Genomic DNA, 115,343 nt, shown 5'->3' with positions numbered 1-115,343 from the left:
GATTTAAACCCAAAAGATGCACCAATCTCCAATTATACTATCGGCATCGATTCTATTGAAAAGATGGTGCAGAAGCTGAAAGAACAGCCGTGGCCGATCTACAAAATTAAACTTGGCACCAAAGAGGACATTGAGATTGTGCGCGAACTGCGTAAGCATACCGATGCTGTGTTCAGGGTAGATGCCAACTGTGCCTGGGGCGTAGATGAGACTATAAACAACGCTGTGGAGCTGCAGAAGCTTGGTGTAGAGTTTATAGAGCAACCCATGAAAGCCGATAACCTGGAAGGCATGAAGGAAGTGTACAAGCACTCGGTGCTGCCTTTGATAGCCGATGAAAGCTGCATTGTAGAAGCTGATGTTGCCAAGTGCCATAACCTGTTTCATGGGGTAAACATAAAACTAACGAAGTGCGGTGGTGTAACGCCTGCAATTCGTATGATAAACAAAGCGCGTGAACTGGGTCTGAAAGTGATGATCGGTTGCATGACTGAGTCATCTGTGGGGATCTCGGCAATTGGCCACCTGGCACCAATGCTTGATTATGTAGATATGGATGGCGCCTTGCTGCTGAAAGAGGACATTGCAACAGGTGTTGTAGTTAAAGAAACAGGCTTAATTTACCCACAAGAGAACGGGACCGGTGCACAGCTGCTTCCTCAGTTAATAGAGGCTTAAAAAGTATAAGCAATGGCTGTTGTAGAGGCACTAACCGGAAGAACCGTTGTGGCAGACGGAAAAGAACTGCTATACTTTAGCGGTACCTCTTACCTGGGCATGTGCAAAAACAGCCAACTGGAGGCAATTATACAAGAGGGTGCAAAACGCTACGGCACTACCTATTCCAGCTCCAGAAACTCTAACCTGAAACTGGCTGTGTACGACGAGGCTGAAGAACTATTGGCTGCTTTGGCAGGAGCCGAAGCGGCCCTTACTTTCTCGTCGGGTTACCTGGCTGGGCAGGCGCTTATCCGTACCATTTCCAAAGGCCAGGCGTTTATTTATGCCCCCGACGCACACCCCGCCATCTGGCAATCTGCTGCGGATGCCAACCATGTTGATTTTGACCTTTGGGTTGAAAGCTTAGCAGAAAGTATAAATGCCTGCAGCGGTGAAGTAGTTTTATTGATGAACTCCGTTGATCCGCTTAAAGCCAGGAAGTATGATTTCAGTTGGGTTGCTCAATTGCCCGTTAACCGCAGCATCACGCTTATTGTAGATGACTCGCATGGTTTTGGTTTAATTAATGAGGGAGCCGGTATTTACCCAACTTTAAAGCAACTGGTAAAGCCGAATGTAGCGCTGATTGTGGTAGGATCTATGGGGAAAGCCCTGGGCATAGCCGGAGGTGTGGTAATGGGACCAGCACGTATAATTGCGCTGCTGCGTAAATCGCCATACTTTATAGGTGGCTCGCCGGCACCGCCTGCTTATTTATATGCTTTTATACACGCCCAAAATATTTTTGCTACTTCCAGGCAGCAATTAAAGCGCAATGTGCAGCAGTTTCAGCAGCTGGTAAGGCATACCGGGCTTTTCAATTATTTCGATGATTATCCTGTTTTCTACACAAAGGAGCACAATTTATACTTTGCTTTAGAAGAAGATGCCATAATTTCCTGCTTCCCTTATCCTGATCCTGAGAGTGCGCCTGTTACGCGTGTGGTAATTAACAGCCTTCATACTTCTGGGGATATCTCTTTTCTGGCGGAGAAGATTGAGAAGTTTAGAGTAGGAGAGAAGATGATAAAGCGAGTATAAGTAAAAAAAGAGAAGTCCCCGGTTGCTTACCAACCGGGGACTTCTCTTTTTTTACTTATACCTTTTTTCTATTCGTAAATTGAACTGGCTCGCAGATCCAGCAAATTTGGACCAGGAGTAGGGCGTTTTGTTCTCAGGTAGCGGTTGTTCTCAAACTCATCGTAGTTGGCAGCACCAGGGTTCATGCTACTTACACGTACACGGCCAGCTGAGTGTATAAACTCCTTGTCGCCGCCAATCCACATGCCCACATGTACTACACGCTCAGATTTACCGTCTTTTGCAGGCACTCCAAAGAACAGCAGGTCGCCAGGTTTAAGGTTGTCCCAGTTCTTATCAGTATCCACCAATTCACCTACTTCAATCTGCTGTGAGGCATCGCGCGGCAAAACAATACCATTCATAAAGTACACCGTTTTTGTAAAGCCGCTGCAGTCTACACCTTTAAACGAAGTACCACCCCAAAGGTATGGCAGGCCCATTAGTTGCTTGCTTGTTTGTACCAGGTTATTTTCTGTTGGCTGGCGGCTTGCAATCCAATCTTTGTAAAGTATAGCCTCCGAAGATGGAATAAAACCTGTGCGTCCGTCAGGGAAGTTTACCTCAAAAAAGTCTTTGGATTTATTCTTGAGCACCATCACATCGCCATAAACCAAGTCAGATACTGTAGCACCCTGTTTGTCTGTGCTGGCAAGTGCGAAGCCGTATGGTTTAGTGTAAATAAGTTTTTCGCCTTGCTGCCATGCATCCATTTCGGCTTTGGTCATTAGCTTTACACCGGCACCGTCAACCCATGCCAGGTAGTGGTCAGGGGTTTGCACTAGGTACCAGCCGCTCTGCTTTTTCCATACTTTAAGCGGTGTGCCCATAGTAGCCTGCGTTGCCAGCTCTGCTGGGTGCTTTGGCTGCGAACGTATGTTTGCTACTGATAGCGTTACAACGGCATAGTGTTTACCCTCCAGCTCTGCCTCTGGCAGCACCTGAATGCTATCAGTATAAGGTAAGTTGGCAGCTTTTAATTTGTTTAATAAAGCCGCTTTTGCTTCTGGTACAATGGTCTCGCCAGCCAGTACACCGTTTTCTTTTGCAGTAACATCAAAAAGTACGGTGCGCTTATCCGGAGCAAATTGCTTTCTAACCTCCTCTACGTGTGTAGCAAGCGGAGAGGTAGCAAGCGGAGAGGTAGCAGCACTAGAAGTAGTAGAAGCTGTTTCCATCGTGGTTTTGCTAGAAGTGCAGGCTAATAAAGATCCAAGTAATAGTATAGGAGCAATGCGTTTCATAGTGAATCAAGGTTTAGGTTAATTACCCGAAGTATTTATGTATAACTAAAATAAGTAAAATTTAATTCTATCAAGGAGCAACCATTTGCATCATCAGGCCAGCTAAGTAAGCACCATAAGTACCCACAGCATATCCTAAAATGGACAATAACACCCCAACCGGTGCCAGCGCCGGATGGAAGGCAGCGGCCACAATAGGTGCCGAAGCAGCTCCGCCCACATTTGCCTGGCTACCAACAGCCAAAAAGAAAAACGGAGCCTTTACAAGTTTACCAACCAGCAGCAGCAGCAGCATGTGCACTATTATCCAGATGATGCCTACCAGGAACAAACCTGGCTGGCTTACAATGGCTGTAATGTCCATTTGCATACCGATAGTGGCCACCAGTATGTACAGAAAAAGACTGCCAATGCGGGTAGCTCCAACACCTTCCAGGTTGCGGGCTTTTGTGAAAGAAAGTATTACACCAAGCGTAGTGGCAATTACTACAATCCAGAAGAAGCCGGAGGTAAGGCTAAACTTATCCAGGTAAGGTGCATTCGTTTCTATCCAGGGCGCAATAATGTCGGCGAAAAAATGTGCAACACCGGTAATGCCTAATCCAACACCCACAATCATGGCTGTGTCAGGAAGGTTAGGTATCTTCATAATGCTGAGCCTGTGCTTTTCAATTTTATCTTTCAGATCATTTACAGCGCTGCTGTCAGCTTTAAAGAATCTGTCGATGCGCTCGCTGAAGCCTGCGCCGTAAAGCAGCACCGCCATCCATACGTTAGCCACAATTACGTCTACAGCTATTACGGCAGAGAACAGGTTCGGGTCAGGTTTAAATACCTCATACATAGCCAACTGGTTTGCACCGCCACCAATCCAGCTACCGGCAATGGTCGAAAGTCCGCGCCACACAGCCATTGATCCTTCGCCATCCACAATATCCGGGGCAAAAGAAGAAACGATAAGTATAGCTATTGGCCCACCAAACATAATACTGACTGTACCTGCTATAAACATCAGACCGGCCTTATGTCGAAGTTTCCAAATCTCTTTTAAATCGAGGCTCAGGGTAAACAACACCAAACTGGCTGGCAGCAAGTAACGCGAGGCCATGTGATAAAGGCCTGACTGTTCTCCTGAAATAATGCCAAAGGAGTTTAGCAAACTTGGTATCAGGTAACAAAGCAGCACCGAGGGCACCACAGAGTAAAACTTCTTGAAAAGAGGGTGATCGCTAGATGATGATTTAAAGACGAATGCCAGTATGATAACCAAAATTCCGAGAACAACGGCATCGTTGGTGATAAGTGGTGCTGGCGAAGAGACTTGCTCCATGCAGGTGTTGTAGCGTTAGATAAAAGTTTTCTTTATGCGGCAATCTGCAGAAATCATTTTCATACAAACTAAAAGCCGCAACACTAAACTACATCAATTTTATGAGTTTTACCAAGTAGTGTGCACAGTTGTTCTACAAGTTATACTTATGAGCCGGTGTTGTTTGTATTTATTTAACATCTAAAGTATAAATACGCTGCTTCGTCATCTTTAAGCCAGGTTTATACTTGCTGCTTAGGTTGCCCGATGAGGTTGGTTTACACTAGCTTGGTTTAGCATACCCCAACAAGATTATCATACTTTAGTTGATCCGATCCTGTCATTTCGAATGCAATGAGATATCTGGAATATTGCGGAACTGTAAAGTTTTCCGATTTTTCATTGCATTAAAATGACAGACTCAGTTTAATTTGCCTTTGCACTAAAGCCACGCAAAGTATACTTATACTTTGCGTGGTTTTGCCCTATCGTATTGCGGTGGCCAGGTGTGGTCGTGGCCGAGTTCTAAGGCTGCATGCATCGGGAAGTACGGGTCGCGGAGCAGTTCTCTTGCCAACAGCACCAGGTCTGCCTGGCCAGAGGTGATGATTGACTCAGCTTCCTGAGCGGTAGTGATCATGCCCACGGCACCCGTCATCATGCCAGTTTCTTTTTTTATACTTTCAGCAAACTCCACCTGGTATAATGGCCCCACCGGAATGTTAGCAGCTGGTACGTTACCGCCTGTAGAGCAGTCGATCAGATCTACACCATGTTGTTGCAGCACTTTCGCTAAGGCTACAGAGTCTTCCCCGGTCCAGCCGCCTTCGGTCCAGTCGGTGGCGGATATGCGTACGATAAGCGGGTATTCAGCTGGCCATACTTCTTTTATACTTGCGGTAACCTCCAGCAGCAGGCGGATGCGGTTCTCGAACGAACCGCCGTACGCATCGGTGCGCTTGTTGCTGAGCGGAGAGTAGAACTCGTGTAACAGGTAGCCGTGTGCCGCATGTATCTCCACTACTTTAAAACCTGCTTCCAGGGATCTGGCTGCTGCAGCTTTAAAGTCGGAGATCACTTTTTGTATGCCTTCCTTATCCAGCTCAAGCGGTGCAGGTTCTCCCTCTGTAAAAGGTAAAGCGCTTGGCGCAACAGTCTGCCAACCTCCATCTTCTGCTTTCACTACCTTGCCACCTTTCCATGGGCTGCTATGGCTGGCTTTTCTGCCTGCGTGGGCCAACTGCACACCGGGCACCGCACCCTGAGACTCTATAAAGGCATTGATGCGCTGCCACATCGGAATATGCTCATCTTTCCATAAACCAATATCATCGGGTGTAATTCTTCCCTCAGGTGATACGGCTGTTGCTTCTGCTATTACTAGAGCAGCACCGCCTACTGCACGGCTACCAAGGTGCACCTGGTGCCAATCGTTAGCAAAGCCATCCTCGCTGGAGTACTGGCACATTGGCGAAACAGCGATTCTGTTTTTAAGCGTGATAGCTTTTATAGTGAGGGGAGAAAATAGATTCGGCATTTATACTTTGTGTTTTAGTGTTAAGTGTTTAAAACTATAATCATCAAAGAAGGTTTTAGGATTAGCCTTTGTCATTTCGAACGCTAGTGAGAAATCTGACATATTTCGGGGTCATGAAATGCTCCAGATTTCTCACTAGCGCTCGAAATGACAAACATAAAAAAGCCGCTCAAACTATTGTCTGAGCGGCTTTTCAAAGTATAAATTCTATCCGGTTATACTTACCAGATTCTGATTCTGTCTTCCGGAGCTTTGTACAGCTTATCTCCCGGCTTCACATCAAACGCCTTGTACCAGGCATCCATGTTCACCAATGGTCCAACGGTTCTGAACTGTCCAGGTGAGTGCGAGTCTGTTACGATTTGCTGGGCAGCTGCCTCTGGCAAAATATTACCTCTCCATACTTGTGCCCACGAGAGGAAGAAACGCTGATCTGGCGTAAAGCCATCGATCTTCTCGTTAGACTGGCCTTGCTTTGTCATTTTAAAGGCTTCGTAAGCGCCGGCCAAACCACCAAGGTCACCGATGTTCTCACCTAAGGTAAGCTGACCGTTTACATGAACTGTGTCCAGTACAGTATAAGCATCGTACTGCTCTTTCAGCAACTTCGCTTTTGCTTTAAATTTAGCAAGATCTTCTTCTTTCCACCAGTTGCGCAGGGTACCATCTTTGTCGTACTGGCTGCCAGAGTCGTCGAAGCCGTGAGAGATCTCGTGGCCGATAACCGCACCAATACCACCGTAGTTTACCGCGTCATCTGCATTCGGGTCGAAGAACGGGAACTGCAGGATACCTGCCGGGAACACGATCTCGTTCATCACAGGGCTGTAGTATGCGTTTACAGTCGGAGGTGTCATGCCCCAACGCTCACGGTCTACTGGCTTGCCTAGCTGGTTCACCATTTTATTGTAGCCCCACTCGCCAGAGTTGCGCACGTTAGCAAAGAAAGACTTACGAGAAATATCTAAGCCGTCATATGTTTCCCATTTGTCAGGATACCCAACTTTCGGACGGAAAGCATGCAGTTTAGCAACCGCTTTCTCTTTCGTCTCAGCACTCATCCAGTCCAGGCCGTTGATGCGGATCTCGTAAGCCTTGATCAGGTTAGCGATCATCTCGTTCATGCGTGCCTTTGCCTCTGGCTTAAAGTGCTTCTGCACATACAGTTGGCCCAGCAATTCACCGATAGTACCATCAGTTAACTGCGACATACGCTGCCAACGCGGCGTCTGTACTTTCTGCCCAGATAAAGCCTGTGAGTAAGCAAAGTTAGCGTTCACGAAATCAGAGCTTAAGTATGGCGCTGCAGATTTAAGCACGTTCCATTGCAGGTAAGTAGCCCAGTCTTTAGCTGGTACACTTTTCAGCATGCCGTCCAGCTCAACAAAGAATTTCGGGTTGTTTACCAGAATGGTGTCCTGGCCGTTTACCTTCATCTTCGCCATCAGCGCTTTCCAGTCCATGTTCGGAGTGGTTTTGCTGAAATCTGCTACTGAGAATTTGTTGTACGTTTTATAAGGATCGCGCATCTCTACACGAGCCATTTGTGCAGCTGCAAGCTTCTTCTCCAGGTTAAAGATGGTTTCAGCGTTTGCCTGAGCCTTCGCCTGCGATTCTCCTGTTAAGGAGAACAGGGTACTGATGTAAGTTTTGTAAGCGTCCTGAATTTTTTTGCTGCGGGCATCATCTTTCAGGTAGTAATCACGATCGGGTAGGGTAGTACCGCCCTGGCTAAGCTGGGGCACCATGTTGTTAGGGTTCTTACGATCCTGGCCCACATAGAAACCAAACATCGGAGAACCTGCGCCTGATGTTCTCAGGTAAGTTACCTCGTTCAGTAAACCATTAACGTCTTTAACCTTGCCGGTACGCTTCAGGTCTTTTTTGATAGGCTTGTAACCCAGCTTCTCTATAGCAGCGCTGTCCATGGCGGCGGCATAAAAATCACCTACGCGCTTGTTTACAGAACCAACTGCTGCATTTTTGTCAGCGGCAGCCTCGTTCAGAATGTCCTTTACAGCCTTGATGTTAAAATCGCGCAGCAGGTTAAAGCTGCCCCAACGGGTTTCTTTTGCCGGAACTGGGTTGCTTTTAATCCAGGCACCGCCAGCGTAAGTATAAAAGTCGTCGCCTGGTTTTACCGAAAGGTCCATGTTGGCTTTATCGATAAAGGCGGTTTTGGTGCCATTGTTTGGGCTATACTGCGCAGAGGCCTCTGCGGCAGTAAACATGGCTGCTCCAAAAAGTAAAATCCGAAGGTGGTTTTTCCAGTTCTTCTTACTTTTCATAGATATCAGATTTGTCATTTAGTTTAAAGTAGTCAGTTTAGGTTATTACAGATTAATGTTATGCTTTTGACTGAAACAGTTTTGCCATCAAAAGCGCAGCTAAATGTACTAGTTTATGCTGAAACAGCAGTAAAATTTTACACGAACTACAAGCTTTGTTGCTCCTGCTTTAGATGGTTTATAAGTAGAAAGGTTTAATCTGCTGCATTATACCAGGCAACTATCGATCCAGGCTGAGGCTTCCTGTCGGTGATTGCAGCTGCATTTGATTCTGCCACTCAATGGCTGTGCAGCTGTGCTTATACATTCTGCTGTTTATACTTTTTATCTTATTTTTGCTTTTACTGTATACATACTAAATACCTGATACTAAACCATCTGTTCGTTTTGAAGAAACATACTTTATCTCTTTTACTGACTGTTGTAGCGTTGTTTTTTGCTTTAAAGGCTGATGCACAGCAAAGCCGGACCAGCTTAAAAAGCAGCAACGCGAAAAAAAATAATACCTCCTATGATCAGTCCAGAGATCCTGCTTTCCTGGCTTGGCAGCAGTCCAGGTGGGTAGACTCTGTGATGAGAACTCTGACGCCGGAGGAACGCATCGCGCAGCTGATCATGATCCCGGTATACTCTAACCGCGACCAGGCGCATATCGACTCTATCAGTAACCTGATCAAAACTCATAAAGTAGGCGGGCTTATCTTTTTCCAGGGTGGGCCGGTGAGGCAGGCAAAAATGACGAACCGCTACCAGCAGGAAAGCAAAGTGCCGCTGATGGTAACCATAGATGCCGAGTGGGGGCTAGCCATGCGCCTGGACAGCACCATTCGTTTTCCGTACCAGATGTCGTTGGGCGGGATAGAAAATGAGCAGCTGATCTATGAAATGGGGGCTGAGATTGCCCGCCAATGCAAACGCCTGGGCATACACGTAAACTTTGCGCCGGTAGTGGACGTGAACAACAATGCCAACAACCCGGTGATCGGTTTCCGGGCTTTTGGCGAAGACAAGTATAACGTTACCCGAAAAGCCATGGCCTATATGAAGGGCATGCAGGACCAGCGCGTACTGGCAAACGCCAAACACTTTCCCGGCCACGGCGACACCAATGTAGACTCCCATGCAGATTTACCAATCCTTAACTTCTCCCGCATCAGGCTGGATTCTGTAGAGCTGTACCCTTTTCGTGAGTTGATGGAAAATGGTTTAGGAAGTTTGATGGTGGCGCACATGAACATTCCGGTGCTGGACAATACGCCTAACCTGGCCTCTACCTTGTCGGAGCGCATCGTCATGGACCTGCTGAAAAAGGAGTTGAAGTATAAAGGGCTGGTGTTTACTGATGCTTTGAACATGCAGGGCGTTGCAAAATTTTATCCTCCGGGTATAGTAGACGTTAAGGCTTTGCTTGCCGGCAACGATGTGCTGCTGAACACGATGGATGTGAAAACTACCATTGAAGAGATCAAAAAAGCTATTCAGAATAAGGAAATCACGCAGGCAGAAATCGATACACGAGTACGCAAACTACTGGCTGCCAAGCAATGGGTAGGACTGGACAAGTATAAACCTATCGAAACTAAAAACCTGATAGCTGACCTGAACAACCCCTACGCTCAAAACCTTAGCCGCCAGTTAACCGAAGCCTCGCTAACGCTGCTGCGCAACAAGGAAAACATACTTCCGCTTAATTACATGGATACCTTACGTATTGCTGCTCTGGCCATCGGTACAGACAAAGAAACCGATTTCCAGAGAGGGTTGGCACGCTATACAAAAGTGGATACGTTCTTCCTAAAGCCTACTGCAACCCTGGCAGAGCTACAGCAGCTGAAGGAGCAACTGGCAAAGTATAACTTGGTGGTTGCGGGGGTGCACAGATTGCAGTTAAAAGCCGGCGGCAGCAACTTCGGTATCACCGCCGAAATAAACTTCTTCCTGAAAGACCTGATCCGTACAAAGCCAACCATAGTAAGCGTATTTGGCAATGTGTATAGTCTGGCAAAAGTAGAGAGTCTAGATAAAGCTGATGCCGTTATTGCCGCTTACCAGGAGTCTCCGCAAACGCAGGATGTGGCGGCGCAGCTGATTTTTGGAGGGATAAGCGCTAAAGGAAAGTTGCCTGTTGCCGTTTCCAATGACTTTAAGCTTGAAGACGGTTTAATAACACATGGCGGCATTAGATTAGCTTACAGTATGCCGGAGGCAGTTGGCCTGAAATCAGAGCATTTTGCTGGGATTGATTCTTTGGTAGCACAGGCCATTCAGGAGGAAGCTACGCCAGGTGCGCAGGTGCTGGTGGCAAAAGACGGAAAGGTGATCTACCATAAGTCTTTCGGTTATCATACTTACGAGAACGAAACACCTGTAAGAAATACCGACCTCTATGACCTGGCATCTGTTACAAAGATCTCAACCTCGATGGCTGCTTTTATGAAACTAAAAGGAGAGGGCAGGTTTGATGTAGACAATACATTGGGTGCATACTTGCCGATGGTACAGGGTACAGACTTGGCGAGTTTGAAGTACAGGGACATTCTCACGCACCAAGCCCGTCTGTATGCCTGGATACCATTCTGGAAGGAGACGGTTAAGAAGAACGGCAAGTTTAAATGGCGGACTTTTAATGAAGACTCTACGGCGCGTTTCCCGATCAGAGTAGCCGATAACCTGTACATGCACCGCAAGTACCACAAAAAGATCTACGAAAGTATAGTGGAGTACCCGCTGAACGAGAAGCCGGGATATGTATACAGCGACTTGTCGTTTATACTTGCACCAAAGGTTATCGAGAACATTACCGGAGAGGATTTCCAGACATACCTGCAGGATAACTTCTACCAATCGCTTGGCGCTACCACGTTAACCTTTAATCCTTACACAAAATATCCAAGGTCGCGCATTGTACCAACCGAGTTTGATCCGCACTTCAGGAAAAGCCTGCTGCATGGCACCGTAAACGACGAAGGTGCTGCTATGCTGGGTGGCGTAAGCGGCCACGCCGGTTTGTTCGGAACTGCTAACGATCTAGCGAAACTGATGCAAATGTACCTGAACGATGGCGTGTATGGCTACAAACGTTATATTGCGGACGGTGTGGTGGAGGAGTTCAGCAAGTGCCAGTTTTGTGACCAGGGCAATTACCGCGCCCTCGGCTTCGACAGGCTAGCTAAACCCGGCGCAGAGAACAGCAACGCAGCGCCATCGGCCCCAGTTGAAAGCTTTGGCCACTCCGGCTTTACCGGCACCTACACCTGGGTAGATCCGGTAAACCAGCTGGTTTATGTGTTTTTGTCGAACCGCGTAAACCCCAGCCGCGATAACCCGAAATTAAGCAAGCTGAACACGCGCACAAAGGTGCTGCAGGTGGTATACGATGCGATGGAGAAGAGCAAGAATGAGTAAAGTATAAGACTTGAAATAGAACCAGGTTTTGCTTTATCGTTCATGCCGCAAGTTTAGCGCAGCGCAACTTGTGACTGCGAATGAGGCCAGTTTGTAAAGGCGGAAGTAAAGTTTTGTAATTCGCCAGTTACAAACTGGCTATCTTAGGCAACCACCAGTTACCGCTGCACTCAAACTGGCGGTATGATGATGTAGTTTATAAATTAATTGGATTTCAGGGTCTTAGAAAGATAATGCAAAGATGTGTTATACTTTCTTCAACTCTTCAGGAATCAAAGCCCGCTTTAACCTGTTCAAAAACAGGGTTTATACTTTATGCTTATACTATAGCCCGGCGCAAAGTATAAGTTTTATGAAGCTCTTTCTTATAAAGTATAAATTAGACTTCTATAACAGTTTTTTAAGCTTGATGATGCGCCTGAAATCCGCTTTCTTTGTACTACATGCACTTACATATTACATCACTTAACTCGGGCAGCAACGGTAACTGTTATTACATTGGTAATGAGCAGGAAGCTATACTTGTGGATGCTGGCATCTCGTGCCGCGAAACAGAAAGGCGTATGGCAAAACTGGGCCTCTCAATGAGCAAGGTAAAGGCCATCTTTGTGTCGCACGAGCACTCCGACCATATTAAAGGGATACCTGTACTGGCTAAAAAGTACCAGTTGCCGGTATATATTACACCTCATACCTTGCGCAGATCCAGGTTTGAAGAGATCAATTTTCCGGTAGAGGAGTTTTACGCGCAGCAGCCTGTAACAATAGGTAACCTGGAGATAATTGGATTCCCGAAGCTGCACGATGCCATAGATCCTTATAGTTTTATTATCTCTTACCAAGGCACGAAAGTGGGGGTGTTTACAGATATCGGAGCCCCCTGCGAACAGCTGATCCATTACTTCAGCCAATGCCATGCGGCTATACTGGAAGCCAATTACGACGAGGAAATGCTGGCAAACGGCTATTACCCTTACCATCTTAAAAGAAGAATTAGCGGCGGAAAAGGGCACTTATCCAACCGGCAGGCGCTCAACCTTTTTACAGCCTATAAACCCGAATACATGAGTCACCTGTTGCTGGGGCATCTTTCCAAAAACAACAACTGCCCAAAGCTGGTAGATGAGTTATTTACAAAGCATGCAGCCGGCACTAAAGTAGTAGTGGCTTCTCGCTACGAAGAAACGCCTGTGTTCCGGATATCCAGTAGTGATGATATAAGTATAGAACCGGCTATGCCGTATGTGCACGTGTTAACTGAAAAAGCAGGTTCTAGACCTAAAAAAGGTAAGGCTGTTATTCCTGATAATCAATTACAGTTGTTTTAATTCAACTATACTTATAAAAAAGAGGCGCTGCATTTGGGATTGCAGCGCCTCTTTTATTTATACTTTACCAGTTTTTGGAGTTGAGTTTTTATCCAGTTTCTTCAGGCTGTTTTTACCTAAAAGTGCAATGGCGGCGGCACTTGCTGTTGCAATGGCAACGCCGGTAATTACCGGGTTTATCTTAGCCCTTGTATAGGCGCTTCTCATTACATGGCCATCGTAGTTGCCGTAAATTTCGCCGTCTTTACCTGGGTGGTGCAAAGAGCCTTCATGATGCTGTGCCGGCTGGTCTTTCTTCTGTTGCTTGCTCATCATGTTTTCGCCTACCCAGTCCATTAATTTGGGAGCGTATTTATTTGTGCTGCTCATCATTTTACCGCCTCCTCCAACAAATAAATCTCGTTGTGGGTGTGTGGCCGCGTAAAGTATGGCATCGGCTACTTCTTCAGGTTGGTAAACCGGAGGCGGCAAGGTAGGCTCTTCGTCCATGTAATTGCGGGCATGTTGCGTGTAAGGCGTATTAATGCCGGCAGGTTTGATCAGCGTAACTGATATAGGCGCTTTATCTTCTTCCAGCTCAATGCGCAGGGCATCTGTAAAGCCTTTTACGGCGTGTTTGCTGGCGCTGTACATACCTTGTATAGGTATGGCCACATCTGATAAAACGCTACCTATATTGATAATGGCACCGCCGTTGCGTGTTCTTAGATGTTGTGCCGCTGTAAGCGAGCCATACACCAGGCCCCAGAAGTTTGTATCAAAAAGGCGGCGGCTGTCTTCATCGCTTACCTCTTCCAGGCGGCCATAAATAGAAACTCCAGCATCGTTTACCCAGGTGTCGAAACCCCCGAAGCGCCCAATGGCGGCATCCGAGATTTTATAGATATCTTCCTGCCGGCCTACATCTGCCACAACATAAATGGCCTGGCCGCCTTCCTGCTTTATCTGCTGCTCAATTTTAGCCAGCGCCTCACCGTTACGGGATGCTAAAACTACTTTAGCGCCTTTTTTTGCGGCGGCAAGTGCTGTTGCTAATCCAATGCCGCTTGATGCGCCTGTAATCACGATCACCTGATCGCTTATTGGTTTAAGTGAAATAGACATAGGTATTAAGTTTGTTTTAGGTTTAACTGATGTTCTACGGCGCTGCTACAAAACAGCGCCATAAAGTATGAATTCATACGCAGTCAATACCTAAAACAACTAAAATACCCTAAGTAAAAGCAGAGGTTAGCTTATTTAAGAGAGCATTTTATACTTGCTAAGCCACTTTTAGTGCTTGCACAGGTTTAGCTTTGCCGCCTGTAACCAATTGGTGCAGGCAATCAATCCAAGGCGCGCTTGTGTTCAGGCTCTCCACTAGTTGCCAATGCGTGCCGCCATGCTCTTCAAAAAGCTCTTTGTACTCCCGGCCAACTTCCACGGTGGTTTCCAGGCAATCGGCAACAAAAGATGGTGCAAAAGCCAATACTTTCTTTACTCCCTTTGCCGTAAGCTGCTTTATCACATCGTCTGTGTATGGTTTTATCCAGGGGGCACTGCCAAGCCTCGACTGGAAAGCGACGGTGTACTTTTCTGATGGGATACCCAGTTTCTCGGCTATCAATCGGGTGGTTTCGTAGCTTTGGGCGAGGTAACAATACTTATTTCCGGCATGGTAGTCGGTGGTGCAGTTGCCCTCCTGGCAATTAACCAGGTTATCTTCTTTATGCAGTTGGCGCTCAGGCAAACCGTGGTAGCTGAACACGTAATGCTCATAGTCTTCTTCAGCCATGTACTTTTGGCCTACAGCGGCAAAGGCATCAACAAATGCGGGATGATCTGTGAAGTTGCTCACAAAACGGAGTTCCGGCAACACCTGCCAGTTTTTTACAAGCTCCATCACTTTTTGATAAGCAGAGCCTGTGGTGGCTGAGGCATATTGCGGGTACAGCGGAAGTATAATTAACCGGGAGATATTAGCTTCTTTGAAAGTGGCAAGCGCCTCTTGCAGCGATGGGTTCTGGTAGCGCATGCCAAGCCTTACCAGGTAATTATCACCTAGCGATTGCTGTAGCAGCTCCACCACCTGGTGGCCGTATACTTTAAGTGGAGAGCCTTCGGGTGTCCAAAGCTCCTGGTATACTTTTGCAGACTTAGGGGCACGGGTAGGCGCGATGATCAGGTTGACAAGTGGCCAGCGCTGCACCAATGGAACATCTATCACACGCTCGTCCATCAGGAACTCACGCAGGTACTTGCGCACATCTGCTACTGCAAAAGAGTCTGGAGTTCCCTGGTTTACCAGCAATACACCTGTTATATCTGTGTTAATCATTTTTATAAGCTTGAAACTGTGCAAAATTACGTAGCAGCGGCGATGCGGTGTATGAGATGCGTCAGCCTTGCAGCTGAGCAATGTCACTTATTCCTATGCTAAGTGTCATTTATAGCCTTGCTTATTCTCCTGAAATTTGCAGCAGTAATTAATCTCTTTTGATGATGAACATAAATGCACAGCAGGAATACCTGATACAAAAGTATAACGTACCGGCCCCACGCTACACCAGCTACCCTACTGTACCTTATTGGGACAAAGAGGTGCCGGATGCAAAGCGCTGGATGGATGTGGTAAAGTATACTTTTGCTGAGTCCAATGCCACCAAAGGCATCAGCTTATACATACATTTGCCGTTTTGCGAAGTACTATGCACCTACTGCGGCTGCAACACCAGGATAACTAAAAACCACAGCGTTGAGGAAGGCTACATTCAGGCTATACTTAGCGAGTGGAAACTATACTTAGACCAGTTTAGTGAGAAGCCGGTTATACGAGAGCTGCACCTGGGCGGAGGCACGCCTACGTTTTTTAAGCCGGATAACCTGCGCAAACTGCTGGAGGGAATTTACGAGGGCGCCATACTTCACCCAGAAAAAGAATTCAGTTTTGAAGGCCACCCGAACAATACAACTACCGCGCACCTGCAAACGCTGTACGACCTGGGCTTCAGGAGAGTAAGTTACGGCATTCAGGATTTTGACCTGAAAGTGCAACTTACCATTAACCGTATACAGCCCTACGAAAACGTAAAGCACGTAACCGAGGAGGCTCGCCGCATAGGGTATGATTCTGTGAACTTCGACCTCATTTACGGCCTTCCTTACCAGACACCCCAGAGCGTGAGCGAAACAATTGATAAAGTGGCGCAGTTGATGCCTGACCGCATTGCATTTTACTCGTATGCACACGTGCCGTGGGTAAAGCCGGGCCAGCGGAGCTACTCCGACAAAGACTTGCCAGACAATGCCGAGAAACGCGCGCTGTACGAACTTGGCTTGCAGAAATTTAAAGCCTTAGGGTATACCGACATCGGCATGGACCATTTTGCCTTGCCACAGGATGCCCTTTATAAGGCATATGAGCAGAAGGAGCTGCACCGTAATTTTATGGGTTATACTACCTTCCAGACTGATTTGCTTATTGGGTTGGGCACATCTTCGATCAGCGATGCCAAGTATGGCTACATGCAAAACCTGAAGAAAGTAGAGACCTACAAAGAAGCTGTACTGAAAGGTGAGCCAGCCATACTTAAAGGCCACTTGTTAACGGAAGAGGACCTGCTTATAAAAGAGGCCATACTTGACATTGCCTGCAAAGGAGAGCTGAGTTTAAGCAAGGAGCTGGTAGCCCTGTTACCAGAGGATGTGTTTGCTGAACTTAGCCAGATGCAGGATGAGGGTTTAGTTAAATTAACAGAAGGCAAGCTAACCGTAACGGAGGCCGGCAAAGCCTTTACCCGAAACATCTGCATGGTGTTCGACCTGAAATTAAAGCAAGCTGAACCAGCCGAACAGCAGGTTTTCAGCAAAGCTATATAAGTTAGACAAAGTGTTTTGGTAAAGATGCCCGGGTGCTGCAAAGTGCCTGGGCATTTTGCTTTATACTTTGAGGGGTAGAAATTAAATACAATTGATCTGAGAGTGTTGTGTGCCTCCACCTCCCTTAAATGGAAAAGCAGGCCACAAAGAAGCCTGCTTTTAAGACGGCCGAGCGGCCGAATCTATACCATATACTAAACTAAACTCTAAATCCGGAAGAGCATTTCGCTCTTATACTTTTGCCTTTTTAACTGTACTTTGGTTGCAGCTACGGTAGCTGTACTCATTAAAGCGAAGCGTCTTGGCAAAAGGCTGTAAATCAATTATTACAACGATACAAAGATACAGCTCTCCCGGTCCCTTTTCCATTGACATCAATCACTTCCAATACTGACACTCGTCATCATTTCGGCCAGGGTGGCTGCCTACTTTTGTAAAGTACCTTAAAAAGAAAATTGAGATGGAAGCCGCACTCCAAACCAATGTTCAGACATGCTACCATTGCGGGGATTCCTGCGAGGACGAGCTTATTGTAGCACACGACAAAGCCTTTTGCTGCGCCGGGTGCAAAACTGTTTATGAACTTTTAGAAGAGAACAATCTCTGCACCTACTATAACCTGGAAGAGGCCCCGGGCACTACAGGCAAAAAACCTTTAGCCGAAGCACGCTTTGCTTACCTGGACGATGCCGGGGTAGAAGCGCAGCTTATCAGCTTTAAGGATGATAACATCTGCAAGATCACCTTTTACACGCCACAGATGCATTGCAGCTCCTGTATCTGGCTTTTAGAAAACCTCTTCAAGCTGAATCCGGGTGTGTCAGAGTCTACGGTTAATTTCCTGCGCAAAGAGGTATCCCTGACTTACTTCCATCATAAAACCACCCTGCGTGAAGTGGTTACTTTGCTGGCCCGTATTGGCTATGAGCCTGAAATTACGCTGGCAAACACAGATGGCAAAAAAACATCTAAACCGAACCGTACCATTATTTATAAACTAGGTATTGCCGGCTTTTGCTTTGGTAACGTCATGTTGCTGGCTTTCCCGGATTACCTGGCTTTTACCGGCGATCTGCAACGTACGTTTGGTTCTTTTTTTGGCTACTTAAGCTTTGTACTGTCAATTCCGGTGTTTTTCTATAGTGCCCGTGGCTTTTTTACGTCCGCTCTGGAAGGTATAAAACAGCGCATGGTTAACATCGACCTGCCTATTGCCACAGGCCTGCTGGCTTTGTTTATCACAAGCATTTACCAGGTTGTAACGGCTACCGGCCCCGGTTACTTCGATTCGTTTACCGGTCTGGTATTCTTTATGCTGATCGGCAAATACTTTCAGCAAAAAACCTACGATACACTTTCTTTCGACAGAGATTATACTTCATACTTTCCGGTATCGGTAACGGTGCTGCAAGAAAGCGGCGAAGAAGAAGCCGTGGCTGTTCGAAACCTGAAAGTAGGCAATCGCATTCGCATTCGTAACCAGGAGCTTATACCGGCTGATGCCATGTTGCTGCGTGGTACTGCCACGATCGACTACAGTTTTGTGAGCGGTGAATCAGAGCCTGTAGAAAAAGTAGTGGGAGAGGTGATTTATGCCGGCGGACGCCAGGTAGGCGAAAGTATAGAACTGGAAGTGGTGAAGGAGGTGTCGCAGGGTTACTTAACGCAACTCTGGAACGACAGCGTTTTCTCTAAAAACGAGACCCAAAGCGTAAACACCTATGCCAATGTAGCCGGTAAATGGTTTATCATAGTTACACTTATAGTTGCCGCAGGCTCTCTTGTTTACTGGGTGCCACGAGACATGGAGATGGCCATGCGTGCCTTCACCTCAGTACTGATCATTGCCTGCCCTTGCGCTTTATCGCTGGCTACGCCTTTTGTGCATGGCCATACGTTGCGCGTGTTCGGTAAAAATAAGTTCTATCTGAAAAATACAGCCGTAGTAGAAACGCTTGCTAAAATAGATACCGTCGTTTTTGATAAAACAGGAACCTTAACGGAGCCAAGCGCTGCAGAACTAAGCTATAACGGCAAAGCGCTGACAGCAGAGCAGCAGAGAAGTATAAAATCTGTACTGAGCCACTCTACACACCCTTTAAGCCAGCGCATTTTCCAGAGCTTGCAAGGCGAAACATTTCCGGTTGACAATTTCCAGGAATTTGCCGGTAAGGGTTTGGTTGGCGAGGTTAACGGAAACATAATCCGTATCGGGTCTGCGGCCTATATTGGTATAAGTGCAGGCGATGCAAAGGACACGCTTAAGACAACAGTTTATGTGTCGTTCAACGGCATTGTGCTGGGGTATTATACTTTCTTCAATGTATACCGCCAGGGCTTAAAAGACATCCTGACAGATTTAAGCGATAAGAAAATTGCTGTACTCTCGGGCGACAATAACCATGAGCAGGCGCGCCTGGAAGAACTTTTGGGGAAAGAAGCAGCACTTAACTTTAATCAAAGCCCGGTTCAGAAACTGGAGTACATCCAGCAGCTTAAAAACCAGCACCACCAGGTAATGATGGTAGGCGATGGGTTGAACGATGCCGGTGCATTGCGCCAAAGTGATGCAGGTATTGCTTTAACGAACAGCATCACCAATTTTTCTCCGTCCTGCGACGCCATACTGGATGCAACAGCCTTCGACAGGCTGAGTAAATTCCTGAGTTTCTCTAAAACTACCATGAAGATTATCCTGGCCACATTTGCTGTGTCGCTGGTGTACAACGTGATTGGTTTGACACTAGCCGTGCAGGGGCTTTTCTCTCCGATTGTGTCGGCTATACTTATGCCAATCAGTTCGCTGAGCGTCATCATCTTCGCCACTTTATCCGTGAAGGTAGCCGCCAAAAGAGCTGGGCTTTAACCTTTTCATTCTTCAACTAGTTCTGATCTATACTTACCAGAAACCATGTATATCATCTTTTTAATGATTGCCATTAGCGTAACAGTAGCTGCCGCCTTTTTAGGAGCTTTCCTATGGGCAGTTCGCTCCGGCCAGTACGACGACGATTACACGCCGGCCGTACGCATGCTCTTCGATAATGAAACGGCAACAACGGGCAAAGGCAAGGATGCGAAGAAGTCGCAGGGAGCTTAGGTTTATACTTTAGGCTGTACCGGCTCCAACCAGCCATGCCCCTGAGGGCTACGCTCGCTAATTTCAAGTTCGTGTGTTCTCTAGTCCGAGGAGGAGAGTTCTGTTCTTGATGATTTTGAGTTATAAGTTTCATTGCAAAGGTTTGTCATCCCCCTGCGCCCCCTTCAAAGGGGGACTTTTGGCTTTTGAGTTAGTAAAAGTACAAGCTTCGTAGCTGCTTGTTTAGCTCGGACAGGTCGCGACCTGTCCCTATAAACCAAAATTCATACTTTGTTTCCATTGCAACAGCCGCTGGCGAAGAAGTATCCTTTCCAGTCCTTGGGCACAACAAAGCCAAAGATGAAAATGTAGGCTATCAAGACTGAGGAAGAGCAGCAGCTCGATAAAAAAGCAGAGACAAGTATAAAACAAAAGCAGCTAGAACACCGCTTTAATCTACGCTACAGCCCCTGCTGATATCAATCAACCACGATACTGACATTCATCATCTTTTAGGAGCCTATACTTCCCGAATTTTGAATCGTCGATAAAGGCTGAAAACTTCAATCGATCTCCTGAACAGGAAAAACATCACAACAAACACATACAACACTTAAACAAAATGGAGGACACCGCACATGTCAACTAATGTAGCCGAAGTCTTAGAGAATGCGCCCGACCGGGTTATACCGAAAGGTACCGACAGGGGCGTGACCGACACGTTCTTTTATGACAATAAGATCGTTCGGGATTTTGGTATAGCCACCGTGTTCTGGGGCATTGCCGGTATGCTGATAGGCGTAATTATCGCGTTCCAGCTGGCAAATCCTGATATGAACATGGGTACGCAGTATACTACTTTTGGTCGCGTAAGACCATTACACACTAATGCTGTGATTTTCGCCTTTGTGGGCAACGCCATCTTTATGGGTGTTTATTACTCGTTGCAGCGCCTTTGCAAAACACGTATGTACAGCGACAAACTCAGTAAGATCAACTTCTGGGGCTGGCAGCTGATCATTGTGGCAGCGGTAATTACGCTTCCGCTGGGCATGACCACTTCAAAAGAGTACGCTGAGCTGGAATGGCCGATTGATATTGCGATCACCCTAATTTGGGTAGTATTTGGCTGGAACATGTTTGGCACATTGGCCAAGCGCCGTGAAAAGCACATGTACGTTGCTATCTGGTTCTACATCGCTACATTTTTAACAGTAGCTGTGCTGCACATCGTAAACTCTTACGAAATGCCAGTTAACTTATTTAAAAGTTACTCTGGTTATGCAGGTGTGCAGGATGCGCTGGTGCAGTGGTGGTATGGCCACAACGCGGTTGCGTTCTTTTTAACTACGCCTTTCTTAGGTTTGATGTATTACTTCCTGCCTAAGGCTGCTAATCGTCCGGTTTACTCTTACAGATTATCTATTATCCACTTCTGGTCCCTGATCTTTATTTACATCTGGGCTGGTCCGCACCACTTGCTTTATACTTCATTGCCAGATTGGGCGCAGTCTTTAGGGGTAGTATTCTCTATCATGTTGCTTGCTCCGAGCTGGGGTGGCATGATCAACGGTTTGCTTACGCTGCGTGGTGCCTGGGACAAGGTACGCGTAGAGCCGGTGCTTAAGTTTATGGTGGTTGCCATCACAGCTTACGGTATGGCTACGTTCGAAGGCCCTATGCTTTCATTAAAGAACGTAAACGCCATCGCCCACTTTACTGACTGGATCGTAGCACACGTGCACGTGGGTGCCCTTGGCTGGAACGGCTTCCTGACATTTGCGATGCTGTACTGGTTGTTCCCACGCCTTTATAAGACAGAATTATTCTCGAAGAAGCTTGCCAATACACACTTCTGGTTAGGTACGCTGGGTATACTTTTCTATGCTATACCAATGTACTGGGCTGGTTTTACACAAGGTTTAATGTGGCAGCAGTTTACCGCAGAAGGTACACTACAGTACTCTAACTTCCTGGAAACTGTACTTCAGATCGTGCCGATGTATTACCTGCGCGGTATTGGTGGTGTGTTCTACTTATCGGGTGTGTTCCTGATGGTGTACAACCTGTACAAAACTGCCAAGTCTGGTACTTTGGTTGCCAACGAAAGAACTGAGGCTCCGGTAATTGTACCTACAGTAAGCAATAACGCTGGCCACTGGCACTCCTGGATTGAGAAGCGCCCGACGCAAATGGCCATTTTCGCTACAGTTGCAATTCTGATTGGTGGTCTGGTAGAGTTTATTCCTGCTTTCGTGATCAAGTCTAACGTGCCGACGATAGCCAGCGTGAAGCCTTATACTTCGCTGGAGCTGCAGGGCCGCGACCTGTACATAAAAGAGGGTTGCGTTAACTGCCACACACAAATGGTTCGTCCGTTCAGGTCAGAAACAGAGCGCTACGGCGAGTACTCTAAAGCAGGTGAGTTCGTGTACGACCACAACTTCCTGTGGGGCTCTAAGCGCACCGGTCCGGATCTTCACAGAGTGGGAGGTAAGTACCCGCACAGCTGGCACTACCACCACATGATGGACCCAACTTCTATGTCGCCGGGCTCTATTATGCCAGCTTACCCTTGGTTGTTTGAGCAGGAGGTGGACATGAGCACAACAGAAGATAAACTGAAAGTGCTGAAGAAACTGGGTGTGCCTTACGAGGATGAGTACATTGCCAACGCCAACGAAGAGCTGATGAAGCAGGCAAATGGCGTAGCGGCTGATCTTGCGAAAGAAGGTATCGAAGTGAAACCAGAAGCTGAGATTGTAGCCCTCATTGCTTACCTGCAGCGCCTGGGAACTGACATCAAAGTGAAAACAGAAGAAGTTGTGGAGTAATTAAATCGACTCAAGTAGCACGTATCACGACACACGATTCTCAATACTATAAGTCGTGATACCTGATTCGTGATACGTGTTACGAGTGTCATAAAATTCTAAAACCATGTATAAAAATGTTTTGCAAGCCATAGACGGCATCGAAATATACCCGCTAATCTCATTTACGATCTTCTTTGTGTTCTTCCTGGGGCTGATAATATATGTTGCCCTGATGGATAAAAAGTATGCACAGACGATGAGCAATTTTGCCCGCGAAGACGAAGATCAAGACACAATTTTTGAAGGAGCAAGAAGATGATCTCTTTAAAGAAAATGTTCAGAAAAGGCAGCCTGGCCCTGGTGGCGGGGCTGCTTCTGATGGGCTCGCCAGCAGCGCAGGCACAGGATGCCGTTGCCGGTAAGGCCATTTTTGACGGTAACTGCGCCGCCTGCCATAGTATGGATGCCGATGTAGTTGGCCCTGCTCTGAAAGATGCACACAAGCGCCGGGGGGATGAGTGGCTAACGAAGTTCATCAAAAACTCGCAGGAGCTGGTACAGTCTGGTGACAAGGATGCCGTTGCGCTGTACGAAAAGTATAACAAAATGGCGATGCCTGCTTTTGGCACATCACTTTCAGAGGAAGACATTGCCAATGTGATCGCATTCATCAAAGCTGAAAGCGATAAGCCGGCAGCAGTAGCAGAAACCCCTTCAACGCCAACCGCCGACCCAAATGTTGAGGTAGCAGTCGCTGAAACAGAGGTAGCCTTTATGGATCTGCCGCCGGTGTTGCTGTTCACATTTGCACTTGCCGCGGTTATCATCCTACTGACGATCATGGTGTTAGTAATGCTGTTCCGCTTATTTGTGCCAATGCTGGGAGACTCAATTTACGATGAAGATTTTCGACATTCGTTTGCCGGCCGTGTGCTGTTTTTACTGCGCGGTGATGCTACGCTAGTAACAGGCAAAGACCGAAACGAAATCCACTCCAGCCACGACTTTGACGGAATACAGGAGTACGACAACGACCTGCCGCCATGGTGGAAAGCGATGTTCTATGTGTCTGTTGTGTTTGCCGTAGGGTATATGCTGCACTACCACGTGTTTAAGACCGGCGCGCTGCAAGACGAGGAGTATGCCATGGAAATGGAGCAGGCTGCCATACTTGCCGCCAAAAATGTGGATGACCCGAATGCAGTAACAAACTACGAAGTGATGACAGATGCAACAGCATTGGAGTCTGGTAAGTCGATCTATAGTGCTAACTGCGCTGCCTGCCACGGACAGGAAGGACAGGGTACAGTAGGACCAAACCTGACAGACGAGTACTGGCTGCATGGCGGCGATGTGAACGATATCTTCAAAACTGTGAAGTACGGCGTGCCGGCCAAAGGCATGGTGCCTTGGCAAGGAAAGCTTACCAAAGACCAGATGTTAGAAGTATCCAGCTACATCCTGAGCTTAAAAGGTACTAACCCAGCCAATGCAAAAGAGCCGCAAGGCGAAAAAGAATAACTTTATACTTGAGCACAGAAAAGGTGCAGGCGCTTATACTTTAGCGTCTGCACCTTTTTTGATTTAAGCAAACCCCAATGCGCTGTTGCTGTTGATGACTATCACCTCTGTATATGACAATGGTCATCTTTTAGGATAAGCCAAATGTGGAATTTTGTAGCAGAGATTATGAGTGATCTCTATGTTCTGATTTCCCATTTTAAATAACGGGCAGGATTAATATCCGCACAAATTAAACTGCCATGGCAACTAAAGTAAAACCAACCGATGAATTTCGGGACCACATCTCAACAGTAGATGATCAGGGTAAACGCGTTTGGGTATACCCTAAAAAGCCGAAAGGCAAACTGTACAATTACCGCAAGTATGTCAGCTATTTGCTGTTGGCTATACTGTTTAGCGGCCCTTTCATCAAGATAAACGGCTTGCCGCTGCTCATGCTAAATGTGGTAGAGCGTAAGTTCGTGATCTTTGGCGTACTGTTCTGGCCGCAGGACTTTTTCATACTTGTGGTGGCCTTCCTCACGCTGGTCGTTTTCATTATACTTTTCACGGTCGTGTACGGGCGTATTTTCTGTGGCTGGATCTGTCCGCAGACGATTTTCCTGGAGATGGTTTTCCGGAGGATAGAGTATGCTATTGAGGGAGACTACACAAAGCAACGCGCCCTGGACAAGATGCCCTGGAATACCGAAAAGATTTTGAAGAAAGGTTCTAAGATTATCATTTTCCTGGCTGTTTCCTTTCTGATTTCGAACCTGTTCCTGGCTTATATAATCGGTGTAGACGAACTGCAGAAAATTATACTGGATGGCCCAATAGAACATAAAGCCGGTTTCGGTGCTTTGCTGGGCTTTACGGGCGTGTTTTTCTGGGTTTTTGCCTGGTTCAGAGAGCAGGTTTGTACCATTGTTTGCCCTTACGGCCGCCTACAGGGCGTAATGCAGGATAAGAAAACCCTTGTGGTAGCCTACGACTACGGACGCGGCGAACCACGCGGCAAGCTGCGCAAAAACCAGGAACGCACCGAAGGCGACTGCATCGACTGTAACCAATGTGTTAGCGTTTGCCCAACTGGTATTGACATCCGCAATGGGGCGCAGCAGCTGGAGTGTATCAACTGTACTGCCTGCATCGATGCCTGCAACGACATCATGCGCATGATCGAGAAACCGGAGGGCCTGATACGTTATGAGTCTGAAGAGGCCATTGAGACAGGCAGGAAGTGGAGCTTCTTTACACCGCGTGTGATGGGCTATACTGCCGTGCTGGCGATACTTTTAACCGCTCTTACAACACTACTGCTAACACGCGATGAGGCCGAGGCAACCATACTTCGCACGCCGGGCCAGCTGTACCAGAAAACAGAGCAGGGGTACATCAAAAACCTCTACAACATTTCTGTCATCAACAAAACAAACCACGACATGCCGCTTACCCTAAAGCTGATCGATAAAAAGGGCACTATTAAAGTAATCGGCAGCGAACTTATGCTTCCGGCACAAGGCATTGCAGAAGGTGTGTTTTTTACAGAGATCGCAAAAGAGGACCTGACTGCCATGAACTCTGAAATCGAGATAGGCGTGTACCACGGCGCAGAGCTTATCACTACCACCGATACCAAGTTTTTAGGCCCTGCAAATTAATCAGTAGCATCATCTCGAGCATTGGCAAGAGAATTGGATCATAAAGTATAAAGAAGACAACAAATGAAACCAACAGATAAAAATAAAAGCTTCACACTCTGGCCTTATGCCATTGTAGTTTGCATGGTGTTATTCATGGGCTACATCGCACAGTTTGTGTATAAAGCCATGAACAAGGATGTGGGGCTGGTAAGCAAAGACTATTATCAGCAAGAGATAAATTACCAGGACCAGATTGAGAAAGTAAAGCGCACACAGGCCTTAGGCGATGTAATGCTGGATTATAAAGCTGACGCAAATTCAATTTTACTACAGATGCCAGCCACTTACCAGGGCAAAAGCCTAACTGGCAACGTAGTTTTCTTTCGCCCTTCTGACGATAAAATGGACAAGCAAGTGCTTTTGCAATTAGGCCGTGACCAAAGCCAGTTGCTGGAGACAGACGATCTGGAAACCGGTGTATGGAAAGTACGCGTGAGTTTCAGCGATGGTGAAGCAGCCTATTATACAGAAAAGACCATTCAAATAAAATAGCCATGATCTGGGCAGGTTTTGTTTTTGGGTTAGTTGGTAGTTTCCATTGCGTCGGGATGTGCGGCCCTATCGCAATGTCACTACCCTTTGTCGGGAGTACCGGCTGGCGCTACTATGCCGGCCGGCTCCTGTACAATAGCGGCAGAATAGTAACCTACGCATTGCTGGGTGCATTGGCCGGAGCCTTCGGTGAGTCGCTGCAGATGGCTGGTTTGCAGCAAACGGTATCTATTGTTTCTGGCATACTTATACTGCTGCTGCTGGTGTTGCCGGCAACGTTAAAAGGGAAATCTGCACGCATGCTGGGTACAGATAAACTGATGGTGTGGGTAAGGCACAAGCTGGGGTACTATTTTCAGAAAAACTCCCTCGGCTCGCTGTTTATGGTGGGCCTGCTAAATGGCTTGCTGCCTTGCGGGTTTGTATACATTGCGCTGGCCGGTGCCATAAGTGCGCCGGGTATGGGGGGGGCTATGCTCTATATGGCTTTATTTGGCTTGGGCACATTCCCGTTGATGTTCCTGGTGTCGCTTTCCGGTAAACTGATCAGCCTGAAAATGCGCAGCTTGTTTAACAGAGCGGTACCTTATGTGGGCATGACCCTGGCTATACTTTTTATAGTGCGTGGTCTTGGGTTGGGTATACCTTACCTGAGCCCTAAGGTTGTGGAGACAGCCACACACAAAACAGAAATGAGCTGCTGCAAAAAACCTGCGGTAGCAAAGGCAGAATAAAGTATAAATCTGGCAAAACATACAATCTATACCTTCACCATAACATAACTATGTGCAAGAATAAAAACATTAAGCGCGTGCTGGTGCCTGTGCAGTTCGATAAGGCAAGCAAAAAATTGCTGCGCTACGCATGGCACTTAGCCAACACCTTAGGGGCAGAACTTTTACTGCTGCACACAAGCCAGACCAAAGACCTTACTTTTACACAGCAAAGCCGCAACATTCATCAACTAAGGTCTTTTGCTGAGAAGATACTGACAGGCGAGCAAAAATCAAATGCCCACCCGGTAGCTTATGAGTGTGTGGTGCGCCCTGGTTTTTTAAGCGAGAGCATTGCCAGCGTAGTGTTTGATTACGCCGTAGATATGGTACTGATGGAAACCTGTGTGCTGCACCAGGAAGAAGACCAGCAAGACCTGAACAATGCCGCCGCTGTAATGGAATTGGTTAGCTGTCCGGTAATGGTTATGCCTTGCACCGTTACTTACAAAACGCTGGAAAACCTGGTATTCGCCACCGACTTTACCGACCAGGAAGACCATGTACTGCAGCAGATCGTAAGCTTTGCAGCGCAAGTTGGTGCCAACCTAACGCTGGTACAGGTGTACGACAAGTCGGAACGTGAAAACCTGAGCGATTATAAAGCGGCGATGCAAAAAACGCAGAAGAAGCTAACAGGCAAAAACGTTACGCTAAGGTTACTCGAAGAAGATGATACGCTGGAAGGCATCAGCGACTTTGCCGAAAGATCGGAAGCCAACATGCTTATACTTGCCACACAAGACAATTACCTGTTGAAGCGCCTTTTTAGCAGCAATTACATTAAAACAATGGCCTATCACACCCGCTATCCTATTCTTACCTTCAGGCAACTGAAGAAAAAGCCATGCGCAGGCCAGTGCACCAACTCCAAAAATAAAAATGCAGAACAGCAAACCATACTTGGCGAGGCGTTAACAATAGCAGGCTAATTAAACAAGTATAGTATAAATCAAAAAGCCTCTTCTGGTGAAGGGGCTTTCCTATTTTATAAGAGATAATTTAGACGGTTTATACTGCTTGCAGCAACGCTGTGGGAGAGGTGAAGCCAAGCATTTTGAATTGATCCTGAAGGCTGGTTCTGAGAGAAGGTTTATCAGCGCCAGTAAATGCAGAGATGATAGGCAAAGCTTCGTGGTACGTGAGGGTAGTGCCGGAAATACCCTTTGCTGCCTCGTCCTGGAGAATAACAACATCAGCTTTTATAAGCTTGGCAACAGCAATGATTTCGGTGGCAGAAGTGCCTGGCTTAACCAGCCGGGTAATCGATACATTTGTTGCCTTGTGTAGTTTTCGGGCAAGTTTGTCCAGTTGCGTTTGCACCCATCTTTCGTTGTACTGCTCCTCTTCCAGTTGGCTCGTTATTGCTTCATCATCCTGGTACGCATGGAAAAGTATAAGCCTCGCCTTATTTAGGTGTGCTATTTCAGCAGCCAGTAACGCGAGGTACTGTGCGTTTTCAGAAAATTGTACGGATACGAATATATTTAACATGGTTTATCGCCTGAAATACTACCTTAAGCAAGCCACCAATAACCAAAGCATTGCACATGCAGCAGGTGAGGTAACGTAAAGGTGATGGTGCAGTAAAATTAATAAGCCAATGCCAGTTACTCTATGACCGTAAGCAACTCTGTAAATGACTGTTGTCATTAAAGAAACTTGTGGGCTTTTGTTTTGCAGAAACTGATTTCGGGTGCGGCAGGCGCGTATAAGCAGCTAAATGCGTGATTTTAGATAAACTGAAAGTATAAAACAAGGCGAAATTTTAGCTATTTTTTACTGAAGTGCCTATTTTTAACAAAACATCTACTACTTGGAAGACACTTTAAATTATAACGACGAAAGCCCGGATAACAGTACCAGGCTAAAAGCAATCATCGATACAGCGATAGACGGTATCATCACTATTGATAGCAAAGGCATCATTGAAACGGTGAACCCAGCCGCTGCACAAATTTTTGGGTACGCACCTGAAGAAATCATAGGGCAAAATGTGATGATTCTGATGCCAGAGCCTGATCACAGCCAGCACGACCGCTATATTGAGAACTACCACCGCACAGGGGTAGGGCAAATAATTGGCATTGGCCGTGAGGTGATGGGCAAGAAAAAAGACGGTACGCTGTTCCCGTTTCTGTTAAGTATAAGTGAGGTAAAGTTAAAGGACAAGCAGATATTTACGGGCATTGTGCACGATATATCCGGCCTTAAAAAAGCGGAGGCTGCCTTGCGCGAAAGCGAAAACAAAATAAACTCGATCATACAGGGTGCTGTGGATGGCATCATCACCATTGATACAGGTGGTATAATTGAGATGGTGAACCCTGCTGCGGCCAAGCAGTTTGGCTACGAAGCCGGAGAGCTTATAGGTAAAAGTATAAACCTGCTAATGCCGGAGCCAGACCAAAGCCTGCACGACAGCTATATGCACAACTACCATGTTACAGGCCAGAAGCGCATTATCGGCATCGGGCGCGAGGTAACAGGCATGCGAAAAGACGGTTCTATTTTTCCGTTTTACTTAAGTATAAGCGAAGTACAATTAGGTGATCGTAAAGTATATACTGGCTTTGTGCATGATATTACAAGGCAGAAGCTAACCGAAGAGCGTTTGCGCCGCTACGCCGCAGAACTGGAACGGAGTAACCGCGAGCTGCAGGATTTCGCTTATGTGTCGTCGCATGATTTGCAGGAGCCGCTGCGCAAAATACAAGCCTTCGGCGACAGGCTTTTGTCTAAAGAGTATGATAACCTGAGCGAGCAGGGCAAAGACTACGTAGACCGTATGCTTAATGCGGCATCGCGCATGCAAAACCTGATAAACGATTTGCTTGGTTTCTCTAGGGTTACGGCCAAATCCAAACCTTTCGTAAAAGTAAAACTCGATGATATCCTGACAGAGGTAATCTCTGACCTGGAAGTATCTATTGAGCAGACTGGGGCGCAGATCGTACGTTCGCCGCTACCTGAGATAGAGGCCGAGCCAACGCAGATGCGGCAGCTTTTCCAGAACATGCTGTCTAATGCCATCAAGTTCAGGAAAGAGAACGAAAGCCCGATTATCAACATTTACGCTAAAAGCCTGCAGCGTAAAGCCCACCTTACCGCCACACCCGGCGACGAGGTAACAGAAATATACATAGAGGATAACGGCATTGGCTTCGATGAGAAATACCTGGACCGGATCTTTAATATATTTCAGCGCCTGGAAGGGCAAAAGTATGAGGGCTCCGGCATCGGCCTTGCCGTGTGCCGTAAAATAGCCATCCGGCATGGCGGCGATATCACCGCTCAGAGCCAAGCCGGCGTAGGCACCCGATTTATCATTACACTTGCATTAAAACATCCGGAAGATTAAAAGCTATACTATGTCAGATAAGAAAACGATTGTGATACTTATTGCCGACGACGATGCAGAGGACCGCATGTTGGTTAGTGATGCCCTGGAAGAAAGCCGCCTTAAAAACAGCATTCAGTTTGTGGAGAACGGTGAGGAACTGATGGACTACCTGCACCACAGAGGCAAGTATGCCGACCCGCACACATACCCAACCCCCGGGCTTATACTTCTGGACCTGAATATGCCCAAGAAAGACGGTCGCGAAGCGCTGAAAGAAATCAAAGCTGATGACCGCCTGCGCCTGATACCAGTTGTGGTGCTTACCACCTCAAAGGCCGAGGAAGATATTTTGCGTACTTATGATCTGGGCGTAAGCTCATTTATTACCAAACCTGTAACCTTTAGCTCGTTGGTGGATGTGATGAAAACCCTGAGCAAGTACTGGTTTGAGATTGTTGAACTGCCAAAACTATAGTATACACAACGCATGCCTGACAGAACCCGCATCCTGCTTATAGACGATGACGAGGATGATTACATCATCACCAGGGATATAATTGACGACATCCCCGGGCGAAACTATGTGCTGGAGTGGACCGGCTCTTTTAACGATGCATTGGCTATAATTGCAGAACGCAGGCATGATATTTACCTGGTAGATTACCGCCTGGGTGCGCACGATGGCCTGGAACTGATAAAGGAAGCCATCAAGCAGAGCTATACCATGCCGTTTATACTTTTAACGGGCCAGAGCGACCGCGAAACTGACGAAAAGGCAATGCGTGCCGGTGCCATGGATTACCTCGTGAAAGGTACCATCAGCCCAAACGAACTGGAGCGGGCCATCCGCTATAGTATAGAGCATGCCAAAAGCCTGGCTGTAATACAGCGATTGAATTCGGAGCTGGAGCAACGCGTTAAAGAGCGCACGCAGGAGTTGGGCACAGCAATCAAAAAGCTGGAGCAAACAAACAGGAGCCTTTACGAAGCTGAACAGGAAGTGCGCAATGCGCTGCAAAAAGAGAAGGAGTTGCACGAGCTCAAATCCAGGTTCGTGACCATTGCCTCGCATGAGTTCCGGACGCCGCTTAGCACGGTGTTGTCATCAGCATCCCTGATCGGCAAGTATAAAACCACCGAAGACGACGACAAGCGCATGAAGCACGTGGACAGGATCAAATCAGCGGTAAGTAACCTGACCGGCATCTTAAACGATTTCCTGTCGATAAGCAGAATAGAGGAAGGCAAAATTTACAACGTACCCACCACCTTTGACCTGGAGGCATTTGCCGCTGAGGTAGCCGATGAAGCACAGGGTGTTTTAAAACTGGGGCAGAAGATAAATTACCGGCACCAGGGCAGCAACCAAACGGCCATACTTGATAAACAGTTGTTAAAGAACGTGTTGTTCAACCTGTTATCGAACGCAAGTAAATATTCGGGAGAGTATAAAGAGATTAACTTTACCACCGCTATAGAAGGCCACCTGATTAAAGTAATAGTAGAAGACCAGGGCATAGGCATACCAGATGCGGACAAAACGCATTTATTTACACCTTTTTTCAGGGCCCAGAACGTAACCAACATACAAGGTACTGGCCTTGGTTTAAACATAGTGAAACGCTACATTGATATAATGGGCGGTGCCCTGGATTACCAAAGCGAGCTGGATAAAGGCACTACATTTACTGTTACCATACCACAGGCACAAAGCAACGCTTAAGCAAAGTTTATAAAGTATAAGCCCACAGCAGGAACATGCAGGCTTTTAAAATAAAAATTCAGATTGATGAAAAAGATATTGCTGATTGAGGATAACAACGAAATACGCGAGAACATTGCCGAGATTTTAACGCTTGCTAATTACGAAATATTAGAGGCTGAGAACGGTAAAGTAGGCGTTGATCTTGCTAAAAGAGAGCTTCCGGACCTTATTATCTGCGATATCATGATGCCGCAGCTGGATGGCTATGGTGTGCTGCGTATGCTAGGCGGCAATACCACTACGGCAAGTATCCCGTTTATTTTTCTTACGGCAAAATCAGAAAAAGAAGACTTCCGGAAAGGTATGAACCTGGGTGCCGACGACTACCTGATAAAACCTTTCGACGACCTGGAGCTGCTGGATGCGGTGGAAATGCGTTTAAAGAAAAGCGATAACCTGAAGTCCGGTTTCCAGAAAAGCGCTGAAGGCCTGAACGATTTTCTGCAGGAGGCCAAAGGGCAGGAAAACCTGGAAAAGCTTACTTCTGATAAACAAAAGCTGCAGCACTTTAAAAAGAAGCAAACCCTGTTTCTGGAAGGCAACTACCCCAATGCTTTATACTTTTTGAGCAAAGGAAAAGTAAAAACGTACAAATCGAATGAGGAGGGGCGGGAGTATATTACCAACCTGTACAAAGCCGGCGATTTTATTGGCTACCTCGATCTGATTGAAGATAAAACCTACCGTGAGTCTGCGGTTGTGATGGAAGATTCTGAGATTTTTGTGATCTCAAAAGAGGACTTCTTTTTGCTGTTGCACAACAACCGCCTGGTGGCAAACCAGTTTATTAAAATACTATCTGATAACCTGGCAGAACGTGAAGACCGCTTGCTTAAACTTGCCTATAACTCCGTGAGAAAGAGAGTGGCCGAGGCGCTGCTTTTTGTGGAGAAGCAGTATACTGGTAATACACAGAATTCAGGGTCGGAGGTGTCTATATCCCGGGAAGATCTGGCAAGTATAGTGGGAGCCTCCAAGGAAACAGTTATCCGTACGTTGGCAGATTTTAAGGACGAAAACCTGATCAAAAGCCAGGGAAGCAAGATCACCATTATCAACAGCGATAAACTTAAGAAAATGCGTAACTAGGATCAGACCTAGGTAGAAGGGAAGATAAGCTGGAACTATGAAGCTTATACTTTAGTCAAAGCAATTGCAGATTCCCCATCTTAGACGCTATAAGCGGCCTACACCCCCAGGAGGGTTTGAGGGTGGTTGGGTCCGGTGCTGCAGAAATTGTGAGTCAAGAAATTTGCTTCATGCCTAATCCCGGACTGAGAAGTCAGGAGCAGTTACTGATGTCCTTTACCAGCTCATAACCCTACAACCTTTTACCTTTCTAACATACGTGCCTCTCCTGCTGAAGATCACCTTGCCATGTGACGAATGTCATCTTTTTAACTTCAGGTTTTGCCCAAATTTGCAACTGGTAAAACATATAAAAGATGCAAGGCAAGTTTAAAGTACTAACATTATCCTACAAAAATGCTCCAATAGCAATTCGTGAGGCTGTAGCCCTGAACGAGATTGGCTGCCGCAACCTGTTGGATAAAGTGAAGGAGTTTACAAACTGCTCTGAGGCAATGGTATTGTCTACCTGCAACCGCACAGAAGTTTACTATACTGCGGAGAAGGAGTATACAAATGAACTTGTAAAGCTGATTGCCCTGGAAAAAGGCTTTATTGCTATTAAAAGTGTGTTACCATACTTTAAAGAAATCAACAACCACCAAGATGCCATGACGCACCTTTTTCGGGTGGCATTAGGCCTGGAGTCGCAGGTGGTGGGCGATGTGCAGATAATGAACCAGGTAAAAAACGCTTACCAATGGGCTATTGAGGCAAACACCGTAGGCACTTATATTCACCGCTTGCTGCACACCGTTTTTAATGCGAACAAGCAAGCTGTAAACACAACTAACTTCCGTGACGGAGCCGCCTCTGTATCGTATGCTACCGTAGAGATGGTAGAAGAATTGACTGCACACCTGCAGGAAACACGCGTGCTGTTAATTGGTGTAGGAGACATTGGCCGCGATGTATGCCTTAATTTCCAGAAGTCGCATATAAACCATCTTACTATAATAAACAGAACGCATTATAAAGCAGTTGAGCTGGCACAACGTGTTGGCGCTACAACGGCTTACTGGGAAAATGTTTGGCAGGAGATAGCTAAAGCAGATGTGGTAATCTGTAGTATACCCGGCGATTGCTTCTTTATCTCGAAAGAAAAAGTAAGCGAGCTTTCAGCTGCAAATAGCCCTAAACTGTTTATCGACCTATCCATGCCAAGAAGTATAGATGTGGCTTTGGATACGCTGCCAGCTACTTCTGTCTATAACATTGATGCGATTCGTAACCGCACTACAGAGGCCCTGGCGCTTCGCCTGTCTTCAATTCCGGCTGTAGAGCAAATCATAGCGGATGCTGTGGCTGAGTTTCAGGCTTGGGCCAACGAGCACGCTTTTGCACCGATCATACAGCAGTTTAAGAGCCACCTGGAGCAGATCAGGCAGCAGGAAATAGCCCGTTACACCAAAAAGGTATCATCCGAAGAAGCTCAACTGGTGGAGGCGATCACCCAAAGTATGCTTAATAAAATTGTGAAGTTGCCAGCCATTGAGTTAAAAGCTGCCTGCCAGCGCGGCGACATCTCGGCGCTAAGCGAAAGCCTGACCGCACTCTTTAACCTGGAAAAGGAAACCTGCCCGGTTAAGTAAGCAATAAGCTTTTAGAGCAAAGCAAAGTGCGGCGTAATTTGTGTTGATCAGCGCTTTTTACGCATCATTTTTTATCCGCAGCAGTATTTTAACCTACATTGATGGGGCAGTTGAGCAAGTAGTTGTATTGTAACAGCCTAAGTTTGGCTTCTATTCCTTTCCGTGGTCATACTTGATTGCCTCTACCTCAACAACTTCTTCGCCACGGCCCATGGGTAGGTTTGCCTGGTCGCCCTGGCGCAGGCCCTGTACGGCTTTAGCGATCGGTGCAACAAAGGCAATCAGCCCTTTCTCAACAGCCGCTTCGTCTACGCCTACTATCGTGAAGGTGCGTTTTAAGCCTTTTTTACCACCACTAATAGTTTTTAGTGTTACGGTTGCGCCAAATCGCACTTCATCAGCAGGCTGGCCTTTAGGATCGATAACTTTGGCGCTGGAAATACGGTGGGCAAGGGCGCTTATCCTCGAATTCAGGATGGTAAGCTTCCGGCTTCTTTCTGATGCGTCTTCGTGGTTGGCTTCTGTTTGGGAACGCTCTGTTTCCAGTTCTGTTAGCTCTGTGCGCAGCTGCTCAAGCCCCTGCGGGGTTACATAATTGCTAACTCCGGCAGGCAAGGCTGCCCGGGGTGGTATAATCGGGGCTTGCCCTGCGTCGTCTTCTTTTACAAATGCTCTGCTCATACTTTCTGCTAACGCTGCTGCATCCGTAGGGGTTATACTTATGAGGGAAGTAAACCGCAGCTTTCGATTTTATACTTTCTACGTATCGTTTACAAGAGCAAGGCATCTATCCGGTGCGCCTGCACCACCTCATCACAAGTAGACCAGGAGAAGATCGTGAAGCGGCCATCCTGTGACGCGACCAACGCAATGGCATCCCGCTGGTCGTGCACAAACTGAGCAGCATATAAATGCCGGGTGCCCCCGTTTAATGATGGATGTGTTCTGGTAGCCTTGCCCCCGACAACTGGCTCTGTAAGCACAATTTCCTTTACCGGCTCTTGCCCTTCCAGGCGGCCAATTTTAGCGCCGAAAGCAAGCAATTCATACTGATCATTTATAATAGTAGCCCCATCAATGGCAGTAAGTCCGGCAATCAGGTCTACTTCGCGGTGCACAGCCTCCTGCGCATAGGTTTCAGGGGCTGTCTTGATCAAATCTGCCAGCGCCGAAAAAGCAGGTTGAACAGAATAGAGCATGGGCTGCAGTATGGAATACCGCCAGGCATCAGAGCCAGCAGGCACCACAAGTAAAAGGCCTCCGCGTTTGTGGGCACGCATCGACACAGCTAACTGCACCATGATGTTAAGGGAATCATCCCAAATGTCGGAACCTTTGAATTTAAGCAGGGAGGTAAGCACAGAAGGGCAGTCAGGTATTTGGGCCGCATGCTCATCTATCAACTTCACCTCGTCGCCTTTAAGTATGGCTACATTTGCGAATTTGCCTAAGCCTTTGGCCCTGCGGTGTTTTATTACAAGTAATCCGGGCTCCGAAACATCTACCACCATGCACAAACTGGGCACGGCGCTGGTGGTTCCCCACACGTACAAGCCATCAGCATCGTGCCACACACCCAAATGAATTCCCGGCCGCTCTACGCCGGGTGCTATTTTATTAAGTATAGGAGCACGTAAGGGCAGGTGCTCTTTAAAAAGGAGTGGGTGCGGCACCTGTTCCGGGGGCAGGTAGGCAAGCGATATTTTAGGCGGTATACCTTCTTCGCGCCTAAGGCTGGCCCAAAAAGCGGTATCAAGCAAAAAGGCTATGTGTTTGGCAGGAGGTAGAGGAGGCATTCCGTCCTTTGGCTGCTTTTCAAGGGCAAGCAGTCTGCTAAAGTGTAACTCTATACTTCCGGCAACTGCCTGCGCTGCCTGGTAAGTAGTGGTGTGTATGGCCTGCATAAAGGTTAGTTTGTAGCCTGAAACGGGAACTGGCTTTTAAACTATCTCTCTACGGAAACTGCAAAGTATGGTGCTGTAGGGTTTTGCTAAAGTAGCGTGCAAAGCAAAAGCAGCAGAGAAAAGATTATATAAGTGCCTTCTCTCCGCTGCCATACTTCTGATTGCTTACTTTACTATAATTTTCCGTTGAAGCACGCCTTGCCGGGTTTTAACCTGCAGTAAGTATAAGCCTCTTGGGTACTTGCTGAGATCTAACGTTTTGGAAAATTCCAGCGGCGGTTGTTCATGGGTTGTATCATGTAAGACGCGGCCGCTTACATCTGTCAGCCTCAGTTCCAGAGCGGCTCTGTTGGGCAATTGCATCTCGATGTGCACGGTAGCTGCAGTCGGGTTCGGGTAAATGGTTACCGGGAACTGGAGTTCCGCTTCAGGTATGCTGGTAACGGTGCAGGAAGCTTCCACCACAATTGGTTGGGTAATGCTTACCGTACAACCGCCTGCGTTTGTATAACGGTAGGTAATGGTATGGGTGCCCGCTCCGGCTACGGCGGGGTTAAACATGCCGTTGCTTACACCATTTCCGGAGTACGTGCCCCCCTCCGGAAACCCGCCTGTAAGCGCGAAAGCTGTGGCTGTCTGGCAGGTTTGCCCAAAAGCGGCGAGCGTAACAGTAGGCCTTTCCACCAGGGTAACTTTAGCGGTTATGCTGGCAGAGAAACAGCTTCCGGAGCTTACGGTTCTTCTAAACCAGGTAGATACCAGCTGCAAACCCGGTTGATAATCTTTGCCTGTGGCACCCGCTATATCTGTAAAGTCGGTTCCGTTGATGCTCCGCTGCCATTGGTAAGCAAAAGTGCCGTTACCGCCGGCAGGTGTTTCTCCACTTATTAGTTGCGGTGTTGCGCCTGCGCATACGGTTTGGTTTCCGGAAAGGGTATTATTTGCAATGGCTAGTACTACTTTCACTTCTACGGCAGGAGATGTCTGGCTGCAGTTGCCCGCTGTAACACGTAAGGCATAGTTTCCGGCAACGGTAGCTACAAATAAATCGGTGGTGGCGCCGCTTATTTCCTGACCGTTGTACAGCCATTGTAAACTGTATTCTCCGGGGCCTTTAACCGCTTTTAAGGTAACGTTACTGCCCTCGCAAATAGTCAGGTTACCAGCAGCAGCTATACTTGCCTGGGGCAATGGGTTTACTTTAACAGTAACCTGTGCGGTGGAGGTGCAGCCAGCTGCGTTGGTTGCAGTAACAGTATAAGTGGTTGTTTGTGCAGGCCTGGCAAGCGGGTTGGCAACTGTTGTACTTGATAGCCCCTCGGCCGGCGACCAGGAATAGGTAGTTGCCGCTGATGCTTCTAAACGCACCTCGCCACCCGCGCAAATGGTTTTATCCTGGCCTGCTGTTACCGTAAAGCCGCCGCAACCAGTATAACGTGCCGCAACCAGTTGTGCATCTGCTGTTTGGGTGCCGGCAAGGTAAAAGCTGCCAACCGACATAAAGTCCAGCGCCATGCCGTTTGACCGTGCCCCTGCGCCGCTGCTGGTTTCTTGCCAGGTTTGCTCACCGGAGCTGCTGTAAAGTATAATTGTTTCCCTGGCCGGCTCTATCACAATTGGGTCCATGTAAAAGGCGGGTGGCTTCTGTACATAGTCTCTTGAGCCTATTAAAGCTACACTTCCATTGGGGGCCAGCCCGACTCCTTCGGGTACTACGCGCCTGATATTGTTTGTTTCCGGTATGTAGCTGTTATAGGTATGATAGTACTGCCGCTGCCCCTGGTTATCATATGCCGTTAAAAAATAATCCCATACATCTCTGTACTTCAGCTCTCTGCAAAGCAACGTAAGCTGTTCTTCGGTACTGAGCACCGCCTGCATGTGCGTGGATTCGTCTGTTTCGCCGGCTGCTCTTGCCCATTCCAGTTCTCGGCCTCCCGAAATTTTGTAAACGATGACCTGGTACATATACAAGCCGCTGCGCTGCGACACAAGGTATACGTTACCTGAAGGGGCAACCAACACCTGGCGCATACTTTCATAATCCATGTTAAAAGGGATGGATGCCGTAGCGTATTGGCCGGTAAATAACTTGGCACCCGACTGTGCGCTATACTTTACAAGGCGCGCAACATAGTAGGGCTGCTTGGGGTAGCCCGGGCTTACGTAAAGCGTCCCGGCCACGTACAGATTTCCTGCCTGGTCAAGCGCCAATGCCCCTGGTGTGCCGCCCTCACCGTCAGAGCCTATAAAATTCTGCGACCAGGCTGTTTTACCGGTAGCGTCTAATTTTATGATTTGAGGCGCATCGCCGCCTGAGGCTTCTTTTACAGTTGCAATCACAAACACTTCTCCGTTGTCAGTTACGGCAAATCCATGGCTGCCGGGGTTTGCCCCAATGGGCACCATCCATACTTTATCGCCAGCGGCATTGTACTTGGCAATAAGGGCCCTGCCTTCATCTTGTGTTAACTGGCTCCAGGCGAGTAAGTAAATATTACCGTCCTTATCTGTTTTTGCTGCTGTGGGGGTGTCCCAGAGCGAGGCGCCATCGGTATAAACAGTACTCCACAGCTTCTGGCCATTAGCGTTGTGCTTATAAAGGGCGATGCGTGTGTTTTCGCGGTTTACACCGTTGTAGCTTACAGTAATCAGGTTGTTCTGAGTGTCTACTACCTGGCACGAAAAGTTATCAGCAGCAGCGGCACCGCTTTTTAAAGGAGAACTTACCCATTGCTGACTGAACTGCGCCAGGGAATTTGAATTTGAAAAGAGCAAAACGGTTAGAAGCAGTACAGCTTTTATAACCGGTAAGCTTATAGTGGGAATAGGTAAAGGGAAGCTTACGAGCTTATTAGCCTGTAAAGTTTGTGCCATAGCGTAGAATTAAAGTGCAGATCGGGGTAAAGCAGCATGTGTTATACTTCCGGCAAATCAGGTAAAGCACACGTTTCTACCCAACCACAAACTCATCGCCAACAACACCAGAAGTTACGGGAATACAATCACGTATACTTGCCAAGGTGTTATCATGTTGCATGCAGGCACTTTGACCTGTGATTATTTTTGGTAGCTACTTTTGGACTTAAGTACGAAAGAATCATAATGTTACGCTAAGCCGTTGTTGATCCGGGCTGCGCTTTGGGCTGCTTTGGTAAGTCGGCTGCATAATTTCGGGTCAGGTAATTCATCTCTTTGTTGATGGCTCCGAGGGCCAGGCTTGTTTCGGTAATCAGAAGTATGGTTGAATAAAACAACAGGCCGGAGCCCAGCAGGCTTAACCCAACTGGTACCCAAAATACAAGAATGCCCAGCGCCTCCAACAATCCGATAGAAACGCTGGTGGCCACAAAAACCGACAGCGCCACATACAGCAAGCTAAGAGCGCGTTGCAGTTTCCGGCTTCTTACGGCGGCTTTGTGCAGCAACTGGTACAGCAGTTCTTTTTTTTCGACACTTTTGGGCGTGTTTTCCTGCTGCATCAGCTGCTCAAATTGCTCCGACAGTTTACGGGCCCGCTCTACGCTGCGCGCCAACCGGTTGGAGGTAGTAAGTATAAGCTGGCCTGTGGCAAGTATAAGCACCACCGGCGTGATCATGGCAGAAAGTACAGTTAGGTTTACCTCTTGCATTACCTGGTTTTCGTTTTATAAGCTGAAGAAGCCACCTGGTGCTCTCAGCCTTACCTGCTTTACATGGTCACTTACGGCTTTTGCTACGGATAGGATAATCACGGCCATTTTAAGTTTAGACGAAGGGTGCAGTTATACTTACACAAGCTTTCATAATCCGGGCATTGGTGTTAAATTTGTCCTTATGCCACTTAAAACTGTAGCCAAGCGCTTTCTTAAATTCCCTTTAGTCTGGGTAATGCTCCTCTGGGCGATTACATCGCCGGGGCAGGAAGAGGCCATTTACAGTTACCTGGTAAAGGGTGCCGTTCACGACACCTGCGAAAACTGCCAGAGCGGAGGGCAGGAGCGCCACCATGCTTTAAGCCAGACACACGCTGCGGTTTCCTGGGATGCGCATGTTACCGGAAATAAAGTGCTGCACACAGCACCTGCTGTTTTCGCGCTTCCACGGTTGTCCATAGCGGCATTATCCGTTAATGCGGAGCCTTTGCCCCGCGCACCTGCCTTTGTAGCAGCCTTATGCCAGGCCATGCGTATCGCAGCTAGTGTTCTTCCCAATGCCCCTTAGGCTGGTTCTCTTTTAGGGGCAGCCATTGGTTTACAGGCTATACGTGGCAGGTATGGTATATTCGGGGCTCGTTTAGCTTTACATTTACCGCTTATACCTGGCCGTCATTTTCTGCAACAGCGCTGCTGCTATTCTTACTAAAAGCCTTGTCAGGTTCAGGGCGATGCATGGAGCTTCAAAAAAGAAGTTTTAAAGCCCTGCTACTGCCTTGGCGTTTCTTTAAAATTTTTAGGGTACTATACCTGTTGCGCTGGCCTGGTGCAGGCAGTTATACACGTTCTGCCTTGCCAGGTTAGGCTGCAGCGAGGGCAATAATCAAAACTTAATGGACGAAATTGCTGTAATCGTTTCTTTTTTAGCTATTATCGGATTTATAATTGGTATCTTTTTCCCTGAAACAAGCCTTTGCTGGTATACAGGAAAGAAAACCAGGCTGAAATCCTGCAAGCTTTACGGCGCTATACTTATACTTGCGTTTATAATATTTGCCTTACTGGAGGCAACCACAACCATATCATAAAGATCTACAATAACACGAATGGCACACTTACCCCATTTAGTTACCGACTTGGGCCTGCTGCTGGGGGCAGCAGGCATTACCACCCTCTTATTTAAGAAACTGAAGCAGCCGCTGGTGCTCGGTTACATTATTGCCGGCCTACTTATCGGGCCCCATTTTTCGCTTTTCCCTACGATCATCGATATCGGGAACATACAGATCTGGGCTGAAATCGGCGTTATTTTCCTTTTGTTCAGCCTGGGCCTTGAGTTCAGCTTTAAAAAACTGGCAAAAGTTGGAGGGGCTTCCTCTATCATGGCGCTGGTAGAAGTAGTGGTGATGCTCTTGCTTGGTTACTTTGCCGGGCGCTTGCTCGGCTGGTCTACCATGGATAGTATTTTCCTGGGAGGTATCCTTTCCATTTCATCCACCACCATCATCATCCGGGCATTCGATGAGTTGGGCGTAAAGTCGCAGCGCTTTGCCGGGCTGGTGTTTGGCGTGCTTATCGTAGAAGACCTGGTGGCCATTTTGCTCATGGTGCTCCTTTCTACAGTTGCTGTAAGCCAGCAGTTTGCCGGTGCCGAAATGATAGAATCCGTCCTGAAGCTTGGGTTTTTCCTGTTGCTCTGGTTCCTGGGCGGCATCTTTCTTATACCTACGTTTTTAAAGAAAGCCAGCAAACTGATGAACGACGAGATGTTGCTCATCGTATCGCTGGCGCTGTGCCTGGGCATGGTTGTATTGGCGGCACAGGCAGGTTTCTCGCCGGCTTTGGGGGCCTTTATCATGGGGTCTATACTTGCCGAAACAACAAAAGCAGAAAAAATCGAGCATCTGATCACATCGGTAAAAGACTTGTTCGGGGCCATTTTCTTCGTATCAGTAGGTATCCTCATCGACCCGGGTATGATCATAACCTATGCGGGGCCTATTGCTGTTATCACCATCATCACCATAGCAGGTAAGTTTTTAAGTATAAGCGCCGGCGGTTTGATGGCAGGGCAGGGCTTGCGTACTTCTATCCAGTCGGGTATGAGTGTATCGCAGATAGGTGAGTTTTCTTTTATCATTGCCACGCTGGGCCTCACCTTAAAAGTAACAAGCGATTTCCTGTACCCGATTGCGGTGGCGGTATCAGCCATTACCACCTTTACCACGCCTTACATGATCAAGATGGCAGACCCGCTGTACAAGGTTATCCAGAAAATGCTCCCGGAAAGCTGGAAAGCATCGCTTGACAACTACAGCAGCGGAGCACAGACCATTGGCGCCACCAGCGACTGGAAACTGCTGCTGCAGTCCTACATCCGCAACCTGGTGATATACTCTGTTATCATCGTGGCTATTGTGTTGCTGGCAGTCCGGTACCTTGACCCGTTGGTAAGAGAGCACCTGCTGGAGGGCACCAGGGGCGATGTGATCACCACGATCATCACCTTTTTCTTTATGGCTCCTTTTCTGTGGGCGCTGGCGGTGCACCACCCGCAAAAGGCAGCACAAGGCCGTATCTGGGCTTACAAGAAATACCGCGGCCTGATCATCGTGCTGGAGTTGGCGCGTGTAATTATCGCCATCCTTTTCATTGGCTTCCTGCTGCACCAGTTCCTTTCTGTTGAAGCGTCTATTGTGGTGGGGCTGTTTATGCTTGCCTTGTTTGCGATCTTCTACAAACGCATACAGCGCTTTTACATCCGCATCGAAGACCGCTTTATGGCCAACCTGAACGCGCGCGAAATAAGCGAGGCTGCCGCCAAACCGCACAGCAACCTGGTGCCCTGGGATGCGCACTTAACAAGCTTTGAGGTGCTGCCCGAGTCTGCTGCCGTCGGCAAAACGTTGATAGAGCTGCAGATACGTGAAAAATTTGGCCTGAATGTGGCCGTAATTGAGCGCGGCAACAGTACGATAATGCCGCCGAGCCGCACCGAACGGGTGTATCCTGGCGATAAGATTTATGTTTTCGGCACAGATGAGCAACTAGAGCATTTCAGGGTATACCTCGATAACGTGGACGCTGCATCGAAGGTGGAGAACGAGAAAGAAGAAGTGGACCTGCAAAAGCTGATCATCGCACAGGACTCGCCGTTGCTGCATAAAACGGTGCGCGAGTCGGGTATACGCGAGAAAACCAAAGGGCTTGTGGTAGGCATAGAGCGCGACGGCACCCGGGTGCTTAACCCCGATTCTGAAATGGTTTTTGTGGAAGGCGACATTGTATGGATTGTTGGGGCGCCGTGGCGCATCAGCGAACTGGGAGAGACAGCCTACGCATAGGCTTGCTTTTGAAGTCCTTATAAAGCAGCCGGCGCATTAAAGCCCTGGCTGCAAATACCTTTTTATACTTTCACGTATACCCTGTATAGTACCTACGTTACGTAAACATAAAACTATGCAGGATAAAGAAGAACTGACATCCATGGTCCAGGTTCTGGCCAACCTCCGGAAGGATGGATACACAGAAGAATTCAGGATAACTGATAAGGGTATGATGGGTACCACAGACGGAGCGGAAGCTTTTGGCCCGGAGCAGGTGCAGATTGTTAATTTTTACCGCTTTGAGGGCGAAAGTAACCCCGACGACATGGCGATACTGTATGTGGTGGAAACAAGCAACGGCCATAAAGGCACCATTTCGGATGCATACGGCACTTACTCGGATGAGACCATCGAGAGTTTCATGAAACAGGTAAAGGACTTAGGTAAAAACCTGGACCGGCACGTATAGGTATACTTCATAAAAAAGGCAGGCAGTAGAAGCGTTATACTTTTCTTGCCTGCTTTTTTATTTAAACCCATCTATAGGAAAAACTTAAACAGCTTAACTATGGCAAAACAAATGAGAGCCGCTTTGTACAATGCGTTCGGGGGCGAGATAAAAATTGAAACAGTTGATGTGCCTGAGTTAAAAGAAGGGGAGGTGCTGGTACGCATAATGGCCGCCGGTGTAAACCCTGTTGATGCTGCGGTACAGGCCGGCTACCTCAAAGATTTTCTGCCCACTAATTTCCCGGTAATTCCCGGTTGGGATGTGGCTGGCGTGGTAGAGGACAGGAGCTTTAGTGCGCGACGTTTTGATGTAGGCGACAAAGTATACGCCTATGCCCGCAGACCCACAGTACATAACGGTACCTTTGCGGAGTACATTGCGCTGCCCGAGTCTTACCTGGCTGCAAAGCCCGATAGTATATCCTTTGAAGAAGCAGCCGGCATTCCGCTGGTAGGGCTTACTGCCTACCAATCGTTGTTTGAGGTTGGGCGGCTGGAGCAGGTGCATACCGTGCTCATACTTGGTGGCTCAGGGGGAGTGGGCAGTATGGCCATCCAGTTGGCAAAGTATAAAGGAGCCTCTGTAATTGCTGTCGCAAGCGAAAAAAACCACGCATACATGCAGGAGCTTGGCGCAGACCATACAATAGACTATAAAAAAGGAGATGTAGGAGAGGCGGTAAAAGAACTTGCACCAGACGGCGTAGACCTCCTGTTTGACTGTGTGGCCGGAGAAACGCTGGAGCAAAGCCTGGCCTCGCTTAAACCATCCGGGAAGCTGGTATCGATCCTGCACCAGGGCGATGGCCTGGACCCTGACATTGACTTTAGCTACGTATTTGTAGAGCCCAACAGCAAACAGCTGGACCACCTCCGCGAGATAGCTGACACAAACCAGCTGAAAGTGCACGTGAGCAAAACCTACCCGCTTGACCAAACTGCCGAGGCAATGAAACAGATACAGAGCTTGCACACAAAAGGTAAGATCATTATAGTGCCTTAACGTATAAACTGTAGTATGTAGGTAGCTACCCGTTTAGCAGGTTTATACTTACCGCACTATCCTGTACAGCTCATAAAATAGCCATTTATACACGTATAAATGGCTATTTTATTTGGCCGTGTTATGCAGCTTATTTCCACCTTAAAAGGCAAATCTTTGCGCATATGGCATTGCCTGTTGCCCAACATCAGAAATTTGTTATATTTTTATACCAGGCAAAAAGACAGACCTTATGAGGCTATACTTACTTTTACTACTTACGCTTATGGTAGCACTACCTGCTGCTGCGCAAAACCGAAAACGAGCCAGGGAACTGGGTGTAAAGATCGGGGTGCTGCCAACCGGAAAACTGAATGCGATAACCGATGTAAAAGGAGTGAAGGTAGGGCAGACTACGCTGGTGCAGCAAAGCCACATTCGTACGGGTGTTACGGCCATACTGCCACACAATGGCAATGTTTTTCAGGAGAAGGTGCCGGCGGCAGTATATGTTGGCAATGGGTTTGGTAAACTGGCAGGCAGCACGCAAGTGCAGGAACTGGGCAACCTCGAAACACCTATCATACTTACAAATACCCTTGGAGTTGCCACCGCCGTGAACGCCGTGATAGGCTATACTTTGCAGCAGCCCGGAAACGAGAAGGTGCAGTCGGTAAACGCTTTGGTTGGCGAGACAAACGATGGAGGCCTTAACGACATACGGGGCAGGCATGTAACCGAGCAGCACGTGGTAGCGGCCATCACGCAGGCTACGGATGGTGCGGTGGCAGAGGGGAATGTAGGCGCAGGCACCGGCACCGTTTGCTTTGGCTTTAAGGGGGGCATTGGTACAGCCTCGCGGGTGCTGCCTCAGAGCCTGGGCGGCTACACGGTAGGAGTGCTGGTGCAGTCTAATTTTGGGGGCGTGCTGCAAGTAGACGGCGTGCCGGTTGGGGAGGAGCTGGAGCAGTTTTCTTTTAAGCAGCAGATAACCGAGAAAGCAGATGGGTCGTGTATGATCGTGGTGGCCACAGATGCACCCGTTGATGCCCGTAACCTGGAGCGCATGGCAAAACGTGCCATGATGGGCCTTGCCCGAACCGGCGGCATTGCCTCTAACGGCAGCGGCGATTATGTCATAGCTTTTTCGGCACATCCTGAGTTGCGCATCCCTTATACTTCGGGGGCTAAAACACAAACGGTAACGCTGCTGCGCAACGACGAAATATCGCCGCTTTTTATGGCGGTGATAGAGGCAACAGAAGAGGCCATTATCAACTCGCTTTTTAAAGCCGAAACCACAACAGGTAACGACAAGCGTGTAGTGGAGGCCCTGCCTGTAGAGAAGGTGCTGAAGCTAATGAAGAAACATAATGCCCTGAAGCAGTAAAGCGCGTTCAATTATCAGTTATATAAATGTATACCGCCAGTTTGAGCGCAGCGGTAACTGGTGGTTGTGCATGGCAGCCAGTTTGCAAAGGCGTAAGTATAATTCTGTAGAAAAGCCAATTTGCAAAGGCGTAAGTATAATTCTGGGCAAAGCCTTTGCAAAAGCGTAAGTGTAGTTCTATAAAAGCTTTTATAAAATGGCTGCCATACTAAGCCACATTTGCGCTGGTGCTAAACTTGCGGCATGTACAAGTTAAAGCTATAGCGTGTTCTCCCGGGTGCTGGCTTTCGTAAAGGATTGTAACCGGGAAGCATGCCGCTGGAATACAGCACAGCGCATGCGCTGGATCAGGTGCCAAACAGGTTCAGGTTGATGCCGTACTTTAAAACAGGTAGCCTTTATACTTATGCCATACATCCGAATTAAGAAACAGCCACTCTTGAAAAGCGATTTTAAAGCGTTTGCCCTTACGCTGCAACCACTCTACAAGCAGCAGGTGCAGCAAAGTAAGGCTCCAAATGCCGATGCGGCAGCGCAACGAGGTAATGACTACAGCAGCCCAGTGTGCTATGCGCACCTTAGTGGGTTTCGCGAGGGGTTCGAGAACCTGGAGTAAGGGCAACTCCCTTCTATGGTTGCTTTGTCCGCTCTCCTGTGGCTTTCCCGTATAGCTTCGATAAGGGCGTTGAGCTGATGCCGTGCACCACCACCGATGCAAAAATTATCAAACTGACAACATCCCATACCAGCGGCTCTTTTAACCGATGCTCGGCCATGGCGCCATAGTAGATAGCGGCTACGGCAACCGGCCCGAACCAGCCCAGGAACAAGGCATCTTTTGTGCTTTTCAGGCTTGGGAGTAGTGGCTTAAGGAGCAGTAGTGCCGGAGGGCGGCGCAGCAGAAGTATGGCTACTACCAGCAATACACCGCTCCAGCCAAGCGCTGCCCAGCCCGACCAGGGTATGGTTGTACCGAAAAGCGCGAAAATAGGGTAAGAAAAAAACCGGTTGACTGCCTCCTGTCCTTTTTCTTCCTCCCCGCGCTCGTCTTCGCTTACTACCTGAACAAAAGCGATGCCGGCAGCAAAAACAAGCAGCACCTCATCGCTTTTAATCAACTTGCCGCCCCCAACAGCCAGAAGCGAGAGCGCTACAGTATAAATCAGTCGCCAGTTCTCCTGTATCAGGTTGTGTTTTTCAGAGGCCTTCAGCAGTTTGGCCGTTACGTAACCAAGCAGCAGCCCGCATACGGTTGCCCCCAGCACCTCCCACAAAAGCGTTGTGGTCAGCCAATGGGTAAGTGCAGCTTCGGTGGGTCGCGTCAGCAGCAGTAGCGGCAGAAACACAAACAGGAAACTCAGGCCGTCGTTTGCCCCGGACTCAAACGAAATAGCATGCCGGATGCGGTCTGGCAGGTTTTTGTTGGCTACAGGGCCCGTAACAATAGGGCTTGCTGCGATAGGGTCGGTGGGGGCGACGATGGCACCAATCAGGGCCGCGAGCCAGAACGGGATGCCAAGTATAAAGTAGATCAGGAGAGTGCTTACACCCCACATCAGCACCATACCCAAAAACACCAGCGTTAGCATCTGCCGCCAGTTAGTACGAGGGTACGCTTTGGGGATGCGCAGCGCTACGCTGATCAGGCCAATGCCCAGTACCAGCCTGGCAGTTGTCTCCAGGATAGTTGTTTTCTCGCCAAGTTCTTTCGGATCTATTACATCGAATACTTCAGGGCCGAGCAAAATACCTATAAGCAGGGCCAGCAGCGTAGCCGGAACCGGGCTTTCCTCCAGCTTTTTGGAACCCAGGCCCAGCACCATCACAAGGCCTCCTAAAATAGTAACGATGATGTTTATCTCGCCTTTACCCATTTTGTGCAACGTAAGTTGGTGCAAAAAGTACAGGTGCAGCAACAGCAGCTGCAGGTATTGGTTGTGTACCCCTGCCGTACTGTTTAGGTTATAGAAGCGCTAAGAAGTGCCAGGTGCAGTATTGCGGGAAAGAGCCAGAGAGATCTGATTTACAGGGTATTTATTCTGTTGTACCTGCTCCAGCTACTGGCAGCGGCGGCTGGAGCAGGTGCAGTAAACCAGCCGCTTAAGCAGCCACCAGCTGTTTTTTAGTTTTGCTTTTCGTGAAAAGCGCGACGAGGGCGGTGGTAAGCAAACCCATGAGTGGCGCTCCGATCAGGCCCTGCACTATGTAGCTTTTCAGGTTAAAGTAGGCTTCGGCGGCCTCCTGTGTCATGTTGCCTTCAGTTACGGCGTACAGGATCATGTTTGGGAAATACTCCGGGGCAATTGCTTCAGAAACAATTACTTGCGTGAGCGGGCTGATAGCCGTAACGAGAAGGGTGATGATCAAGCCTGAAACAAAGCTCTGCTTGTAAGACATGGTGCCTTTGTAGAAGTTTTGGCGCTTGTCGCGCAACGCGAGCACATACACCGTAATGGCAGGTATGGCAATAAGGTTGGTAAAGATGGCGTGTTTGTCGATGTGGGTGCTGTGCATGCCGGCAAGCTTTTCGATTACCATCCAGGTTAAGGTCATCAGCACAAAAACGATGGCCCATTTAAGCTCAATTCTGTAGTTTTTCATCATATTAAAGAATAAGAGTTGGTTCTGTGTTTTAGAGGGCCTGCAAGTATAAGTATAAGTATAAGTATAAGTATAAGTATGCGCTTATACTCCAAACTGGTTCAGGTGGTGGTTCAGGTGCTTGTAGAACATGTTGTTCCATTCCTGGCTGGTAAGCGGGCCAAAAGAGTGCGAGTCTTTGCCCTCGAAATGCGCCTCGCCTAATTGCTGTGTTTTGTGCAGGTAGTTGATCAGGCGGGTCTTTTCTGCCTCAAAGCTTTTGTTATCGGGCACCATAAACTGCGATGCCGTATGGGCGTTTTGCTTGTAGGGCTTTTCGTTTACCACATATTTCTTTACCAGTAGCTTCAGCATAAACTTCAGGAAGGGGTTTGGCCTGGGGTGCTTGTCTTCGTACACCATTTCGTAGGTTACGTTGCAATGCGCCAGCATCTGGGATACGCTCATTTTACCCCAAAGCGGCTGTGAGTCGGGTTGTAATTTGTTCAGGCGGCTAACGAGTTCTGCTGTAACTGCTGCGTTAAAAATATTTTCCATTTTGAGTGTGGGTGCTTATACTTTAGTTTATTCTTTAACACTTTAATACTGCCAGTTTTAAAGGCGTAAGTATAGTTCTGTAAAAAGCCAGTTACAAACTGGCTCCATATTAAGCCACAAGTTGCGCTGGCGCTAAACTTGCGGCACGGGTAAGTTTGTTTATACCGCCAGTTTGAGCGCAGCGGTAACTGGTGGTTGGGTATGGCAGCCAGTTTGCAAAGGCGTAAGTATAATCCTGTCAAAAGCCTTGTCATAGTGTTTCAAATTCCCCCGTAGGGACAGGTCGCGGCCTGTCCGCGCGAAAGGCTGAACTACGAAGCAAGTATAAATAAGCTGCTTTGTTCCTTTCTACTCCTGCCCATACTTCGTTCCTGTCAAGCCTGGAGTAGCGGGTAGGGTGAAAGAGAAAAAACCATGCACGATCCGGACAGGTCGCGACCTGTCCCTACGAAGCACTTATTCTTTTATACTTTAGTTCTTGATTTTATACTACTTTACATACTGCTCTTGCTCGGTTTTGCGCAGCAGGCCCAACCCATGAAGCGTTTGCAGCAGGCTGTCGATCTGTTGCAGGCGCTGCGGTTGCTGGGTTTTGGCTACGGGCTTAAACTGACTTATGAGCTCCTGTGCGGTGGCCGGGCGCTCGTGCAGCTGCAGGGCGCGTTGCACGGCCTGCGCCTGCTCCGAGAGCGTTTTTGGCCAGGCCAGGGTTTCTTTGGCAGACAGGTCGCGACCTGTCCCTGCACGTTTTTTACTTTCTATACCTAAGTCGGTTTGCTGGGTGCCTTGCGGGTTCTGGTACGCGGGGCGGAGCCAGCGGATGTGGCCGCGTGCTTCTTCGGCGGCGCGCTCTTTGTTAAGCGCAACCAGGCGTTCCAGTATTTCTTCTTCGGGTAAGTTGGCGGGCCAGCCATAGGCGGCGGCTACGGCGGCATCTAATTCGGTGTGCAGTTGCAACAGTATACTTACCAGCCCTTGTTCGTGGGTTTTCTGCTCTTTGGCATTCAGCGGCTCTCCCGAACGAAGTTTCCCGAGCACGTTATACATGTCGGTTATAGTTAGCGTGGGATGCTGCGCCTGCCGCTGCTTGCGGTGCGCATCCAAGGCCTCGGCTATACTTCGGATCTGCTCCTGCTGCGCTTCGGTGGCGGCAGGGAAGGGGAAGGTTTGAAAACAAGTCGAGTTGTTATACATCGAGTCATTTCCCACACCCATGTTTCCACCTGTGGCAAATGACCATAGTACATGAATTCTACTTGATAATACACCCAAACTATAACCATCATTTAAGCCAAAAGCAAGCAGTCCATCGTCCGGTAAAATATCCTTACTTAGAAATTGAAATATCCTATGCTTTGCGACGTAGCCAGTAACTATATACTTCTCTAAACCTGAAATAGCTTGACGAACTGCTGGTTGATTTTCAGCAAAAATCCACCAGTTTTCTCTTCTTGATGCTCTGTTATTTTGAGCTCTATGTGGCTTTACGGTTTCAAGTAGATGTTGATAAACTTCAGGATATTCAACCATAAGCTGCTTTTCTGTAAATCCAAAGAAGTCAATAACATACTTACCACGCGGAATTGCTGTTAAATCTTTACCATTCCGATAAGGTCGAATATGGTTTTCTAATCCAGGTGTCCTATTTAATCCGAGTTTTTCAGCTTCTTCGAATGAAACCTGAAAGCCACTACCATGAGGTATCATACCTCTGCCACTTATTTTCAAGTTAGATTTTAAAGGTTTAGCAGTATTGACTGCCGCACCAATTCTGATATCTGAATGTATAGTCCCTATCTTTTCTTGAAGTTTAATCTGTATTCCTAATTCTCCATTATCTTTTTCAGCAATAACAAGATTTAACCTTCCAGCTTGCACACCTTTTTCTGCTGCTGTCATGGCAATTCTAACTTGCGCCCCATCGCCGCTATCTACCCAAGGGTGGTCAGGTATAGCATAAGTTATAGAGATAGGTTCTTTGGCTTCCATGAAAGTCTGCAACACTCTCCGGTTAAAAGACTGCGTTATACTATTGGTCGTGATGAAACCGAAGCGTTCTGTTTTGTCAGTTGCTAAAATCTCCCCAGCTTTATACCACCAGTACATCACGAAATCTGCACTATCGGGCACAGCGCCTTTGTAAGCTTTTCTCAACGCTTCGGTATAGCCATCTCCCAAAGCATCGCGCATGCGCTTGTTACCTACAAACGGCGGGTTGCCAACTATAAAATCGGCTTCGGGCCAGCTGGCTGGTTTGGGGTCGAGGTAATCGTAAACTATCGTTCGGGCGGTTTCATCGGGCACTTCCTGTCCGGTAACCGGGTGAGGTTTGGTGCTGTGGCCGTCCCAGCGGGTAACAGGCTGTCCGTTGCTGTCGAGGCGCGGCTGGCGGTCGGAGTAGCTCAGCACCGCGTCCTGCTGCTTTATGTTGCCGTACTCGCGCAAAATTGGGTTGCTCAGGCGGGTGGCCGAGCCATGCGCCCGGAAGTGCCATTGCAAATACCCGATCCAGAGCACCACGTCGGCAATGGCCGCAGCGCGAGGGTTTACTTCCAGGCCCAGCAACTGCGCCGGCGTTACGGTATAGCCGCCTGTCATATCCAGGCCAAGCTGCCCCGGGAAATGCTCCAGGTACTCCAGCACTTCGCCCTCCAGCCTTTTGAGGTGCTCCAGGGTTACGTACAAAAAGTTGCCGCTTCCGCAGGCAGGGTCCAGCACGCGCACCGAGCACAGCCGCCTATGGAACGTTTCAATTTCTTTGCGGGCTCCGGCTTCGTCGCCGCTGTCTTCCAATATAGCCGAGGCGGTGCGGGCAGCTTCCCACTCTTCGCGCAGCGGCTCAATTACGGTGGGCATTACCAGGCGCTCCACGTAGGCGCGGGGCGTGTAGTGGGCACCCAGCTTGTGGCGCTCGCGCGGCTGCAGGGCCCGCTCCAGCAAGGTACCAAAAATGGCAGGCTCCACATCGGCCCAGTCGGCTTCGGCGGCAAGTATAAGTAAGTCTAATTGCGCTTCGGTAATGGGCAGCGCTTCGGGGTCTTTAAACAAATAGCCGTTAAATTGCGGGATAACTGTTTTCAGGGCCGGGTCAAAACCGCCTTTGTCCATGTTTAGCCACAACGCTTTCAGGGCATCAGGGAAGTAATTTATACTTTGGCGGTAATCCTGCAGCAGTTTGGTAAACGAGTTTTCGGGCAGCAGCTGCACATCTTCGGCAAACATGGTAAACAAGCAGCGCATCAGGAAACCGGACACTTTTTCGGGTGTGTGCCCGGTCTGCTCCAGCGATGCCGCCAGTTTTGCCAGCCGCTCGGCCAGCTGCCGGGTTACGCGCGCGGCGCGTCGGCTTGGGTCCAGCTCCAGCGGGTCGGTAAAGAGCAAACGCAGGCGCTCGCGCACTTCCTGTTGGGCAAGTTCCTCTAAGGTAATTCTATAGTTCTGCGGGTCCGGAAAGGGCACATAGGTTTTTCCCTGGCGCGCAAAGTCGGCATATAAATCGATGCAGTAGCCCACATCCACCACCGCCAAAAACGGCGGCCAGCCTTCGGTGGTTGGCAAAGAGCGGGCGTAGCGCAGGGCCTGTTCCTTGGCCTTTTTCATTTCGCGGTCCCAGGTGCGGGTGTCGCGGGTGGCGGTGCCGGTTTTGGTCTTTGCCCGTTCACCACCCAGTAATTCTGCTTCGGTTACAGTGGCTTTGTCGGCACCCTGCTTGGCTTCCAGCACAAAGCAGTCTTTTTTGTAGAGGTCTATAAAGTTGGTGCTCGTCCTGCCTTCGCCATCGTCAAATACCACGGGCCGCTCAAAAGTATAAGTGGCTTCGTGCACCTTGTCGGTGGCTGGTTGCGGCTTTTCCACGCCCAGCAGCTCGCACAGTTCGGTTAAAAACAATTGGTAGTTAGCGCGTTCGGATGCACCGGAGGCTTTCCAGCGCGCGATAAAGTTTTGAATGGCTGTGGTAGAAGTATGCGGCATGGTTTGTTTCCTGTGGCTGCTCGGTTTTAAGTATGCAGTTTAGGAAAATTTGAGGAGAAAGTATAGGGCTATTGCTATTTTAAGCGTCGCTTCGTAGCGTGGTTTGCATGCCGGACAAGCGAAGCGCTGTCGGGTAACCTGCATTTTGCCACTTCCGGCAGGTAAATTTCAAAATATTTCAGGGCCATATCAGGGTGTATTAGTGCCCGCTTAGCAGGCAAAATTCGGCTCTGGCAAGCTGTAACAGCAGCTGCAGTCAATATTAAATTTCTATATATACCGCCTCTAAAATATAACAAAAACATTTAAATCTTAAACATTAATTAGGTAATGGCGTATTTAAATGTTCTAAAATAGGAATAATCTTATATAACGCTGTCATAATTAAATATATTCAAATAAACCTTTACACGTAGTATTATGAGAAAGTTTAAGATTGCGCTGGCATGCCTTGGGCTGGCCTTTATCGCCGCTTCCTGCGAAAACGAGATGCAGGACATGGATGTAATGACAAGCTCTGACAACCAGAATGCGCTGGTTGCCCCACAAGCCACCGCTTTAGACACCCTGATTACCCTTAAAGCCCCCGCCGACCTGGCGCTGGTTAGTGAGAACCTGCGCGACTACCTTACCGTGCGCGATGCGGTAGTTAAAAGCGAATGCGGCCCAACCGAGTTTGTAGCCGTTCAGAACAAGTACATTGCTATGTTGGGCCAGGAGCTTGTGCCGGTTTTTGGTGTAGATGATGCCAACTACCTGTTCGGCCTCTACATGGATATCAACTTCGTAGCAGCATACTTCGACCAGTCGGAGCCGCAGTACTTTGGAGAGGAAGGCGAGTACACCAATTTTATGACCAAGCGTAAGCGCGAACTGGAGAAGTTCTGGGATATGCCCGGCCAGATACGTGTAAATGGTCAGCACAACGCCACCCTTAACGACCGCGACAAAATAGCCAACACTTTATACAACTACTTTAATGGCATACCATCGCTTGCGTTTGCCTACCAGTACGCTGATATGCTGCTGATGTACAATGCTGCCCTGGCTACCTTGCCAGAGTCTCCGTTCTTCTCTGCAGATGGCTTTGCCACCAGCGCCGATGTGATCGTAATTGGCGATGGCCTGGTAAAGATGGTCTCAGAGGCTGGCGTTGAGGCAGATATTGTCTGGACGGGCATACTGGCGCACGAATGGGCGCACCAGATACAGTTTGATAACTTTACGGCCTGGTACCCGAATGGTGCCGCAGACAATGCACCGGAAGCTACGCGCTATACTGAGCTGGAAGCAGACTTTATGGCCGCCTACTACATGACGCACAAGCGTGGCGCTACCTATAACTGGAAACGTGTAGAGCAGTTCTTTACCCTTTTCTTCCAGATAGGGGACTGCGGTTTTACCAGCAGCGGGCACCATGGCACGCCGTTACAGCGTATGGCTGCGGCACGTTTAGGTTACGAGCTTGCAAACCAGGCGCAGAAGCAAGGGCATATACTTAGCCCCGAGCAAGTGCATGCAGCGTTTGTGGCAAGTATAAACACCGTTCTATAGATTTTCATACTTTTAAGCCAAACACAAAAGGGGCGCTACTGCTGGTAGCGCCCCTTTTTCTTTTTGCGGTTCTGCCAGAAAAGCCTTTCACTTATATGGTAGGCCCTTAATTTCAGTTTGTAGTATACATGCCCTTTTTGTAAGGGGTGGCTTACCTTGGTGCAGTCGTAAATGCGGTGGACCCAGCAACGCACCGCCAGTTTTAACCCAGGGCATACGCAACTGCGCTTTCAGGTTATCTATTTCCTTTAAGTAAGGGATTAGTTGTTTTTACCCGATTTTTCAGAAGCCTTGGCTGCTTTCTCTGACTGCTTATCGGCATCCGCACGGTTGCGTTGCGCTTTGGCCTCCATTTTAGAGGCGCGTTTTGCTTGCTTGGCGGCATCGGCAGCCTCTTTGTCTATGCGTCTGGCTTCTTTTGCGTTTGCCTTGGCAATTTTAGCATCGGCTTTGGTTTCTTTCCTGAGGTCTGATGCATCGGAGAGCCGTGTTTTATCTGCCTTCTCTTTCTCCTCCAGCAGTTGTTGTTCTGTTTTCGGTTTCTGTTCTGTGCTCTGCGCGAAGGAGAACGTTCCGATACATACTAAGAGACCGGTAAGCAGCGGGTATAAAATGAACTTGTTTTTCATATGCTCAAGGAAAAGGTATATTCTATTATCCTTACTTAAGTATACGTGCGCAGTTCAGTATTAACCGGAAACATCTAAATATAAGTAGTTTATTTTCAGTAAGTTATATTATGTGTTATACCAGGTGAGCGATAAGATTGTCCGTTGTGGTCAGGCCTGCAGCAATAATTTACCACTTTGGATCTGGTAAGTATAAATAAAGTGATTTAATACAATACGATGGATAAGTGCCATGTTACAAGACTGTACTAACCTAAGCAACACCTGATAGGCAGAACTGACCAGCTACTTTAGCTGCACCCGCTTTTATACTGCTGTGTATCCTGCTGTTTAATTTTCAAATCATCTACAAAAGCACGTCTGGAGTATAAGTATAACTTGTTACTACTTCTACTTCAGCTTAAACCCCACGTACACGCCACACTTTACAAGCTTTGCAAGTGTGTGTTGGATGCCGGATAGCAACTGGCATTACCCAAGATCCGTCCCATTCACCACAGGTACGCACCGAAAAGGAGCGGATCTTTGTGCTGCGTTTACTTTGGCAGTTGCACCCTGAAAGTGGTGCCTTTATCTAACTCAGTTTTTACTTCTATGGTACCACCGGCATTTTCAATAATCCGCTTCACGATATAGAGGCCAATGCCGGAGCCTTCCACATGGTCGTGCAGGCGCTTAAACATGGTAAATATTTTATCGATGTCGGTTTCCCTTAGGCCAAGGCCGTTATCAGTAACGGTTATGCCCAGGTGCGTAGGCGTGCTCTCGGTGGCAATGGCGATGTGGGGTGCTCTATCAGGAGAAGTATACTTCAGCGCATTGCTTATTAAATTATATACAATGCTGCGTAAGTTTTTTGCCGAGAAGTAGATGGTCGCATCGGCAGCCAGGTCAGTTTTAACTGTAGCCTCCGCAGCGGTGATATCAGGTTTAAAGTCCAGGCAAACTTCTTCTATAATGCTGTTAAGGTCTAATTTGGCTATTTCAACGCCGGCTTCCCGCTGTATTTTGGCCACCTTCGTAAGGTCTACCACTACCTTTTTAAACCTTTCAATGGAGTTGTTTATATAAGAAGTGAGCTGCTGCACTTCTTCAGACGCTAATACTTCTTCAGGCAGGTACTCCTTTAGTTCGTCTACCAGCCCTTCTATGTTGTGGATGGGCGCTTTCAGGTCGTGGGAGGCAGAGTAAACAAAGTTATCCAGGTCGGCGTTTGTTGCCAATAGTTCTTTGTTGATGGATTCTATTTCTTTTCGCGCTTTTACCTGCTCGGTAATTTCAATGGCTACTGCTATAACGCCGGTTACAAAGCCCTGCTCATCGCGCAGCGGGTGGTACACAAAGTTAAGGTATACGGTTTCCTGTTGCCCGTTGCGCTCCAGCACAAGAGGTTGTTCGTTTGCCACAAAGGGCACCCCCGTGTGCAGCACACCATCAAGCAAGGCCAGAAAGCCTTGCTCTTTGGCTTCCGGTACCACCTCTAAAATAGGTTTGCCTATGGTCTCTTCCTGGTTTACCCGCCAGATCTCGCATACACCCGGGTTGGCAATGTCCACGATATAGTTGGAGCCCCTTAACATGGTAATGCCTACAGGGGCCTGCTGGAAAATCTCGTTCAGGTATTCTTGCCGCTTCAGTATTTCCTGCCTGGCCTTTACGCTTGCTATGGATGTGGCAATGTGCCCCGTCAGGAGGCTATGGAATCCTTTATAATCTTCGTCGTACTCTTGCCTGGGGCTAATGCCGGAAACATAAAAACCAACGATACTGTCTTCGCTGGGCTTGAAAATAGGCCATATAACAGCATCGGGTACGCTATCGTCAGATACTACCTCCGCCGCCGCGCCGGATAAGCGCAGGTACATTGGCTGCCGTGTCTCGAGTATCTGGGCAAATGGCCATACCGCATCCGCTGAGGTAAAGTCTATAACTGCCGGTGCAAGTGTATCTGCCACGTTGCCCGAGGTGCCACCAAGTATGGCTGCGGAGCCCACGCTGTTGCAAAAGTATATCAGGTTAAAGGGCAGGTCGTAAGTGTTCTGGCTTAGAATGCTGCAGGCCGTTTCTGCCAGCTGCTCCATTGTTTTTACCTGCGCCAGTGCATCAGAAACATCTTTTAGCGTTTTAAGCCGGCGTTGGGTCAGTACAGAACTTGTTTCCTCGTTGCAGGCGCAAAAAACACCGTTTATCTCACCGGAATCGGCAAAGGCAGGGCTGTATGAAAAGGTCCAGTATGTTTCTTCCGCAAATCCCTTTCTTTCCAGGTACAGCAGCATGTCCTGGGCATAAAACGGTTCTCCCCGCTGCAGTATGTTTTCAACAATCCCACCAATGTCATCCCAGATTTCAGACCACATATCGCGGGCTGATGCACCTAATGCTTTCGGGTGCTTTTTGCCTAAAGCAGGCAGGTAGGCATCGTTATGGAACATGTACAGCTCCTTAGACCACCAGATAAACATCGGAAAGTTTGAGTTCAACATCAGCCTGATATTATTTTTAAGGCTTTCAGGCCAGTAAAGTGGGTCTCCGAGCGGATGGGACTCCCAATCATACGATTGCATTAAGGCGCCCATTTGACCTCCTCCACGAAATATGTTAAGGGTTTCGCTGTTTTGTATCAAAGTAGTTTAATTAATGGAGACGATTCTCTGATGTTGTCTGTAGTAACTTTTACCCGAAGTTACAACACATTCCCAAGAAATGCTAAACGCAGGTAGCTGTTGTAGGTTTTACTGTTTTATGGCGCAGGTTACCTGCTTCGGTGGTGTTAGGTGCCCTGCTGCCCACACTGGCAAGCTTGTAAACAAACGGCAACCTGCAGGTATAAGTATGGGGTAGAATGTAAGTATAAACTTCAGGCCGGCAACTGGCACAGGCAGGAGAGGGAATTACAAAGAAAACAACAGGAGCTTTTTATGTTTGGCCCCTGTTGTTCTTGCTGGTATAGCGTGACGCGGCAGCGTCAATTAATTATCGTTTTTCTCTTTTGTAGCATCTACGGTACGGGTTCGGGTGGTGGTGTCGTATTCTACCACGGTTTCGGTTACTTCATACTCGGTAGCTACAGAGTCTCGGTCTACTACCACTCCCTCATCAGCGGTTGTGCCTGCTGTATTTGTTCTCTCGCAGGCAAGCAAGCTCATCGAACCCACCATAACCATACCTGCCATTGCTAACTTTTTCATAGTTTTGTGTTTAGTTGTACATCGTTTAATACAATATGCAGTATTAATGCATTTTGGTTGTATCTCTTCTTTTTGTACGGCTTTAGACTTATAAAGGGTTTAAAAAGCTTTTAGCCCTGAAAGACACGTATTTAAAAAGTACCACAACAGGGAATAGCGCGGGGCAGCTTACCTTAGCTCATAGCCCGGGAAGTATGGCCTGGTTGGAAAGACAAAAAGAAGAAACCGTAAATTGTTTGTTTACATTAATTTAAGGTAAGGCAGCGCCTTTGCCCGGTTTTTTGCGTATATGGCTTTCAGATATTGCAAAAAAAAAGCTTCCTGGGTTGGTGCTTCATCGTGATAGTATGGCTATGCGGGAGTAGAATATGCTGTTACAAATTGCCTGCTTAAAGGAGTTTGGTTATACTTTTAGCGCTTGCTTTATGGTAACGCGCCTTCTGTAGATGGTGCTGCTATCAAAGGGAAAGATGTTGTAAAACCCGTTTTTTCTATAACTGGCCTGTCTTTAACAGAATTATTGTGCTGCAGTTAAGCAAAAAAAGTGTGGCTTGATACGAAGTTTCCAGTATCTTTAAAAATCCAAAAGCAGCGGATCCGGTTTACACCCATCTGGAATTGTATAAAGCAGAAGGCGCAGCTTCCGTCAAACTTTTACCACAGTATATGCTTATACCGGAGCCATAGCTGATTTAAAAGAAATATGAATAATAGCATAGCAGCCATAAACGTAACCATAGAAAAAAATTACGATTCAGAGTTTTGCGGCAGTATCCCGCTTCACCTGGTTAACCTGATACAGCCGCATGGAGTGGTGCTGGTACTCGATACTACTGACCTGCGCATTTTACAGGTTACCGAAAACGTAGACACTTTTCTAGGCACATCCCCTGAAAATCTACTAAATCAGCCACTTTCTGCCTTTGTTCCGGAGGCGGAGTACCTGGATATGCTGTCTAAGCTGCGCCATAAAAGTAGCCAAAACCGCATACCCTTTACGCTCAGTTTTGGTGTGCAGGGGCAGGAGGTGTCTTTTGCGGCGCTGATATTACCGCAGCCGGACTACATCCTGGTAGAACTGGAAGAAAACAATGCCAGACCCGACGACTCGTTCGTGCGCCTGTACCAGCACATTAAGTACATCACCTCGCTAATGAAGCAGGCAGGCAACACCCCCGAAATCGCACAGCGCACCGCCGAGGAGCTAAAGTTGTTCAGCGGTTTCGACAGGGTGCTGGTGTACCAGTTTGATCCGAAATGGAACGGCATTGTGGTGGGGCAGGCCAAAGAAGAAGACATGGACGATTATATGGGCCTGCGCTTTCCGGCATCGGACGTGCCCAAGCAGGCGCGTGACCTGTACTTTAAAAACCCGTATCGGCTTATACCTACGCGCAGCTACACGCCCGTGCGCCTTACACCAGTAGTTAACCCGGTTACACAGCGTTTTACTGATCTCACGGAAAGTAACCTGCGCAGCGTGGCCAATGTGCACCTGGAGTACCTGGCAAACCTGAACATCATGGCCTCCATGTCGCTCCCCATCATTATCGATAATAAGCTTTGGGGGTTGATCTCGTGCCATCATAAAACCGCTAAATACCCGAGCTACGAAATGCGCTCTGCCATGGAGCTGCTTTCCGGTATACTTTCGGCACAACTGGAGGCAAAGCAGCGCGAAGAAAACATGGCCCTTAAGGTGCACCTGCACAGCATGCACGTTAAGCTGATGGAGCAACTCTACACCACCAATTTTTTTGCCGACGAGCTGCTGGACGGAGAATCGAATATACAAAGCCTGCTATCGCTTTCAGGGGCTGCCGTGGTATACGAAGGCAACATCTGGAAAAGAGGCATCACCCCCTCAGACCAGGAAATAAAGGAACTGACCTCGTGGTTACGGCGCAATAAAAACACGGGCCTTTTTGCCACCGCCACTTTACCCGTTGATTACCCCCACAGCAAGGATTACAAAGAAGTAGCCAGCGGCATGATCGCCTTACCCATTAATGCGGAGCACGGTGATTTTATGCTTGGCTTCAGGCCGGAAGTAAACCAGACTGTAAACTGGGGCGGAAACCCCGATAATGCGATTCAAATGGAGGCCGACGGTAAAACATACCATCCGCGCAACTCTTTTGCTATTTACAAAGAAACAGTTAAAAACACCTCGCTGCCCTGGCAGCACGAAGAGATCGAGGCTGCAGAAACTCTCCGGATTGCCGTGCTGGAAAAGCTGATAAAAGAAAGATATTAGCAAATTGCAGAAAGTATAAACAAGCCGCAGCTTAGAGAGTTTATTTGTCAGGAATACAGATTGCTACATGTCATCACCTAACTCATTGCAAAGTAAAAGTACAATTAAGCCCGCCACCGATCATTACCTTGTGGGCATTGGCGCCTCCGCAGGTGGCCTGGAGGCGATACATGAGTTGTTCGATCATTTCCCGAATAACTCCAGTTTTTCCTTTGTCATTATTCAGCACCTTTCCCCAGACCATAAAAGCCTGATGGCGGAGCTTTTAACCAAGCATACAGAAATGCAGGTGCAGGAGGCAGAGGATAACATGTTTACGAGGCCTAACCGGGTGTATGTGTTGCCAAGTGGCAAACAACTGACAATAGAGCATGGCCGATTACGCCTGACAGACAAAACCCGTAGCCGCGAGCCAAATTTTGCCATCGACCTCTTTTTTGAATCGATGGCGAAAAGCCGGGGAAAGTATGCCATTGGCATTGTGCTCTCTGGCACCGGCACCGACGGAACCAAAGGAGTTAAAGCCATAAAGCAGGCAGGTGGCATGGTGGTAGTGCAGGACCCGGAAACTGCAAAATTTGACGGTATGCCCCGCAGCGCCATTGATGCAGGAGCATTTGATTTTGTGCTGCCGCCAGCGTACATGGCCAATGAGATAATTGAATACACCCGTAAATTACCGCTGGTGAAAAGCTTGATTGACAATAAAGAACAAGGAGAGGACGAGGCAGTTCTAAAAGAGATCCTCGACCTGGTATGCACCCACACCCAAACCGATTTTGCAAATTACAAAGAGGCTACCATCAGCAGGCGCATACACAAGCGCATGGACATGCTGCAGGTACCCGATATGGCAGCATACCTTACGTTCCTGCACGAAAATCCGATTGAGATTAAAAGGCTGTGCCAGGAATTCTTCATCAATGTAACTAACTTTTTTCGCGATCCGGAAGCCTTTGAGGTGCTGGAGAAAGAGGTTATACCAAACATTATTGCCGAAAATGGAACAGAGCAGCCTGTAAAAGTATGGGTGGCAGCCTGCAGCACCGGCGAAGAAGTTTACTCGCTTGCCATACTTTTCTGCGAGGCATTTAAAAAGGCAGGGCGCGAACCGCATATAAAATTGTTTGCTACCGACATAGACCAGCAGGCGATTACACAAGCCTCTAAAGGTAGCTACCCATTATCCATTTCCAAGCATGTGTCGGCAGAGCGCCTGCAGGAGTTTTTTTACCGCAAAGGCAACCGCTACCTTGTAACAGAATCGCTGCGCAAGCTGGTGGTTTTTGCGCAGCACGATCTGCAGAAAGACCCGCCTTACAGCCGCATGGACCTTGTTACCTGCCGTAACATGCTCATTTACCTGAACCAGGATTTGCAGAATAAGGTGCTTGGCTTATTTCCGTATGCTTTAAACCTGGGCGGATACTTGTTTCTGGGGTCCAGCGAGCACATCGGGGAGATGAAATCCTACTTTACCGAAATCAGCCGCAAATGGAAGGTGTTCCGGAAGATAAAAGATAACAAAGATGTTAGGCAGAATTACGGCGTTACAGATTACACGAACACCTTTAACTACTCCAGCCAGATAAGCAAGTATAAAACCTCTCCCGAAACCCGCTACAACGACTCCTTTATGGACGCTGTTTCGGAGGACTTTAAAATGGCAGGCCTTTATGTGGATGAGAATTACCAGTTGCTGCACGGCATCGGGGATATCAACCGCTTTCTTAAGTTCCCGGACAGGCGCCTGCACTTTAACCTGATAAAGATGGTGCCCGAGGAGCTTGCCGTTGCCCTGAGTGTCAGCATCCGGAAAGCCCTGAAGCAGGACCGCAAAGTGGTGGCCAGGCAGGTGACTGTAAAGATGGGTAAAAAGGAGCAGCTGGTGCATGTGTCTATTCGCCCGATCACCATCGACAAAGGGCAGCCCAAAGTTATTCTGGTGCTGCTGCAGGAAATGGGGGAGGTAATGCCATTGCCTAAAGTTTCAGAGCTTACGTTTGTATCAGACTCAGACTACTACCAGCAGCTTACCAACCTGGAGATGGAGCTGAAAGAGGCTCGTGAGGGTTTGCAGCTAACTGTGCAGGACCTGAGCACCGCAAATGAAGAACTGCAAAGCACCAACGAAGAGTTGATGTCCTCGAACGAGGAGTTGCAAAGCTCCAACGAAGAGATGCAGTCGCTTAACGAAGAGCTGCATACCGTTAACTCCGAACACCAGTTAAAGATAAAAGAACTGCAGGAGCTGAATGAGGACCTTGACAACTACATCCGAAGCTCTAATATCGGGCAACTGTTTGTAGACCATCACCTGGTTATCCGTAAGTTTACCCCGTCCGTTATAGGGCTCATCAATATAATCGGAAGTGATTTGGGGAGGCCGATACATCACCTGTCGCACAACCTCAAATACACACGTCTGCTGGAGGATATCCAGCTTGTAAACAATACCTCAGCGGACATAGAGCAGGAGGTGGAAACAACCGATGGGAAATACTACCTGATGCGCATTATCCCATACCTGAAGCAGGATGGGAATAAGGATGGCGTGGTGATAAGCTTTGTGGATGTAACCGCCCTGAAGAGGCTGAGCAACGTAGTGCAGGGAGTGCTGAACAGCTCGCTGAACTGTATTATGGCCTTTAGCGTGGTTAGAGGCGAAAAGCATGAAATTACGGATTTTATATGGACGCTGCTTAACAAAAAAACAGAAGATCTGGTGGGCCGCACCCAGGCCGACCTCATGAACTCCAGCGTATTATCGGCGATGCCTTTCCTGAAAAAGAGCGGCCTGTTCCGGAAGTTTGTAAACGTAGCGGAGGCCGGTAATGCCATACACATAGAGCAGCAGCTGGAAATAAAAGGCAAAACTGCCTGGTACGAGATTGCTGCCGTGAAAATGGGCGATGGCGTAACCGTAACTATGGCCGATATCACCGAAAAGAAGACCAGCGAAGACAAAGTGCTGATGGCTTATGAGGAACTGAAACTAGCAGAGGAAAACCTTATTAAGCTGAACAATGAGCTGGAAAACAGGGTGATGGAACGTACCAAAGAGCTTGCATCCAGCGAAGAACGCTTCCGGATGGTATCGATGGCCACAAACGATGTAATCTGGGATTGGGATGTAGTGAACAACGATGTATGGTGGAGCGATAGCTTGCAATCCATACTTGGTTTTAAGGCGCATGAAATAGGCAAAGGGGTAGACGCATGGTTTAACCTGATCCACCCGGATGATAAAGAGGAGGTAGTGCGCGATATAAATAAAGCGATCAACTCTGGCAAAGACCAATGGGCAGGGGAGTACAGGCTTGGCAAAAAGGACGGCACGTACGCTTATGTATCCAACAGGGCCTACATCATGCACAACGAATACCAGATGCCATACCGGGTTTTAGGTTCGTTTATAGACCTCACCGACCTGAAACTGACGCAGGAAAAGCTGCAGCAGACAAACGAGCACCTGCTGCGTGTGATCGAAGATCTGGATACCTTCGTTTATACTGCCTCGCACGACCTGAAGTCTCCGATCGGGAATATAGAGGGCCTCATGCTGCTGCTGGAAGAGCAGATAGCATCGGCAGGCCCTATACCTGGTGAGCCTATCCAGCCTGTTTTTGAGATGATGAAAGGCGCCATCAGCCGTTTTAAGAATGTAATCAAAGACCTGACGGATATTGCCAAGGTGCAGCGAGACATAGACGGCGAGCCTGAGCAGGTGAAAGTGGAAGAGGTTTTCAAGGATGTAAAAGAAAGTGTAAAAGAGCTGCTGCAAAGCGAGAATGCTGTCATCAAAACAGATTTTAATGAGGTGCCTTATATAAACTTCTCCAAAAAGAATCTTTACAGCGTGCTTTATAACCTTACAAGTAACTCTTTAAAGTATAAAGCCAAGGACAGAGTCCCGGAAGTGCATCTAAAAACAAAACGGATTGACGGCTATGTGCTTTTAAGCATAACAGACAATGGGCTGGGTATAAGCGAGGAAAATGTCACGAAGCTATTTACCTTGTTTAAGCGTTTCCATACCCATGTTGATGGTACAGGTATGGGCCTGTACATTGTAAAGCGCATGGTAGAAAACGCAAACGGTTTTGTTAAAGTGAAAAGTATAGAAGGAAAAGGAACAACCTTTGAGTTATACTTTAAAGACTGATGCAGCGCATACTTTAAAAGAGAGGCCCCGGAGAACCGGGGCCTTTTTTGTTGTGCTCCAAGCATCGACGGTCTCCCTGCTTATAGCTGAATCCACAGCTGTAACAGAACAACTCGCCTTTTTACTTTGGTTTGCGTAAATGCATAGGCTAATCTAAAAACAAGTATAAGCTAAGAGCAAACAAACTTATCAAAGTATAATTCTGGAGTATGAATATAACAAAATATCCTGGCAGCTCTTTTCCATTGGGTGCCACCTGGGATGGGGAGGGAGTTAACTTTGCCCTTTACGCTGAAAATGCTACTGGTGTAGAGCTGTGCCTTTTTGATAACCCTGACGACAGCAAAGAAGCGGAGCGGGTAAAAATGATGGAGCGCACACACCATGTATGGCACGTATACCTGCCCGGTTTAAAACCTGGACAGCTGTACGGCTATCGTGTTTCCGGGCCTTACGAACCTGAAAACGGGCACCGGTTTAACCCAAATAAATTACTGATTGACCCTTATGCCAAAGCCATAGCTGGCACCATTGAGTGGCACGACGCTCTTTTTGGCTACGAGTTAGGGCATGACGATGAAGATCACAGCTACAGCAAAACAGATAGTGCGCCCTACCTGCCCAAGTGCGTGGTGATAGACCCTAACTTTGACTGGGAAGGAGACAAGCCTCCTAAAATCCCATATCATAAAACCATTATTTACGAGTCGCATGTAAAGGGGCTAACGCAGCTGCACCCCGATATCCCGAAAGAGATACGCGGAACCTATGCCGGCATTGCCCACCCCGTAACCATACAATACCTGCAGGACCTGGGAATAACGGCGATAGAGTTAATGCCGGTGCACCATTTTGTAACAGACCGCTACCTGAAGGATAAAAACCTGACCAACTATTGGGGCTATAACACCATTGGTTTTTTTGCGCCCGATGTACGCTATTCTGGCACAGGAGTACGAGGGGAGCAGGTTAATGAGTTTAAGAACATGGTGAAGGCGCTGCACCAGGCTGGTATTGAGGTAATACTGGATGTTGTTTACAACCATACTGCAGAAGGTAACCACCTGGGGCCAACGCTTTCGTTCAGGGGCATAGACAACGCTTCTTATTACCGCCTGGTAGAAGAAGATAAACGCTACTACATGGACTATACCGGAACAGGCAACACCTTGAACGCCATGTTGCCAAGCGTGCTCCGGTTAATTATGGACAGTCTGCGTTATTGGATCCTGGAGATGCACGTAGACGGCTTCCGCTTTGACCTGGCTTCTACACTAGCCCGCGAACTGCACGAAGTAGATCGCCTCAGCTCATTTTTCGATATCATACACCAGGATCCTGTTATATCGCAGGTTAAGCTGATTGCTGAGCCCTGGGACATTGGAGAAGGTGGATACCAGGTAGGCAAGTTCCCGCCGGGATGGGCAGAGTGGAATGGCAAGTACCGCGACTGCATCCGGGATTACTGGCGCGGCGAGGGAAGTATGCTGGGCGAGTTTGCCGAACGCTTTACAGGCAGCTCCGATCTGTATAAAGACGACTACCGCAACCCGACAGCAAGTATAAATTTTGTGACCGCCCACGACGGGTTTACCCTGAACGACCTGGTTAGCTACAACGAAAAGCACAATATGGCCAACGGTGAGGACAACAACGATGGTGAAAGCCATAACCGTTCCTGGAACTGTGGGGTGGAAGGGCCGACAGAAGATGCACAGGTGCTGGAGTTACGGGCAAGGCAGAAACGAAATTTCCTGACAACGCTTTTCTTGTCGCAGGGTGTGCCTATGATGGTGGCCGGTGATGAGTTAGGGCGTACACAGAACGGTAATAACAACGCCTATTGCCAGGATAATGAAATATCCTGGATCAACTGGCCAGAAGCTGATGCAGACCTGCTTGCCTTTACACAGAAGCTGATCGCGTTCCGTAAAAGCCACCCCGTGTTCTGCCGCCGCCGCTGGTTTCAGGGGCAACCTATAAAAGGTGTCGGGTTAGAGGATATTGGCTGGTTTTTGCCAGAAGGTGCTGAAATGTCGGAAGAGAACTGGAGCCATGACTTTGCCAAGTCGCTGGCGGTGTTCCTGAATGGCCGTGGTCTGCACTCACCGGGGCCTAAAGGAGAACAGACCGTTGACGATAATTTTTACGTGATGTTTAACGCACACAATGAACCCCTTACTTTTAAGTTGCCAGCTAAAAAGTATGGCAGCAAATGGACGAAAGTACTTGACACCAGCGACAGCCGTATTGAGGAAGAAGGCAAAGTATATGAGCCGCATAAAACAATCACCTTACAAGGGCACGCTATCGTTGTAATGCACAGTACAATGAGTTAAAGAAAGGAAACTACAGGTATGGCAAAAGATGTTCAAGTGCACCTGTTTTTATCTGCAAACAGTCCGCAGCTGCCATGATTAAATACTTATACTTCGCGATAAGCCTGTATTTAGGTGTAATAAGGGTGTGAATTAACCTGAACAGGTAGTTAAGCATATTTTACTGGCGTAAAACAAAGAACAATAACTTTCCAAAAATCAATGCCTGATTGTGTTGCTGGATACCTTTAGAACTGAGAGTGGTCAATACCTTTTACGGGTGCTGAGGTTGGCCACTCTCAGTTTTATGACGCTATAATGCAGGCTACCCTGCACCTGTATTTATTCTTTTTTGATCTCATAGTTGTTATAGAAGCCAAGGACCTGCAGTAATTGATTGGAGGTCCTTAGCTTTTTACTTAAATGTCCCTCCGAAATCAAGAAGAAGCCGCCACATAAATCAGGTATATCTGAAAAAGCATCTTATACGCAGCAGGGCAAACCAGAAAACTCCTGAAACAACAGCTTGTTATGAGGTAGCTTCCGGCGCGTTATTTCCTATGTTTTCCAGCGCCCGATGAGCATAAAGCAAGCTTCTAAGCGTAGTATAGTCAAAGGATTTATAGGAGATGGAATTCACACCTGTGAAAAAGATTTGAAGTGTAGTATACAGTTCTGAGCTAAGAGGGATTGTGTGTGCGGCGCCATCCCCAACTGGTTTTATCTGAAGGCCCTTCGGCGCGATTTTAACTTCAAAGCTTGCCAAAGTTTCATCCAAAATCTTTTGCTCCTGCTCTTCAAGTGCCAATAGCACCTCATCTGTTGTAAAAGTTTGTTTCATCTGGGTAAAGTATGGCCAACGTTTAACCTCCTTTAGAGGGGGCTTTATACACTTAAAGTAAAAATTAAAGATATGAATCGGATCAGTAGCAACACCTAACTTAAATAAGTATAAATACCTGTATTTCGTGTATTGATAAAGATTAAACGCTCAAAATTTACAGGTTACTTTTTTGCACAGCTAACGCCATGCCTGCTAAACTGTACTTTACAAGTATAGCTAGTGGGGCAGCTGCCAGTATTGCACCGCAAGGGAGCGTAAAAAAATATAATTTAATACCTTTGGCAATTAACGTTAAGCAATCCACTCGCTAAAGGCAAGATCTACCAAACTGTAAGAAGCTTTTGCCCCAAACGCAGCTTGGTACAACTGCAGCTATGGCAATTGCGGGGCTGCAACAGAATGTTTGTACTAAACTGTGGCTTCTGGATAGCTGGCCTTTAACAGACAATGATTACTAAAGGCCCCAGGTTGCCTGGCGTTGGATTATGTGCCTGGATTGTGCACCTTTATACTTTAGCGATAAAATGCGAACAGCTGCCAAAGCTATTTTTTAAATTATTGATGAGCAAAAAACAAGCTATACTTGATGCCGCCTTAAAACTGTTTACTGAAAACGGGGCCAGGGCAACATCTACAAAGTCTATTGCTTTTGAAGCCGAAACCTCTGAAGCGCTGATATTCAAACACTATGGTTCTAAGGACCAGTTGCTGGAAGAAATAATTAAGAAAGGCTACCAGGTTGCCGCTAAAACAACTAACCCCTACCTCAGTAAACTTTCTCATCAGGAGTACATTTCCAAAATGATAGAGTTGCCTATCATCTTGACGCAGTCGAACCCGGACTTCTGGAGAATGCAGTATAAAATAATGCCGCTCAATCCAATATCATCGAGGTACCACGAAGTATTTATGAAGCCTTGCCTTGATAAACTCACGGAGTGTTTTTTAGAGCTGGGTTACGATAACCCGAGCTTAGAGGCAGAGCTGCTGTTGATTCACATTGATGGTGTATGGAAATATTTTGCAGCCAACCAATTAGACCTGGACAAAGAGCATGCTTTAATCGCTATCATGAAGCAGAAGTATAACTTATAGTATTTTCACTCGCTTTATAAATTGCCGGCTCACGCTGCCATATCTCCAAAGCACTTGCCGTTCATACTGCTACATCGTTAGGGTAAGAAAACTATCAGAATTGAAATATAATATATAGTTTATTTATAAAATATTTAGCTGTCTCGTTTGTATTAATAGTAGTCTATAGTGCTTTTATAGGTTCTATTGCAGCCTTTGTTAATAATTTATTTAAGAGGGCACCAGGGCTGTAGTATATTTGTTGTTTGAACAATAGTACATTTTGTTATTATATTGCGTAAGAGGTTTGTTGAATATACCTATAACCCAATATTTGTGGTTTTAAAAATTAGAAATGAATACAGAACCTGATGTTTTTTTGACAGTTGATGGTATAAGCTTACCAAATGATTACTACAGGCTGCTTGTTCAGAATATAACAGATTATGCAGTTTTCCTATTAGATGCTACCGGCCATGTGGCTACCTGGAACACAGGTGCTGAGCTCATAAAGCAGTATACAGCAGAAGATATCGTTGGGAAGCATTTTTCTGTGTTCTATACCCAGGAGGATAAAGACCGTGATTACCCTGCAACTGAACTGAAGGAAGCTGTAAAGCATGGCAGGTACGAAGACGAAGGGTGGCGCGTAAAGAAAGACGGCTCCGTATTCTGGGCTAATGTAATCATTACGCCGGTTTTTGGTGATAACCATGAGTTGCTTGGGTTTACAAAAGTTACAAAAAACCTATCGGAGCGGAAAAAAGCCGAAGACGATCTTTACAAAGCGTATGAAGGCTTAAAGGAAAGCGAAGAAAGGTTTAGGCTACTGATACAGGGCGTAACAGACTACGCCATTTTTATGCTTGACCCTGCCGGTAATGTAGCCAGCTGGAACGAAGGGGCTAAAAAGCTGAAAGGCTACGAGGCAAAGGAAATCATAGGTAAATTTTTTGCCAAGTTTTACAGCCGCGAAGCTATAAAGCAGGGTTATCCGGAGTATGAATTGGAGCAGGCAAAAGCAAATGGCAGCTTTGAGGACGAGGGCTGGCGATACCGTAAAGATGGATCTGCTTTCTGGGCTAACACCGTACTTACGGCTATATATAATCCAAAGAACGAGCTGGTAGGGTATTCTAAAATTACCCGGGACCTTACAGAGAAAAAGAAGTTGGAGCGGCAGCTTTTCCAGATGAACGAGGAGCTTAAAGAAAGTGAAGAGAAAAGCCGCCTGCTTATTGATAGTGTAAAAGACTACGCTATCCTGATGCTTAACCCTGATGGAATTATAATGAGTTGGAATACTGGTGCCGAGCGTATCAAGGGCTATACTCCAAACGAAATCATCGGAAAGCATTTTTCAATATTCTACAATCGCGAAGCGATAGAAAGTGGGTTCCCTCAGTTTGAGCTTAAACGGGCAATAGCTAACGGCCAATTTGAAGATGAAGGCTGGCGCATACGCAAGGACGGCACAGCCTTTTGGGCTAACGTGGTGATATCGCCTATCTATAACCTGGAAAAACGCTTGTTAGGCTTCGCAAAAATTACCCGCGACCTGACGGAGCGCCGCCGTAACGAGGAGCTGATGCGAAGAAACATGGAGCTGGTTCGTATAAATAACGAGCTGGATAACTTTGTGTACACCGCATCACATGATCTTAAATCGCCTATAACTAACCTTGAGGGGTTGCTTACTGCCTTAGAGGAGGATCTTGGAGAGGATTCTGCTAAACATAGAGAATTGTTGAAAATGATGGGAGGTGCAGTTACAGTTCTCAAAAATGTAATAGCAGACCTGGCAGATGTAACGAAGCTACAGCACAATGTGCAGCAGGCAGAAAAAGTAAGTATCGCAGCAATTATAGAGGAAGTAAAGGAAAGCCTGCGGGATATTATTGCTACAAGCAAAACCGAGATTAAAGCAGATGTATCTGGGTTTGAAACGCTGAACTACCCACGTAAGAACCTGCGAAGCATCCTGTATAACCTGATATCAAATGCCATAAAGTACTCCGACCCGCTAAGAGCACCAGAAGTAAGTATAAGAACAACAATAACTGATACAGGCGAGTATCTGGTAACAGTATCAGACAATGGTTTGGGTATTGCTGAACAGCATAAAAACAAAGTTTTTTCTATGTTCAAGCGTGTGCACGATCATGTTGAGGGATCAGGCGTTGGCCTGTACTTGGTTAAAAAGATCCTCGACAACTCAGGCGATAGAATTGAGTTAGAAAGTGAGCTCGGGAAAGGGTCAGATTTTAACGTATACTTTAAACAGTAGAATGCTAAAGGTATTATCAAAGCACTTAACTGTAATAATACTTGTAGGCTGGTTGCAATAATGTGTTTGTAGCAAGCGTGGGTGTTCTAATAGTGAGGGAGTAATCAGGCTGTAGTTTCATAGCTTGATTACTCCCTCACTATTTTTATTAGTAAATATTGTCATCGTTTCTCAGTACTTGCCAGATTGTAAGGAACACGATTTTGAGATCGAGTAGGATAGACCAATTTTCCAGGTACCACAGGTCAGCCTTAACGCGGTTCAGCATGGCAGCAGTTTCTTTTGTCTCACCTCTGTAGCCGTTAACCTGTGCCCACCCGGTGATGCCCGGAGTGAGGAAGTGGCGCACCATATAGTTGTTTATAAGCACCGAATAGTCTTCTGTGTGCTTGAGCATATGTGGGCGTGGCCCTACCACCGACATATCTCCCATCAATACGTTAAAGAATTGTGGAAGCTCATCAATGCTTGTTTTTCTGATGAACCTACCGACCTTGGTAACTCTGGCATCATTCTTTCTTGCCTGCACCTTGTCGCTTTCGCTGTTCACGGTCATGCTCCGGAATTTGAGGCAGTAGAAGGGTTTGTTGTTTTTTCCGGAGCGTAGCTGCTTGAAGAACACAGGCCCCCTGGACTCCAACTTAATGATGATGGCCATAACTGGCACAAGCCAGCTGAGAAGCAAAACAATAACCAAAGCAGAGAAGAGTATGTCAAAGCCTCTTTTTATGATTTCGTTCGCCATGTTTTCCAATGGCTCCTGTCTTGGCTTTAGCACAGGCGTATAACCAAACATCTCTACCATGAAATTGTGGTGAATAGTGCCTTTTATGTCGGGCACTAATCTGAAGCGGATCATATGTTTGTCTGCTTCCTGCATCAGCTGTTCTATTACATTATTTTCTGTGTAAGGCAAGGCACAATAAATCTCTTGTATCCTGTTTTCTTTTGCATGGCTGATACATTGTTCTATTTGGCCCAGATAGTTAACGTGGGCAGGGACCTTTGCATGCGTATTTTCGTATATTCCGGCCGCATAATAGTCTAGCTGGGGATTGGCCATAACATACTCATAAAAGTCTACTCCTGCTTTTGTGGCGCCTATAATAGCTATGCTGTTAGAGTGGAGCCAATGCTTTCGGTTATACTTGCGTAGCAATAAAAACGCGAAGCGCCAGCTAAGTATAAGTACAGGAAAAACCGTAAAGTAGTATATGAAAGGGGTTGGCGGAATGTAGAGATGCGGCAATGTAAACTTTACAATTATTGCCATAGCCATAAACACACATAGTGCCCCAATATTCGACGACATCATTGGTACAGCATCACGTTTTAGTATATAGCTGTACGTGCTGAATATAGTGGAACTGTAAAACCAGCAAAAGTTTAGGAGAACAACTGTTAACCTCAGATCATACACATCCACCGATCTTATATGGCTTTCAGTCAGGATAAAACAAGCATACAAACTTATATTAAGTATTGTATAGTCAACTACGACATTTATCCATTTAAATAAAGTTGAATATTTGTTTGCCATAGCAAGAATATATTTTAATATAAATACTTGTATTTTTAAGAGTTAAATATCAATCCTGATAAATCTCTAAGACTAGCTGTTTAAATTAAATAGATATATATTAAGAGCTGATAAAATAAATCTTTCTATAAAAAATATACTTAATCTAAGTGTATAAGGTTGTTGATATTATTATAATATTATTATTTATTATGAAAATTCCTTAATGAAATCTATGCTTAGATATAGCTATTATGTAATATTTTTAATATTAAATAATGTGTTGTAAAGCTGCAAAGACTAGTTGCAGGATATAATTTTACTAGTAGGCAGGTTGGAAGGAGAGTTTGTAAACCAGCATGGATAGGATAAGCAAATTAAAGCTGGCGTAAAAAGCGAAAGGATGCGAATAAAAGTATGATAGGCATGGGAGAGATGAGCAATGTATCGATTCTAAAAGCTACAATACGTAAAAAGGATAACTGGGTAACCCCTGCAGTAAAGTATAACAGGAAAGTTAACAGAAGAAGAAGGGAATAGAAGATTAAAGTAACCTTAGTTACATACTTTTTACGGAAGTATAAGCTTATGAAAGATGCACAGATACAAGCATGCAGAAGCCTGTAGCAAAGGTTGACAAGTGTAGGATTATGCAATTTCAGTATCGAATCAAGTGCATAACTAATTTCCTGTAGGTGTATAAAATTACTTAAAGTAAGCGTATAATCTGATAGTTGTTTTTTTATTGGAACTTCATAAGCCCCTACCAGTAGGAATGCAACTACCAGTATCGTATACATACTCCACCTGAATAGCTGTACCTGTAAATAATTAAATGGCTTCTGAGCTAGCATGCTGTTTTAATCCTGAATACTTTTTCACCCATAGCATCCATAAAGCAAATACCGCTGCATATACTATAATTGTAAAAGTGTATTTATGGTTAAATTCCACAGATTGATTAAAATGATAAGCGTTTAATGCCAATGCTGAAACACGCAATACATTCAGAATATGAATCACAATAATTCCAGCCGGAATGAAAAAGAACTTTTTAGCTAATGATCCTGGAAATGCTATTATGAAACCTGCGAAAAGCGCCATGATAATCATGCCATTACATGCATCATTTACAAAAACTGTATCAAAGCCGTCTATTCTTACAAATATGTTCTTTGCCTCAGCATGATATCCCAACAGTTGTAATGTAACAACACTAGCATCCACGATGCTAAGCGTTAACCAATCATCAAACCTGCTGAGCCAAAGATCATAAAGGAGAAACCACCCAATGCATAAACCCAAAGCATAAATTAAAAAGCGTATTACTTTACTATATTCTTTCATGCTTAATTAAGATGAGAGCCATAAGATGATTTACTCGTGTTACTGTAAGATTATGCGTCTATAGTTCCATTCTTGCTATTACGATAATCACGCATCTTCTTAAGACCATAAGCCGCGCCTGCTGCCAGGAGTATACTAGCTCCGCCATCAATTGGCACACCACTTGGTTTGTTATGACCTGGCGCATTACCGCTGTTACCCGGAGCACCACCACTTCTGCCAGGTGCATCATTGCTTCTGCCCTGAGCTACCGTATCTGTAGTAGCTGTAATTGCAACTACTCCAAGAAATAATACAGATTTTAAAATAAACATTTTCATACCAGATAAATTAAAGTTGTATAAACATATAAGTAGACATATAAATTTTATATCAAGTAGAGGGAATTTGGAAATGATGTAGAGCAAATGAGCGGCAGTTAATCAATTATAAGCTATAAATACAAATTATAATACTTAAGTAATTATATATGTAATAAATTTTACAAATAAGTAAAATTCAGTACGAAAAAGCAATATCTAAAGTTGAATATAATATTATTTTTTGTTGGAATAATTAAAAATATAAAATAAGTAGATAAAGTATTCGGCTAATACATCTTCTGTAATCTTCAATACGTGCTTGATAGCCATGCTTTTATACAAGAAGCTATAGCGAGGTAGTGAGCATTAAAAGTTCAAATCTTATAGATAACAACAGGTATAGCAAAAAAAAATATTTAATTTAATGAATATAAACTATAACTTTTGCGTATAGCTGATAAATTATAGCTGCTTAAAATTATTATATAAAATAATTATTGTGTTATAATTTATGGGTCTTATTGTTAAAGCGACATCTAATCCATAACATCAGAGTTTCAGAAATTTACTTAAGAAGCATGTTTTAAGACAACTACTCCTATGATTTACAGTAAGTTAACAGAGTTTATAAAGAAGTATTTTAAAAGCTTTACATACTTCTACCAAAGGCTCCGTTACAGGATTTTTATTGGAATGGCCTTAAGCATTAGTGTAGGAGTACTAGATGGTTTTGGACTGGCTATGTTTCTGCCGTTGCTGCAAATGGCAGATGATCCTACCTCTGTGAGTGCTGAAAGCTTAGGCAAGCTAGGCTTTTTAGTAGAAGGGATTGAAAATATTGGACTTAGCCTTGACCTGCTGACAGTACTTTTAATAATGTCAGTTTTTTTCATACTTAAAGGTGTCGCACAATATATCAATAGTGTCTACGGTGTCATACTGCGTCAATTCTTCATCAGAAATATTAGGGTTAAGTTGTCAAAAGCACTTTCGGGCATGGCTTATAAAGCATTTGTCTTGTCAGATGCAGGCAGAATTCAGAATACAATGTCAGGTGAGGTTACAAGAATCTCGCAGGCATACCAGAGTTATTTTGGGGCTTTTCAGCAGATTGTTACAGTTATTGTGTACATGGTATTTGCCATTTATGTCGATGCACAGTTTGCCTTACTGACCTGCCTTGGAGCGGGTATTACTAATTTGATTTACAATAAGATATACAGGGCCACTAAGTTATCTTCAAAAAAAGTAACTGCAGCAAGAAATCATTATCAGGGCCTGATCATGCAGTTTGTTTCAAATTTTAAATATCTGAAGGCTACTGGCTACATTAAAGAGTATAATAACAAACTCATAAAGAGTATACATAACATCGAAGAGCACAATTTAAGAATCGGCAAGCTTGGTTCGATTGTTACTGCTATGCGTGAGCCGCTATTGATCCTGGTTGTTAGTACAGTCATATTAGTTCAGATAAAAGTACTTGGCGGCTCCTTAGGTACTATCTTGGTGAGTCTTCTGTTTTTTTACCGCGCCTTATCTTCCTTGATTCAGATGCAAACTTTCTACAATCAGTTCTTAGCGGTTTCCGGTTCCATGAACAATATGGCCTCATTCGAACAAGAATTGGATCTGTCAAAGGAAAAGCAGGGTAAGCAAAAAATTACAAGTTTCAGTAAAAATATTGAACTGAAGGATGTAAAGTTTGACTACTCAGGGCACACTATTTTGAAGAATTTAAGCTTAAAGATAGTTAAAAACCAAACTATTGCATTTGTCGGGGAAAGTGGAAGCGGTAAAACTACTTTGATCAACATCTTAACCGGCTTAATGCCTGTTAGTAGTGGTGTGATGACAGTAGATGGTATAAACACAAAAGACTTAAGTCTAGAAAACTATCAAAGAAGAATAGGTTATATCACACAAGAGCCAGTAGTATTCAATGATACTATCTTCAATAATATATGCTTTTGGGCCGAACCAACGCCTGAGAACTTAGCCCGGTTTGAATGGGCTACCCGACAGGCTTCTATTTACGAGTTTATTAAAAGCTTACCGCACAAAGAAAACACGCTTCTTGGCAACAATGGTATAAACCTGAGTGGTGGCCAAAAGCAGCGCATATCCATAGCAAGGGAGTTATACAAAGATGTTGACATACTGGTGCTGGATGAAGCTACCTCTTCTCTTGATTCCGAAACAGAAGAGGCAATACAGAAGGGGTTGGAAGAGCTGCAGGGCAAATACACCATTTTCATTGTGGCACACCGCCTGTCTACTATAAAAAATGCAGATAGAATTCTGGTAATGAATAATGGTAAAATTATAGACGAGGGGTGCTTTAGTGAATTAGTCATGAGTTCAGCCAAATTTAATAAGATGGTTGAATTGCAAGAAGTATAGCAACTGTAGCAGTATGGCTCTCATGCAAGTCCCGACTTACCATATTCGTTATGCGTGCTTAAATCCAATATACTAAAACCTGGTAAATATTTTTAAAAGTGCTCCCTATATAAGAATGCTGCAAAGACTATGAAAAAACTAACGATGCTTCTTTCATTAACCTTGCTCACGCTTCTCAATGCAACGGCACAGCAGGGGTTTGTTTCTGTTGAAAGGTTAGATGCTGTGTCAATTTCTACTACTACAGGGGAGAAGCCGCAATCTAAAGTTTGGACATATGCAGGTGCACATTGGACCGTGCTCCCCAACTCCAGCGGTACGCATTTGTGGCGCCTTGACGGTAAAAGGTGGACAAGTGTAAGAAATATCTCATCAAAGAGTACATCTAAAGCCGACTGTAAAGTGGTGGGTAATACGGTACATATCTTGTTGCATCAGGGAGGTGTAGCGCAGTTGGTGTCTTTAGAATATAATGCCGCCGCAGGTACATACCAACCTTGGCAGCAACGCACTAACACCGTAGAAGTTCCACTTGATGATGACTCTGAGACTGCCACCATTGATATAGACGGCACAGGGCGGATGTGGGTGGCTTTTAATGGAGATGACGACGATAATGAAGAAGGCTACGATGGCAAAGAAACAGATAATATTTTTGTTCGCTGGAGCGACTATCCTTATGGTAGCTGGAGTCAACGGCATGCGTTGGCCACAGACGTAGATGGTGATGATATGTGTGCCGTTATTGCCATGCCTGGAATGGTAGGCGTATTTTGGTCTGATCAGAAAACGAAACGCTATGGCTTTAGAACGCATGCTGATGGAGCTGCTCCTACCATTTGGTCTGTCAATGAAGTGCCTGCTTCTCAATCTGCCTTAAATATAGGCCGAGGCATGGCAGATGATCATTTAAACTTGGCTATAAGTAGTAATGGCACCTTATATTGCGCCGTTAAATCGAGTTACGACAATACTAGTTATCCTGAAGTCTCTCTTTTGGTTCGCCGGCCAAATGGAAATTGGGATAATCTGTATGAGGTATCAAAGCAAGGCACACGGCCTATCGTGATTTTAGATAAAGCTGGTGCCAAAGTAAGAGTAATCTATACGCATCAGGACGGAGGGGGGAATATTTACTATAAAGAGTCATCCACATCTTCTATAGCTTTTGGCCAGCAATTAACGCTTATTAGCGGCACCTATGATAACGCGACGAGCGCAAAAGATAATTTTACTTCTGAGGTTGTCATCCTGGCATCAAGCAAAACACAAGCTGTAGGGGTACTAGCCAAAGATGGTACCACGCCAGCACCACCAATTATTGCAAGCACCCCTTTACCAATTTCGCCAGTTAATCAAGCAACAGGAATAGCAACTTCGCCTACACTAAATTGGGCAGTTTCAGAGGGAGCTGAAACATATGGAGTCCAAATCTCAATGACATCAAACTTTGCAACTATTTCTCAGCAGATTTCAAACATATATGGCACATCTGCCTATGTAACAGGCCTTGCTAATAGTACCACTTATTATTGGCGCGTACGTGCTACCAACGCGGCCGGCCATAGTAGCTGGTCCAGTACATGGGCCTTCACTACGGTACCTGCCGCACCTGTGCTGGCAAGCGTCCCTGTGCTACAGTCGCCGGCGGACCAGGCCACAGGTGTCTCTGCCTCGCCTGAGCTGGTGTGGCAGTCCTCCCAGGGGGCCGACACCTACCGAGTGCAGGTTTCCGCTACGAGCAGCTTTGCCGCTCCCGTGTATGAGCAGGCCGGCATAGCAGGCACGAGAACTACCGTTGCAGGGCTTACCGAGGGCACCGCCTACTACTGGCGTGTGCTGGCGGCTAACACCGCCGGCGAGAGCGCCTGGTCGCCTGCGCGCAGCTTTATTACACTCCAAGCTCCGCCTGTGGTTGCAAGTGCTCCTATGCTAACTTCGCCAGCTGATGAGGCAGCAGACATGCCGACAAATGTATCCCTCGGTTGGAACAGCTCTAAAGGTGCAGATGCTTATAAGGCGCAGATTTCAGATGTGTCTGACTTTTCATCCCTGTTTTTTAGTACCAGTAATATTACAGATACAACTGTTACGGTTGCTGGCCTGGCTACTGGCACCACTTACTACTGGCGTGTGCTGGCAGCCAACGCCGCCGGCGAGAGCGCCTGGTCGCCTGTGCGCCGCTTCACCACGGCGGACGGCGAGGGCCCTGCGCCGGCCGGCCCGCTGGTGGCCCACTGGAAGATGGACGAGGAGGGGGGCAGCTCCCTGCTCGACGCCTCGCCCTACGGCAACCACGCCGCCACCTCCGGCGGCCCGGCCCGGGTGGCGGGCGTGGCGGGGCGGGCGCTGGGCCTCAACGGCACGAGCCAGTACGCCACGGCGCCCGACCGCGCCTCCCTCGACCTGAGCGGGGCCATCACGGTGGCCGCCTGGATCAGGCCCGAGAAGAAGGACACCCAGTACGTGGTCAAGAAGGCCGAGCAGGGCTCCGTGGACGGCTACGAGCTCTCGCTGGCCAGCACGGGCAAGGTCTTCTTCCGCCTCAACCAGCGCAGCTCGGGGGACACCTACCGGCTCAACTCGGTGGCCTCTTACCCGACCGACGGGTCCACCTGGATGCACGTGGCCGTCACCTACGACGGGGCGGTGATGCGCCTCTACGTGGACGGGGTGGAGAACAGCGCCAAGTCCTTTGCCGGCGGGCCGGCCATCGCCCCCAACCAGCTGCCGCTCACCATCGGGGCGGGGGCCAACGGGTACCGGGGCCTGAAGGGGGCCGTCGACGAGGTGCGCCTCTACAGCACCGCCCTCTCGGCAAGCCAGGTCAGAGAGCTGGCAACCAATACACTTTCTGCATCTAGTACAGCAGCGGCACTTGCGGTGGCACAACCTGATGCAATGCCCGGGGATCTTATAGCCTACCCTAACCCATTCTCTGCCATAGCAAAGGTTAATTTCTCGCTTGCTGAGGATGACGCCTACACGGTAACATTGTATGATAGCAAAGGGGCTATCGCAGCTGAACTAAAGCGAGGCGAGGCGCTGGCAGGTGAACACGTAAAAGTTGAGTTAGATGGATCTTCGCTTTCAGACGGACTTTACATTTTAAGATTACATACAGCAAAAGGGAGCACAAAAACCATAAAGCTTATACTTAAAAGGTAGCAAGAGCAATGGTCGGATACAGATATAATTCACTTGTTTTACTTGCTTCTGTGCTGACTGCAGCTAGCTGAATTTTAAGTATTGGGGGTTCCCAGGGACGTTAATAAGAAATACATGAAATTGATGAAACAATTGGTTAAGAAGCAAATGCTCCAAAGCAGGGCATTGAATCCTGTTTACCATAAACTGGCCAGGAGTTACAGGTCTTTGAGAAGCTACATGAAGCCCTCTAAATCTCCAAGGGTGTTTGTAAGAAAGGGCATCTCCCGAATGGAGTTTTTTGAGCTACTGCATAAGCGGAATGTTGAGTACGTCCTATTACGCTGGTGGCATGATTTGCCTGAGATTCCGGAAGGTGAAGACATGGATATACTGATCAAAGATGAACATCGCGATCTTATAAATGACCTTGTTACTTTTCGGGACAATAGAACAGGTTTAAAATGTGATATTTATACTGTATCAGGTTGCAAGTACGGGAGCCATAAAAGCCTGCCATACTTTCAAGCAAAGCTGGCTCGGACACTACTACATACCAGAGTTATGTATCGGGGAGCTTATGTGCCTTCTCCTGTCCCATATTTTGCTTCACTTGCTTACCACGCTGTGTTCCATAAAGGATATGGTTCAGGATTACCTGGCTTTGACAAAACAGTATCCTTGGAAGTTGAACATGAGTACACTTCTATACTTACGGAGCAGGCCCGCGAGTTGAACCTGGATATAGATGTAACTGTACAAGGATTATTCGATTGGTTAACAGAGCAGGGTTTTGCACCGGCAGATGACACCTTATCAAAACTTGCAGAGATCAAGCCTGAATTAGCCTTTTTGCAAAAGAGCCTTTACTGCGATGCTAGAGGGGGAGAAGTAATGGTATACGTTATTCGGGAGCGTTTGCTGAAGGATGAGTTGCTGGAGGATTTCAAACACTTTTTAAAAGATTCGTTTCAATTTGATGTGATTGATGTTCGTTTGCTAAACCCATCGGAAATGGACGTTTGTACTGCGCTGATCCGTGGTGGGAAATGGGACAACGGCCCTTTCAAATATTCCGGAGGGGCGCCTGTTGCGCTTGTAATTGCGTATGATTACCATCCAGCACCACCTAGTAGTGCCGAGTTGAAAAAACAACCAAGAACTACAAACGGGCATAACCTGCACGCCAAGTATAAATTCAGAGACTTGCTCAATAACTTAGGCTTAAAGGAAGGGCATTATAACGGTGTGCATTCTGCTGATAATGAACATGACGCCTGGTATTACATTTCCCTTTTAGGCGAAGCATACACAAACAAAATTGCCGCTGAAGTAGAAATTAGGAGGGAGCGCTACGCCCGTATCTGGCCTGTCAAAAAATTAGTATCAGCTAACGCAATTTCGAAAGTAGAGCTGATTAGCTATGGAGATGATTTAGCTGTAAAAAAGACGTTCCGATTGGGTAATGAGAGGTACTTTGAAAAAGAACTTTATGCAGCTAAAGCCTTATCAAAAGAGTTTGCCTTTATTCCTCCATTACTTGAGGCAGGTGATGGTTACATAGTTGTTCCTTACTTAGAAAATGTGCTTGATAATTTAGCCGAGCCTGAGAAAAAAGCCCTAATCGCATCCAAAGAAAATGAGATACTAGCAGTAATTAATAACCTGTACAACAAAGGGCTTATACTTTCTGGCTTTACACCAGCCTGCGTTGTAATAACTCCTGGTAATAAGCTTTATTGTAGTGATTTTACAACCCTGCAGAAACATGATGAGCAGGGAAATTTGCTAGCCAATATTTCTGAATGCTATTCAGGTAAAACGAACAGCGGGACATTAAATTTAAAAACTGTATGGGAACCCTATTTAGACGATATAGAAAAGAAACTGGCAGGAAAAACGCAGGTTGTGTTGGAGGACTAGCTATCAAATAAAACTTCCTGAAAGTATAAAGTATTGCTACTGCAAAATAACAAATCTTATGGCAAAAGTTGTGGAAATATGTGGATCACCCGGTGTAGGTAAATCAACTATTTTTGAAGAGATCATTCGGAGAAAATCAAGAGAAGACAGTTGGACGACCGCTACTAATGTAAACCCTTATGATGAGCAAAGCTGGTTGGATTTTGCAAAGAAGATTGCAAGAGAAATCCGGAAAGGCAAAAAAACGCTCTCAAATTCGCGGATTGAGGAAAACAACTATGAGTTTGTGAGAAGAATTTACAAGGATATTAAAAACGGTAAGGACTATGTTGATCAAACAGCCTTAAAAGAAGCTGGCGATAGGTTTGTGGCACAGTTTCCGGAATACCTGGAGGCCTGTTGGGGGAATATTTATCTTAAGCAGCGGAAAAGCTCGAATGGCATGGATCTACGATTCGAGAAAGCTGAGTTTATTTACAGGATTATAAAAAAGATTCAGGTATTGAGAGAGAATGCATCTGGCAAGTACATTATCATTGATGAAGGACTGATAAACATGATTGACAGGGGTTTGTATAAAAGTACAAGCCCCCTGGAGGAGAAGGAGGAGATTTACAACCTTTTGGAGGTAATGCCATTGCCTGATGCCATTGTTTATCTGGAAACAGATTTGAGAGAAAATGCGAAACGGCTTCTTTCCAGAAGAGACATCCGGGATATGCACAGAGGATTAAGTATTGACGGGTTGGTAGCAATTACGAAGGCCTGCAGGGATAGAATTGTTACTTCCATAAACTTTTTAGAAGACAAAGGCATCCCCGTTTTATACCTCGATTCTTCACAACCAGTTAGGTTAAATGCCGATAAGATCATCACATTCACTAAAAGCCTGAACAGAAGCATGCCGACAGCTAAAACGGAGCATGCCGCTACAGTTTCAGCGTAATCCAAAGGGTTTTAAAATATTACTGATTTAGATGACAGCCTAACATAGTTATATGGGTTACCCTCCATATAACCAACAGTAACAGCACATTTTATACTTTCTAGATAAGAGTTATGGGGCAACCATTTGTTTCGATCATCATACCTACCTACAACGATTGGGGTCGTTTAAGTATATGTCTGGAGGCGTTAGAAAAGCAATCCTACCCAAGTGCTTTTTTGGAGATAATTGTGGTTAATAATAACCCATCTGATACGCAGCCTTGCAAGTACAAATTGCCACATAATTGTACGTTGATTGATGAGGCTAAGCCAGGCTCTTATGCTGCCAGAAATGCTGCTTTACAACTAGCTAAGGGAGAAGTAATCGGATTCACGGATTCTGACTGCGTACCGGACAAAGACTGGATAAGAAACGCTGTTACTTTCCTGGAGAAGCACAAAGAAGTACAAAGGGTAGGTGGGGCAGTAGAAATCTTCTTTAGTACTTCCAAACCTTCTAAAGTTGAGTTATACGATAAACTGTTTGCCTTCCCGCAGGAAGCCTATGTTAAGGCTGGTAATGCTGTTACGGCTAATATGTTTACTTATAAGTATGTTTTCGATGAAATAGGCATGTTCAATGCATCGCTTATGTCCGGGGGCGATTACCAATGGGGGATGCTGGCACATAAAAATGGTTATAAGATCGGGTATGCTCCCGATGCAATCGTGAAACACCCTGCAAGGCCTTCAATCAAAGAACTTGTTATCAAAGCCAAACGTGTAGGTAAAGGCCAGGCAAAATTTAAAACCAGCAAGCGCAAAAGCATTTACAAGCAGGCAATAAGTATAGCGAAGCTTATCAAGCCCCGTACCTGGGAAATTAAAAGCATTTTTCAGCAAGGCAAAAGTATGAGTATTAGCAACAAGTTGTTCCTGGTATTTCTCAGGCACTACATCATTTGGGTAGGAGGCTTTGCCAGGTTAAAATCCGAGTCAAGTAGCAGTTCATAAATCAAGGCAAGTATAAATTAATGGCCCAAAGTCAGTTAAAGGTATAAATTATGAAAATAGCGCTGTGTTCTAAAGGAAATTTTTCGCTGGAGAAGGGATTTACTAAAAACAGGATTGAATTGGCAGAGAGCCTGGAGAAACTGGGTTGGGAAACATTACTGGTTGATAAGCAAATTTTGGGAATACCTGCAAACCAGAAATATAATGCTGAAGTGTACAGCTTAGCGTTAAAGAATTTCTTAATTAAGAATAGTGCCGATTTTGATGTTGTGTTGTATGAGTACGACACCCTGCCATTTGATAGAAGCTTATTTTGCAAGAGTACCTTATTTGTGGCAAGACCAGCCATACTTGCTTTTCATTTTCCGCTGACCAAGTTTAAGTACGACATCAAAACCCAGTTTTCGCACTTGTTGCATAAAATCAAGGGTAAGTTTAAAAATAATGCAGATGCAGTTGATTATAAACAAATACAGTATTGCCTGGAGCAGGCGGATGTGATTCAGGTACAGAATAACAAAGACCGGGAATTGTTGATGATGCGTGGATTTGCGGGTGATAAAATAATACTTATTCCTAACGGTATAAGTGCTGAAAGGATAGCCCGATTTGAACACAACACACGTACCTACCAGGCCTCTTTTACAATTGCGTTTGTGGGCACATTTGATTTTAGAAAAGGAGCAATTGATTTCCCTGTATTCTTTAGCCGGGTGAAAGAGCGTTTTCCTGCTATCAGGCTGAAATTGTTAGGCACTCGTGGTATTTTTTACACGGAGGAGCAGGTGCTAAAGTTTTTTCCAAAAAAGCATCATGCAGCTATCGAGGTCATTCCTCAGTTCAAGTCCGATGACCTTCCGAAGTTGCTCGATGATTGCCAGGTTGGTGTATTTCCTTCTTACCTAGAAAGTTTCGGCTTTGGAGCACTTGAAATGATGTGTGCCGGGTTACCGGTGGTAGCTTACGATTGCCCAGGCCCCTCTGATTTCATACTTCCAGGACTACTTGCCCCTGTGGGTGACCCTGTTACGCTTGCAGATAAAGTTATTTCTTTACTTCAGGAAAAAGACCTTTTAATAGAAAAGGCAAACCAGGCCAGGCAAGCTGTGGTGGAAAACTATTGTTGGAGCGACATAGCGGAAAAGGCAGATCAGTATTATAGACATCACCTGGAAAAAAAAGATCATTTATCTGTTCCTGAGGAAAATAGCATTGGTGTATAACTAATCTGTAAGCGCCTGAATCATAGTTTGAAATGGAAAGTTGTTTAACCTCAAAAGTAGCATTATGTCTCCTTTAGTTTCTATCATTGTGCCGTTGTATAACTCAGAAAAGTATATTTCTGATACCATAAAAAGTTGTTTAGATCAGACCTATGCATCTTTAGAGATTATTGTTGTAAACGATGGCAGTAAAGACAAGTCAGAAGAAATAGTAAAAAGCTTTGATGATAAACGCATTAAGTATTTTAACATACCTAATAGTGGCCCTTGCTATGCCCGAAACTTTGGCATGGCCAAGGCGTCTGGCGAACTGTTTCAGTTTTTAGATGCTGATGACATACTGGATAAAGACAAGTTAAAGCAACAGGTTGACGCTTATTTAACTCACGGGGACAGCTACGTGTACAGTGGCACCATGGGTTTTATTGTTGATGACAAAAAAGGCCTTGAGCAGGAGTTTGATTTTTATTACAGAAACCTGGAGGTAGAAGAGTATTTCAGAGAGATGTTTAGCCACTTTGGCAAGTATTATACTACCGGTATGTGGCTGCTGCCCAGAAAATTAGTCGAGCGCACGCATGGTTGGGATGAAAAAGTGCTTATAAATAACGATGGAGAGTACTTTTCAAGAGTTATACTACACTCTGAAGGTATTAAGTTTTGCTCAGGCGCGGTTTTCTATTATAGAAGGGATGTGCCCATGAGCGTTAGCAAGCGTTTTACATCTAAAGGCGTTTATGAAAGTTGGTTATACTCCTATAAATGCTATGTAAAAACCTTTCAATCTACGTTAAAACAGGACGCGGCAAATAAGCTGAGCAGGCAGGCATTAAGCGTATATTACTGTAACTCATACCCTAATTACCCGGACCTGCTTCAGGATTGCAAAAAACAAATCCGCCAGTTAGGGTACAGTTCCCCAACAGCCTATGGAAGTAAAGCCTTTAAAATCGTATCTGCTCTGGTAGGAGTTGATAATGCTTTAAAAATCAGGATGCTAAAAGATAAAAGCAAAAAAAGCTTAGCTTAAGTCTTGTGTAATGCTGCCGTGGTTATAACACGAGTCTATGCTATATTAAGCTGTTACGATAGGTAAAATACACTTCTATAGTTGGTGATGCCCTTAAGCAAGCGCGTTTAATTCTTTAGCTTCTTTTAATTTTCCCCAATAAGAGTTTCTTTAAATTATACTATAACATAAGATATAAGCGGTAAAGTATGGCTTTGTTAAAAAGATATAACATACTATAAATCACGTTTATAAAACTATTTATTGATTAGTATTAATTTAATAAAGACGGTCTTTATAGTATCATCTCTATACATTGTTTCATGTATTATAAATAATCAAGTATTAAATTTTTATTTATTTATCGTAGCCTGAACGGATAAATTTACGTATAGTATTTTTGTGATAACTAATATGATTATTTATTAAGTTCCAGGATGCCTTCGTCGGCATCAAAATCCACTACCACCATGATGACAAGAGCCCTTCTATTTTTGTGCTTACTTTTAGCATCGTCTTGTGCTCACAGAAATTTAACTTATTTAAGTGATCTGGAAGATGAAGCCACCCATACAGAGAGCATCACCAATGAAGTAGATCCAAAGATTCAGTCAAACGACCTCTTAGAGATTACTATTACCAGCCTAAGCCCTGAGTCTAATATCTTGTTTAACAGAGGTATAATCAATACAGGAGGTGCAGCTGCAGCCGGTGGTAATAATGGTGGTACAACTGCCATGAGTGAAGGCTATTTGGTAGATAAAGATGGCTACATCACATTTCCGGTACTGGGCAGAATAAAGCTAGCCGGTTTAACCAAGCGGGAAGCTACAGAAGCTTTAACAGCAATGCTTAGTAGTTATGCCAGAGACCCGATCGTATACTTAAAATTCCAGAACTTTAAAGTTACTGTTATCGGTGAGGTTAAACGCCCAGCATCTTTCACAGTACCAAGCGAGAAGATAAACATATTCGAGGCACTTGGGCTTGCCGGCGACATGACGGAGTATGGCAAAAGAGAGAATGTGCTGCTTATGAGGGAGCAAAACGGCCAACGCATCACTACCCGTGTTAACCTGAACAGCAAAGACGTCCTTAACTCACCATACTTCTACCTGCAGCAGAACGACATTATCTACGTTGAGCCTGATGTGGTAAAAGCAGTACAGGTTAGCGGAGGAAGGCGCAACTTCCAATTTGGTGTAGCCATTATGTCGGCTGTGTTCTCAGTAACTACTTTCCTATTGACACGGATCCTTTAATTACAGATTGATATGAGCAGTAACAGAGAATTATTTCCGTTAAAGTCAGAGCAACCCGACGCTAAAGATATAGGTGAACTAGTGGGCAGGTATTTAAAGTACTGGTATTTGTTCCTGATTGGAGGTATGCTGGGGGTAGCCGGAGCATATTTTTATTGCTTATACTACACAGTACCCCAATACAGTATAAGCAGCACTATACTCCTGAAAGATGTTAGCAACGATTTTGAAGCAGGTGCCCTTGGAAGTTTAAGTGGCATAAATTCTTCTAAAAACATCAATAATGAGATAGAGGTTATGTACTCTTTATCTTTTATGCAGCGGGTTGTAAAAGAACTAGACTTATCCATAAAATATATGGTAGAGGGGCGTGTAAAGGATGTGGAGATTTACGGAAAAGAGGTTCCCATAAAAGTCATTGTAAGCAGATACGATTCTGCTGCTTTTGGTAAATCTGTTTCTATATACATAAAGTCGGGCTCTACTTTTGAACTCGAAGAAGCCGAAGCTGAAAGTTCTATCTTCAACTTTGGCAAGCATGAGGACCAGGCTAAACGTACCCAGCATAAATTCGGGCAGCAAATCAACAGGCCTTATGGAGCCTTCACAATTGTAGGGGCGCCAGGCTTATCGGCCTCAAAAATTCCTGTTGGCAAAAAAATAAAAGTTGTATTTCAGGATATAAGGAAGGTTGCCCAACAGTATAACCAAAAAATAAATATTTCCTCTTTAGGCAAAGGCTCAAGTATATTAAGGATCAGCTTGATTGATCCAGTACCTGAAAAAGGTAAAAAGCTGATTAATAAGTTTGTAGAGGTATACAATATTGAGGCCATAGAGGATAAGAATCTGCAGGCTGCAAGCACGATTGATTTCCTGGACGAGCGTTTAAAGTATGTAACTACGGAGCTATCTGATGTGGAGAAAGACGTGGAGCTGTTTAAACGCAAAAATGAATTAACCGATGTTAGTTCTCAGGCTTCGCAGTATGTAACCCAGGCAAACGGGTACGAAGAGAAGTTGTCAGACTGGGCTATACAGATTGATATTTTAGAATCGATAGAGGAGTATATCAAAAACAATAATAACCAGTACAGGATGGTTCCCAGTACCCTCACCATCAAAGACCCCACTCTGTCAGGTTTGATATCTAAATTTAATGAGCTACAGTTAGAGCGTGAGCGAATACTTAGAAACGCTTTCCCTAACAACCCATTGGTTCTGAACATAAACGAGCAGCTGGAGGACCTTCGGATTAACATAACCGAAAACCTGCGCAACATCAAAAACAGCCTGGTTATTACCAGCAATAACTTAAGAGCTAATTCAGGGCTATACCAAAGGAAAATAAACAAGGTGCCAACTATGGAGAGAGAGCTGCTGGAGATTAACCGTCAGCAAGCCATAAAGCAGAACCTTTACCTGTACCTGCTTCAAAAAAGAGAAGAGTCTGCCATGTCGTTGGCCGCAAACGTTACGAACTCAAGAATTGTTGATCCGGCAATATCCACAAGTTACCCAATCAGGCCCGACAAAAACACAATTTACCTGCTGTTTACCTTAATAGGGCTAGCCATACCGTTTGGTGGAATATTCTTGAAAGAACTGCTGAATACAAAAGTACAATCGCAGCAGGATGTTGAGCGCTTAACAAGCACACCAATTTTAGGTGAAATCATGCACAACGACGAAGCCGAAACTCTGGTTGTAACAACAGGTAACCGTTCCCCGGTAGTGGAAATGATCCGGCACATAAGGGCAAAGCTTCGGTTTGCGGCTGTGGACAGGGATAATAAGACGATACTGATCACATCAAGTATGGGAGGCGAGGGTAAAACGTTTTTCAGTATCAACCTAGGTGCCAGCTTAGTACTTACCGGTAAAAAAGTAATCTTGCTGGAGTTGGACATGCGTAAGCCTAAGCTCACAAAAGACCTGGGGATAACAGAGGATACTTTAGGCATATCCGATTACCTGATCTCAGATGATGTGCCGATTGCCGACATTATCAAGCCAGTAGAAAACATGCTTGGGCTATATGTTATTAGTGCCGGGCCTACTCCTCCGGACCCTGCTGAACTGATGATGTCCTCGAAGCTGACCCATTTGATCAGCGAACTGAAGGAAAGTTTTGATTATATCATCATTGATACTGCACCTGTAGGGCTGGTAGCTGATGCCTTTAGCTTGAGTCCGCTTATTGACTCCACAATTTATATCGTTCGCAGAAATTATACTTATAAAAAGCAGATCGGTATTATCGATGAGATCTACAGGAACAAAGAGTTGAGCCGCCCTGCAATCGTGCTGAACGATGTTGAAAACAAGTATGGACAGAAGTATGGATACGAATATGGCTATGTAAACAAGAAGAAAAGTGGTGTGCTAAGTAAAATTTAACAAGCCGCATCCTCTTTTATGCCTTACTATATTCAGTTTAATTGCCGGGGCTGCTAACGGTAAACCAATAGAGGTTATACTTCCCTGTACATAAAATGCTAGTTAAGAATGATGAAGATTGCTTTTATCTGTGGCTCATTAGAACCAGGCTGTGATGGTGTTGGGGATTATACCCGAAGGCTGGCAGGGGAGTTAATCAGGCAGGGGCATGCGGCTACTTTAATAGCACTCTGCGACATACACCATCATAAGTCGTTAGCCACTTCGCAACTCGACTATGAAATTGAGGTGCCTGTATTGAGGTTGGCAGCTAAGTTACCGGTGAAGGAAAGAACTGTGCTGGCGAAAGAATGGATCTCAGACTTCGACCCAGATTTTATAAGTCTGCAGTATGTGCCCTTTGCATTTCATCGAAAAGGCCTGCCATTTGGTTTAGGCACTCAACTGGCTATTATTGGAGATGGAAGGCCCTGGCACATCATGTTTCATGAGCTTTGGGTGGGAATGGATAAAGAAGCACCTAAAAAACACTTTGGATGGGGTTTGGTGCAGCAGCGGCTTATAAAGGGACTGATTTTAAAACTTAACCCTAGTGGTATACACACACAAACACAGCTTTATCTGGCTCAGCTTAAAAAGATAGGTTTTAATGCAGCTCATTTACCTCTTTTTTCTAACATCCCGGTAGTGCAGCGCAATGGCTCCCTCCATGCCCGGGAGCAAAGTATGGGAGGTAAAAAAAGAATTTCGCTCGTTCTCTTTGCTTCTATTCAGCCAGGTGCTCCTGTAAAAAGCTTTGTACAGGAAGTTATGCAATATGCTGCTAAGTATGATAAGAAAGTTGCGCTGACTTTTATAGGACGTTGCGGCGCTGAGCAGAAAGTATGGACTGAACTATGTGATGCTGTAGGGTTAAAGTTCGATGTTTTAGGGGAGCAGTCTCCGGAAGTAATCTCTGAGGTTTTAAGTAGTGCAACTTATGGTATAGCCACTACACCCCTTGCACAGATAGAGAAAAGTGGCGTAGTGGCAGCTATGCATGCACATGGTTTACCAGTTCTCTGTGTAGCCAGGCCATGGACTCCGCGAGGAATAAAAGACCTGAAACTGCCAGCCGGAATAATTGAATATAAAGAAGGGATTCTGGAAAGATGCTTTAATGGAAGCAATTGCAATATAGTTAACAACGACCTTTCAAAGGTTGCCATGCAGTTTCTCTGTTCGCTTAGCATCAAAGAAGTAACTCCGCCCAATATCTTGATTTCCAAAAGTGTAGCCATTTAAAGTATGAAGTTAGTTTTCTCACACCCGACGGGCAATGCAAATGTTCGAGCAGCCGCCAAAGGATTTGCGCAGGCAGGCCTTTTGTCGGAGTTTCATACTTCCATTGCCTCCTTTCCTGGAAGTTTATTAGATAGATTCGCTACCATCGGTCCACTTGCAGAGATTCGGAGAAGGCAGTTCGACCCGGTTCTCAAACCAATTACAAAAACCTGGCCTTGGCGTGAAATGGGTAGACTGGCAGCGGGTAAAATAGGCATCAACTCATTCTCTAAACATGAAACGGGCGCATTCTGTGTTGATGCAGTTTATCAAAGTTTAGATAAAAGGGTAGCGAAACGTTTGGATCGGCTTTCAAAAGCTCGTGTAAATGCTGTTTATGCCTACGAAGATGGTGCCCAGTTCTCTTTTAGGGAAGCAAAACGACTTAACTTAAAATGTAATTATGATCTGCCAATCGGGTATTGGCGTGCATCGATGCGGCTTCTGGAAAATGAGCGAATACTTAAGCCGGAATGGGAGCCTACGCTCGTCAGTTTTCAAGATTCTGCTCTAAAGCATGCGTTTAAAGATGAAGAATTACGGCTGGCAGACAAGATTTTTGTTGCAAGTCAGTTTACTGCCGAAACGCTGAAGGATTTTCCTGGTGCATTGGCGCCCATCGAAGTTATACCCTACGGATTTCCGCCTGTGGCAACTAAACGCGATTATCACAATTTCTCGATGCGGCGGCGCTTAAAGCTCCTTTTTGTAGGCGGTCTCTCCCAGCGTAAAGGTATAGCAGAGTTGTTTTCTGCTGTGGATGCCTTAAAAGACTATGTTGAGCTGACAATAATTGGAAATAAAATAAATGATAATTGCCCGGCCCTGAACTTTGCTTTAACGAAGCATAAATGGATTCAAAGTTTGCCGCACGCAGAAATATTGAATGCTATGAAAGCACATGATGTATTGGTTTTTCCGTCCCTTTTTGAGGGGTTTGGGCTTGTAATTACAGAAGCAATGTCTCAGGGAACACCAGTCATAACAACAGATCGTACAGCTGGGCCAGACTTTATAGAAAGCGAACACAATGGATGGTTAGTGGAGGCGGGATCTGCAAATGCGCTTCAGGCAGCTATCGAAAAGCTTATATACCAACCTAAGGCTGTAATTGATGCAGGTAAAGCTGCAATGGCTACTGCACAAGCCAGGCCCTGGGAAGTATACGGAAGAGAATTGGCAGAAGCTATATTAAAACATCAGTAGCAATTTATTACTACCTGCATGCATACTTTTAATAACATACTTTTAGATAAGCGCTCTCAACCCAACAATGTACAGCAGTTGCAAAAGCTTAACGATCTTTCTTTAGCAGACTCAAACAGCTTGCTAAGGAAGGGGATATGGGTTTATTTTCTTCTGCTGATTTTTGAGGGGGCTTTAAGGAAGTGGTTTTTACCTGAACTTGCTACTCCATTGCTTATCATCCGGGATCCGTTGGCTTTATGGCTCGTTGTATCTGCCTGGAAAAAGGGAATACTCCCAGAGAATGTGTACATGTCTGGTATGGTGTTGATAGGCTTAGTAGGCATATTTACAGCAGTAGGGTTAGGGCATGGCAGTTTTCCTGTTGCCATTTACGGTGCCAGAATTTTGATTATTCAAATTCCTCTGATATTTGTTATTGGCAGGGTGTTTAACCAGGAAGATGTTTTAAAGCTAGGCAAGATAACCTTATGGATTTCCATTCCCATGGCGGTTCTTATCGGGTTGCAGTTCTTCAGCCCGCAATCTGCGTGGGTAAACAGGGGGGTAGGTGGCGATATGGAGGGAGCAGGCTTTAGCGGTGCCCTGGGATATTTCAGACCACCCGGCACATTTTCATTCACAAACGGCAACACGATGTTCTTTGCTTTTGTAGCAAGCTTTGTGTGTTACTACTGGATAGACCCCAAGGGTATCAGCCGGGCACTACTTATTGGCGCTACCATCGCTTTATTGGCTTCAATACCTTTTTCCATCAGCCGGGCATTATTTTTTCATGTTGGGGTATCTGTTGTTTTTGCCGGCCTGGCAGCTTCCCGGAACCCCAAGTATATGGGACGGTTGATAGGAGCTGGCATATGTGTTGTATTAGCCTTGGTTGCATTAAGTGGCACAAGCTTTTTTCAGACGGCCACCGGGGCATTTACAAACCGCTTCGAAACAGCTAACGAAATAGAGGGCGGCTTAGAAGGCGTTTTACTGGACCGTTACCTTGGCGGAATGGTTGGCGCGCTAACTGACTCTGCTGAACAACCTTTTTTTGGATTTGGAATAGGAATGGGGACAAACGTTGGCAGTATGCTGCTGGCTGGAGGCTTTAAGTATTTGATTGCTGAAGGAGAGTGGGCCCGGATTATTGGGGAGCTAGGTCCGTTTATGGGGATTGCGGTAATTTGTCTACGTGTGGGTTTGATAATTAAAATCGCAATAGCATGTTACCAGAAGATGGCTTTGGGTAATATACTGCCCTGGATGTTGCTGAGCTTCGGCTTAATGGTTTTTCCGCAGGGGCAATGGGCACAGCCTACATCACTTGGTTTTTGCACGTTCATAGTAGGGTTAATACTGGCTGCTTTACGTGTTCCCGAAACGGCACCAGCTGGCAAGTAAGAGTAACAGATACCTAAATGGTTTACCTTTAATCAAGAAACATGAAAATCGTATTCTTCTCGCACCCGACATTTCTTGGCTCGCAAAGCATGCCGCGCTTTACCAGAATGTTGGCTGAGGGAATGAAGGAGAGTGGCCACGAAGTAGAAGTATGGGCGCCTAAGCCACGGTTAAACCGATTGCCAGCTCCAGCAAGTATAAAAAAATGGCTTGGCTACCTCGACCAGTACATTATATTTCCAGCGGAAGTACGCAAGCGTTTAAAGCATTATGGTGCAGACACCCTTTTTGTATTTACAGATCATGCCTTAGGGCCATGGGTACCTTTGGTAGCAGAAAGAAAGCATGTGATACATTGCCACGATTTCCTGGCGCAACTGTCAGCACTTGGGCACGTGCCCGAAAACCCCACAAGCTGGACCGGTAAGCTATACCAGGCCTACATACGAAAGGGATATACACAGGGAAAACACTTTATTTCTGTATCTGAAAAAACACGTGAGGAACTACATAAATTGCTGCATACTGCTGCTGTGTCCTCAGATGTGGTTTATAATGGACTAAACGGAGATTTTGCTCCTTTAAACCGAATCGAGTCCAGAGCTATACTTGGCAAACACATCAGATGTGATTTAACAGATGGTTTTATACTACATGTAGGCGGAAATGAATGGTATAAGAACCGAATTGGCGTATTGGAAATTTATAATGCCTGGCGCGAAAGCAGCAGCTCGGCAGTTCCTCTGCTGATGGTGGGCCATAACCCGTCACCGGAATTATTGGCGCTACAACAGCAGTCTTCTTATAAAAGGGATATTCATTGGTTAGTCGGTTTAGCAGATGAGCAGGTTAAACTAGCTTATACTGGGGCAAAAGTGCTTTTATTCCCCTCGCTGGCTGAAGGTTTTGGCTGGCCGATTGCAGAGGCAATGGCCTCTGGGTGCCCGGTTATAACAACTAATGAGGCACCCATGACAGAAGTTGCAGCCAAAGCAGGTTATTACATACCCCGTCGTCCCGCAAATAAAGATCAAGCTAAACAATGGGCTTCAGATGCAGCCATCGTTTTAGATAATGTAGTGCACCTTTCTGAAATAGAATTAAACCTCGCAGTAAAACAAGGACTTGTAAACTCGCAAAGGTTTAGCACAACAGAAACATTAAAAAGAATCGAAGAAGTTTACCACACTATTCTGGAGACGGACAAGCATTTTATACAGCATTACGCTGCCGTCCAGGCTTAACTACCATTAAAAATTATATATTAAGTATAATGTATTATAAATTATAATTAATACTTTAAAATATATAACATTATGTATTTGTATGCGTTTTATAGAACTATAATTATTTAATATTTAACTATGTGCGGTATACTTGGTCATGTAAATTTGAGCGGTTCTGATCAGGAAGGTCCTTTTTTAGGCATGATCGGGCACCGTGGTCCTGATGGAAGAGGAGAGTGGCTAAACAGTAAAGGGAATGTCTATTTAGGGCATGTCAGGTTAGCTATACTTGAGCCTACCGCAGCAGGACACCAACCTATGCATGATGCCAAGGGGCGCTATACTATAACCTTTAACGGTGAAATCTACAACCACCTGGAGTTGCGTGCTTTAATGCCAACTGTAGAATGGCGTGGATATTCAGATACCGAAACTCTGCTAGAACTCTATGCCAGAAAAGGATTAGAAGCATTACCGCTTTTAAAAGGGATGTTTGCTTTTGCAATCTATGATTCTGTTACCGAGCAGCTTGTGTTGGTTCGTGACAGACTGGGTATAAAACCTTTATACTACAAGCATGATAATACTGCAATTAGTTTTGCTTCTGAGGTAAGGCCTTTATTAGATGCAAAGAACTGTATCCCTACACCACAAAGTATAAGTGAATATATCGCTTTTGGCCGTTTACCTGGCAGCGGAGAACTTTTCGAGAGTGTATATGCTTTGCCTGCAGCTACCTGGATGGCGATTGATGGCTCCGGGAAAATAAGTAAAGGGAGGTGGTGGCCCGATGAAAAACGGACATTTTCTGCCATAAAAAGGCGGGAGGATTACGTGCTGAAAACAAAGAAGCTGGTTACAAAAGCAGTTGAAGAACACCTGATTTCAGATGTAGGAGTAGGCGCTTTTTTAAGCGGAGGAATCGATTCGAGTATTGTGGCGCTGGTGGCGGGGCAAACATTAGGAAAAAACCTGAGAACTTTTACAGTAGGATTTACTCAGGCAACACATGATGAACGAAATATTGCCCGAAAAGTAGCCAGGCAGGCAGGATCTGAACATTGCGAGCTGGAAGTTAGCGAAGATACTTGTCTTGCCTGGGTAATGGAGGCCGTCGCAAAACTTGACCTTCCTTCGGTAGATGCCATAAACACTTACATTGTTTCCAAAGCAGTTCGAGAATCTGGATTAAAAGTAGCCTTATCCGGACTTGGTGGCGATGAGTTGTTTGGCGGCTATCCCAGCTTTAAAGATGTGCCAATACTACATAAGCTTGGTTTACTTCCCTTTCCGATAAGGAAGCAAATGATAAAATTGATGCCCCAGTCTCTGAAAGATAAACTTGAGGGGTTGAAGAACTTCAATACAACTGAGCTTACAGTTAACAGGCGCCGTTTTATGTCTGTAGCTAAACTTAACGCCTTAGGTTTTAGTGCTGAACAGCCACAAACTGCACCAGCGCCCCAATACCTGGATACAATGGGCATGATCTCTTGGGCTGAGATACAACAGTATATGATTCCGATGTTACTGCGGGATAGCGACCAAATGAGTATGGCTGTAGGGCTTGAAATCCGGGTGCCTTTTCTAGACCACAGCCTGGTGCAGGAAATGATGCATTGTCCGCAGAATTTTAAAAAAGGTAAAGGCATCAAGCCCTTACTGATAGATGCCTTTCGAGCAGAGCTACCACCAGAAGTCTACAACAGAGCCAAGCAAGGCTTCTCGCTACCCATGGATGCGTGGATGCGCGGCCCGCTGGCTGACTTTACAGAAGATGGCGTAGCTTCGGCAGCAGACTATTTAAGTTTATCTGAGCCGTTTCAGCAGTACGATAGCTTTGTAGATGGCGGCACCCACTGGACCAGAGTTTGGCAATGGTGTGTGCTTGGGCATTGGTTGGCAAGCAAAAAAGTGCCACAAAAAAACGCAAGAGTAATTTCAGGGAGTTAAGTTATAACTAATAACAGCTGGCCATGCTGGCGCCAAGTATAAACTGCTCCATTACAATTTAACCCACTACAGCAGATGCATATACTAAGAGTAATCGGAAGTATGAATCCTTCTAAGGGTGGCCCTTGCCAGGGTATACGCAACTCTATACCCGAACTGGAGAAGATAGGCGTGCAAAATGAGGTTGTATGTTTAGATAGCCCGGATGAAGTTTTTATCAAAAGAGATCCATTTAAGATTCATGCCCTAGGGCCTGGCAAAAGCTCCTGGTACTACAGCGCAACATTGATGCCCTGGCTTTTAGAGAATTTAAGCCGCTTTGATGCGGTGATAGTGCATGGCCTCTGGCAATATCACGGTTACGCTGTAAAAAAAGCAATCGCGCAGTTAAGAAGTCAGAAGCATACTGGTAAAAATATACCGAAAGTATTTGTGATGCCCCATGGTATGCTGGACCCTTACTTTCAAAAAGCAAAGAGCAGAAAGTTGAAAGCTATGAGGAACTGGCTTTACTGGAAGCTGATAGAAGGGCACGTTGTTAATAAGGCAGACGGTGTTTTATTTACCTGCGAAGCAGAGTTAGAATTGGCACGGCAGCCTTTCAGGCCATACAATCCAAAGCGAGCCATTAACATAGGGTATGGTATCACCGAGCCTCCAGTATATAGCAAGGCTATGCAGGATGCTTTCAGCCATAAATGCCCACAAGTAGCTGATAGCCCTTACATTCTTTTCCTGAGTAGGATACATGATAAAAAGGGCGTTGACTTACTTATCAAGGCCTATGCTAAGCTACTGGAATCGCGGGTTAATCACAGGCTTGCAGAAGTATATGATGAAGGAGAAACTATAGCTGACAATGATGTTGAATTTCCGAAATTAGTTATTGCAGGCCCAGGTCTTGATACGGCTTATGGTAAGTATGTGCAGCAACTGGCTTCGGCTACACCAGAGCTCCAGCATTCGATCTTCTTTCCTGGTATGCTTACCGGTGATAGTAAGTGGGGAGCTTTTTATGGCTGCGAAGCTTTCGTGCTGCCAAGCCATCAGGAAAACTTCGGCATAGCAGTAGTAGAAGCGCTAGCCTGCAGCAAGCCCGTTCTTATATCCGACCAAGTTAACATTTGGCGGGAAATTAAAGCTGCTGGTGGCGGCATAGTAGCCGCAAATACACAGCATGGTACTTTTAAGATGCTCGCAGATTGGCAGGATTTATCCCCCGAGATGAGATTGATAATGGGAAGTATGGCTCGGGAGACCTATGAAAATCACTTTTCTATTGGCCCAAATGTACTTAGGCTTCTGGAGGCAGTAAGAAATTCATAGTGCTGTAACTAAATCTTTATATACAACATCACTTTAAGTTTATACTATGTTTACACCGCATGATCCCAATAGTCCAGATGCACATCTTAGGCCGGTGTTCCCGCTTTCTCATAGAATACGGCGCGGTATCTGGAACATGGCTTGGCTTCTGCTTTGCCAATGGACTCCAAGGCCAATGCATTTCTGGCGAATTTTTGTGCTGAGGCTTTTCGGCGCATCAATAGGTAAAAACAATACTGTTTATCCTACCTGCAAAATCTGGGCTCCCTGGTTACTTGAAACACATGACGTTGTAAGTATAGGCCCAGGTGCTGAGATATATAATCCTGGCGGTGTGAGGTTAGAGCACCATGTCATCGTTTCGCAGGATGCATACCTCTGCGGGGCAACGCACAATTACAATAGTGCAGATTTTACCTATGTTATGAAGGAGATTGTGCTAAAGCCTTATACCTGGATTTGTGCAAGAGCAATTGTTTTACCGGGTATATGTTGTAAAGAAGGGAGTGTATTGGGAGCAGGTTCAGTAACAACCAAGAACCTGGCCCCCTGGACAGTATATGCAGGCAACCCGGCTATGCCCGTTAAAGAGCGTCATAATTTTTTGGCAGAAAAAAGCGAGGTGCTCTTTCAATGAATATAGAACAAGTATGCCATGAGGCCTATGACGTATGCGTAGTAGGAAGTGGGCCTGCCGGAATTGTCTTCTCCCTAGAGTACACACGGCTTAACCCCACAAAAAAACTATTGCTATTAGAGTATGGCTATAAAGGGCAACCCGCAAAGAATGCACTAGATGATTCAATAAGTATAAATAACGCTGTTAACCATCATAGCCCTTACGAGTGTACTAACAAAGGCTTAGGGGGCACGTCTACTACCTGGGGTGGCAGGTGTGTCATGTATGATGAAGTTGATTTTACTGACCGGCCGATTCTTCAAGGGGGCTGCACATGGGATACTTCCTTATTCAGAGAGCTTACTACATTTACTTCCCAGGCTGCTTCTTATTTTGATTGTGGCAAAGCAGAATTCAACTTACATAACTCCCTTGATTTAGGAAGTCATCGAATTGCAGAGGGCTTTCAGGAGGGCGTGGTTACTGATACAGTAGTTGAGCGGTGGAGTATTCCTACCCGCTTTGGAACCAAGTATGGCAAAGAAATCCTAAAGAGAAAAAATCTTACCTTTATTCAGGCTGTAGAAGCAAGAGATTTTAGTTTCCCGGAGCAGACAGGAAGTATAAGTGCGTTGCTGGTTAGGTCTGTAATTACACAAAAGTGTTATAGGATTACGGCAGCTAAATTTGTGCTGGCGGCCGGAGCGCAGGAGACTACACGGATTTTATTACGCAACCCACAGCTTTTCAAAAATCTTAGAGAAACACCCGGCGTACTTGGTAAATATTATCAGGGGCATCTTTCCGGTAAAATTGCGTCCGTTAAATTTTACGGGAATCCCCTAAACACCAAGTATGGATTCGATGTAGATGAAGAAGGCATTTATATAAGGAGGCGCTTTCAATTTACCTCTGATTATCTTGTTAAGCATAACCTTCTGAATACGGCGATATGGTTGGATAACCCGCTTTACTATGACCCTGCTCACCGTAGTGGTGCCATGTCCTTCATGTATTTAGCTATGTTGATGCCCTTTATCGGCAAGAAACTGGCTCCTCCGGCTATTGCACATTCCATCACGAAAGGGAGAGTTAACAAATTAGACCATCATATCTGGAATATACTTCGAAGTATACCGGCATCTTTAATGATACCTGCTATCATTTTTTATAAGCGATACTGCCTTAAAAGAAAGTTGCCTGGCATATTTCTCTTCAACAATCAAAACAAATACGCATTACATTTTCATGCTGAGCAAACTCCAAGGGCTAGTAACTGCATGCGCCTTGGTGTTGATGGAGAATCGCTCGTTATAAATTACAATTTGTCTGATGATGATGTCAATTCTGTAATCAGCTTGCACAAAACGTTAGATAAATGGCTGCGAGCGTGCGGGTGCGGAGAGTTGGAGTATTGGTATACAGAGGAGCAACTGCCAGCCGCTATCTATGCTATGTCAAAAGATGGATTGCACCAGACCGGCACTACCAGAATTGCAGCCTCGCCAGACAAAGGAGTAGTAGACCAAAACTTAAGAGTATGGGGCACGGACAATGTTTATGTCTGTAGCAGTTCCGTTTTTCCAACTTCAGGGCAAGCAAACCCAACCTTTATGTTAGGAACCTTTGCTGTGCGTCTGGCTAAGCATCTAACGGCATCATAAAAAGCTGCTTTTACCTCTACATGTACATACCCGGAAAATCTTATTGCGACCACCTGTTTAAATAAAGTTCATATGGTTTCAGTTGTTATACTTACAAAAAACGAGGAACAGGATTTGCCTGCCTGCCTTGCATCACTAACATGGTGCGATGATGTACACGTACTTGATTCGGGTAGTACCGACAGAACATTAGAGATAGCCCATGCCTATGCAGCTATTGTCAGTTACAACCCTTTTGAGAGTTTTGGCAAGCAGCGGAATTTTGCCTTAGATACTTTGGAGCTAAAGTATAAATGGATACTGTTTCTGGATGCAGACGAAGTTGTGACAGATGCATTTAGAGATGCGGTATACGATGCTATTTTAGATGCTGATGAGGAAACAGCTGGCTTTTATTGCTGCTGGAAGATGATGCTGGAGGGAACATGGCTAAAGAACTGCGATAATTTTCCGAAGTGGCAATTCAGGTTGTTGAAAATGGGTAAAGCCAGGTTTAAAGACTTTGGCCACGGGCAAAAAGAAGATCTGGTAGAAGGTGAAATCAAATATATTAAAGAACCTTATCTGCACTTTAGCTTTTCAAAAGGCTGGTCGCAATGGGTGGACAGGCATAACAAGTATTCGGAGCAGGAGGCGGTAGCACGACTGTTTTCACCGCCGCCGTTTAAAAACATCTTCTCTAAGCATGCAAGCACCCGCAACCCGGCCCTTAAATCGTGGCTAAGCAAGATGCCTGGTTGGCCTTTGCTACGGTTCCTGCATGCTTACTTCATAAACCTGGGCTTTTTAGAAGGAGCGCCCGGCTTTATATACTGTGTTAATATGGCCTACCACGAGTTTCTGATTCAAATTAAAATGCGAGAGCTCAGAATCTTGAAAAGTTTAAGTGCTGCCTCTCAGGATACAAAAGCTAATAAGCACAGCTCTCTTAAAAAGCATGTTTCTCATATCGAGGAGTCAATTTCACTTTAAGCTATACCGTAAGTTTCATTGTATCATTGCTTTAGATCTTTACAAGTAGTGCCTGTAGTAGCTCAACAGCCTGGCCTAATGCTATGTAAACAATTTGTTATTATTATTTCTATGTTCAGCCTAAGTTTTTATAATAAAATAAATATTTAATAAAGATATATTAATCTGAAACATTGTTTAAATAAAATAGTATTATATAAAAAATCATATAATTTATTAGGTAAGGCTAATAAGTCCTGTCATCATACGAATTAGTTCAATAACATATATACGCTACATAACTGTACTCTGTGTTATCAGAACCTATACTGCCTCATAACAGAGGTTGTACAATAATTTTTATTTGAATGTAATTAAGCCTGGGTGGTTTACCGAGTGCATAATGTGTTAAAATATGGGAAAAACATTACTTTTTATAGGGTATAATTTTTATCCAGAGCCTACTGGCATTGGAAAGTATAGTGGAGAGCAAGTAGAATGGTTAGCAAAAAATGGCTACGAATGTACTGTTTTGGCATCTTATCCATATTACCCGTTCTGGAAGGTTCAGGAGCCATATTATAAACACAGGTTCTGGTATAAAACCGAAGTGCAGCACTTTAAGTCGGGAGGTAAGCTAACAGTACACAGGTGCCCGATGTATGTGCCGGGTAAGCCCTCAGGTATAAAAAGAATACTACTTGACTTTTCGTTTCTGGTGTCAGCCTTCTTCATGCTATTGATATTACTCCCCAAGAAGAAGTTTGACTTTGTTGTGACAGTCCTGCCATCGGTGACACTTGGACTATTAGGGATGATTTACAAAAAAATAAGAGGGGCAAAGCTGATATGCCATGTGCATGATATGCAAATTGAAGCAGCACGCGATTTAGGTATGATTAAATCAGAAAAAGCCATTAATACCTTATTTAAGCTAGAAAAATTCATTTTTGATGAATGCGATGAAGTTACATGTGTGGGTGAAGGGATGGCTCGCAAAGTCAGAATGAAAGCAAAGAAGAATGTGTCCTTATTCTTCAATACAACAGACCTGGACCTGTTCCACCCGCTAAGTGATAAAGCTAGCTTAAAGAAGATGTTCGGCTTTAATGCTACTGATAAAATTATACTTTATTCTGGCGCAATCGGTGAGAAGCAAGGTATTGAGACCATACTTTATGCAGCTAAGGAGTATGATAATTTGAAAAACCTGAAGTTTGTGATCTGCGGATCAGGACCTTATAAAGAAAAACTGCAGGAAATGGCAAGTAAGCTTGCATTACAAAATGTAGTATTTCTGCCGCTACAGCCTATCGAGAAATTTAACCAGTTCCTTAATATGGCTGATGTACATCTCATCGTACAGAAGGCAAATGCGGGTGATCTTGTGATGCCATCAAAACTTAACACCGTTCTTGCGATTGGGGGCTTAGCCCTGGTAACTGCTAATAAGGGTTCGGGTATGCATACGCTGATCGAGAGGCACAATATGGGCATATTAGTAGACGCTGAAAACCAGGAGGCGCTTAATGCAGGCATTTTAAGGGCAATAACAGAAAGTACAGAAGAATTGGCTAAAAATGCCAGGGTGTATGCCGAGTCTCATCTGGCCATCTCTAAAATCATGATGAATTTTGAGAAAGCATGCCTGGTAAAGCAATCTCAAAAAATCAGGCATATACAGCAACCTGCAATCAACCAGATATAAGGGCTGTAGTTTGCAGCACAGCAAGATTACTATTGTTACGTTACCTTTTCTTGAGTTTCTAACATTCATATTATTTATAGAGATGCATAAAACTGACAAAATTTTTGTAGCAGGCCACAAAGGAATGGTTGGTTCGGCTATAGTAAGGTTTCTGGAAAAAGAGGGGTACACCAATATTGTAACCCGAACATCTCAGGAGTTAGATTTACGAAACCAGAAACAGGTAAATGACTTTTTTGCTGAAGAAAAACCGAACTATGTTTTTTTAGCTGCTGCAAAAGTTGGAGGTATAATTGCAAACAACACCTATAAGGCCGAGTTTATTTACAACAATCTCATGATCCAGAATAATGTGGTTCATGCGGCTTATGTGAATAATGTAACTAAATTGATGTTACTGGGGTCATCATGCATCTACCCTAAGTTTTGCCCACAGCCCATGAAGGAGGAGTATCTTCTGACGGGCGAGATCGAACCTACAAATGAGCCGTACGCTATTGCCAAGATAGCTGGAATAAAGCTTTGCGACTTTTACAGAGAACAGTACGGTTGCAACTTTATATCTGTGATGCCTACCAGCATTTATGGGCCAAACGATAATTATGATTTACAAAACTCACACGTTTTGCCTGCCCTGATGCGTAAGTTTGTTGCTGCACGTAATAACAACGATCCGTTTGTATCTATTTGGGGCAGCGGCAGCCCTAAGCGTGAATTCCTGCATGCAGATGACCTGGCGGAGGCGCTTGTGTTTTTAATGCACCATTATAATGAGCCTGGAGTAATAAATATTGGTGTAGGGGAAGACATATCTATACTTGAATTGGCAAAACTTGTCAAAAAAGTAGTTGGCTATGAAGGGGAAATAGTAACAGACCCAAGCAAACCGGATGGCACACCTCGCAAGCTGATGGATGTAACCCGGTTAAATTCGATGGGGTGGAAAGCGAAGACCCCGTTAGAAGAGGGCATTTACAAAACCTATGAAGAGGTAAAAGAGATGGAGTGGTGCAGGGAGTTAGTATACTAATGTAGCAATGCGGCCATTCTTTCATTTTTGGCAAAAAGAAAGAATTCGCTTCTTGAACATAATTTAAATACGCAAAAAGGCAGTGCCACCCGGTACTGCCTTTTTGCGTTTCCAGGATAAAGGCATCGCTATAGTTGGTGCCTGGATTTGCTACAAAGCATTGCTATGTTATACTTGGGTAGCGTAACCCAATTATACTTTTCCTAACCAGGCAATTTTGCAACGCCGGCGCAACAGTTAGCGTAAGTCACAGCTAAATAAACGCAACAAGTATAGTATGTCTTACATCTTTCAGGATTGGGCCGCGAATAAAGGCAATATTAAAGGCCGCATGGTCATGGTTCTTTTCCGTTTAGCACGCCCTGCTTCTTTAAACAATAAATTATTAAGGCTTATCTGGCTTCCATACCTTGCTTTTTACAAGGTGTTTGTAGAGTGGTTTCTTTGCATTGAGTTACCGCATTGGACGCAGGTTGGAAAAAACTTCTACTTAGGCCACGGGCAGGCGCTTGTTGTAAACGGCTGCTCTATTATAGGTGATAACTGTTTTTTCAGGCACTCTACTACGCTTGGTAACATAAGGCGTGAAGACGGTTCATACTCTGGCTCACCAATTATAGGTAACAATGTTGAACTGGGCTCAAATGTATGTATCATAGGTGAAGTGAGAATAGGAAACAATGTCAGAATTGGCGCAGGCTCTGTGGTAGTAAAAGATATTCCAGATAATTCTATCGCTGTAGGAAATCCAGCCAGGGTGATCAAAACGATAAAGCCGCTGGAACAAAGCCCTGCTACACAAATGGAAATGTTGCCGAACGCGCTTGAACTAAATTAATTTAATTTTTACGTAAGCCAGAAGCCCTAAACAGAAGCGGTTGTCTTTAAACCAGTATAAGCTGGCACAAAGGCAGTCGCTTCTATTTATGGCATTCGTGGTTAAGATGGGGCTAACCAAAGTCAGATTGCTAAAAGTCCTGACCCAAAGATATCTGGCCTACATTTTTCAGCTCGTTCATGTCTTTATAGAACTGCTTTAAACGCAGTCCTTCGGGCACAAAAACATAAAGTTTAATCGTGGAGTTCTGTTTGTTCTTAGACTGAACAATGTTGATGTTTTTCGTGATGATGTCATGCTTCTCAAGTATGGAGATCACTTTGCTCGTCTCTATTTTTGTTGATTGAAAGTTCACCTTCAAAGTTTTTAGAGAGCCGCCAGTTATAAATTTCTTTCCTACTTTATCAAGTATAGCAAGTACAAAAAGTAAAAGCATTGTAACGATAATAGCAGCGGCATACATACCCACTCCAACCGATAAGCCTACAGCTGCTACAGCCCAGATAGTGGCAGCTGTGGTTAAGCCATGTGTACTGCCCCCAAGCCTGAATATGGCTCCTGCACCCAAAAAGCCTATCCCAGATACTACCTGCGCTGCAATTCTGCCCGGGTCTACGTTAGGGTAAGCAGAAAAAGTCTGGGGTATGTAAACAGAGATCAGCATCAGCAGGCAGGAGCCAACAGCAATAATAATATGTGTTCTTAGTCCCGCATTTTGGCGGCGGCTTTCCCTTTCCAGGCCAAGTAAGCCGCCTAGTATTGCGCTTAGAAGTATGCGTATTACAATGTTGGTAACAGTAATATCTGTTGAGTCTAGAAAAAGCCAATCCATGAAAGTATGTGGTAAAAATTACATAAGCTTTACTGCATTCTGTTCTTAAAGTTTAGGTTTCTTTATTTAATTAAATGCCTTTTTGGTCAAGTCCTGAATTTGGCCTTATCCATCGTGCAAAAAGTATAGCTGTGCTCGTTAATCGGCTTTTTCATACTTCTGCGTCACATAGAAATTCTTTTCATCACTTCTTATCAACTGTCCGTCACATTTAATTTCTGTTGATCGGTAAGCTGCTTAATCTTGCCCATAATCAGTTCAGGATTTTAAAACGATGGCTTATCATTATGAGATTTAGTATGTGTACATCGGCATGGCATGCACCAACCCAAAGTATAAAAGCGCTTTATCAGCGGGGACTCTGGTTAGCTGCAGTAGGGTTACTTGTAGTTTTTTGGGGCAACATACTTAAAACGCAACATATAAGTATAAGCCCTTTACCTGCAGATACATCATTTAGCCTGATGCAACCAGCAGCAACAAGCAAGGTGGTAACTGCTGCATGTGTAGCAGGGGAGAAGCCAGTCAGAAGTATACCTGGAGCAACCTATTTTGATAAAGCCAACGGTGTACCAGCGGATCAAGCGGATGCAAGTAGTGTGTCTGCAACAATAGCAAGTATGGCCTCTGTTGCACTACAGTTTGCAGCAGCAGCAGTTATACAGTTGGCAGAAAATTGAAAAGGATCCTCAAGCCGCTCCTTGGCAAAACACCTGCCAATTTATCCCAGGCAGCAGCAAAACCTCACACGCAGCTGCAAAGTATGGCTTCAGCCAACAGCAGGTGTAGGTTGCTGAGGCTGCAATTCGTCACAAAATATAAACCTTCTATCACTTTTATTACCAATCATCAACCCTTTCTCTTATCATTGATTTATGAATGACCTTGCAATTAAAAATTATTTAGTGGAGCCTATCCAACGGAATAAAGTGGAGTTCTGGGCAGCAACTACCATGTTGGTTTTCGCGCTGTTTTCGCTTTCTACTGGCGTTAGCCCGAACAAGCATGCTTTTGATGACGAAGGCATTGTGTACCACTATTACGAGCATTACTTTTTTCCGCAGTTGTTCCGGTATGTTATCCTGTACCTGGCGTTCCTGCTCATGAACTTTGTCGTTATTCCCAGGCTCATCGCTAAAAGAGTACTGTGGCTTAATATTTTCCTGGTATTACTCACATTTGTGCTGCTCGGTATATTAAATGGTGTGTTGGATACTTACACAAGGGCACACTTGTTTTCACGGTTCGACTCAGAGCAACGGACGTATGAGGTTATATTTCAGCAGAGTTTCCATTATGCTTTCAGGCTGCTGCTGATAATCGGGTTTTATACAGTTATAAAGTATGTAGGCCTTTACCTGTTAGCCAACTCGAGTACTATACAGGCAAAGTATAGCATGATTACCCGTGATGTGCTGACCGCATTTATACTATGGATGGTAAGCGTTTTTCTGCTGCTGATCATAAACATTGGAGAGGAAATTACCTTTGCCTGGGGCCTGCTATCGCTTAGTGCGCTGTTATTGTACACCGTTTCTTTTTACTCTCTTATCCCTAAGTCGCTAAGCGCCAGGAAACCCTTTATGGCTTATGCGCTAAAGAGCCTGCTGGTACTTGTGCTGGCATTTCTGCCAGTCGCGCTACTGTTAATGCTGCTCATCGGCGATGAGGAATCTGCTTTTGGGATAAGCTTTTTTAACGCTCTTTTTCAGCTGTTCGTGACAGTTCCTGCTACCTGGATGCTGTATAAGCGGCAGGCAAAAGGCAGCGAAGAGGTATATGTGTTAAAAACGGAGCTGGGCAAGTCAAATGCAAACCTGGATTTTTTGCGCTCCCAGATAAACCCACACTTCCTGTTTAACGCTCTTAATACCCTTTACGGCACAGCACTCCAGGAAAACAGCGAACGTACCGCACAGGGTATTCAGATGCTGGGCGATATGATGCGGTTCATGCTGCACGAAAACCTGCAGCAGAAGATACTGCTCTCACGTGAGGTAGAGTATATGCGGAACTACATCGACCTGCAACTGCTGCGTACTTCAGCATCACCCAACATCATCATCGAAACAAAGATTGAAGATGTGATAGACGATAAATTTATTGCCCCCATGCTGCTCATCCCTTTCGTTGAAAATGCCTTTAAGCATGGCATCAGCCTCAAAAATAAATCGTGGATCAGGATTACGATGCACAGCGATAAGAAGAAGCTATACTTTGATGTATACAACAGCACACACCCAAAGTCGGAGCAGGACACAGAGAAAGATAAATCTGGTGTTGGCTTGGTAAATGTAAAGCAACGCCTTGCCTTGTTGTACCCAGACAAGCATGAACTGATGATAAGGGAAACGGCCGAGGAGTTTTTTGTGCACCTGACAATAGAACTGTAAACTAAAGCGAATTTAATAGCCTATACTTTAAAAATTACTTATATTGGAGTATAGCTGAAAGTATGAGAGCAATTGCAATAGACGACGAGCCAATGGCGCTGGAGGTAGTGCGGTCACTTGCATCCAAGGTGCCTTACCTGGAGCTGCAGGCCTGTTTTACAGATCCTTTTAAGGCCCTGGAGTACTTGCAGAACGAATCGGTGGACCTGCTCTTCCTGGATATTAAAATGCCAGACATATCAGGACTTGAGTTTGTGACAAGCTTGCCTAAAAAGCCGCTTGTGATTTTTACAACGGCTTACTCAGAGCATGCCGTTACAAGTTTTGAGCTGGATGCTGTGGATTACCTGCTGAAGCCTTTCTCACTTGCACGGTTTGTTAAAGCCTGCAACAAAGCGCAGGAGCTTTTGCAATTGCGTGGCCATGTTATAACCCAAAAAGATTACATTTTCCTGAAAACAGGGTATGAGCAAGTAAAGGTGCACTTCGAAGAGATTTTGTACATGGAGGCTGCCGGTAACTACATCACTTTTATACTGGAAAACAAAAAGTTGCTCTCGCGCATGACGATGGGCGAATTACTGGATATGCTGCCAGAAGATAAGTTTACCCGTGTGCACCGCTCTTATGTTGTGGCCAAAAATAAAATAGACAAAATAGAGCGCCACCAAGTATGCATTAAAGGAAACGCTGTACCCGTTGGGGCATCTTTTATGCAACAGTTACAGCTAGATTAAAAGATTGTTTGTTTGTGTTAATTCTAAAGCCGCACCTCCTGAAAGGTGCGGCTTTTTCGTGTGCTATACTTGCCGTAATCTAAAATCAAGCACCCTCTCATACTTTATACTTCCCTGTTTAGCTCATCACATCTTTAGTGCAGTTCATCACTTTTAATTGATGCGGCAAATAATCTTCCTTATCCTTTGTAAGTTGTTTATCACCAGCATCATAACCTTAAAACTATGGAGTTAACTATCAGAAATGTATCGAAGAGCTATGCCAATGGGGTGCAGGCGCTTAAAAATATTAACCTGACTGTTCCTGCAGGGATGTATGGCTTGCTTGGACCAAACGGTGCCGGTAAATCAACGCTTATGCGGATACTGGCTACGCTGCAGGAGCCGGATGAAGGCAGTATTTACCTGGGAGATATAGATGTTGTAAAACAGAAGGATAAACTACGCGAGTCGCTGGGTTACCTGCCACAGGAGTTTGGTGTGTACCGCAATGTAAGAGCCGAAAGCCTGCTCAACCACTTTGCCATACTAAAAGGCATTATGAACCCCCCTGCTCGCAAAGAAGTGGTACAGGCCTTGCTGCATAAAACAAACTTGTGGGATGTGCGCAGGCAAAAGCTGGGCGGCTACTCTGGTGGCATGCGGCAGCGCTTTGGGGTAGCAGTTTCCTTGTTAAGTAATCCTAAGCTGCTCATCGTGGATGAACCTACAGCCGGCCTGGATCCCTCTGAACGTGTGAGATTTCTGAACCTGCTCTGCGAGTTGGGGGAGAGCAGCGTAGTTATACTTTCCACGCATATAGTAGAGGATGTTTCAGAACTCTGCACCCGCATGGCCATCATCAACAAAGGGGAGATCTTACTTGAAGACGAACCGCTACGCGCTACAGAAGAACTACAAGGGCAAATTTGGCGGCGTGTAATTGATAAAGAGGACTTACCCGAATTAGAACGCACCCACGCGCTAATCTCCACGAGGTTGCTTGGTGGCCGCTGTGTGGTGCGCATTTTCAGCAACGGCAACCCCGGCAATGACTTTACACCGGCAGAGCCCAACCTGGAAGATGTTTACTTCAGCACCATGACCGGCCACAACAAGCAGCAGGCAAAGCAGGCAAGGGAGGAGGTAGCGCTATGAAGTTCTGGGAGATGTTTCGCTTTGAACTAGCTTACCAACTGTGCCGGTGGTCTACGTGGCTATACTTGCTGGCAGGGCTTGGCTGTACGTTTCTTTTAGTTTCAGATTTTATGGTAAGTGCACGTGGCGGAGATGTGAATTTTAACGCTCCGGTCATGGTGGCAGCTGCCATTTCGTTTGCCACTTTGTTTGGGTTGTTAGTTGTTGCAGGTGTAGCTGGCAATGCGGCAACCAAAGATGCACAGGCACGGATGGAGGCACTAGTTTATACTTCGCCCATCAGCAAAGCTACTTATTTAGGTGGAAAGTTTTTAGCTGCGTTTGCCATCGCAGTATTTTACCAGGGGGTAGTTATACTTGGGCTGATGCTGTTGGTTTTTATGCCAGGTGTGGAGGCATCCATACTTGGGCCTTTCCGATTGGCTACCTACCTGGAAGCCTATTTTTTTCTGGCCTTGCCCAATGCCTTCATTTCAACGGCGATTTTATTTTCGGTGGCAGCGCAAAGCCGGTTTGCCATGGCAAGTTTCATGGCAGGAGTGGTGCTGTTCTTATCTGCTTTTTTGATAGAAGAAATCATTGCAGGATATTATAGTAAATGGGAGTTAGCCAAAGTGCTGGACTATACTGGTTTTACGTTGCTAAAGGCCCTGAAGAATACTACTACACCTTTAAAGTTAAACTCCGAATTGATTGGCCTGGCGCCCTTGCTCCTTAACCGCCTTTTCTGGCTTGCCTTAGCCCTTTTAGCGCTGCTGTTTACGTACTTACGTTTCAGGTTTGCCTATGTGGTTTCAGATAATGTGTGGGCGCGCATTTTTCACAGAAAGGCGATTGTTTTTACACCAGGGCCGGTTACTGTTGTTAAAATGCCAGCCAGTCCGCAAAGCTTCAGCGCAACAGCCCGCTTAAAGCAGGCGCTGTACCTGTCGGTGCATTATTTTAAAAGCGTTATACTTGGCTGGGGAGGAGTCTTCATACTTGCAGCGGCCTTTATCATCGGTATGATTCTGGTAGAAATCATTGCAGGAGCACTTGATATTCCGGTTGTTCCTACTACTGGGCGTGTATCCTCGGCATTAAACTACCTTACCTTTCGCATTTTTGTAATAGCACTTATCACAGCTTTCGCCGGGCAACTTATCTGGGAAGAGCGGGATGCCCGCCTGCATGATCTAACGGATAGTGTGCCGTTACCTGATTGGTTGCTGCTGCTGAGTAAGTTCCTGGCTTTAACGCTTCTTATTTTAGCTACACAGGCCGTACTGCTGGCAACAGGCATGATCATTCAGCTCATAAAGGATTACCATTACTTTGAGATTGGATTGTACCTGCGCATACTCTTCGGGCTGCAGCTTGTGGATTACCTTTTGTTTGCCGTTATGGGCATGGTGGTGCACGTGCTTGTAAATCAAAAGTATGTTGGCCACATGGTTGTTTTCCTGGCTTTTCTTTATACTATTTACCCTGCCAAGCTTGGCCTGGAACATAATTTACTGGTGTATGGCGCGGGCCCTGATTGGTCTTATACAGAAATGGCGGGTTTCAATGGTTCTGTTAATGCCTGGTTCTGGTTTAAGCTTTACTGGGCAGCCTGGGCTATACTTTTTGCCGTTATCGCCAGGATATGTTGGGTGCGGGGCTACGAAACTGTATTTGCCTGGCGCTACAGGCTGGTAGGTTTGCGACAGACGCCCATACTTTGGAAAGTAACAGCGGCGGCAACGCTCTTGATTTTCACGCTTGGCTCTTTTGTGTTCTACAACACTAACATCCGCAACAGCTACTATACTACTGCAGAAAAGCTAAAACTGCATGCGGCGTATGAGCAGCTATACGGCCAGTACAGGCATAAACCACAACCAACCTTAACGGCAGTTGCACTAAATGCAGCTATTTACCCGGAGCTGCGCAAGGCAAAAATTGAGGGCCGGTATATACTTAAGAACAGGACCAAAACAACCATAGACACCATACATGTAGCCACCGAAACTGAATTTGACATACCTGTTCTGCATTTTAACAGGAAAGCCAAAAGAATCCATACCGATTCTAAACTAGGCCATTCCATTTTCATACTTGCAGCCCCCCTCCAACCCGAAGACTCTATCCAGATGAACTTTGAGCTGGTGGTGAAGGAAAAGGGAATCAAAAATAGCGGAACTAGTAGCCCTGTAGCCAGAAACGGAAGCTATTTTGTTAAAAACGAAGGAATGCCTGCCATTGGCTATCAACCAAGCCGTGAACTTAGCAACGCACAGCAGCGGAAACTGCACCAACTGCCGCCAAGGCTGGCTGCTTCATCGCTTTACAATGCCGCTGCCCGCGAAAACATGCTAGGGCGGGAGCGCATTCGGTTTGAAGCTGTTTTAAGTACAGATCAGAGCCAAACAGCCATTGCACCTGGTGTATTGCAAAAGCAATGGCTGAAAGACGGACGAAGCTATTTCCACTATAAGACGGATGTGCCAATCCTGAATCTTTATGGCTTGTTTTCGGCAAATTATGCTGTACGCACATCCAGCTGGAGAAATGTGCAATTGCAAATGTTTTACCACCCCGGCCATACCCTAAACCTGGACCGCATGGAGAAAAGTATGAAAGCATCCTTAGATTATTATACCAAGCTTTTTGGCCCTTACCAGCACCGGCAGCTGCGGTTAGTGGAGTATCCAAGTTCAGGTACAGGCGCTACTGCATACGCAGGCACCATTGCCTTTACAGAAGGTTTGGGCTTACTTAACGCTGCCGCAGATTATCGTGATTTTGACATGCCCTTCGCGGTGGTGGCCCATGAGGTAGCGCATCAATGGTGGGGCCATCAAGTAGTGCCTGCTAATGCAGAAGGTGCAGCTTTGTTGGCTGAAAGTCTGGCCTGGTACAATGGGTTAGGCGTTGTAGAAGCAGTACATGGGAAGGAGCACCTCTGGCGACTGCTTACCGTAATGAGAGAGTCGTATTTAACGCCTCGCTCTAAAGCAGATGTACCTTTACTACGGGCCAATGATTATTTTCTGGGTTACCGCAAAGGGCCTTTTGCCATGTATGCATTACGGGAGTACGTGGGGCCGGAGCGGTTAAACGTTGCCCTTCGTAATTTTTCAGAGAAGCATAGCGGAGGCAAGCCACCCTTGCCAACATCCCTGGATCTGTACCGCGAGTTGCAACTTGTAACACCCGACTCGCTACAGTACCTGCTATCTGACCTGCTGGAACAAAACACCTTTTGGGAAATAGAAACAAAAGACGCTACAGCCAAGCCACTAGAAAATGGCAATTGGAGACTAACGCTGGATGCACAGTTAAGAAAAGTGCGTGTTGACACGGCAGGAGTGGAGACTGAAGTTGCGATGCATGAATGGGTGGAAATTGGCGTTTTTGAACAAGGCAAGTATGGCGGGGAGGGTAGATTGATGTATCTCCAGAAACACCTTGTCAGCTCAGGCAGGCAAAAGGTTTCTGTAACTGTACCGGTTAAACCTGCTATGGCAGGAATCGACCCACGCTATCTGCTTATTGATGCCGATATGAACAATAATATAAAGCCTGTAAAGTACCTTACAGCTTCTGAGGCTAGGCAACAGAAAGATATAGCAAGGCGATAGCAGGTTTTTAGGCAAAGTTTCAGATCAAGGAGTATCCCCAGTACAGGGCTACCGGTGCAAACGCTTGGCATGCAAAGGCGTATAGATACATTAAAAACATAAGTGGATGAAGTTTAAAAAGAAGCAATTTATACTTGCTGGCATTTTATACTTGCTGGTAGCTGCCTGTTCGCCTATTAGGGTTTTAGATACTGAAGCCGACGAGGGGTTTAAATTAAGCAATTATAAAACGTTTGACTTTTATGAAGTTGATGCCAGCGGCGATGCGCTTGGGCCTTATACTTCTCAGCTGGATTACCTTAAAAAAGAGATTACGCAGCAGCTAATGCAGCAGGGCTTACAGCAAGATGCCGCTGCGCCAGACCTGAAAGTAAACCTCGGAATCGTGATTGCCGAGAAAGTGCAGACCCGCGAAACGAATATCCTCACGGATCCTCCCTATTACATGGGCCAGCGGCGCTACACCTGGAAAAGCAGGGAAGTAGAAGTGGGGCGATACCAGCAAGGTACGCTGTCGTTGCACCTGGTTGATAATGCCCGCAACGAACTAATGTGGCAAGGTGCCGCAGAAGGAGTAGTGCCGGATGATAATGTAGCTAAGCTGCAAAAGCGGATTAGTGAGGGGGTGCAAAAGCTAGTTGATGAAATACCGAAATAGCGCTTAATGCCTTATACAAAAAAAGCCTGCTTTGATCAAAGCAGGCTTTTTTTGTAAAGTCGGGGTGGCAGGATTCGAACCTACGACCTCCACATCCCAAATGTGGCGCGATACCGGGCTACGCTACACCCCG

At 45.9% G+C, this 115,343-nt stretch carries 82 protein-coding genes and 1 tRNA gene (1 of these 83 running past the window's edge); 59 read left to right on the top strand and 24 right to left on the bottom strand.

Annotated features, from left to right (window positions below):
- Together Q1A23_RS10980 and Q1A23_RS10975 are read left to right on the top strand one after the other, a co-directional pair.
- Window positions 1–678: the 3' portion of a dipeptide epimerase gene (locus Q1A23_RS10980; RefSeq protein ID WP_299823186.1), read on the top strand. 351 nt of this gene lie to the left of the window's left edge; 678 of the gene's 1,029 nt are visible here — the last part of the coding sequence; the start codon falls outside the window, past its left edge; its stop codon occupies window positions 676–678.
- A 12-nt stretch (window positions 679–690) separates the two neighbouring features.
- The gene (locus tag Q1A23_RS10975) at window positions 691–1,761 is read left to right on the top strand and encodes an aminotransferase class I/II-fold pyridoxal phosphate-dependent enzyme (protein ID WP_299823183.1); all 1,071 of its coding nucleotides are present in this window, start codon (window positions 691–693) and stop codon (window positions 1,759–1,761) included.
- A 68-nt stretch (window positions 1,762–1,829) separates the two neighbouring features.
- Here Q1A23_RS10975 and Q1A23_RS10970 read toward each other — a convergent pair whose 3' ends face one another.
- The 4 genes from Q1A23_RS10970 to Q1A23_RS10955 all read right to left on the bottom strand — a co-directional run bounded on the left by Q1A23_RS10970 (window position 1,830) and on the right by Q1A23_RS10955 (window position 8,178).
- Window positions 1,830–3,044, bottom strand: a complete 1,215-nt coding sequence (locus tag Q1A23_RS10970; RefSeq protein ID WP_299823180.1) for an SH3 domain-containing C40 family peptidase — start codon at window positions 3,042–3,044, stop codon at window positions 1,830–1,832.
- Window positions 3,045–3,114: 70 nt separating this feature from the next.
- The gene (locus tag Q1A23_RS10965; protein WP_299823178.1) at window positions 3,115–4,374 is read right to left on the bottom strand and encodes a DUF819 family protein; all 1,260 of its coding nucleotides are present in this window, start codon (window positions 4,372–4,374) and stop codon (window positions 3,115–3,117) included.
- 442 nt (window positions 4,375–4,816) lie between these two features.
- Window positions 4,817–5,890, bottom strand: coding sequence for an NADH:flavin oxidoreductase/NADH oxidase (locus Q1A23_RS10960; protein WP_299823176.1), 1,074 nt, complete (start codon window positions 5,888–5,890; stop codon window positions 4,817–4,819).
- Window positions 5,891–6,111: 221 nt separating this feature from the next.
- A complete protein-coding gene (locus Q1A23_RS10955) occupies window positions 6,112–8,178 on the bottom strand; it encodes a M13 family metallopeptidase (RefSeq protein ID WP_299823174.1) in 2,067 nt (688 codons plus the stop codon).
- A 387-nt stretch (window positions 8,179–8,565) separates the two neighbouring features.
- On the opposite strand from Q1A23_RS10955, the gene Q1A23_RS10950 reads away from it, so the two are divergent.
- Both Q1A23_RS10950 and Q1A23_RS10945 read left to right on the top strand, forming a co-directional pair.
- Entirely contained in the window at window positions 8,566–11,583 is a 3,018-nt protein-coding gene (locus Q1A23_RS10950; RefSeq protein WP_363322038.1) for a glycoside hydrolase family 3 N-terminal domain-containing protein, read from the top strand.
- Window positions 11,584–12,026: 443 nt separating this feature from the next.
- A complete protein-coding gene (locus Q1A23_RS10945; RefSeq protein WP_299823172.1) occupies window positions 12,027–12,911 on the top strand; it encodes an MBL fold metallo-hydrolase in 885 nt (294 codons plus the stop codon).
- Window positions 12,912–12,968: 57 nt separating this feature from the next.
- Here the strand turns inward: Q1A23_RS10945 and Q1A23_RS10940 are convergent, their stop codons facing one another.
- On the bottom strand, window positions 12,969–14,015 hold the full coding sequence (locus tag Q1A23_RS10940; RefSeq protein WP_299823171.1) for an SDR family oxidoreductase: 1,047 nt from the start codon (window positions 14,013–14,015) through the stop codon (window positions 12,969–12,971).
- Window positions 14,016–14,172: 157 nt separating this feature from the next.
- A complete protein-coding gene (gene hemH, locus Q1A23_RS10935; protein WP_299823169.1) occupies window positions 14,173–15,228 on the bottom strand; it encodes a ferrochelatase in 1,056 nt (351 codons plus the stop codon).
- 161 nt (window positions 15,229–15,389) lie between these two features.
- On the opposite strand from hemH, the gene hemN reads away from it, so the two are divergent.
- The 10 genes from hemN (at window position 15,390) to Q1A23_RS10885 (ending at window position 28,070) form a co-directional block, all read left to right on the top strand.
- Window positions 15,390–16,769: an oxygen-independent coproporphyrinogen III oxidase gene (hemN, locus tag Q1A23_RS10930; protein WP_299823166.1), complete on the top strand. Its 1,380-nt coding sequence runs from the start codon at window positions 15,390–15,392 to the stop codon at window positions 16,767–16,769.
- Between the two features lie 460 nt (window positions 16,770–17,229).
- Window positions 17,230–19,635, top strand: a complete 2,406-nt coding sequence (locus Q1A23_RS10925) for a heavy metal translocating P-type ATPase metal-binding domain-containing protein (protein WP_299823162.1) — start codon at window positions 17,230–17,232, stop codon at window positions 19,633–19,635.
- Between the two features lie 45 nt (window positions 19,636–19,680).
- On the top strand, window positions 19,681–19,869 hold the full coding sequence (gene ccoS, locus Q1A23_RS10920; protein WP_299823159.1) for a cbb3-type cytochrome oxidase assembly protein CcoS: 189 nt from the start codon (window positions 19,681–19,683) through the stop codon (window positions 19,867–19,869).
- A 617-nt stretch (window positions 19,870–20,486) separates the two neighbouring features.
- Window positions 20,487–22,682, top strand: a complete 2,196-nt coding sequence (ccoN, locus tag Q1A23_RS10915; protein WP_299823156.1) for a cytochrome-c oxidase, cbb3-type subunit I — start codon at window positions 20,487–20,489, stop codon at window positions 22,680–22,682.
- A gap of 106 nt (window positions 22,683–22,788) precedes the next feature.
- Window positions 22,789–22,983, top strand: a complete 195-nt coding sequence (locus Q1A23_RS10910) for a hypothetical protein (protein ID WP_299823153.1) — start codon at window positions 22,789–22,791, stop codon at window positions 22,981–22,983.
- Window positions 22,980–24,185, top strand: a complete 1,206-nt coding sequence (locus tag Q1A23_RS10905) for a c-type cytochrome (RefSeq protein WP_299823150.1) — start codon at window positions 22,980–22,982, stop codon at window positions 24,183–24,185. The genes Q1A23_RS10910 and Q1A23_RS10905 overlap by 4 nt, the downstream gene beginning before the upstream one ends.
- Before the next feature lie 242 nt (window positions 24,186–24,427).
- A complete protein-coding gene (gene ccoG / locus Q1A23_RS10900; RefSeq protein ID WP_299823147.1) occupies window positions 24,428–25,831 on the top strand; it encodes a cytochrome c oxidase accessory protein CcoG in 1,404 nt (467 codons plus the stop codon).
- Window positions 25,832–25,894: 63 nt separating this feature from the next.
- On the top strand, window positions 25,895–26,365 hold the full coding sequence (locus Q1A23_RS10895) for a FixH family protein (RefSeq protein ID WP_299823144.1): 471 nt from the start codon (window positions 25,895–25,897) through the stop codon (window positions 26,363–26,365).
- A gap of 2 nt (window positions 26,366–26,367) precedes the next feature.
- Window positions 26,368–27,099 (top strand): sulfite exporter TauE/SafE family protein, encoded by a 732-nt coding sequence (locus tag Q1A23_RS10890; RefSeq protein WP_299823141.1) that lies wholly within the window; start codon window positions 26,368–26,370, stop codon window positions 27,097–27,099.
- A gap of 50 nt (window positions 27,100–27,149) precedes the next feature.
- Window positions 27,150–28,070 carry a universal stress protein gene (locus tag Q1A23_RS10885; protein WP_299823138.1) on the top strand — a complete coding sequence of 307 codons (921 nt, stop codon included), beginning with the start codon at window positions 27,150–27,152 and terminating at the stop codon, window positions 28,068–28,070.
- Window positions 28,071–28,149: 79 nt separating this feature from the next.
- Here the strand turns inward: Q1A23_RS10885 and Q1A23_RS10880 are convergent, their stop codons facing one another.
- Entirely contained in the window at window positions 28,150–28,632 is a 483-nt protein-coding gene (locus Q1A23_RS10880) for a universal stress protein (RefSeq protein WP_299823135.1), read from the bottom strand.
- A gap of 322 nt (window positions 28,633–28,954) precedes the next feature.
- On the opposite strand from Q1A23_RS10880, the gene Q1A23_RS10875 reads away from it, so the two are divergent.
- From Q1A23_RS10875 to hemA, 5 genes are all read left to right on the top strand, one after another.
- A complete protein-coding gene (locus Q1A23_RS10875) occupies window positions 28,955–30,499 on the top strand; it encodes a PAS domain-containing sensor histidine kinase (RefSeq protein ID WP_299823132.1) in 1,545 nt (514 codons plus the stop codon).
- A 10-nt stretch (window positions 30,500–30,509) separates the two neighbouring features.
- Window positions 30,510–30,956 carry a response regulator gene (locus tag Q1A23_RS10870; protein ID WP_299823129.1) on the top strand — a complete coding sequence of 149 codons (447 nt, stop codon included), beginning with the start codon at window positions 30,510–30,512 and terminating at the stop codon, window positions 30,954–30,956.
- A 12-nt stretch (window positions 30,957–30,968) separates the two neighbouring features.
- A complete protein-coding gene (locus tag Q1A23_RS10865) occupies window positions 30,969–32,204 on the top strand; it encodes a hybrid sensor histidine kinase/response regulator (protein ID WP_299823126.1) in 1,236 nt (411 codons plus the stop codon).
- 66 nt (window positions 32,205–32,270) lie between these two features.
- Window positions 32,271–33,335 (top strand): response regulator, encoded by a 1,065-nt coding sequence (locus tag Q1A23_RS10860; RefSeq protein WP_299823123.1) that lies wholly within the window; start codon window positions 32,271–32,273, stop codon window positions 33,333–33,335.
- 356 nt (window positions 33,336–33,691) lie between these two features.
- Entirely contained in the window at window positions 33,692–34,966 is a 1,275-nt protein-coding gene (gene hemA, locus Q1A23_RS10855) for a glutamyl-tRNA reductase (RefSeq protein WP_299823120.1), read from the top strand.
- A 150-nt stretch (window positions 34,967–35,116) separates the two neighbouring features.
- On the opposite strand, the gene Q1A23_RS10850 is transcribed toward hemA, so the two are convergent.
- From Q1A23_RS10850 to Q1A23_RS10835, 4 genes are all read right to left on the bottom strand, one after another.
- Window positions 35,117–35,647 (bottom strand): GreA/GreB family elongation factor, encoded by a 531-nt coding sequence (locus tag Q1A23_RS10850; protein ID WP_299823117.1) that lies wholly within the window; start codon window positions 35,645–35,647, stop codon window positions 35,117–35,119.
- An 89-nt stretch (window positions 35,648–35,736) separates the two neighbouring features.
- Entirely contained in the window at window positions 35,737–36,870 is a 1,134-nt protein-coding gene (locus Q1A23_RS10845) for a putative sensor domain DACNV-containing protein (RefSeq protein WP_299823114.1), read from the bottom strand.
- 165 nt (window positions 36,871–37,035) lie between these two features.
- Window positions 37,036–39,747: a T9SS type A sorting domain-containing protein gene (locus tag Q1A23_RS10840; protein ID WP_299823111.1), complete on the bottom strand. Its 2,712-nt coding sequence runs from the start codon at window positions 39,745–39,747 to the stop codon at window positions 37,036–37,038.
- 236 nt (window positions 39,748–39,983) lie between these two features.
- A complete protein-coding gene (locus Q1A23_RS10835; RefSeq protein WP_299823108.1) occupies window positions 39,984–40,502 on the bottom strand; it encodes a DUF2721 domain-containing protein in 519 nt (172 codons plus the stop codon).
- A 184-nt stretch (window positions 40,503–40,686) separates the two neighbouring features.
- Between Q1A23_RS10835 and Q1A23_RS10830 the strand changes: the two genes are divergently transcribed.
- The 7 genes from Q1A23_RS10830 (at window position 40,687) to Q1A23_RS10800 (ending at window position 47,329) form a co-directional block, all read left to right on the top strand.
- Entirely contained in the window at window positions 40,687–41,073 is a 387-nt protein-coding gene (locus tag Q1A23_RS10830; RefSeq protein WP_299823105.1) for a hypothetical protein, read from the top strand.
- A gap of 325 nt (window positions 41,074–41,398) precedes the next feature.
- Window positions 41,399–41,593 carry a hypothetical protein gene (locus Q1A23_RS10825; RefSeq protein WP_299823102.1) on the top strand — a complete coding sequence of 65 codons (195 nt, stop codon included), beginning with the start codon at window positions 41,399–41,401 and terminating at the stop codon, window positions 41,591–41,593.
- 18 nt (window positions 41,594–41,611) lie between these two features.
- Complete coding sequence (locus tag Q1A23_RS10820) at window positions 41,612–43,849, top strand: cation:proton antiporter (protein ID WP_299823099.1); 2,238 nt, start codon at window positions 41,612–41,614, stop codon at window positions 43,847–43,849.
- Window positions 43,850–43,964: 115 nt separating this feature from the next.
- Complete coding sequence (locus Q1A23_RS10815; protein WP_299823096.1) at window positions 43,965–44,300, top strand: hypothetical protein; 336 nt, start codon at window positions 43,965–43,967, stop codon at window positions 44,298–44,300.
- Window positions 44,301–44,399: 99 nt separating this feature from the next.
- Window positions 44,400–45,344 carry an NADP-dependent oxidoreductase gene (locus Q1A23_RS10810; RefSeq protein WP_299823093.1) on the top strand — a complete coding sequence of 315 codons (945 nt, stop codon included), beginning with the start codon at window positions 44,400–44,402 and terminating at the stop codon, window positions 45,342–45,344.
- Between the two features lie 265 nt (window positions 45,345–45,609).
- The gene (locus Q1A23_RS10805; protein ID WP_299823090.1) at window positions 45,610–46,713 is read left to right on the top strand and encodes a P1 family peptidase; all 1,104 of its coding nucleotides are present in this window, start codon (window positions 45,610–45,612) and stop codon (window positions 46,711–46,713) included.
- Between the two features lie 439 nt (window positions 46,714–47,152).
- Window positions 47,153–47,329, top strand: a complete 177-nt coding sequence (locus tag Q1A23_RS10800; protein ID WP_299823087.1) for a hypothetical protein — start codon at window positions 47,153–47,155, stop codon at window positions 47,327–47,329.
- Between the two features lie 13 nt (window positions 47,330–47,342).
- Here the strand turns inward: Q1A23_RS10800 and Q1A23_RS10795 are convergent, their stop codons facing one another.
- The 4 genes from Q1A23_RS10795 to Q1A23_RS10780 all read right to left on the bottom strand — a co-directional run bounded on the left by Q1A23_RS10795 (window position 47,343) and on the right by Q1A23_RS10780 (window position 53,823).
- Window positions 47,343–48,587, bottom strand: coding sequence for a cation:proton antiporter (locus Q1A23_RS10795; protein ID WP_299823084.1), 1,245 nt, complete (start codon window positions 48,585–48,587; stop codon window positions 47,343–47,345).
- 226 nt (window positions 48,588–48,813) lie between these two features.
- The gene (locus Q1A23_RS10790) at window positions 48,814–49,317 is read right to left on the bottom strand and encodes a DUF4199 domain-containing protein (RefSeq protein ID WP_299823081.1); all 504 of its coding nucleotides are present in this window, start codon (window positions 49,315–49,317) and stop codon (window positions 48,814–48,816) included.
- 81 nt (window positions 49,318–49,398) lie between these two features.
- Window positions 49,399–49,851: a DUF1569 domain-containing protein gene (locus tag Q1A23_RS10785; RefSeq protein ID WP_299823078.1), complete on the bottom strand. Its 453-nt coding sequence runs from the start codon at window positions 49,849–49,851 to the stop codon at window positions 49,399–49,401.
- A gap of 489 nt (window positions 49,852–50,340) precedes the next feature.
- Window positions 50,341–53,823: a DNA methyltransferase gene (locus tag Q1A23_RS10780; protein WP_299823075.1), complete on the bottom strand. Its 3,483-nt coding sequence runs from the start codon at window positions 53,821–53,823 to the stop codon at window positions 50,341–50,343.
- 420 nt (window positions 53,824–54,243) lie between these two features.
- Here Q1A23_RS10780 and Q1A23_RS10775 point away from each other — a divergent pair, with 420 nt between their 5' ends.
- On the top strand, window positions 54,244–55,377 hold the full coding sequence (locus Q1A23_RS10775) for a hypothetical protein (RefSeq protein WP_299823072.1): 1,134 nt from the start codon (window positions 54,244–54,246) through the stop codon (window positions 55,375–55,377).
- 260 nt (window positions 55,378–55,637) lie between these two features.
- Here Q1A23_RS10775 and Q1A23_RS10770 read toward each other — a convergent pair whose 3' ends face one another.
- The 3 genes from Q1A23_RS10770 to Q1A23_RS10760 form a co-directional block, all read right to left on the bottom strand.
- The gene (locus Q1A23_RS10770) at window positions 55,638–56,006 is read right to left on the bottom strand and encodes a hypothetical protein (protein ID WP_299823069.1); all 369 of its coding nucleotides are present in this window, start codon (window positions 56,004–56,006) and stop codon (window positions 55,638–55,640) included.
- Between the two features lie 536 nt (window positions 56,007–56,542).
- On the bottom strand, window positions 56,543–58,630 hold the full coding sequence (locus Q1A23_RS10765) for an ATP-binding protein (RefSeq protein WP_299823066.1): 2,088 nt from the start codon (window positions 58,628–58,630) through the stop codon (window positions 56,543–56,545).
- Window positions 58,631–58,975: 345 nt separating this feature from the next.
- Window positions 58,976–59,194, bottom strand: coding sequence for a hypothetical protein (locus Q1A23_RS10760; protein WP_299823064.1), 219 nt, complete (start codon window positions 59,192–59,194; stop codon window positions 58,976–58,978).
- A 703-nt stretch (window positions 59,195–59,897) separates the two neighbouring features.
- Here Q1A23_RS10760 and Q1A23_RS10755 point away from each other — a divergent pair.
- From Q1A23_RS10755 to glgX, 3 genes are all read left to right on the top strand, one after another.
- Window positions 59,898–61,451, top strand: a complete 1,554-nt coding sequence (locus Q1A23_RS10755; protein WP_299823061.1) for a GAF domain-containing protein — start codon at window positions 59,898–59,900, stop codon at window positions 61,449–61,451.
- A 67-nt stretch (window positions 61,452–61,518) separates the two neighbouring features.
- Window positions 61,519–65,616, top strand: coding sequence for a chemotaxis protein CheB (locus tag Q1A23_RS10750; RefSeq protein WP_299823058.1), 4,098 nt, complete (start codon window positions 61,519–61,521; stop codon window positions 65,614–65,616).
- A gap of 209 nt (window positions 65,617–65,825) precedes the next feature.
- Window positions 65,826–67,955 (top strand): glycogen debranching protein GlgX, encoded by a 2,130-nt coding sequence (gene glgX, locus Q1A23_RS10745; RefSeq protein ID WP_299823054.1) that lies wholly within the window; start codon window positions 65,826–65,828, stop codon window positions 67,953–67,955.
- A 508-nt stretch (window positions 67,956–68,463) separates the two neighbouring features.
- Here glgX and Q1A23_RS10740 read toward each other — a convergent pair.
- Window positions 68,464–68,775, bottom strand: coding sequence for a hypothetical protein (locus Q1A23_RS10740; protein WP_299823051.1), 312 nt, complete (start codon window positions 68,773–68,775; stop codon window positions 68,464–68,466).
- A gap of 564 nt (window positions 68,776–69,339) precedes the next feature.
- Between Q1A23_RS10740 and Q1A23_RS10735 the strand changes: the two genes are divergently transcribed.
- Complete coding sequence (locus tag Q1A23_RS10735; protein WP_299823048.1) at window positions 69,340–69,873, top strand: TetR/AcrR family transcriptional regulator; 534 nt, start codon at window positions 69,340–69,342, stop codon at window positions 69,871–69,873.
- Between the two features lie 334 nt (window positions 69,874–70,207).
- Complete coding sequence (locus Q1A23_RS10730) at window positions 70,208–72,139, top strand: PAS domain-containing sensor histidine kinase (RefSeq protein ID WP_299823045.1); 1,932 nt, start codon at window positions 70,208–70,210, stop codon at window positions 72,137–72,139.
- Between the two features lie 148 nt (window positions 72,140–72,287).
- Here Q1A23_RS10730 and Q1A23_RS10725 read toward each other — a convergent pair whose 3' ends face one another.
- From Q1A23_RS10725 to Q1A23_RS10715, 3 genes are all read right to left on the bottom strand, one after another.
- Entirely contained in the window at window positions 72,288–73,679 is a 1,392-nt protein-coding gene (locus tag Q1A23_RS10725; protein ID WP_299823042.1) for an undecaprenyl-phosphate glucose phosphotransferase, read from the bottom strand.
- An 810-nt stretch (window positions 73,680–74,489) separates the two neighbouring features.
- A complete protein-coding gene (gene xrtX / locus Q1A23_RS10720) occupies window positions 74,490–75,005 on the bottom strand; it encodes an exosortase X (protein WP_299823039.1) in 516 nt (171 codons plus the stop codon).
- 50 nt (window positions 75,006–75,055) lie between these two features.
- Entirely contained in the window at window positions 75,056–75,325 is a 270-nt protein-coding gene (locus Q1A23_RS10715) for a PID-CTERM protein-sorting domain-containing protein (protein WP_299823035.1), read from the bottom strand.
- Window positions 75,326–75,907: 582 nt separating this feature from the next.
- Between Q1A23_RS10715 and Q1A23_RS10710 the strand changes: the two genes are divergently transcribed.
- The 21 genes from Q1A23_RS10710 (at window position 75,908) to Q1A23_RS10610 (ending at window position 105,848) form a co-directional block, all read left to right on the top strand.
- Window positions 75,908–77,710 carry an ABC transporter ATP-binding protein gene (locus tag Q1A23_RS10710; RefSeq protein WP_299823033.1) on the top strand — a complete coding sequence of 601 codons (1,803 nt, stop codon included), beginning with the start codon at window positions 75,908–75,910 and terminating at the stop codon, window positions 77,708–77,710.
- A 129-nt stretch (window positions 77,711–77,839) separates the two neighbouring features.
- Window positions 77,840–80,878 (top strand): LamG-like jellyroll fold domain-containing protein, encoded by a 3,039-nt coding sequence (locus Q1A23_RS10705; RefSeq protein ID WP_299823030.1) that lies wholly within the window; start codon window positions 77,840–77,842, stop codon window positions 80,876–80,878.
- Window positions 80,879–81,148: 270 nt separating this feature from the next.
- A complete protein-coding gene (locus Q1A23_RS10700; RefSeq protein WP_299823027.1) occupies window positions 81,149–82,780 on the top strand; it encodes a hypothetical protein in 1,632 nt (543 codons plus the stop codon).
- 58 nt (window positions 82,781–82,838) lie between these two features.
- Window positions 82,839–83,726 carry a hypothetical protein gene (locus Q1A23_RS10695; RefSeq protein WP_299823025.1) on the top strand — a complete coding sequence of 296 codons (888 nt, stop codon included), beginning with the start codon at window positions 82,839–82,841 and terminating at the stop codon, window positions 83,724–83,726.
- A gap of 113 nt (window positions 83,727–83,839) precedes the next feature.
- Window positions 83,840–84,721 (top strand): glycosyltransferase family A protein, encoded by an 882-nt coding sequence (locus Q1A23_RS10690; protein WP_299823022.1) that lies wholly within the window; start codon window positions 83,840–83,842, stop codon window positions 84,719–84,721.
- 50 nt (window positions 84,722–84,771) lie between these two features.
- Window positions 84,772–85,944, top strand: coding sequence for a glycosyltransferase (locus Q1A23_RS10685; RefSeq protein WP_299823019.1), 1,173 nt, complete (start codon window positions 84,772–84,774; stop codon window positions 85,942–85,944).
- A 64-nt stretch (window positions 85,945–86,008) separates the two neighbouring features.
- On the top strand, window positions 86,009–86,974 hold the full coding sequence (locus Q1A23_RS10680) for a glycosyltransferase family A protein (RefSeq protein WP_299823017.1): 966 nt from the start codon (window positions 86,009–86,011) through the stop codon (window positions 86,972–86,974).
- Window positions 86,975–87,423: 449 nt separating this feature from the next.
- Window positions 87,424–88,215 carry a polysaccharide biosynthesis/export family protein gene (locus tag Q1A23_RS10675; protein WP_299823015.1) on the top strand — a complete coding sequence of 264 codons (792 nt, stop codon included), beginning with the start codon at window positions 87,424–87,426 and terminating at the stop codon, window positions 88,213–88,215.
- 12 nt (window positions 88,216–88,227) lie between these two features.
- Complete coding sequence (locus tag Q1A23_RS10670; protein WP_299823013.1) at window positions 88,228–90,615, top strand: tyrosine-protein kinase; 2,388 nt, start codon at window positions 88,228–88,230, stop codon at window positions 90,613–90,615.
- 108 nt (window positions 90,616–90,723) lie between these two features.
- Window positions 90,724–91,899: a hypothetical protein gene (locus Q1A23_RS10665; RefSeq protein WP_299823010.1), complete on the top strand. Its 1,176-nt coding sequence runs from the start codon at window positions 90,724–90,726 to the stop codon at window positions 91,897–91,899.
- A gap of 3 nt (window positions 91,900–91,902) precedes the next feature.
- Window positions 91,903–93,144: a glycosyltransferase gene (locus Q1A23_RS10660; RefSeq protein WP_299823007.1), complete on the top strand. Its 1,242-nt coding sequence runs from the start codon at window positions 91,903–91,905 to the stop codon at window positions 93,142–93,144.
- A gap of 18 nt (window positions 93,145–93,162) precedes the next feature.
- A complete protein-coding gene (locus Q1A23_RS10655; RefSeq protein WP_299823005.1) occupies window positions 93,163–94,533 on the top strand; it encodes a hypothetical protein in 1,371 nt (456 codons plus the stop codon).
- Between the two features lie 41 nt (window positions 94,534–94,574).
- Entirely contained in the window at window positions 94,575–95,777 is a 1,203-nt protein-coding gene (locus Q1A23_RS10650; RefSeq protein WP_299823002.1) for a glycosyltransferase, read from the top strand.
- Between the two features lie 120 nt (window positions 95,778–95,897).
- The gene (gene asnB / locus Q1A23_RS10645) at window positions 95,898–97,712 is read left to right on the top strand and encodes an asparagine synthase (glutamine-hydrolyzing) (protein WP_299822998.1); all 1,815 of its coding nucleotides are present in this window, start codon (window positions 95,898–95,900) and stop codon (window positions 97,710–97,712) included.
- A 75-nt stretch (window positions 97,713–97,787) separates the two neighbouring features.
- Window positions 97,788–99,038, top strand: coding sequence for a glycosyltransferase (locus Q1A23_RS10640; protein WP_299822995.1), 1,251 nt, complete (start codon window positions 97,788–97,790; stop codon window positions 99,036–99,038).
- A gap of 46 nt (window positions 99,039–99,084) precedes the next feature.
- On the top strand, window positions 99,085–99,675 hold the full coding sequence (locus tag Q1A23_RS10635) for a putative colanic acid biosynthesis acetyltransferase (RefSeq protein WP_299822992.1): 591 nt from the start codon (window positions 99,085–99,087) through the stop codon (window positions 99,673–99,675).
- Entirely contained in the window at window positions 99,672–101,321 is a 1,650-nt protein-coding gene (locus Q1A23_RS10630) for a GMC family oxidoreductase (RefSeq protein ID WP_299822989.1), read from the top strand. The genes Q1A23_RS10635 and Q1A23_RS10630 overlap by 4 nt, the downstream gene beginning before the upstream one ends.
- Window positions 101,322–101,393: 72 nt before the next feature.
- Window positions 101,394–102,293, top strand: coding sequence for a glycosyltransferase family 2 protein (locus Q1A23_RS10625; protein WP_299822986.1), 900 nt, complete (start codon window positions 101,394–101,396; stop codon window positions 102,291–102,293).
- Between the two features lie 394 nt (window positions 102,294–102,687).
- Window positions 102,688–103,980 carry a WcaI family glycosyltransferase gene (locus Q1A23_RS10620; RefSeq protein WP_299822981.1) on the top strand — a complete coding sequence of 431 codons (1,293 nt, stop codon included), beginning with the start codon at window positions 102,688–102,690 and terminating at the stop codon, window positions 103,978–103,980.
- Window positions 103,981–104,062: 82 nt separating this feature from the next.
- Window positions 104,063–105,010 carry a GDP-L-fucose synthase gene (locus Q1A23_RS10615; RefSeq protein ID WP_299822978.1) on the top strand — a complete coding sequence of 316 codons (948 nt, stop codon included), beginning with the start codon at window positions 104,063–104,065 and terminating at the stop codon, window positions 105,008–105,010.
- Between the two features lie 277 nt (window positions 105,011–105,287).
- Complete coding sequence (locus tag Q1A23_RS10610; protein WP_299822975.1) at window positions 105,288–105,848, top strand: serine acetyltransferase; 561 nt, start codon at window positions 105,288–105,290, stop codon at window positions 105,846–105,848.
- A 130-nt stretch (window positions 105,849–105,978) separates the two neighbouring features.
- Here Q1A23_RS10610 and Q1A23_RS10605 read toward each other — a convergent pair whose 3' ends face one another.
- A complete protein-coding gene (locus tag Q1A23_RS10605; RefSeq protein ID WP_299822973.1) occupies window positions 105,979–106,680 on the bottom strand; it encodes an MgtC/SapB family protein in 702 nt (233 codons plus the stop codon).
- 287 nt (window positions 106,681–106,967) lie between these two features.
- On the opposite strand from Q1A23_RS10605, the gene Q1A23_RS10600 reads away from it, so the two are divergent.
- The 6 genes from Q1A23_RS10600 to Q1A23_RS10575 all read left to right on the top strand — a co-directional run bounded on the left by Q1A23_RS10600 (window position 106,968) and on the right by Q1A23_RS10575 (window position 115,210).
- A complete protein-coding gene (locus Q1A23_RS10600; RefSeq protein WP_299822970.1) occupies window positions 106,968–107,360 on the top strand; it encodes a hypothetical protein in 393 nt (130 codons plus the stop codon).
- Between the two features lie 195 nt (window positions 107,361–107,555).
- A complete protein-coding gene (locus Q1A23_RS10595; RefSeq protein WP_299822968.1) occupies window positions 107,556–109,073 on the top strand; it encodes a histidine kinase in 1,518 nt (505 codons plus the stop codon).
- Between the two features lie 62 nt (window positions 109,074–109,135).
- Window positions 109,136–109,810 carry a LytTR family DNA-binding domain-containing protein gene (locus tag Q1A23_RS10590; RefSeq protein WP_299822965.1) on the top strand — a complete coding sequence of 225 codons (675 nt, stop codon included), beginning with the start codon at window positions 109,136–109,138 and terminating at the stop codon, window positions 109,808–109,810.
- A 225-nt stretch (window positions 109,811–110,035) separates the two neighbouring features.
- The gene (locus tag Q1A23_RS10585; protein WP_299822963.1) at window positions 110,036–110,947 is read left to right on the top strand and encodes an ABC transporter ATP-binding protein; all 912 of its coding nucleotides are present in this window, start codon (window positions 110,036–110,038) and stop codon (window positions 110,945–110,947) included.
- The gene (locus tag Q1A23_RS10580; RefSeq protein ID WP_299822961.1) at window positions 110,944–114,552 is read left to right on the top strand and encodes a M1 family aminopeptidase; all 3,609 of its coding nucleotides are present in this window, start codon (window positions 110,944–110,946) and stop codon (window positions 114,550–114,552) included. The genes Q1A23_RS10585 and Q1A23_RS10580 overlap by 4 nt, the downstream gene beginning before the upstream one ends.
- Before the next feature lie 106 nt (window positions 114,553–114,658).
- Window positions 114,659–115,210, top strand: a complete 552-nt coding sequence (locus Q1A23_RS10575) for a DUF4136 domain-containing protein (protein ID WP_299822959.1) — start codon at window positions 114,659–114,661, stop codon at window positions 115,208–115,210.
- Between the two features lie 59 nt (window positions 115,211–115,269).
- On the opposite strand, the gene Q1A23_RS10570 is transcribed toward Q1A23_RS10575, so the two are convergent.
- Window positions 115,270–115,343 (bottom strand) — tRNA-Pro (locus Q1A23_RS10570).

The organism is uncultured Pontibacter sp. (assembly GCF_947492645.1).
Lineage (GTDB): Bacteria > Bacteroidota > Bacteroidia > Cytophagales > Hymenobacteraceae > Pontibacter.
The sequence above is the reverse complement of the archived record's forward strand: the minus strand, read 5'-3'. Positions and strand labels throughout refer to the sequence as shown.

What these genes read in the sequence shown, in the direction of transcription:
- Q1A23_RS10975 (WP_299823183.1), top strand. Translation starts at nt 691, where the DNA reads ATGGCTGTTGTAGAGGCACTAACCGGAAGAACCGTTGTGGCAGACGGA.
- Q1A23_RS10970 (WP_299823180.1), bottom strand. Translation starts at nt 3,044, where the DNA reads ATGAAACGCATTGCTCCTATACTATTACTTGGATCTTTATTAGCCTGC.
- Q1A23_RS10965 (WP_299823178.1), bottom strand. Translation starts at nt 4,374, where the DNA reads ATGGAGCAAGTCTCTTCGCCAGCACCACTTATCACCAACGATGCCGTT.
- Q1A23_RS10960 (WP_299823176.1), bottom strand. Translation starts at nt 5,890, where the DNA reads ATGCCGAATCTATTTTCTCCCCTCACTATAAAAGCTATCACGCTTAAA.
- Q1A23_RS10955 (WP_299823174.1), bottom strand. Translation starts at nt 8,178, where the DNA reads ATGAAAAGTAAGAAGAACTGGAAAAACCACCTTCGGATTTTACTTTTT.
- Q1A23_RS10945 (WP_299823172.1), top strand. Translation starts at nt 12,027, where the DNA reads ATGCACTTACATATTACATCACTTAACTCGGGCAGCAACGGTAACTGT.
- Q1A23_RS10940 (WP_299823171.1), bottom strand. Translation starts at nt 14,015, where the DNA reads ATGTCTATTTCACTTAAACCAATAAGCGATCAGGTGATCGTGATTACA.
- hemH (WP_299823169.1), bottom strand. Translation starts at nt 15,228, where the DNA reads ATGATTAACACAGATATAACAGGTGTATTGCTGGTAAACCAGGGAACT.
- hemN (WP_299823166.1), top strand. Translation starts at nt 15,390, where the DNA reads ATGATGAACATAAATGCACAGCAGGAATACCTGATACAAAAGTATAAC.
- Q1A23_RS10925 (WP_299823162.1), top strand. Translation starts at nt 17,230, where the DNA reads ATGGAAGCCGCACTCCAAACCAATGTTCAGACATGCTACCATTGCGGG.
- ccoS (WP_299823159.1), top strand. Translation starts at nt 19,681, where the DNA reads ATGTATATCATCTTTTTAATGATTGCCATTAGCGTAACAGTAGCTGCC.
- ccoN (WP_299823156.1), top strand. Translation starts at nt 20,487, where the DNA reads ATGTCAACTAATGTAGCCGAAGTCTTAGAGAATGCGCCCGACCGGGTT.
- Q1A23_RS10910 (WP_299823153.1), top strand. Translation starts at nt 22,789, where the DNA reads ATGTATAAAAATGTTTTGCAAGCCATAGACGGCATCGAAATATACCCG.
- Q1A23_RS10905 (WP_299823150.1), top strand. Translation starts at nt 22,980, where the DNA reads ATGATCTCTTTAAAGAAAATGTTCAGAAAAGGCAGCCTGGCCCTGGTG.
- ccoG (WP_299823147.1), top strand. Translation starts at nt 24,428, where the DNA reads ATGGCAACTAAAGTAAAACCAACCGATGAATTTCGGGACCACATCTCA.
- Q1A23_RS10895 (WP_299823144.1), top strand. Translation starts at nt 25,895, where the DNA reads ATGAAACCAACAGATAAAAATAAAAGCTTCACACTCTGGCCTTATGCC.
- Q1A23_RS10890 (WP_299823141.1), top strand. Translation starts at nt 26,368, where the DNA reads ATGATCTGGGCAGGTTTTGTTTTTGGGTTAGTTGGTAGTTTCCATTGC.
- Q1A23_RS10885 (WP_299823138.1), top strand. Translation starts at nt 27,150, where the DNA reads ATGTGCAAGAATAAAAACATTAAGCGCGTGCTGGTGCCTGTGCAGTTC.
- Q1A23_RS10880 (WP_299823135.1), bottom strand. Translation starts at nt 28,632, where the DNA reads ATGTTAAATATATTCGTATCCGTACAATTTTCTGAAAACGCACAGTAC.
- Q1A23_RS10870 (WP_299823129.1), top strand. Translation starts at nt 30,510, where the DNA reads ATGTCAGATAAGAAAACGATTGTGATACTTATTGCCGACGACGATGCA.
- Q1A23_RS10865 (WP_299823126.1), top strand. Translation starts at nt 30,969, where the DNA reads ATGCCTGACAGAACCCGCATCCTGCTTATAGACGATGACGAGGATGAT.
- Q1A23_RS10860 (WP_299823123.1), top strand. Translation starts at nt 32,271, where the DNA reads ATGAAAAAGATATTGCTGATTGAGGATAACAACGAAATACGCGAGAAC.
- hemA (WP_299823120.1), top strand. Translation starts at nt 33,692, where the DNA reads ATGCAAGGCAAGTTTAAAGTACTAACATTATCCTACAAAAATGCTCCA.
- Q1A23_RS10850 (WP_299823117.1), bottom strand. Translation starts at nt 35,647, where the DNA reads ATGAGCAGAGCATTTGTAAAAGAAGACGACGCAGGGCAAGCCCCGATT.
- Q1A23_RS10845 (WP_299823114.1), bottom strand. Translation starts at nt 36,870, where the DNA reads ATGCAGGCCATACACACCACTACTTACCAGGCAGCGCAGGCAGTTGCC.
- Q1A23_RS10840 (WP_299823111.1), bottom strand. Translation starts at nt 39,747, where the DNA reads ATGGCACAAACTTTACAGGCTAATAAGCTCGTAAGCTTCCCTTTACCT.
- Q1A23_RS10835 (WP_299823108.1), bottom strand. Translation starts at nt 40,502, where the DNA reads ATGCAAGAGGTAAACCTAACTGTACTTTCTGCCATGATCACGCCGGTG.
- Q1A23_RS10830 (WP_299823105.1), top strand. Translation starts at nt 40,687, where the DNA reads ATGCCACTTAAAACTGTAGCCAAGCGCTTTCTTAAATTCCCTTTAGTC.
- Q1A23_RS10825 (WP_299823102.1), top strand. Translation starts at nt 41,399, where the DNA reads ATGGACGAAATTGCTGTAATCGTTTCTTTTTTAGCTATTATCGGATTT.
- Q1A23_RS10820 (WP_299823099.1), top strand. Translation starts at nt 41,612, where the DNA reads ATGGCACACTTACCCCATTTAGTTACCGACTTGGGCCTGCTGCTGGGG.
- Q1A23_RS10815 (WP_299823096.1), top strand. Translation starts at nt 43,965, where the DNA reads ATGCAGGATAAAGAAGAACTGACATCCATGGTCCAGGTTCTGGCCAAC.
- Q1A23_RS10810 (WP_299823093.1), top strand. Translation starts at nt 44,400, where the DNA reads ATGGCAAAACAAATGAGAGCCGCTTTGTACAATGCGTTCGGGGGCGAG.
- Q1A23_RS10805 (WP_299823090.1), top strand. Translation starts at nt 45,610, where the DNA reads ATGGTAGCACTACCTGCTGCTGCGCAAAACCGAAAACGAGCCAGGGAA.
- Q1A23_RS10795 (WP_299823084.1), bottom strand. Translation starts at nt 48,587, where the DNA reads ATGGGTAAAGGCGAGATAAACATCATCGTTACTATTTTAGGAGGCCTT.
- Q1A23_RS10790 (WP_299823081.1), bottom strand. Translation starts at nt 49,317, where the DNA reads ATGATGAAAAACTACAGAATTGAGCTTAAATGGGCCATCGTTTTTGTG.
- Q1A23_RS10785 (WP_299823078.1), bottom strand. Translation starts at nt 49,851, where the DNA reads ATGGAAAATATTTTTAACGCAGCAGTTACAGCAGAACTCGTTAGCCGC.
- Q1A23_RS10780 (WP_299823075.1), bottom strand. Translation starts at nt 53,823, where the DNA reads ATGCCGCATACTTCTACCACAGCCATTCAAAACTTTATCGCGCGCTGG.
- Q1A23_RS10775 (WP_299823072.1), top strand. Translation starts at nt 54,244, where the DNA reads ATGAGAAAGTTTAAGATTGCGCTGGCATGCCTTGGGCTGGCCTTTATC.
- Q1A23_RS10770 (WP_299823069.1), bottom strand. Translation starts at nt 56,006, where the DNA reads ATGAAAAACAAGTTCATTTTATACCCGCTGCTTACCGGTCTCTTAGTA.
- Q1A23_RS10760 (WP_299823064.1), bottom strand. Translation starts at nt 59,194, where the DNA reads ATGAAAAAGTTAGCAATGGCAGGTATGGTTATGGTGGGTTCGATGAGC.
- Q1A23_RS10755 (WP_299823061.1), top strand. Translation starts at nt 59,898, where the DNA reads ATGAATAATAGCATAGCAGCCATAAACGTAACCATAGAAAAAAATTAC.
- Q1A23_RS10750 (WP_299823058.1), top strand. Translation starts at nt 61,519, where the DNA reads ATGTCATCACCTAACTCATTGCAAAGTAAAAGTACAATTAAGCCCGCC.
- glgX (WP_299823054.1), top strand. Translation starts at nt 65,826, where the DNA reads ATGAATATAACAAAATATCCTGGCAGCTCTTTTCCATTGGGTGCCACC.
- Q1A23_RS10740 (WP_299823051.1), bottom strand. Translation starts at nt 68,775, where the DNA reads ATGAAACAAACTTTTACAACAGATGAGGTGCTATTGGCACTTGAAGAG.
- Q1A23_RS10735 (WP_299823048.1), top strand. Translation starts at nt 69,340, where the DNA reads ATGAGCAAAAAACAAGCTATACTTGATGCCGCCTTAAAACTGTTTACT.
- Q1A23_RS10730 (WP_299823045.1), top strand. Translation starts at nt 70,208, where the DNA reads ATGAATACAGAACCTGATGTTTTTTTGACAGTTGATGGTATAAGCTTA.
- Q1A23_RS10725 (WP_299823042.1), bottom strand. Translation starts at nt 73,679, where the DNA reads ATGGCAAACAAATATTCAACTTTATTTAAATGGATAAATGTCGTAGTT.
- xrtX (WP_299823039.1), bottom strand. Translation starts at nt 75,005, where the DNA reads ATGAAAGAATATAGTAAAGTAATACGCTTTTTAATTTATGCTTTGGGT.
- Q1A23_RS10715 (WP_299823035.1), bottom strand. Translation starts at nt 75,325, where the DNA reads ATGAAAATGTTTATTTTAAAATCTGTATTATTTCTTGGAGTAGTTGCA.
- Q1A23_RS10710 (WP_299823033.1), top strand. Translation starts at nt 75,908, where the DNA reads ATGATTTACAGTAAGTTAACAGAGTTTATAAAGAAGTATTTTAAAAGC.
- Q1A23_RS10705 (WP_299823030.1), top strand. Translation starts at nt 77,840, where the DNA reads ATGAAAAAACTAACGATGCTTCTTTCATTAACCTTGCTCACGCTTCTC.
- Q1A23_RS10700 (WP_299823027.1), top strand. Translation starts at nt 81,149, where the DNA reads ATGGAGTTTTTTGAGCTACTGCATAAGCGGAATGTTGAGTACGTCCTA.
- Q1A23_RS10695 (WP_299823025.1), top strand. Translation starts at nt 82,839, where the DNA reads ATGGCAAAAGTTGTGGAAATATGTGGATCACCCGGTGTAGGTAAATCA.
- Q1A23_RS10690 (WP_299823022.1), top strand. Translation starts at nt 83,840, where the DNA reads ATGGGGCAACCATTTGTTTCGATCATCATACCTACCTACAACGATTGG.
- Q1A23_RS10685 (WP_299823019.1), top strand. Translation starts at nt 84,772, where the DNA reads ATGAAAATAGCGCTGTGTTCTAAAGGAAATTTTTCGCTGGAGAAGGGA.
- Q1A23_RS10680 (WP_299823017.1), top strand. Translation starts at nt 86,009, where the DNA reads ATGTCTCCTTTAGTTTCTATCATTGTGCCGTTGTATAACTCAGAAAAG.
- Q1A23_RS10675 (WP_299823015.1), top strand. Translation starts at nt 87,424, where the DNA reads ATGATGACAAGAGCCCTTCTATTTTTGTGCTTACTTTTAGCATCGTCT.
- Q1A23_RS10670 (WP_299823013.1), top strand. Translation starts at nt 88,228, where the DNA reads ATGAGCAGTAACAGAGAATTATTTCCGTTAAAGTCAGAGCAACCCGAC.
- Q1A23_RS10665 (WP_299823010.1), top strand. Translation starts at nt 90,724, where the DNA reads ATGATGAAGATTGCTTTTATCTGTGGCTCATTAGAACCAGGCTGTGAT.
- Q1A23_RS10660 (WP_299823007.1), top strand. Translation starts at nt 91,903, where the DNA reads ATGAAGTTAGTTTTCTCACACCCGACGGGCAATGCAAATGTTCGAGCA.
- Q1A23_RS10655 (WP_299823005.1), top strand. Translation starts at nt 93,163, where the DNA reads ATGCATACTTTTAATAACATACTTTTAGATAAGCGCTCTCAACCCAAC.
- Q1A23_RS10650 (WP_299823002.1), top strand. Translation starts at nt 94,575, where the DNA reads ATGAAAATCGTATTCTTCTCGCACCCGACATTTCTTGGCTCGCAAAGC.
- asnB (WP_299822998.1), top strand. Translation starts at nt 95,898, where the DNA reads ATGTGCGGTATACTTGGTCATGTAAATTTGAGCGGTTCTGATCAGGAA.
- Q1A23_RS10640 (WP_299822995.1), top strand. Translation starts at nt 97,788, where the DNA reads ATGCATATACTAAGAGTAATCGGAAGTATGAATCCTTCTAAGGGTGGC.
- Q1A23_RS10635 (WP_299822992.1), top strand. Translation starts at nt 99,085, where the DNA reads ATGTTTACACCGCATGATCCCAATAGTCCAGATGCACATCTTAGGCCG.
- Q1A23_RS10630 (WP_299822989.1), top strand. Translation starts at nt 99,672, where the DNA reads ATGAATATAGAACAAGTATGCCATGAGGCCTATGACGTATGCGTAGTA.
- Q1A23_RS10625 (WP_299822986.1), top strand. Translation starts at nt 101,394, where the DNA reads ATGGTTTCAGTTGTTATACTTACAAAAAACGAGGAACAGGATTTGCCT.
- Q1A23_RS10620 (WP_299822981.1), top strand. Translation starts at nt 102,688, where the DNA reads ATGGGAAAAACATTACTTTTTATAGGGTATAATTTTTATCCAGAGCCT.
- Q1A23_RS10615 (WP_299822978.1), top strand. Translation starts at nt 104,063, where the DNA reads ATGCATAAAACTGACAAAATTTTTGTAGCAGGCCACAAAGGAATGGTT.
- Q1A23_RS10610 (WP_299822975.1), top strand. Translation starts at nt 105,288, where the DNA reads ATGTCTTACATCTTTCAGGATTGGGCCGCGAATAAAGGCAATATTAAA.
- Q1A23_RS10605 (WP_299822973.1), bottom strand. Translation starts at nt 106,680, where the DNA reads ATGGATTGGCTTTTTCTAGACTCAACAGATATTACTGTTACCAACATT.
- Q1A23_RS10600 (WP_299822970.1), top strand. Translation starts at nt 106,968, where the DNA reads ATGAGATTTAGTATGTGTACATCGGCATGGCATGCACCAACCCAAAGT.
- Q1A23_RS10595 (WP_299822968.1), top strand. Translation starts at nt 107,556, where the DNA reads ATGAATGACCTTGCAATTAAAAATTATTTAGTGGAGCCTATCCAACGG.
- Q1A23_RS10590 (WP_299822965.1), top strand. Translation starts at nt 109,136, where the DNA reads ATGAGAGCAATTGCAATAGACGACGAGCCAATGGCGCTGGAGGTAGTG.
- Q1A23_RS10585 (WP_299822963.1), top strand. Translation starts at nt 110,036, where the DNA reads ATGGAGTTAACTATCAGAAATGTATCGAAGAGCTATGCCAATGGGGTG.
- Q1A23_RS10580 (WP_299822961.1), top strand. Translation starts at nt 110,944, where the DNA reads ATGAAGTTCTGGGAGATGTTTCGCTTTGAACTAGCTTACCAACTGTGC.
- Q1A23_RS10575 (WP_299822959.1), top strand. Translation starts at nt 114,659, where the DNA reads ATGAAGTTTAAAAAGAAGCAATTTATACTTGCTGGCATTTTATACTTG.